General features: G+C 42.0%; 101 protein-coding genes, 1 tRNA gene, 3 pseudogenes and 1 riboswitch (2 of these 106 running past the window's edge). Of the genes and pseudogenes, 60 read left to right on the plus strand and 45 right to left on the minus strand.

All coding sequences use genetic code 11. The features are described from left to right. Both B5D55_RS00500 and B5D55_RS00505 read right to left on the minus strand, forming a co-directional pair. Positions 1-629, minus strand: the 5' portion of a protein-coding gene (locus B5D55_RS00500; protein ID WP_078932021.1) for a DUF1846 domain-containing protein. Its footprint begins 847 nt before the window's first position; the window shows 629 of its 1476 coding nt (coding positions 1-629); it begins with the start codon at positions 627-629; its stop codon lies off the left edge, out of view. Between the two features lie 105 nt (positions 630-734). Beyond that, positions 735-1406 carry a hypothetical protein gene (locus B5D55_RS00505; protein WP_078932022.1) on the minus strand — a complete coding sequence of 224 codons (672 nt, stop codon included), beginning with the start codon at positions 1404-1406 and terminating at the stop codon, positions 735-737. Between the two features lie 372 nt (positions 1407-1778). Here B5D55_RS00505 and B5D55_RS00510 point away from each other — a divergent pair, with 372 nt between their 5' ends. Next, the gene (locus B5D55_RS00510) at positions 1779-2057 is read left to right on the plus strand and encodes a transposase domain-containing protein (RefSeq protein WP_078932023.1); all 279 of its coding nucleotides are present in this window, start codon (positions 1779-1781) and stop codon (positions 2055-2057) included. An 83-nt stretch (positions 2058-2140) separates the two neighbouring features. Here B5D55_RS00510 and B5D55_RS11535 read toward each other — a convergent pair whose 3' ends face one another. Next, positions 2141-2344, minus strand: coding sequence for a DUF4469 domain-containing protein (locus B5D55_RS11535; RefSeq protein ID WP_159446115.1), 204 nt, complete (start codon positions 2342-2344; stop codon positions 2141-2143). Between the two features lie 154 nt (positions 2345-2498). Between B5D55_RS11535 and B5D55_RS12095 the strand changes: the two genes are divergently transcribed. The 8 genes from B5D55_RS12095 to B5D55_RS00555 all read left to right on the plus strand — a co-directional run bounded on the left by B5D55_RS12095 (position 2499) and on the right by B5D55_RS00555 (position 12947). Further along, a complete protein-coding gene (locus tag B5D55_RS12095) occupies positions 2499-2900 on the plus strand; it encodes a phospholipase D-like domain-containing protein (RefSeq protein ID WP_234975349.1) in 402 nt (133 codons plus the stop codon). Positions 2901-2961: 61 nt separating this feature from the next. Next, the gene (locus tag B5D55_RS00525; protein ID WP_078932025.1) at positions 2962-6483 is read left to right on the plus strand and encodes a type IIG restriction enzyme/methyltransferase; all 3522 of its coding nucleotides are present in this window, start codon (positions 2962-2964) and stop codon (positions 6481-6483) included. A gap of 51 nt (positions 6484-6534) precedes the next feature. Then, a complete protein-coding gene (locus B5D55_RS00530) occupies positions 6535-6762 on the plus strand; it encodes a type II toxin-antitoxin system Phd/YefM family antitoxin (protein ID WP_143593110.1) in 228 nt (75 codons plus the stop codon). A 74-nt stretch (positions 6763-6836) separates the two neighbouring features. Continuing rightward, positions 6837-7046: a Txe/YoeB family addiction module toxin gene (locus tag B5D55_RS00535; protein ID WP_407701166.1), complete on the plus strand. Its 210-nt coding sequence runs from the start codon at positions 6837-6839 to the stop codon at positions 7044-7046. A gap of 259 nt (positions 7047-7305) precedes the next feature. Next, positions 7306-7530 carry a hypothetical protein gene (locus tag B5D55_RS00540; protein ID WP_078932027.1) on the plus strand — a complete coding sequence of 75 codons (225 nt, stop codon included), beginning with the start codon at positions 7306-7308 and terminating at the stop codon, positions 7528-7530. 597 nt (positions 7531-8127) lie between these two features. Continuing rightward, the gene (locus tag B5D55_RS00545; protein ID WP_078932028.1) at positions 8128-8781 is read left to right on the plus strand and encodes an HAD family hydrolase; all 654 of its coding nucleotides are present in this window, start codon (positions 8128-8130) and stop codon (positions 8779-8781) included. A gap of 119 nt (positions 8782-8900) precedes the next feature. Continuing rightward, the gene (locus tag B5D55_RS00550; RefSeq protein ID WP_078932029.1) at positions 8901-11135 is read left to right on the plus strand and encodes a hydratase; all 2235 of its coding nucleotides are present in this window, start codon (positions 8901-8903) and stop codon (positions 11133-11135) included. A gap of 6 nt (positions 11136-11141) precedes the next feature. Further along, entirely contained in the window at positions 11142-12947 is a 1806-nt protein-coding gene (locus B5D55_RS00555) for a B12-binding domain-containing radical SAM protein (RefSeq protein WP_078932030.1), read from the plus strand. 12 nt (positions 12948-12959) lie between these two features. Here B5D55_RS00555 and B5D55_RS00560 read toward each other — a convergent pair whose 3' ends face one another. Then, complete coding sequence (locus B5D55_RS00560) at positions 12960-13772, minus strand: YdcF family protein (protein ID WP_078932031.1); 813 nt, start codon at positions 13770-13772, stop codon at positions 12960-12962. Positions 13773-13966: 194 nt separating this feature from the next. Between B5D55_RS00560 and B5D55_RS00565 the strand changes: the two genes are divergently transcribed. Next, a complete protein-coding gene (locus tag B5D55_RS00565) occupies positions 13967-15058 on the plus strand; it encodes a GGDEF domain-containing protein (protein ID WP_159446116.1) in 1092 nt (363 codons plus the stop codon). Positions 15059-15070: 12 nt separating this feature from the next. Here the strand turns inward: B5D55_RS00565 and B5D55_RS00570 are convergent, their stop codons facing one another. Genes B5D55_RS00570 through B5D55_RS00580 form a run of 3 tightly spaced genes read right to left on the minus strand, consistent with a single transcriptional unit; the run spans position 15071 to position 17790 of the window. Beyond that, a complete protein-coding gene (locus B5D55_RS00570) occupies positions 15071-15883 on the minus strand; it encodes an ABC transporter ATP-binding protein (protein ID WP_078932033.1) in 813 nt (270 codons plus the stop codon). Next, the gene (locus B5D55_RS00575; protein WP_078932034.1) at positions 15880-16890 is read right to left on the minus strand and encodes a FecCD family ABC transporter permease; all 1011 of its coding nucleotides are present in this window, start codon (positions 16888-16890) and stop codon (positions 15880-15882) included. Before B5D55_RS00575 ends, B5D55_RS00570 begins: the two co-directional genes overlap by 4 nt. Before the next feature lie 6 nt (positions 16891-16896). Then, a complete protein-coding gene (locus B5D55_RS00580) occupies positions 16897-17790 on the minus strand; it encodes an ABC transporter substrate-binding protein (RefSeq protein WP_078932035.1) in 894 nt (297 codons plus the stop codon). A 105-nt stretch (positions 17791-17895) separates the two neighbouring features. On the opposite strand from B5D55_RS00580, the gene B5D55_RS00585 reads away from it, so the two are divergent. The 5 genes from B5D55_RS00585 (at position 17896) to bioB (ending at position 21993) form a co-directional block, all read left to right on the plus strand. Then, entirely contained in the window at positions 17896-18873 is a 978-nt protein-coding gene (locus B5D55_RS00585) for a biotin--[acetyl-CoA-carboxylase] ligase (protein ID WP_078932036.1), read from the plus strand. 31 nt (positions 18874-18904) lie between these two features. Then, on the plus strand, positions 18905-19483 hold the full coding sequence (locus B5D55_RS00590) for a biotin transporter BioY (RefSeq protein ID WP_078932037.1): 579 nt from the start codon (positions 18905-18907) through the stop codon (positions 19481-19483). Positions 19484-19486: 3 nt separating this feature from the next. Further along, positions 19487-20215, plus strand: a complete 729-nt coding sequence (locus tag B5D55_RS00595; RefSeq protein ID WP_078932038.1) for an energy-coupling factor ABC transporter ATP-binding protein — start codon at positions 19487-19489, stop codon at positions 20213-20215. Then, positions 20206-20955, plus strand: coding sequence for an energy-coupling factor transporter transmembrane component T family protein (locus B5D55_RS00600; RefSeq protein ID WP_078932039.1), 750 nt, complete (start codon positions 20206-20208; stop codon positions 20953-20955). Before B5D55_RS00595 ends, B5D55_RS00600 begins: the two co-directional genes overlap by 10 nt. 69 nt (positions 20956-21024) lie before the next feature. Next, positions 21025-21993: a biotin synthase BioB gene (gene bioB, locus B5D55_RS00605; RefSeq protein WP_078932040.1), complete on the plus strand. Its 969-nt coding sequence runs from the start codon at positions 21025-21027 to the stop codon at positions 21991-21993. Positions 21994-22309: 316 nt separating this feature from the next. Here the strand turns inward: bioB and B5D55_RS00610 are convergent. The 3 genes and pseudogenes from B5D55_RS00610 to B5D55_RS00620 all read right to left on the minus strand — a co-directional run. Beyond that, a pseudogene (locus B5D55_RS00610) lies at positions 22310-22468 on the minus strand (integrase core domain-containing protein); the annotation flags it as partial. Between the two features lie 23 nt (positions 22469-22491). Continuing rightward, positions 22492-22710: pseudogene (locus B5D55_RS00615) on the minus strand (Txe/YoeB family addiction module toxin); the annotation flags it as partial. A gap of 41 nt (positions 22711-22751) precedes the next feature. Further along, the gene (locus B5D55_RS00620) at positions 22752-23012 is read right to left on the minus strand and encodes a type II toxin-antitoxin system Phd/YefM family antitoxin (RefSeq protein WP_078932042.1); all 261 of its coding nucleotides are present in this window, start codon (positions 23010-23012) and stop codon (positions 22752-22754) included. Positions 23013-23202: 190 nt separating this feature from the next. Here B5D55_RS00620 and B5D55_RS00625 point away from each other — a divergent pair, with 190 nt between their 5' ends. The 3 genes from B5D55_RS00625 to B5D55_RS00635 all read left to right on the plus strand — a co-directional run bounded on the left by B5D55_RS00625 (position 23203) and on the right by B5D55_RS00635 (position 25838). Then, positions 23203-23586 carry a hypothetical protein gene (locus B5D55_RS00625; protein ID WP_143593112.1) on the plus strand — a complete coding sequence of 128 codons (384 nt, stop codon included), beginning with the start codon at positions 23203-23205 and terminating at the stop codon, positions 23584-23586. A 259-nt stretch (positions 23587-23845) separates the two neighbouring features. After that, the gene (gene secF, locus B5D55_RS00630; RefSeq protein WP_078932044.1) at positions 23846-24757 is read left to right on the plus strand and encodes a protein translocase subunit SecF; all 912 of its coding nucleotides are present in this window, start codon (positions 23846-23848) and stop codon (positions 24755-24757) included. Between the two features lie 34 nt (positions 24758-24791). After that, positions 24792-25838, plus strand: coding sequence for a glycosyltransferase family 2 protein (locus B5D55_RS00635; RefSeq protein WP_143593114.1), 1047 nt, complete (start codon positions 24792-24794; stop codon positions 25836-25838). On the opposite strand, the gene pyrE is transcribed toward B5D55_RS00635, so the two are convergent. The 4 genes from pyrE to B5D55_RS00655 are packed head-to-tail and all read right to left on the minus strand — an operon-like array spanning position 25835 to position 29137. Further along, positions 25835-26524, minus strand: coding sequence for an orotate phosphoribosyltransferase (gene pyrE, locus B5D55_RS00640; protein WP_078932046.1), 690 nt, complete (start codon positions 26522-26524; stop codon positions 25835-25837). The two genes, B5D55_RS00635 and pyrE, sit on opposite strands and share 4 nt — an antisense overlap. 20 nt (positions 26525-26544) lie before the next feature. Further along, positions 26545-27405 (minus strand): lysophospholipid acyltransferase family protein, encoded by an 861-nt coding sequence (locus B5D55_RS00645; protein WP_078932047.1) that lies wholly within the window; start codon positions 27403-27405, stop codon positions 26545-26547. Continuing rightward, positions 27398-28012 (minus strand): beta-ketoacyl synthase chain length factor, encoded by a 615-nt coding sequence (locus tag B5D55_RS00650; RefSeq protein ID WP_078932048.1) that lies wholly within the window; start codon positions 28010-28012, stop codon positions 27398-27400. The genes B5D55_RS00645 and B5D55_RS00650 overlap by 8 nt, the downstream gene beginning before the upstream one ends. 6 nt (positions 28013-28018) lie before the next feature. Further along, positions 28019-29137 (minus strand): methyltransferase, encoded by a 1119-nt coding sequence (locus B5D55_RS00655; protein ID WP_200805261.1) that lies wholly within the window; start codon positions 29135-29137, stop codon positions 28019-28021. 116 nt (positions 29138-29253) lie between these two features. On the opposite strand from B5D55_RS00655, the gene B5D55_RS00660 reads away from it, so the two are divergent. The 8 genes from B5D55_RS00660 to B5D55_RS00695 all read left to right on the plus strand — a co-directional run bounded on the left by B5D55_RS00660 (position 29254) and on the right by B5D55_RS00695 (position 40117). Then, the gene (locus tag B5D55_RS00660) at positions 29254-30615 is read left to right on the plus strand and encodes a PFL family protein (RefSeq protein ID WP_078932049.1); all 1362 of its coding nucleotides are present in this window, start codon (positions 29254-29256) and stop codon (positions 30613-30615) included. 18 nt (positions 30616-30633) lie between these two features. Beyond that, the gene (gene hydE / locus B5D55_RS00665) at positions 30634-31713 is read left to right on the plus strand and encodes a [FeFe] hydrogenase H-cluster radical SAM maturase HydE (RefSeq protein ID WP_078932050.1); all 1080 of its coding nucleotides are present in this window, start codon (positions 30634-30636) and stop codon (positions 31711-31713) included. Between the two features lie 17 nt (positions 31714-31730). Continuing rightward, entirely contained in the window at positions 31731-32627 is an 897-nt protein-coding gene (locus B5D55_RS00670) for a GNAT family N-acetyltransferase (RefSeq protein ID WP_078932051.1), read from the plus strand. A 64-nt stretch (positions 32628-32691) separates the two neighbouring features. Next, positions 32692-33171 carry a deoxycytidylate deaminase gene (locus B5D55_RS00675; protein ID WP_078932052.1) on the plus strand — a complete coding sequence of 160 codons (480 nt, stop codon included), beginning with the start codon at positions 32692-32694 and terminating at the stop codon, positions 33169-33171. A gap of 84 nt (positions 33172-33255) precedes the next feature. Beyond that, positions 33256-34569, plus strand: coding sequence for a carbamoyl phosphate synthase small subunit (locus B5D55_RS00680; RefSeq protein ID WP_078932053.1), 1314 nt, complete (start codon positions 33256-33258; stop codon positions 34567-34569). Between the two features lie 190 nt (positions 34570-34759). Next, positions 34760-38962: a carbamoyl-phosphate synthase large subunit gene (gene carB, locus B5D55_RS00685; RefSeq protein ID WP_078932054.1), complete on the plus strand. Its 4203-nt coding sequence runs from the start codon at positions 34760-34762 to the stop codon at positions 38960-38962. 91 nt (positions 38963-39053) lie between these two features. Further along, positions 39054-39125 (plus strand) — tRNA-Glu (locus tag B5D55_RS00690). Between the two features lie 95 nt (positions 39126-39220). Next, positions 39221-40117 (plus strand): putative ABC transporter permease, encoded by an 897-nt coding sequence (locus B5D55_RS00695; RefSeq protein ID WP_078932055.1) that lies wholly within the window; start codon positions 39221-39223, stop codon positions 40115-40117. 52 nt (positions 40118-40169) lie between these two features. Here B5D55_RS00695 and B5D55_RS11805 read toward each other — a convergent pair whose 3' ends face one another. The 4 genes from B5D55_RS11805 to B5D55_RS00715 form a co-directional block, all read right to left on the minus strand. After that, positions 40170-40619, minus strand: a complete 450-nt coding sequence (locus B5D55_RS11805; protein ID WP_078932056.1) for a heavy-metal-associated domain-containing protein — start codon at positions 40617-40619, stop codon at positions 40170-40172. 74 nt (positions 40620-40693) lie between these two features. After that, a complete protein-coding gene (locus B5D55_RS00705; protein WP_078932057.1) occupies positions 40694-40903 on the minus strand; it encodes a SlyX family protein in 210 nt (69 codons plus the stop codon). Next, positions 40896-41561, minus strand: coding sequence for a hypothetical protein (locus tag B5D55_RS00710; RefSeq protein ID WP_078932058.1), 666 nt, complete (start codon positions 41559-41561; stop codon positions 40896-40898). The genes B5D55_RS00705 and B5D55_RS00710 overlap by 8 nt, the downstream gene beginning before the upstream one ends. 1 nt (position 41562) lies before the next feature. After that, positions 41563-42633 (minus strand): C40 family peptidase, encoded by a 1071-nt coding sequence (locus B5D55_RS00715; protein WP_078932059.1) that lies wholly within the window; start codon positions 42631-42633, stop codon positions 41563-41565. Positions 42634-42690: 57 nt separating this feature from the next. Here B5D55_RS00715 and B5D55_RS00720 point away from each other — a divergent pair, with 57 nt between their 5' ends. Together B5D55_RS00720 and mnmE are read left to right on the plus strand one after the other, a co-directional pair. Beyond that, positions 42691-43224, plus strand: coding sequence for an Rpn family recombination-promoting nuclease/putative transposase (locus B5D55_RS00720; protein ID WP_078932060.1), 534 nt, complete (start codon positions 42691-42693; stop codon positions 43222-43224). Between the two features lie 361 nt (positions 43225-43585). Next, the gene (gene mnmE, locus B5D55_RS00725; RefSeq protein WP_078932061.1) at positions 43586-44974 is read left to right on the plus strand and encodes a tRNA uridine-5-carboxymethylaminomethyl(34) synthesis GTPase MnmE; all 1389 of its coding nucleotides are present in this window, start codon (positions 43586-43588) and stop codon (positions 44972-44974) included. Positions 44975-44978: 4 nt separating this feature from the next. Here the strand turns inward: mnmE and B5D55_RS00730 are convergent, their stop codons facing one another. From B5D55_RS00730 to B5D55_RS00750, 5 genes are all read right to left on the minus strand, one after another. Beyond that, entirely contained in the window at positions 44979-47102 is a 2124-nt protein-coding gene (locus B5D55_RS00730) for a helicase-associated domain-containing protein (RefSeq protein ID WP_078932062.1), read from the minus strand. After that, a complete protein-coding gene (locus tag B5D55_RS00735) occupies positions 47089-48903 on the minus strand; it encodes a DNA repair helicase XPB (RefSeq protein ID WP_078932063.1) in 1815 nt (604 codons plus the stop codon). The genes B5D55_RS00730 and B5D55_RS00735 overlap by 14 nt, the downstream gene beginning before the upstream one ends. 109 nt (positions 48904-49012) lie before the next feature. Next, positions 49013-50203, minus strand: coding sequence for a DNA-methyltransferase (locus B5D55_RS00740; RefSeq protein WP_078932064.1), 1191 nt, complete (start codon positions 50201-50203; stop codon positions 49013-49015). Then, positions 50196-50831 (minus strand): ApaLI family restriction endonuclease, encoded by a 636-nt coding sequence (locus B5D55_RS00745; protein ID WP_078932065.1) that lies wholly within the window; start codon positions 50829-50831, stop codon positions 50196-50198. The genes B5D55_RS00740 and B5D55_RS00745 overlap by 8 nt, the downstream gene beginning before the upstream one ends. 180 nt (positions 50832-51011) lie before the next feature. Then, positions 51012-51458 carry a hypothetical protein gene (locus B5D55_RS00750; protein ID WP_078932066.1) on the minus strand — a complete coding sequence of 149 codons (447 nt, stop codon included), beginning with the start codon at positions 51456-51458 and terminating at the stop codon, positions 51012-51014. A 395-nt stretch (positions 51459-51853) separates the two neighbouring features. Between B5D55_RS00750 and B5D55_RS00755 the strand changes: the two genes are divergently transcribed. Continuing rightward, the gene (locus B5D55_RS00755) at positions 51854-52195 is read left to right on the plus strand and encodes a phenylpyruvate tautomerase MIF-related protein (protein ID WP_078932067.1); all 342 of its coding nucleotides are present in this window, start codon (positions 51854-51856) and stop codon (positions 52193-52195) included. A 14-nt stretch (positions 52196-52209) separates the two neighbouring features. On the opposite strand, the gene B5D55_RS00760 is transcribed toward B5D55_RS00755, so the two are convergent. Together B5D55_RS00760 and B5D55_RS00765 are read right to left on the minus strand one after the other, a co-directional pair. After that, positions 52210-53022, minus strand: coding sequence for a DNA-binding domain-containing protein (locus B5D55_RS00760; protein ID WP_078932068.1), 813 nt, complete (start codon positions 53020-53022; stop codon positions 52210-52212). 472 nt (positions 53023-53494) lie between these two features. Next, the gene (locus B5D55_RS00765) at positions 53495-54670 is read right to left on the minus strand and encodes a hypothetical protein (protein WP_078932069.1); all 1176 of its coding nucleotides are present in this window, start codon (positions 54668-54670) and stop codon (positions 53495-53497) included. A gap of 251 nt (positions 54671-54921) precedes the next feature. Between B5D55_RS00765 and B5D55_RS00770 the strand changes: the two genes are divergently transcribed. Together B5D55_RS00770 and B5D55_RS00775 are read left to right on the plus strand one after the other, a co-directional pair. Continuing rightward, entirely contained in the window at positions 54922-55479 is a 558-nt protein-coding gene (locus tag B5D55_RS00770; protein ID WP_078932070.1) for a TetR/AcrR family transcriptional regulator, read from the plus strand. 27 nt (positions 55480-55506) lie between these two features. Next, positions 55507-55788, plus strand: coding sequence for a hypothetical protein (locus tag B5D55_RS00775; protein ID WP_078932071.1), 282 nt, complete (start codon positions 55507-55509; stop codon positions 55786-55788). An 89-nt stretch (positions 55789-55877) separates the two neighbouring features. On the opposite strand, the gene putP is transcribed toward B5D55_RS00775, so the two are convergent. Continuing rightward, positions 55878-57413, minus strand: coding sequence for a sodium/proline symporter PutP (putP, locus tag B5D55_RS00780; RefSeq protein ID WP_078932072.1), 1536 nt, complete (start codon positions 57411-57413; stop codon positions 55878-55880). A gap of 127 nt (positions 57414-57540) precedes the next feature. Here putP and B5D55_RS00785 point away from each other — a divergent pair, with 127 nt between their 5' ends. Both B5D55_RS00785 and B5D55_RS00790 read left to right on the plus strand, forming a co-directional pair. Next, positions 57541-59154, plus strand: coding sequence for an ATP-binding cassette domain-containing protein (locus B5D55_RS00785; protein WP_078932073.1), 1614 nt, complete (start codon positions 57541-57543; stop codon positions 59152-59154). A 20-nt stretch (positions 59155-59174) separates the two neighbouring features. Then, a complete protein-coding gene (locus B5D55_RS00790; RefSeq protein WP_078932074.1) occupies positions 59175-60236 on the plus strand; it encodes a glycosyl hydrolase family 18 protein in 1062 nt (353 codons plus the stop codon). A 122-nt stretch (positions 60237-60358) separates the two neighbouring features. On the opposite strand, the pseudogene B5D55_RS12025 reads toward B5D55_RS00790, so the two are convergent. Further along, positions 60359-60505 (minus strand): annotated as a pseudogene (locus B5D55_RS12025) (ammonium transporter); the annotation flags it as partial. Between the two features lie 281 nt (positions 60506-60786). On the opposite strand from B5D55_RS12025, the gene ptsP reads away from it, so the two are divergent. From ptsP to B5D55_RS00815, 4 genes are read left to right on the plus strand one after another with little or no spacing between them, the layout of a single operon-like run. Next, the gene (ptsP, locus tag B5D55_RS00800; RefSeq protein ID WP_078932075.1) at positions 60787-62505 is read left to right on the plus strand and encodes a phosphoenolpyruvate--protein phosphotransferase; all 1719 of its coding nucleotides are present in this window, start codon (positions 60787-60789) and stop codon (positions 62503-62505) included. 18 nt (positions 62506-62523) lie between these two features. Beyond that, positions 62524-63996 (plus strand): ribosome biogenesis GTPase Der, encoded by a 1473-nt coding sequence (gene der / locus B5D55_RS00805; protein ID WP_078932076.1) that lies wholly within the window; start codon positions 62524-62526, stop codon positions 63994-63996. Next, positions 63972-64316 carry a MerR family transcriptional regulator gene (locus B5D55_RS00810; RefSeq protein ID WP_078932077.1) on the plus strand — a complete coding sequence of 115 codons (345 nt, stop codon included), beginning with the start codon at positions 63972-63974 and terminating at the stop codon, positions 64314-64316. The genes der and B5D55_RS00810 overlap by 25 nt, the downstream gene beginning before the upstream one ends. Then, a complete protein-coding gene (locus B5D55_RS00815) occupies positions 64313-65725 on the plus strand; it encodes a small ribosomal subunit Rsm22 family protein (protein WP_078932078.1) in 1413 nt (470 codons plus the stop codon). Before B5D55_RS00810 ends, B5D55_RS00815 begins: the two co-directional genes overlap by 4 nt. A 17-nt stretch (positions 65726-65742) precedes the next feature. Here the strand turns inward: B5D55_RS00815 and B5D55_RS00820 are convergent, their stop codons facing one another. The 6 genes from B5D55_RS00820 to B5D55_RS00845 form a co-directional block, all read right to left on the minus strand. Then, on the minus strand, positions 65743-66045 hold the full coding sequence (locus B5D55_RS00820; RefSeq protein WP_078932079.1) for a PG0541 family transporter-associated protein: 303 nt from the start codon (positions 66043-66045) through the stop codon (positions 65743-65745). Between the two features lie 237 nt (positions 66046-66282). Then, entirely contained in the window at positions 66283-69585 is a 3303-nt protein-coding gene (locus B5D55_RS00825) for an efflux RND transporter permease subunit (RefSeq protein WP_078932080.1), read from the minus strand. A gap of 52 nt (positions 69586-69637) precedes the next feature. Beyond that, positions 69638-70546 (minus strand): efflux RND transporter periplasmic adaptor subunit, encoded by a 909-nt coding sequence (locus B5D55_RS00830; RefSeq protein WP_078932081.1) that lies wholly within the window; start codon positions 70544-70546, stop codon positions 69638-69640. A gap of 54 nt (positions 70547-70600) precedes the next feature. Further along, positions 70601-72055: a TolC family protein gene (locus B5D55_RS00835; protein WP_078932082.1), complete on the minus strand. Its 1455-nt coding sequence runs from the start codon at positions 72053-72055 to the stop codon at positions 70601-70603. A gap of 22 nt (positions 72056-72077) precedes the next feature. Next, a complete protein-coding gene (locus B5D55_RS00840) occupies positions 72078-72578 on the minus strand; it encodes a MarR family winged helix-turn-helix transcriptional regulator (RefSeq protein ID WP_078932083.1) in 501 nt (166 codons plus the stop codon). Positions 72579-72755: 177 nt separating this feature from the next. Continuing rightward, on the minus strand, positions 72756-73643 hold the full coding sequence (locus B5D55_RS00845) for a sugar phosphate nucleotidyltransferase (protein ID WP_078932084.1): 888 nt from the start codon (positions 73641-73643) through the stop codon (positions 72756-72758). 177 nt (positions 73644-73820) lie between these two features. On the opposite strand from B5D55_RS00845, the gene pheT reads away from it, so the two are divergent. Further along, complete coding sequence (pheT, locus tag B5D55_RS00850; RefSeq protein WP_078932085.1) at positions 73821-75551, plus strand: phenylalanine--tRNA ligase subunit beta; 1731 nt, start codon at positions 73821-73823, stop codon at positions 75549-75551. A 162-nt stretch (positions 75552-75713) separates the two neighbouring features. Here pheT and B5D55_RS00855 read toward each other — a convergent pair whose 3' ends face one another. Then, the gene (locus B5D55_RS00855) at positions 75714-76793 is read right to left on the minus strand and encodes an MraY family glycosyltransferase (protein WP_078932086.1); all 1080 of its coding nucleotides are present in this window, start codon (positions 76791-76793) and stop codon (positions 75714-75716) included. Positions 76794-76932: 139 nt separating this feature from the next. After that, positions 76933-77060, plus strand: a riboswitch (FMN riboswitch). Between B5D55_RS00855 and ribD the strand changes: the two genes are divergently transcribed. The 4 genes from ribD (at position 77045) to ribH (ending at position 80831) form a co-directional block, all read left to right on the plus strand. Then, a complete protein-coding gene (gene ribD / locus B5D55_RS00860) occupies positions 77045-78283 on the plus strand; it encodes a bifunctional diaminohydroxyphosphoribosylaminopyrimidine deaminase/5-amino-6-(5-phosphoribosylamino)uracil reductase RibD (RefSeq protein ID WP_234975350.1) in 1239 nt (412 codons plus the stop codon). Its footprint overlaps the riboswitch before it by 16 nt. Continuing rightward, positions 78268-78921, plus strand: a complete 654-nt coding sequence (locus B5D55_RS00865) for a riboflavin synthase (RefSeq protein WP_078932087.1) — start codon at positions 78268-78270, stop codon at positions 78919-78921. Before ribD ends, B5D55_RS00865 begins: the two co-directional genes overlap by 16 nt. A 188-nt stretch (positions 78922-79109) precedes the next feature. Beyond that, a complete protein-coding gene (locus tag B5D55_RS00870) occupies positions 79110-80318 on the plus strand; it encodes a bifunctional 3,4-dihydroxy-2-butanone-4-phosphate synthase/GTP cyclohydrolase II (RefSeq protein WP_078932088.1) in 1209 nt (402 codons plus the stop codon). A gap of 48 nt (positions 80319-80366) precedes the next feature. Continuing rightward, positions 80367-80831, plus strand: coding sequence for a 6,7-dimethyl-8-ribityllumazine synthase (gene ribH / locus B5D55_RS00875; RefSeq protein ID WP_078932089.1), 465 nt, complete (start codon positions 80367-80369; stop codon positions 80829-80831). A gap of 2 nt (positions 80832-80833) precedes the next feature. On the opposite strand, the gene B5D55_RS00880 is transcribed toward ribH, so the two are convergent. The 4 genes from B5D55_RS00880 to B5D55_RS00895 form a co-directional block, all read right to left on the minus strand. Further along, positions 80834-83107, minus strand: coding sequence for a radical SAM protein (locus B5D55_RS00880; protein ID WP_078932090.1), 2274 nt, complete (start codon positions 83105-83107; stop codon positions 80834-80836). Between the two features lie 14 nt (positions 83108-83121). Then, positions 83122-84615, minus strand: coding sequence for an HDOD domain-containing protein (locus B5D55_RS00885; RefSeq protein WP_078932091.1), 1494 nt, complete (start codon positions 84613-84615; stop codon positions 83122-83124). 90 nt (positions 84616-84705) lie between these two features. Next, a complete protein-coding gene (locus tag B5D55_RS00890; protein WP_078932092.1) occupies positions 84706-85701 on the minus strand; it encodes an SAM-dependent methyltransferase in 996 nt (331 codons plus the stop codon). 7 nt (positions 85702-85708) lie between these two features. After that, on the minus strand, positions 85709-86092 hold the full coding sequence (locus B5D55_RS00895; protein WP_078932093.1) for a hypothetical protein: 384 nt from the start codon (positions 86090-86092) through the stop codon (positions 85709-85711). Between the two features lie 99 nt (positions 86093-86191). On the opposite strand from B5D55_RS00895, the gene B5D55_RS00900 reads away from it, so the two are divergent. Genes B5D55_RS00900 through rsmG form a run of 4 tightly spaced genes read left to right on the plus strand, consistent with a single transcriptional unit; the run spans position 86192 to position 89451 of the window. After that, positions 86192-86971, plus strand: coding sequence for an RsmE family RNA methyltransferase (locus B5D55_RS00900; protein ID WP_078932094.1), 780 nt, complete (start codon positions 86192-86194; stop codon positions 86969-86971). Positions 86972-86994: 23 nt separating this feature from the next. Further along, positions 86995-87807, plus strand: coding sequence for a hypothetical protein (locus B5D55_RS00905; RefSeq protein WP_078932262.1), 813 nt, complete (start codon positions 86995-86997; stop codon positions 87805-87807). Further along, a complete protein-coding gene (locus B5D55_RS00910; protein WP_078932095.1) occupies positions 87794-88771 on the plus strand; it encodes a hypothetical protein in 978 nt (325 codons plus the stop codon). The genes B5D55_RS00905 and B5D55_RS00910 overlap by 14 nt, the downstream gene beginning before the upstream one ends. Beyond that, a complete protein-coding gene (gene rsmG, locus B5D55_RS00915) occupies positions 88771-89451 on the plus strand; it encodes a 16S rRNA (guanine(527)-N(7))-methyltransferase RsmG (RefSeq protein ID WP_078932096.1) in 681 nt (226 codons plus the stop codon). Before B5D55_RS00910 ends, rsmG begins: the two co-directional genes overlap by 1 nt. 12 nt (positions 89452-89463) lie before the next feature. Here the strand turns inward: rsmG and B5D55_RS00920 are convergent, their stop codons facing one another. The 3 genes from B5D55_RS00920 to B5D55_RS00930 form a co-directional block, all read right to left on the minus strand. Next, complete coding sequence (locus B5D55_RS00920; RefSeq protein WP_078932097.1) at positions 89464-90807, minus strand: tetratricopeptide repeat protein; 1344 nt, start codon at positions 90805-90807, stop codon at positions 89464-89466. A 63-nt stretch (positions 90808-90870) separates the two neighbouring features. Next, positions 90871-92052 (minus strand): pyridoxal phosphate-dependent aminotransferase, encoded by a 1182-nt coding sequence (locus tag B5D55_RS00925; protein WP_078932098.1) that lies wholly within the window; start codon positions 92050-92052, stop codon positions 90871-90873. A gap of 98 nt (positions 92053-92150) precedes the next feature. Further along, the gene (locus B5D55_RS00930) at positions 92151-92636 is read right to left on the minus strand and encodes an Lrp/AsnC family transcriptional regulator (protein ID WP_078932099.1); all 486 of its coding nucleotides are present in this window, start codon (positions 92634-92636) and stop codon (positions 92151-92153) included. A gap of 516 nt (positions 92637-93152) precedes the next feature. On the opposite strand from B5D55_RS00930, the gene B5D55_RS00935 reads away from it, so the two are divergent. The 4 genes from B5D55_RS00935 (at position 93153) to B5D55_RS00950 (ending at position 96686) form a co-directional block, all read left to right on the plus strand. Then, entirely contained in the window at positions 93153-93593 is a 441-nt protein-coding gene (locus B5D55_RS00935) for a hypothetical protein (protein WP_078932100.1), read from the plus strand. 424 nt (positions 93594-94017) lie between these two features. Next, positions 94018-94890 carry an ATP phosphoribosyltransferase gene (hisG, locus tag B5D55_RS00940; RefSeq protein WP_078932101.1) on the plus strand — a complete coding sequence of 291 codons (873 nt, stop codon included), beginning with the start codon at positions 94018-94020 and terminating at the stop codon, positions 94888-94890. Then, positions 94890-95507 carry an imidazoleglycerol-phosphate dehydratase HisB gene (gene hisB, locus B5D55_RS00945; protein ID WP_078932102.1) on the plus strand — a complete coding sequence of 206 codons (618 nt, stop codon included), beginning with the start codon at positions 94890-94892 and terminating at the stop codon, positions 95505-95507. Before hisG ends, hisB begins: the two co-directional genes overlap by 1 nt. Positions 95508-95582: 75 nt before the next feature. Then, positions 95583-96686 (plus strand): metallophosphoesterase family protein, encoded by a 1104-nt coding sequence (locus B5D55_RS00950; RefSeq protein ID WP_078932103.1) that lies wholly within the window; start codon positions 95583-95585, stop codon positions 96684-96686. A 370-nt stretch (positions 96687-97056) separates the two neighbouring features. On the opposite strand, the gene B5D55_RS00955 is transcribed toward B5D55_RS00950, so the two are convergent. After that, positions 97057-99513, minus strand: coding sequence for a hypothetical protein (locus tag B5D55_RS00955; RefSeq protein ID WP_078932104.1), 2457 nt, complete (start codon positions 99511-99513; stop codon positions 97057-97059). A gap of 138 nt (positions 99514-99651) precedes the next feature. On the opposite strand from B5D55_RS00955, the gene B5D55_RS11395 reads away from it, so the two are divergent. The 7 genes from B5D55_RS11395 to B5D55_RS00990 all read left to right on the plus strand — a co-directional run bounded on the left by B5D55_RS11395 (position 99652) and on the right by B5D55_RS00990 (position 106110). Beyond that, positions 99652-99975, plus strand: a complete 324-nt coding sequence (locus tag B5D55_RS11395) for a helix-turn-helix domain-containing protein (RefSeq protein ID WP_143593118.1) — start codon at positions 99652-99654, stop codon at positions 99973-99975. A gap of 85 nt (positions 99976-100060) precedes the next feature. Further along, on the plus strand, positions 100061-100768 hold the full coding sequence (locus B5D55_RS00965) for an SGNH/GDSL hydrolase family protein (protein ID WP_078932106.1): 708 nt from the start codon (positions 100061-100063) through the stop codon (positions 100766-100768). A 17-nt stretch (positions 100769-100785) separates the two neighbouring features. Further along, a complete protein-coding gene (locus B5D55_RS00970; RefSeq protein WP_078932107.1) occupies positions 100786-101349 on the plus strand; it encodes an ANTAR domain-containing response regulator in 564 nt (187 codons plus the stop codon). Between the two features lie 4 nt (positions 101350-101353). Continuing rightward, on the plus strand, positions 101354-101983 hold the full coding sequence (locus B5D55_RS00975; protein WP_078932108.1) for an epoxyqueuosine reductase QueH: 630 nt from the start codon (positions 101354-101356) through the stop codon (positions 101981-101983). A 38-nt stretch (positions 101984-102021) separates the two neighbouring features. Next, positions 102022-103263 (plus strand): hypothetical protein, encoded by a 1242-nt coding sequence (locus tag B5D55_RS00980; protein WP_078932109.1) that lies wholly within the window; start codon positions 102022-102024, stop codon positions 103261-103263. A 325-nt stretch (positions 103264-103588) separates the two neighbouring features. Continuing rightward, positions 103589-104152: a hypothetical protein gene (locus B5D55_RS00985; protein ID WP_078932110.1), complete on the plus strand. Its 564-nt coding sequence runs from the start codon at positions 103589-103591 to the stop codon at positions 104150-104152. Positions 104153-104253: 101 nt separating this feature from the next. Continuing rightward, positions 104254-106110 (plus strand): TonB-dependent receptor plug domain-containing protein, encoded by a 1857-nt coding sequence (locus tag B5D55_RS00990; protein WP_159446118.1) that lies wholly within the window; start codon positions 104254-104256, stop codon positions 106108-106110. 31 nt (positions 106111-106141) lie between these two features. On the opposite strand, the gene B5D55_RS00995 is transcribed toward B5D55_RS00990, so the two are convergent. From B5D55_RS00995 to gyrB, 3 genes are all read right to left on the minus strand, one after another. Continuing rightward, positions 106142-106462 (minus strand): hypothetical protein, encoded by a 321-nt coding sequence (locus tag B5D55_RS00995; protein ID WP_078932112.1) that lies wholly within the window; start codon positions 106460-106462, stop codon positions 106142-106144. Positions 106463-107614: 1152 nt separating this feature from the next. Beyond that, on the minus strand, positions 107615-110095 hold the full coding sequence (gene gyrA / locus B5D55_RS01000; RefSeq protein WP_078932113.1) for a DNA topoisomerase (ATP-hydrolyzing) subunit A: 2481 nt from the start codon (positions 110093-110095) through the stop codon (positions 107615-107617). A 24-nt stretch (positions 110096-110119) separates the two neighbouring features. Continuing rightward, positions 110120-112039 (minus strand): DNA topoisomerase (ATP-hydrolyzing) subunit B, encoded by a 1920-nt coding sequence (gyrB, locus tag B5D55_RS01005; RefSeq protein ID WP_078932114.1) that lies wholly within the window; start codon positions 112037-112039, stop codon positions 110120-110122. 170 nt (positions 112040-112209) lie between these two features. On the opposite strand from gyrB, the gene dnaA reads away from it, so the two are divergent. The 3 genes from dnaA to recF all read left to right on the plus strand — a co-directional run. Further along, on the plus strand, positions 112210-113643 hold the full coding sequence (gene dnaA / locus B5D55_RS01010; protein WP_078932115.1) for a chromosomal replication initiator protein DnaA: 1434 nt from the start codon (positions 112210-112212) through the stop codon (positions 113641-113643). Positions 113644-113889: 246 nt separating this feature from the next. Next, entirely contained in the window at positions 113890-114993 is a 1104-nt protein-coding gene (gene dnaN, locus B5D55_RS01015) for a DNA polymerase III subunit beta (protein ID WP_078932116.1), read from the plus strand. Between the two features lie 65 nt (positions 114994-115058). Continuing rightward, positions 115059-115343, plus strand: the beginning of a protein-coding gene (gene recF / locus B5D55_RS01020) for a DNA replication/repair protein RecF (protein ID WP_078932117.1). The gene runs 822 nt beyond the window's last position; only the first 285 of its 1107 coding nucleotides appear in the window; it begins with the start codon at positions 115059-115061; its stop codon lies off the right edge, out of view.

Genomic DNA, 115343 nt, shown 5'->3' on the forward strand with positions numbered 1-115343 from the left:
ATCGGGAACGTTTCAAACTTTGCGTAACCGGCTTTAACTCCGCGCTTGTTTTCGTGGTACAGCTGGCTAAGACACGTTGCCATTTTTCCGCTTCCCGGTCCTGGTGCAGTTACAACAACAAGCGGACGTGTCGTTTCAATGTAATCGTTCTTTCCGTAACCGTCATCGCTGTCTATGAGCGCAATGTTTGACGGATAACCTTCAATCGTATAGTGAAGATAAGTTTTTATGTTCATTTTTTCAAGTTTTGCACGGAAAATGTCGGCAGCCTGCTGACCTTTGTAATGCGTAATACAGACGCTTCCCACCATAAGACCACGGTTCTGAAATTCATCGCGAAGGCGAAGAACATCCATATCGTAAGTAATGCCCAAATCGCCGCGAACTTTGTTCTTTTCAATATCAACTGCGCTGATTACAATTACGATTTCTGCACAGTCTGCAAGTTGCATAAGCATTCTAAGCTTGCTGTCCGGCTGAAAACCCGGAAGTACGCGGGATGCATGAAAATCATCGAAAAGTTTTCCGCCGAATTCAAGATACAGCTTATCGCCGAACTTACTGATACGTTCTTTTATGTGTTCAGATTGAATTTTCAGATATTTGTCGTTGTCAAAACCATATTTCATAACAGGGGATAATTATATTGGTTTTTAGAATTGTACTCAATAAGAGAAAAAAGGGCTGCCCTAAGAACATTTCAGGCAGCCCGTATTTGCAGATTTTTTCAAATATTATTCTGCGCGGAATTTATCAGGACTTTTGTCTCCAAAGTTGAATGCTACGCCAAAGTAGATTTTATTTCTGCTTCCGCTTTTTACATCATAAGTATCATCCACATAATCACCATTTAGAGCTGCCGAACCAGCTAGAGGAACGCTCAAGTCATAGCCTACGTCAAAACCAAAGTGAAAGCCTGTCTTGTTTACAATCCAGATTCTGTAACCAAGGTCAAGATTAAAGTCGCATGTGAAACCGATAACATCTATATCACCTGTCAAAGCAAGTAAATTAACACCTAATCCGGGAGATACAAGGAAAGAATGCATATCTCCAACATTGAAACGTGCTGCAGGTCCTAAAGTCAGATAAGTGTTCATACCAAAACCAGTAGAATTGTCTTCCTTTTTTTCACCGTTAGCATAAAACTCTGCATCCCTAAAGAAATCAAGTCCGTATGAAAGTGTCATTCCGATGTCAACGAACTTTGCCGGTGAGCCGAAGAAAAATCCGAACTGATCTTCAAAACCAAATGCACCCTGCGGACGAAGTTCAGGATCAAACTCTGCATCCATAACAAAGCTTGTAAACGGCGTTCCATACAGATTGAGCGTCATTTCCACATTTGCAAACGCAGCACTTGCAGCAACACCTGCCGCAACCAACACAGCTAATAATTTTTTCATAACGATTCTCCCATAAAAAGTCAATGAGGAAATAACAATTTCCGATTTGACTTTTTAAATACATTCGCAACGCGAATGTGCAGTAAATAAGGAAGTTTGCAACGCAAACTTGTGAATAAAAACTTTGACGCTATTTCAGGCAAAGTTTTTATTACACTCTCCTTTTCGTGAAAAAATAATATATGGAAGTTATTATACCCCCCCCCCAGATGAACTTTGTCAAGTAGGAATGACATAAAAATAGCAAAAAAAGCAGTTAAGATTTACGAGAAGATTTTTACAGCTGAAAATAAACTTCGCGATTTATTCAGGAAAAAGAAAATCCCTGAAACTGATTTTTTAAGACTTAGGCAGGAAAAGTAAAACCCATTTTTGACACCTGATACGAACTCTGCAGAACGCGCGATAAAACCATTTGTAATGGCCAGAAAAAACTTTTTATTTTCTGGAAGTGGAATTGGAGTCAAAAGCACCTGCTTTATTTTCACACTGATTGAAACCGCAAAAACCAATAATAAAAATCCGGAAGATTACCTTCGCTGCTTGTTTGAAAAAGCTCCTTACGCCCAGACCAACGAAGACTGGAATAAACTGCTTCCCTGGAATATTGAGATTACCCCTTTTAAAATGCGAGGTGAATGGATAGAATAATTTAGGGTAGATTTGACGGAATAGGATTAGAGTTACCCCAAAAAACAAAAATTTCCGGGGTAACTTTTTTTTGAAAATCAGAACTATGCTGCTACATTAACAGTTTTACTGAATGTTGATAGAAGCGACTTTAATTGCTTTTCACCAGAGCAGTAACGGGTGCGGATTACAATTTTGTAATCGGCTTGTGCGATGCTGTCTGGAACATAAAATTCGAGTGTTTTTGGTTTGTTGCAGCTGATTGTTTCTTTTGCTACTTCAATCCATGTAGATTCATCTTTGCTCACATTGCCTTCAGAGTCGAGCGGTTCTGCGGACTGTGGAATGGACTTACTTGGGGTAGTGGATGGGTGGAGAGTTGTAAGGTGCAAGTATTTTGTGAAATCATGGTGTTTCCACAACAAAAATGCGGATTTGTGGTATAATGTTCTATTATAATGGATGGAGAAGAAGGCAGATACATTAATACGTGACAACAAGGATTACGGCAGCGTCGGGGAATTCTTAAAAGATGTATTAAAGGAAGGTTCGGAACTTTCTGTGGTTTCTGCTTATTTTACAATCTTTGCTTATTATGGTTTGCATGAGCAACTTGATTCTATTAAGAGTATGAAATTCCTTTTTGGTGAACCTACTTTTATTACCTCTGATAATGTTGATGTTCGAAATTATAAAATTGAAGAGCAAATGTTTGAATACGGACTTTTGCAGGATGCAGGAAAAGTGACGGCAGAAATAGCGAAGCTTCATGCGGAAACAGAATTTGAAAAATACCGAATTGTGCAGGATAGATTATACAAGAGTGACTTTGATAGATTTATTGAAGATGAGGGGGCTTTGTAAATGGCACAGATTTTTAATCAAATACTTTAGCGAGTAATAAAATAGACAACAGGAGAACCTTATGAGCATAACTTTCATTTCAGCTAAAAAAGCGTTAAATAGTGCATTTTTTAAACTTCCAGTTCTTGAATCTGAAATTCAAAAACTTTCAAAAAATCTTGAAATCTATATTAATTCTGCAAAAGATGGAGAATATGAAGAATATCACAAGGGGCTGATAAAAGATTTTTTTGCAAATACATGGTATTCGCCAAGTTATTCAGTAAACACAAATGGCCGGGAAGATTTAGTCATTTTTAATGGTAATGATACAGCTTCAAAACCTGCTGTTATAATTGAGGCAAAATCACCAACTAATATGGCAGAGATGTTCTCTAAAAATAATCAGAACTGTAAAGCCCTGCAGGAATGTGTTTATTATTTCTTACAGGAAAATCTTAAATTCGGTAACAACGAGATAAAGCATATCATCATTACAAATTATGAAGATTTTTATATTTTTGATGCGAAAGATTTTTCAAGATTCTTCCTTGCAAAGACAAATCCCATTATTGACCAGTTCAATAAATTTGAGGCAAAACAACTTGTTGACACAAAAACTTCGTTCTTTTATGAAAATTGCGCAAAGCCTGCAATTGAAAAATGGATTGAGTGCGAAAATATCAATGTCACTCATGTTAATCCTAAAGATTTTTATGGAAAAGGCGCAGAATCTCTTATTCCGCTTTATAAAATCTTTTCACCGGAGCATTTACTTGCAAAACCGTTTGCAAATGATTCAAACAGTTTAGACCGTAACTTTTACGCGGAGCTTTTGCATATAATCGGTTTGGAAGAAATAAAAGACGGTGGCAAAAAACTTATTCAGCGCAAATCAGCGGACAGCAGAGACAGCGCAAGTCTTATTGAAAGCGCAATTTATCAGCTTGAAGAAGAAATTTCTAACGAAGAAAAATGCTTCGAAATAGCTTTGCATCTGGTTATTACCTGGGTAAACAGACTTTTATTCCTAAAACTTGTAGAAAGTCAGCAAGTTGCATATCAAAAAGGAAATATTGATTATAAATTTCTTACAGAAAAGCTTGTACCGGATTTTGATGAGTTGAATATTCTCTTTTTTAAGGTTTTAGGGCGCAAGATTGAAAATCGTGACAGCGAAGTCCGCGAAAAATACAAGTTCGTACCATACTTGAACAGCTCTCTTTTTGAAATCAGCGAAGAAGAAAGTCGGCTTCAGATTCGTGGTATCAAAAACAAGCCGATTAAACTTTACAGTAAGACAGTTTTGAAAGACGAAAAAGGAAATCGTCTGACAGGCACGCTCGATAATCTTGCATATATTTTCCGTTTTCTTGATGCATATAATTTTTCAAGTGATTCTGCTGGCGGAATTACACAAAATTCCAAAACATTGATAAATGCTTCCGTTCTTGGTCTTATTTTTGAAAAAATCAACGGTTACAAAGACGGATCTTTCTTTACTCCGGGATTTATAACTGAATACATGGCAAAAGAAACTGTCGAGAGAGCCGTAATTCAAAAATTCAATGATGCAAAAGGATGGAAGTGCAAAAATCTTGATGAACTTGCAGATGAAATTGATGACAGAGCCGAAGCAAATGAAATCTTTAATACAATAAGGATTTGTGACCCTGCTGTCGGTAGTGGACATTTTCTTGTTTCTATACTGAACAGACTTCTTTTTATAAAATCATATTTGGATATTTTGCTGGATAAAAATGGTAAACGTATAAAACGGGGAGATTGGGAGCTTAGACTTGAAAACGATGAAATTTCAATTCTTGATGAAGATGGAAATCCTTTTGTTTATACCACAAACAGTGAACGTCAACGTGTACAGGAAACAATCTTTGCCGAAAAACGAACAATAATAGAAAACTGTCTTTTTGGTGTAGATATAAACCCTGCCAGTGTGTATATTTGCCGACTTAGGCTTTGGATAGAACTTCTAAAGAATACATACTATACCGAAGAGAGCAGTTATACACAACTTGAAACTTTGCCGAATATCGATATCAACATAAAATGTGGTAACTCATTAATTTCAAAATATGACGTACGTACTGGAAGTTCTGTCATTGAACAGGTGAAAAATGATGAGACAAAATCAAAAGAGTTTAAGAAACTTGTGAATGAATACAAAAAGGCTGTCTCTGCATACAAAAACGAGAATAATAAAGAAACAAAACGAACTGTTGATGAGGCAATTAGAAAAGTAAAGAGCCAGATTCGCGGGGTTATTCAGTACGATTTATTTGATGAAGAAGCCAATGAAAAGGCTCTAAAGAACGATATTTTCAAAAATTCGCTGGAATGGATGTTCGAGTTTCCAGAACTGCTTGACGATGACGGAAGATTTATTGGGTTTGATGCGGTGATTGGCAATCCGCCGTATGGAATATTTAATAAAAAGCAAAATCAGAAAATAAGCCTGACTACAGATGATACTGCTATTGAACTTATTCGTGAACGATATGCAGAAGCTGATGAAGGAATGATAAACGCTGCCAAAGTTTTTTATGCACTCGGTTTCCGATTAATGGCAAAATCTGGTTATTTATGCATGATTATTCCGTTTGGAATTCTTGCAGATACAAGTTCTGTTAAAATTCGAAATTCAATTTTTGAAAATCATTCATTTTTGCGTGTAGATGCTTTCCCTGAAAGAGATTCAACGACCCGTCGTGTTTTTGAAGATGCCAAGATGTCAACAGCAATATTGCTCTCTTCAAATGAAAAAAAGGAAGCGGAAATGACAATTGGCGTTACATTTGAGAAAATAATTCCTAAAAAAAGGGCAAGTTTTTCTGTACAGGATATAAGAGACTTCAGTCCAGAAATGATGCAAATTCCTATGTGTGACCGCGATACATTTAATTTATTGATGAATTTGCGTTCAAGAAGGGATTTGCTAAAATTTGGAGATATTGCACCAAGTATTGAAGGTGAAGTTCATATGACAAAGTGTAAACCTGCGATTACGAGCGATTCTTCAAAAGCTCAATTTTTGAAAGGGGCACAAATTGCAAAATGGTATTATAAAACAGATTCATCTGAAATTTCACAAGGCGATATAGAATTTATCGATACTGAAAAGTTGAATTCAGTTTGTTCAGCTGAAAAGATTTTAAATGCCTCTCATGAGAGAATAGTATTTCAAAGACTAACTGGTATAAATGAAAAATATAGATTAAAGGCGACAATAATTCCTGAAAATATTTATATTGCTAATTCTGTGAATAACTTGACTTATCAAACGAATTATCCGCCCAAACTTCTTCTTGCATTGTTTAACTCTAAATTGCTTAACTTTATTTTCAAGGCAACAAGCACCTCAAGTAATGTGAATGGCTATGAAGTAGATGCTCTGCCACTACCTCAACTTTCAGAAGATAATGCAGAATTGCAAAAGACGATTATTTCCTTAGCAGAGCAAATTCTAACTACAAAAAATGCTGACGTCATGGCAGACACAAGCAAAGAAGAAGCAGAAATTGACACACTGGTCTACAATCTTTACGGATTAACAGATGATGAAATCGCGATTATCGAAGAAAAATAGATGTTTTTTTCCTTTAAATTGTGGTATATTATAAGAGATGGAGGTAGCGATATGAGTGACAGAGCTTTTAATGCGGTTTTGAACGATGTTGATTCTTTTTCGTATAATCAGTGTGTTTTACTTTTGGCACGACTTACTCAAACATTGCAGAACTGGACTTCCAAAGATGAAAACGAAGATTTATTCTATTCAAAAAGTAATATTGCCCATCTTGAACGTGGAGTAAAAGCCTTAAACGAAGGGAAAGGTGTAGAGCACGAGCTTATTGAGGTCGATTAATGAAAAAAATCTGGTTTGATGAAGCGTGGAGCGATTACCTTTATTGGCAAGGACAGGACACACGACACTAGCAGGTGCGTTGTGTCGTGCCAATCAAACGGATTAATGCATTGATTCAAGATATTGAGCGAAATGGCTTTGATAAAGGGATAGGAAAACCAGAGCCTTTAAAAGAAAATCTCAACGGACTTTGGAGCAGACGTATTGATGAAGTTAATCGTCTAGTCTATAGAGTCGAGGGAGGAATACTACAGATTGTTTCTTGTAAGGGGCATTATAATTAAGAGGCCATACTTTTCCTAGCAAAAAACTCTTCAATCTCTCTCGTTGATAAAATCCTCATCGCAAAAAAAGCGGATTCATCAGCCGACACAACAGAATAGGAAAAACAGATTGACCATAAAGTTTACGAACTCTACGGACTGACGGAAGACGAAATTGCAATTGTGGAAGGGAAATAAGGCATGATAAAGCGAATAAACAAGATAAAGAATCTAGGAGTATTCTCTAACTATATCAGAAATTCAGAGATTCGGGATTTTGATGAAAAAAATATATTTTATGGTTGGAATTTCTGAGCCTGAATATACAGTTCATCCTAACGACATTATGATGATGTTCAAGGCGAATATGATATTTGTTGCTCAAAAAGATGACACTGTAAATGACACTGTAAATGCAATTTTGGCACTGATTGTCACCAGTTCTTCCTGCGACATTCCATATATAAGACCGCTATACGACACTATTTCAAGACTGTCAGAATAAATATAGAAAGCTGGACTCATCAAATCAGAATAATCATTATGCACAAAAGCATTGATAACGGCTTCCCTGGTATTAAAATCAACATGCATCGCCGAAGTGAAGATATAAGCTCCCTCATAAGGCTTTAAAAATTATGATGAAAGAGATGTTTATAAACATGAAGTAACTTTAAAAAGCACCGTTTTTACGGCACATTGCATCACCAGAATTTTTTTTTCATCAACCATTTTTTCCTCAAAAAAAACTGCTTCTTACCTGTTAATAAACACCCTGCTTATTAGGTTAATCACGAGGGTGCTTATTAACCTGATAAGCACACCGCTGATTAGTTAATCAGTAGACCCCTTACTAGACTAGTAAGCAGGGTGCTTTCTAGTCTAATCAGCATACCCTTTACTAGACTAGAAAGCGGTGCGTTATATGGAGAACTTACAGCCTGCATAACGGATTTATTACAGACCTGTTCACTGATTTGTTTTCATCACGAATACGGATTTATAAGCATGAATAACATTCCAGTACACAGCCCATATTACAAGCGTTAATTCAATGCAATTCACAAGACGTTTACAAGATTTTTCTATATAATTCCTTTTTATGAAGGACTACATTTTTTTTGACTTGGACGGAACGCTTACCGATTCGCAGGAAGGCATTTTAAACTCCCTGCGGATTTCCCTTTCGCTTTTTGGCATAAATCTTACGGATGATGAAATGCGCGTTTTTATCGGACCGCCGCTCAAAGAATCGTTTTCTAAGACAATGCACTTTTCTCCTGAACAGACGGAAAAGGCAGTCGCAGCTTTCCACGAATATTACGAGTCAAAAGGACTTTTTGAAAACCGCGTATACGACGGAATTCCAGCCGTCCTTGAACTTCTGAAAAATGCCGGAAAGCATCTTGCAGTAGCAACGTCAAAGCCGGAAATTCTTGCAGTAAGAATCCTTGAGCATTTTGAACTTGCGCATTATTTTGACTTTATCTGCGGAAGCAACATTGACGAAACCCGCAGCGACAAGGCGGAAGTCATTGCATACACAATGCAAAAATGCGGACTTACAAAAAAAGATGCAGACAGAATCATCATGACCGGTGACCGGAAAAATGACATTGACGGTGCGCACAAAAACGGAATACAGGCGGCCGCCGTCCTTTACGGCTACGGAAATCAGGAAGAATTCCTAAATGCAGGCGCTGATTACATCATAAAAACAGCGGAAGAATTGGGAACGTTCCTTAAAAACAGCTGATTTTTACGGCGGATACCGTTCTTTATTTCTGCAAAGCTTTAAAACAAGTCTCTCTGTAACATTGTGAACATTGCTGTTTTCTGATATTCTTTGCATAACTTATAAAAAGCGAGGACTCTATGAAACTTTGGGAAAAGGGTGCTTTCCTTTCTAACGGAAAACTTGTTGAATCTGTGCAGGGAGCAAATGCGGCTGACTGCGCAAAAAACACAATTGCGTACCGCATCTTGCAGAAACACAATACGTCTGCGGATGCTTCAAAACTTAAAATCAAATTTGACAAAATTACTTCACACGATATTACTTATGTAGGAATTATCCAGACGGCCCGTGCTTCCGGGCTTAAAAAATTCCCGATTCCTTACGTTCTTACAAACTGCCACAACTCACTTTGCGCAGTAGGCGGAACAATCAACGAAGACGACCACATGTTCGGTCTTACATGCGCACAGAAATACGGCGGAATTTACGTTCCTCCTCACCAGGCTGTAATCCACCAGTTTGCACGCGAAATGCTCAGCCGCTGCGGCGATATGATTTTAGGTTCTGACAGCCACACTCGTTACGGCGCGCTTGGTACAATGGCAATCGGCGAAGGCGGCGGAGAACTTGCAAAGCAGCTTTTAGGAAAAACTTATGACGTTAATATGCCTGGAGTAATCGCCGTCTACCTTACAGGTTCTCCTGTTCCGGGTGTAGGCCCTCAGGATGTTGCCCTTGCAATCATCAAGGAAGTTTTCAACAACGGCTATGTAAAAAACAAGGTAATGGAATTTGTAGGCCCGGGAATAAAAAATCTTTCGGCAGATTTCCGTATCGGCGTTGACGTTATGACGACGGAAACAACATGCCTTTCTTCAATCTGGGCAACTGACGAAAAAATCCGCGAGTTCTACGCAATCCACGGACGCGAAGGCGACTATTCAGAACTTACTCCTGCAGAAAATGCCTGGTACGACGGCGCAATTGAAATCGACCTTTCAGAAATCCGTCCGATGATTGCGCTTCCGTTCCATCCTTCATGTGCATACACCATTGACGAAGTAAACGCAAACCTTCTTGACCTTCTTGACGAAACGGAAAAACGCGCAAAGGTCAGCTTTGGAGACAAAGTTCAGTTCTCCCTTAAGAGCAAGGTAATTGACGGAAAACTTTACGTTGACCAGGGCGTAATTGCCGGATGCGCAGGAGGCGGTTTTGAAAACATCTGCGCTGCGGCAGACATCCTTAAGGGAAAAGACACTGGAAACGGAAAATTCCTTCTTAACGTCTACCCAGCTTCAATGCCTGTTTATATGGAACTTATGAAAAACGGCGCATTCGCTTCGCTTGTTGACGCTGGCGCAATCATAAAGACTGCATTCTGCGGTCCGTGCTTTGGCGCAGGCGACACTCCGGCAAACGGCGCGCTTTCTATCCGCCACTCAACACGCAACTTCCCGAACCGCGAAGGTTCAAAAATCCAGAACGGTCAGCTTTCTTCCGTTGCGCTTATGGACGCACGCTCAATCGCCGCAACTGCTGCAAACAAGGGATTCCTTACTGCGGCTACGGAATTCGACACGGAATTCAGCGGCAAAAAATATTTCTTTGACAAGACAATTTACGAAAAGCGAGTTTACGATTCAAAAGGCGTTGCACACCCGGAAGTTGAGATTCAGTTCGGCCCGAACATCAAGGACTGGCCGGAAATGTCTGCCCTTACGAACGACCTTCTTCTTAAAGTGGTTTCTGAAATCCACGACCCGGTAACAACAACAGACGAGCTTATTCCGTCAGGCGAAACTTCTTCGTTCCGCTCAAATCCGCTTGGGCTTGCGGAATTTACGCTCAGCCGCAAAGACCCTGCTTATGTAGGAAAAGCAAAGGCCGTACGCGACAGAACGGCTGAAGTAACGGAAGAAGTAAATAAAACCGCACAGATTCTTGAAAGCGCAAAGCCTGAATTTGCAGGACGCGTTCAGAAAGCCGGACTTGGTTCAACGATTTTTGCAGTAAAACCGGGCGACGGTTCTGCACGCGAACAGGCTGCTTCCTGTCAGAAAGTACTTGGCGGATGGGCGAACATTGCAAACGAATACGCAACAAAACGCTACCGTTCAAACCTCATCAACTGGGGAATGCTTCCGTTCCTGTACAAAGACGGAGACAAAAACCTTCCGTTTGCAAACGGCGACTACGTATTTATCCCGGACGTAAAGAAGATGGTAGAAGAAAAACTTGCATCCGTAAAAGCCTATGCAGTTAAGGCGGACAGCACCGTTACGGAATTCGAGCTTTCTACCGGAGAGCTTACTGATGATGAACGCAAAATCATTCTTGCAGGCTGCCTGATTAATTTCTACAGAAACTAACGGCAAATGATTCCGGTTCTTCTGGCGGCGGTAAACGCCTGTTACAATCATACGAATCTTGCCGTCCGCTCGCTTGCGCTGTACGCAGCAGGAACGGGCAAAAGGACGGCAGATTTCCGCGAATGGACGATAAACCAGAGCGCAGGAGAAATCCTGCGCGGAATTGCGGAAGAACAGCCTAACATAGTGCTGTTTTCAACGTATATCTGGAACGCCGCCGTAATACAAAATATTATTCCCGACATCAAAAAAATTCTTCCGGGCGTGATTATAGGTGCAGGAGGCCCGGAAGCTGGTTTTAATCCGCAGAACTTCCTTAAAAAAAATCCCGCGCTTGACTTCATAATTTACGGTGAAGGCGAAAAAACGGTGGCAGAAATCGTCAGTGCGTATAATCTTTATATGGAAAAAAACGGTTCGTTTTTTGCAAAAGATTTTCTTTTGGAGATGAAGTCCGTACGCGGAATTTTTATGCGCGGTGCAAACGGTTCGCAAAATTCCTTGCTTTTTACAGGAGAACAGTCTCTCATCAAAGATCTTTCTTTACTGCCTTTTCCCTATCCTGAAATTACAGACCCGGACAATAGAATTTACTACTATGAATCAAGCCGCGGCTGCCCTTTTTCGTGCGCTTACTGCATGTCTTCCCTTGACAGGAGAGTGCGCTTTATGCCGGCTGAACGCGTTTTTCAGGACATCCAGCGTTTTTTAGATGCTGGCGTCCGTCTTGTAAAATTCGTTGACCGCACGTACAACCTTAAGCCGGAACGATACATTTCAATATGGAAGTACATTCTTTCACACCACAACAAAAAAACGATGTTCCATTTTGAAATAGAGGCGGAATTTCTTACGGATGAAGCACTTTTGTTCCTGAAAACCGTTCCGCCGGGCGTAATGCAGTTTGAAATCGGAGTGCAGAGCACGAATAAAAAAACGCTTTGTGCCGTAGGACGTTCGCAGAATGTAGAAACGCTTTTTGAAAATATTGCACAAATTCCGCGCACAATACACAGTCACCTTGACTTAATCGCCGGGCTTCCGTTTGAAGATTTAAAATCATTCGGAAAATCGTTTGATCTTACAATGGAACTTAAACCGGATGCGCTTCAGCTGGGATTTCTTAAGATTCTTCACGGAACGGAGATGGAACAGTATGCAAAAAAGAACGGCTGGACTTGGATGGAACAGCCACCGTACGAAACGCTTTCTACGCCGTATCTTCCGTACAAAGACATTCTTCACTTAAAGGACGTAGAAACGCTGGTAGACGCGTACTGGAACAGCGGCGCATTTTCAAAAACAATAGCCTACATCGGAAGAACGGCAGGCTTCTGGAATTGTTTCAGCGGTATGGCAGAATACGCGCGCCGCACAGGCGTATTTTCCGCGCCGCGAAGGGAACAGTTCTGGTTTGAATTTCTGGCACATATTCTGAGCGGCGCAGACGGAGAAACAGCCGCCATTTTAACGAATAGAGCCGGCAAAATGCACTCCGATGTTGCAAAAGAACTTCTGCGCTTTGACTTTATCTCCGCCGGAAAAAAAGGCGGCTTTCCGCCCTGGTATACGCATATTTACAGCAAAGACGCGCACCGTTCCGTACTTGAGCAGAACGGCGGAATACGAAACGCACGGCTTGATTTTGCGTACTCCGATTTAGATACGTTCACCGTAAACCCGATGGCTGAAGCCCCGGAAGAAACGCGCGGCTCGTTCCGCATATTGTTTTTATACCGCGGAAGAAACCCAGAAGCAAAGAACAGGCAGATTTTAGCAGAAGAAATATTAAGGGGTAAAACAACCCCTTAATACGACTTGTTTTCATTCTATTTTCTGCGGTTTTCCTGTAAGAAGGATTCTTAGATTCAGTTTTATGTAACTGCATATTTCCCGAGCATAACTTGTGGGAACAAACAGAAGCGGTGTTTTTGAGGCAGTGCCGTATACGTCAGTAAAGCCCATTCGGCTGGCAAGACGTTCTGCACGCGCAATGTGAAAGTCGCTTGTAATGACGGTTACCGGTGCAGAAAGAATTTCTGAAACAGGAACGTTCTGGTGTTCTGCAAGAAGGGCTGCACTGTACTCAAAATTCTGGATTGTATCTTTTGCCATGTTTTCCGCAAGAACGCGATTTTCTTCAATGCCGTGCGCACAGAGCGCAGGTTTCAGCACGTCTGATTCCGGACAGGGAGAAAAACGGCCTTTTCCGCCTGTAACAACAGCAATTGCCTCCGGGTGTTTTTTAAGATAATCTGCTGCGTGTAAAATGCGCGCCTTTACGGAAGTTGTAAGCTCAGCATCCTTTGTAATTCCGCCGCCAAGAACAATGACATATTTTACTTTTTCAGAACCGGTTACAAGGCGCGGATGCGTAATGAACATAAGGTTTATAAAAGATATTATTGCGCCGGCAGAAACAATTACAAGAACGAAATTTTTTACTTTCCGCGAAAGATTTTTCCAAAAATGGTGTTTTCTGAAAATGAACAGAATGATGCAGACAACGGAAATCCAGAACCATACGGAAGAAAAGCTGAAAAATGTTCCTGCCAGTGTTCCCGGCGATGCAATTTGAAGGGCAATAAAATAAATATTTGAAAGAATTGCAATAACAAGGCAGATAATTGAAGCCATTTAGATTTCTCCGTTCCTGTAATTTTTTTTAATATAGTCAGATTATGATAAAAACGCAAGAACAGTTTTTTTTGACGAACTGAGGAAACAGTGAATTTCCCTAAAACACTTTTTTTTTCCTGAAAACTGCAATTTTCAGAGGTTTACAAATGTTTTTTGCACAAAAAAAAATAAAACGGTGTTATAATTATCGTATGGTGGAATTTTCTAATAATTCATCATTAGAGCAGTTCGAACTTCTGCAAAAATCGGGAATGTTGAATTCCCTTGAGCAGCTTCAAAAGGAAAACAGACAGCTTCAGCGTACCATAAAAGATATGTCTGTGCTTGTTACATATTCGGACGCAAAATCTATGATGAAGTTCATCATTTCAAAGTTTCTCGATTATCTTGTGCCGGAAACGCTTGTCTTTATGATACGGCAGCCGCGTTCAAATGAAATTACCCAATATTGCTACCGCAAGCTTATAAAGGAAGATGCTTTTCTGAACAACGATCTTTTTTATATTTTAAAAGACTATTTTGACTCGAACCCGAACTATTATATGAGCGGCGAAGCTGTTTCTTTTGAAAAACTTATGGATGATTTCAGCAGCAATACTTTTTCGCAGGAATTTCTTTCAATAGAACCAAAATACATTATTCCTCTTATAGGACTTGAAGGAACATACGGAATCGTAATCTTCACGAACAAAATCACCGGTCACCAGTACGACACGACGGAACTGTTCTACATTCAGAATATGTTTGCCGTGTTTGCTGTTTCGCTTCAGAATGAAATAAATTACAAAACATCAATCACTGACCCGAAAACCGGATTGTATACGTATGACTATTTTATAAACCGCATTCAGGAAAAAATCGCATTCGTGCGGCGTTACAATGCTCATCCGGCAGTCCTTATGCTGGACATCGACCATTTTAAGAATTTCAACGATACATACGGTCATCTTGCCGGAGACAAAGTTCTTGCAGCCCTTGCAAAAACGCTCCGCCATTCCGTACGCGAAGAAGACTGCGTAGCACGTTTTGGAGGTGAAGAATTCGTCATTCTTCTTTCAGAATGTAATCCGCCTTCGCTTTTTTCCGTAGCGGAACGAATCCGTAAAGAAGTTGAAAAAATGGAAGTTTTTGAAAAAGACGTCCGCCTTAGAGTAACAATCAGTATCGGCGGAAGTTTTATAAAACCTGACAAGTCAGAAACACCAAAAACGATAATCAAGCGCACAGATGATGCGCTTTACCAGTCAAAAGAAAACGGACGTAACCGCTGTACGCTATTATAAAAAAGAAATGTCCTAGCCTATTTGCGGACAGTTCCACAGCGGATGAGTAAAAACAGAAATCCCATCACCAAAAGCACGGGTAATATTTTTTGGCACAATTACTTCTTCCGCAGAACCGCATACAATTCCGCCATCAGAAAGAAGCGCGATTTTTTTGGCAAAACGGACTGCCGCATTGATATTATGAATTGAAACGACTACGCCGGTTTTTCCGCCGTCAGAAAGAATGCGCATTTTCTTAAGAAGCGCGGACTCGGCGTTTATGTCAAGCCCGGCGCACGGCTCGTCAAGGATAAGGAATTCTCCCTGCTGTGCAATGGCACGCGCAATGCGGCACTTCTGGAATTCACCGCCTGAAAGGGTAAAAACACTTCGTTCTAGAAGAGGCGTAATTTCAAGGAAGCGCGCCGCTTCTTTAACGCGCGAATAATCTTCTGCCGTATACGATGTTCCGGACGGCGCAAAACGTCCAGTTAAAATCATATCAAAAACAGTTGTATCCCAGGCAGGAAATTCTGACTGCGGAAGAAAGGCAATGCGCCGGGCAATCTCCCTGCGCGGTAAATCCAGTAAAAACACGGTGCGTGAGCCGTCATCCTCCGTTAATGAAGGCATTTTTTCAGCACTGTCTATCTGCAAAAAAGACGGAGATTTTTTTGACTTTCCGCGTTCAAGTCCTGAAAGAAGCTTTAAAAAAGTCGACTTTCCGCTTCCGTTCGCTCCGCAGACGCAGATAAAATCGCCGGGCCTTACCTCAAGAGATGCATTTTTCAAAACTTGTTTTGTGCCGTAAGAAGCGCACAGTTTCAGGCAGGACAAAATCATCTTCGTTTTTCCCCTGTAAAAATAAGAGAGATAAAAAACGGTGCGCCTAAAAGCGACGTTATAAGCCCCGCCGGAAGTTCAGACGGAGCAATTACAAGACGCGCCGCCGTATCGCTTAAAAGCAAAAGAATTGCACCGAACAGCGCAGAAAGCGGAATAAGGCGGACTGCTTTTGTGTAAATTTCGCCGTAAACTTTGCGCACGATATGAGGCGCAATAAGCCCAACAAACTGTATCGTTCCACCGGCGCAAACTGCGGCAGAAACAGCAAGGCTTCCTGAAACAAGCACAAGAATTCTTAAATGTGCCACCTCAAGTCCAAGCGACATTGCCGTCTGCTCGCCGCCTGTCATAATATCAAGGCGAGATGCACAAATCAGCATAAGAATGAACGAAAGTGCCGCCGGAAGGGCAATAAAACGCACCTCAGTCCAGCCGCGTCCGTTAAAGCTTCCCAAAATCCAGGTATAAATGCCGTGAAGTTCGCGGCTTTTTGTAAGCAGAATTACAGAAGAAACGGACGCATAAAGCGTACCGAGTGCCGTTCCGCACAATAAAAGCGTAACGCCGGAACGTCCGCCGGCTTTTCCGGAGATAAGCGTAACCACCGCGCCGGCAGCAATTGCTCCGACAAACGCAAGCATATTTACCGGAGCAACAGCACCAAACAGAACGGCTGAAACACCTGCAGTCTGCGCAATTACCGCGCCAAGCGTTGCACCGGAAGAAATGCCGATAATCCCTGGTTCGGCAAGCGCATTACGGAAGAACAGCTGAAAGCATGCACCGGAAGAAGCAAGCAGTGCGCCGGTAAAAAGCGCAAGAATTGAGCGCGGCAAACGAAGCGAAAACAGTATTATATGGAAAAAAGAAGAACTGTCCGTAAATGCCGAACGCATATCCGCAGCAGAAAGGCTCTGCGCACCAAATGCGACCGATGCACAGAACGCGGCAAGAAGAACAAATATGGCGACCGCAGTTTTTACGGCAAAAAAACGGTTTTTCATTTTCTGCTATTCAACCTGCACCTGCGCATTTACAGAATAAATTTTTTCGTGCAAAAGAGATGCCGCCTGTGCAATGCGCGGACCGGGACGGCTTACAACATCTGCATTCAGGCTGTAAATCCTGTTGTTTTTTACTGCGTCAATTTCCTTCCAGCCGCTACGGCTTTTTACCGCAAGAACGCCGTCCTTCTGCGCGTCGGAAATAAAAATAATTTCGGGATTTGCCATAATCACCGCTTCTTCACTCACAACAGGATATGATTGTTCTACGGCAGAAAAAATATTTTCTCCGCCGGCAATAGAAATCAGTTCGTTTATAAAAGATTTTCCGCCTGCACTCATATACGGCTGTGACCACACTTCCCAGTATACTGACGGACGTTTGCCTGTACAGGACAACTTGATTTTTTCAATGTCGCAAAGAATTCCGTTGCAGACAGACTGCGCTGTCTTTTCGTTACCGGTAATTTTTCCGATGTAAGAAATTTCGTCAAGAACAGACTGAACAGAATCTGCATCCGAAAGATACGTCCGTATTCCCTGCGCCTGTAAAAGCGGCACAAGGTGATCGTGAATGCCTTTTGTCATATACACAAAATCCGGGGAAAACGAAAGGACTGTTTCAAGACTTATAGTTTTTCCGTCAAAACCGCCGGCAGAAGGAAGCGTTTTTACTTCCGGCGGAAAATCACAGAAATCAGACCTTGCTGCCAGCCGGTTAAAAGCGCCTGCGGCGCACACAATCTCTGTAGCTGCCGGAGAAAGCGTTACAATACGCTCCGGTGCGGATAAGGCGGCCGGCGTCTGGGGAACGGAAGAAGCGCCTCCCTTCCTGCACGCACTAATCACGGAAAAGACAGCCAGCAGAGCACACACGCAAACATACAATCTAACTTTCATACCTAAAATGTAGATTATTCTTGTTCATAAAACAAGAGGGCTGCCAGCAAAAGCCGACAGCCCCTGTTGACATCCCTGCCCGTTACTGTTACCCTATACTTGCACATGGGTAACGGTAAAACATCCACAAAACATACTGTTCTTGAAATCCTGCGCGAAAGCAGGGCGGCGGTTTCTGGCGAAGAAATTGCGCAAAAGACAGGCGTTTCGCGCGTTTCGGTGTGGAAAGCTGTACAGGCTCTTCAGGCAGCCGGCTACGATATTTCTTCTGGCAAGAACGGCTACACCCTTACAAAAGATATTTGCGACAGTCTTTATCCATGGGAATTCGGCGCGTCGGAAAATTTGATTGCACATTTTCCGCAGACAAAATCAACTATGATAGAAGCAAGGCGCATTGCAGAATGTGAAGAAGCAGAAGGACGGCAGAATGCCCGGATTGTTACGGCAGACAGCCAGACGGACGGACACGGAAAAAACAACGCGCCTTGGACAACGACTAAAGGAAGCCTTGCCTGTACTATAATCACAAAAAACCGTATTCCGGTTGCGCACAGCCAGCGCCTTATGATGGCGGCACAAATTGCATGGGCAGAAGTACTTGAAAAGTCAGCAGGGCGTAAATTTTTTGTGCGCTGGCCTAACGACATCTGGACGGCACAGGGAAAAACAGGCGGAATTCTTGATGAACTTTCCGCATCAGCAAGCGTATGCCGCTGGCTTAATCTTGGAATAGGAATAAACATTACGGAAAAACCGGAACGTTTTTCCGAAGTTTCGGACTGCGTTTTTCCAGACGGAACGGCTATTACACGGAAAACGCTTCTTTTTCAATTCTGGAAAGAATTTAAAGTGCTGGAAACGCTTGCACTTGAAGATTCCGCCGCACTTTCTGACCGGTGGAACAGCCTGTGCTGCGATATAAAAAAAACTGTATGCCTTACAGACGCAGACGGCTTACCGACCGGAAAACAGGCCGTTTTTAACGGAGTGAATGCGCTCGGCTTTGCCTCGCTTACTTTCGTCAAGGAAACACGCATTTTTCCGCCGGGAACAGTCAGCTTTGTAAAAACAAAATTTTAAAAGATACATCTATTTATAGAAGGAAAAAATTATGAAAAAGAAAAAATCAACAGGAACAATCCTTGCCGCACTTTTTGCCGCACTTATTTCAGCAGGCTGCTTTATTCAAATTCCGCTTCCAGGCGGAATTCCGATTATCCTGCAGGATATGCTTGCAATGCTTTCAGGAATGCTTTTAGGACCTCTCTACGGTTCAATCGCCGTTTTTGTTTTTCTGGTACTTGGAAGCATAGGACTTCCAGTATTTTCAGGAAAAGCGGGACTTCAGGTGATTACGGCAGGACCGACAGGCGGATTTCTTATCGGCTATCTTTTGGGCGCACTTGCCGCCGGTCTTTTCCTTAAATTCCTGCTTCCTCCTGCAAGCGCAGAACGCCAGCACGGAAAGGCAAAAACTTACATTCTGATTACGGCGGCAGCAGTTCTTGCTACAGTAATTGTATTTGTCTGCGGAATAATCGGTTTTATGCACGTTACAGGTTCGGACTTTTCAAAAACCCTTGCCGCCGTTCTTATTCCTTTTATTCCGGGAAACCTTCTTAAAATCGTACTGATGGTTCCGCTTACTCGCACGTTCCGCCCCGTAATCGAGCAGTACACCGCAGCATAACGTATGAAAGACAGCACAATCGCACTTGAAGTAAAAAACGTGCGCCGCATCTTCCCGGACGGAACTGTTGCGCTTGACGATGTATCATTTTCAATTCACGCAGGAGAATTCGCCGTCATCGCCGGGTCAAACGGAAGCGGAAAAAGCGTCCTTATGTCGCTTATTGCCGGTCTTGACGAAGCAACTTGCGGAACAATTACGCTTAACGGCTGTCAGGCAGGGCTTGTCTTTCAGGACGCAGACGCGCAGATTCTTGGAGAAACGCCGGAAGAGGACGTTGCATTCGGCGCGAAAAACTGCGGGTTAAAAAAACAGGAACTTTCTGAATGTGTGGAAAACGCACTTATGCATACCGGTCTTCTTCACAAAAAAAATGCACCTGCGCGGATGCTTTCCGGCGGAGAAAAACGCCGTCTTGCCGTAGCAGGAATTATTGCGATGAACCGTTCGCTAATCATCTTTGACGAGCCGTTTGCAAACCTTGACTGGCCGGGAGTAAAAACAGTCTGTTCTATATTAAAGCAGCTTAAAGAGGAAGGAAAAACGATTATTGTCCTTACGCACGAGCTTGAAAAAATCATCGGAATGGCAGACAGGTTCATCATCCTTGACAAAGGAAAAATCCGCTTTGACGGAACGCCGGAAGAAGGACTAAAAGAACCGCTTGAAAAATGGAGCATACGTAATCCAGTAACAGCTTATCATTCGCTTGAGGATTTGGTATGGCTTTAGCAAAAACTGCACTGTTCGCATACCGGCGCGGAAACACCTCCGTGCACAACCTTCCCGCCCTCGTAAAACTTGTTCTGCTTTTTGCACTGTGCATCGTAACTTTTTACGGCGGTTCACCAGATGACGTTCCTTCCGTTCTTTCGCGCCCGCTTATCGCGCGTATGCTTACGTGCCTTGCAATAAGCATAATTCTTTTTTTCTTTGCAGGATGCAGCTGGCGGTCGCTCAAAAACCTTTCGTTTGTCCTTGTGCTTGGTGCGGCAGTTACAATTTTCCGTACTTTAGGCATTCCAGGCGAACCGACTGACATTCAGAAAGAATACATCATCTCTGTCCTTCCGGGAGTTTTTCTTAATCTGAACGGCTGTGCCGCAGGAATTCTGTACACCGTCCGATTTTTTATAACGACATTCACCGCACAGACAGTTTTTGAAACTACTTCTTCGCTTGAAATAAAGAGCGCAGTAGAAACCGTGCAGAATGCCGCAGCGCATATTGTTCCGCCGTTAAAAAAATGGAATCCGGCTCTCGTAATTTCACTTGCAATAAATTTTATTCCGCAGATTTTTGACACCTGGAACAGCGTCCACACCGCAGCGCGCGCCCGTTCGAATACTGGGAAAAAAAATCTTGTACAGACAATGCGCATAACATATCAGGAACTTCAGTCGCTTCTTTCCTGCCTGCTTTTTAAGGCAGAAACAACCCGGAAAGCAATACTGAACAGAGATATAAAGTAATGGAACCCTCTAAGAATTGCAATTTTTAGAAGTAACTTTGAAAATGCTTTTATAATCAGGATTAATCTTATGAAAAATACCATTTTGGAACTTGCAGAATCAGTAATTCACGACAGTTACGTTGTTTCGGAAGACGATGCGATGGATCTGTATCAGTCAGATGCCCCGGAAGAACTTTTTAGTGCGGCAGAGAAGATTGTTCAGTCCTGCTGTACAAAAAAAGCTGAACTTTGTTCTATTATAAATGCAAAACAGGGAAGATGCCCTGAAAACTGCCGCTACTGCGCACAGTCTGCCCACTGGAAAACATCCTGCACATCAACGCAAATGATTTTGCCGGAAGATGCGACTCTTACGGCAGAAAAGGCGGTGGCAGGACACATTACGCGCATTTCCCTGGTTACTGCCGGACGCGCACTTTCTGGAAAAGACTTTGACACCGCCCTTGAATGTTTCCGCACAATAAGCAGAAAATGCGGCAAAAAACTCAAGTTGTGCGCGTCACTTGGAATACTTGCGCCGGAACAGATGGAACAGCTTAAAGCCGCCGGCGTTACACGCTATCATCACAATATTGAAACAAGCGAATCGTTCTTCCCTTCAATATGCACCACGCACACATATAAAGACAGAATAAACACAATACGCGCGGCGCAGAATGCCGGTCTTGAAATATGCTCCGGCGGAATCATCGGAATGGGCGAATCTCGCAAAGACAGAATTGAATTTGCCGCCGCTATCCGAAACCTTAACGTTCAGTCCGTACCGGTAAACATTCTTACGCCAATAGCCGGCACACCCTTTCATGATATCCCTTCGGTTTCCACAGAAGAAATTCTCCGCACGCTTGCCGTTTTCCGTTTCATGATGCCGTCGCAGACAATACGGTGTGCCGCAGGACGAAAAACCATTGGCAATAACGGAGAACGTGCCTTCCGTTCCGGTGCAAATGCCTTGATTTCCGGCGACTTTCTTACGACATCAGGCTCTTCTACCGCCGAAGACATCGCAATGCTTAAACGGCTCGGGCTTTACTAAAAAAGTGCCTGAAATTCGGAAATCAGTTCATTTAAAATAATTTAAATTCCAATAAATTCTTTTTCAGAATCATTGTTTTTTTTCTTTAATATGATGTAATTGAAGAAATGCGGTCATCTCTAAGGGGTTGATTTAACCCCTTAATGCAGCTGAAATTTTCAGAGATTTCCGTGTTTTAATTCGGTCTCAAAGAGAAGTAAACTGCGCTATTTAGTCAACACAAAATTTTCACAGGTTTAAGGTGTAAAAAATTATGCAGCCCGTTTTCTTTCCAGTTCATTGTACTGGAAGCATTTATACATTTCATCAGGCCGTTGTAATCCAGAGACTGATGAAACCTCGCTGTGTTGTAGAAGTTGAAGCAGGCATTTATGCCGGCCTTCAAGTCTTTCATTGTCTCATAGCGTTTAAGGTAGATGTCCTCGTACTTGAGGCTTCTCCAAAGACGCTCAATCCTGATGTTGTCCAAAGCCCGGTAAAGTGAAAAGGTAAGATTTTCTAATCTTCGTAATGACCGCGACACGTTTTTATCAGTATTTTATTTTCTGCCATACTGTAAACAAGACGATTTTCTTTGTCGATACGGCGGCTGTATTCTCCGTCCTTGTGCTTCAGTTTTTCAGGTTTGCCTTCGCCTTCAAGTGCACCGTCACGGGAAATGCTTTTTAAGAGTTTGTTAATTTTTTGAAGAGTCTTTTTGTCTTGAGTCTGCCAGTAAAGATAGTCGTTCTAGCCTTCTTCTGAAAAAGTAATTTCGCTCATTCAGCCGCCATCGCCTCAAGTTCTTCCATTGTCTTTACGACAACTTTACCCTGTCTAATCTGCTCGTCTGCCAAATCGAGGCGGGCAAGATATGCGGCATTGTTCCGTGCTTTTTCAAGTTCTTTATAGTCTTTTTCCGAAACAATTACGACGTTCTTGTTTTCCTTACGCGGAACGATTACCGGCTCGCCGTTAAAAGCCATATCAAAATATTTTTTTATGTTTGCGCGAATGTCAATCTGTTTTGCCACTGTCATATTATACCTCCAGTAAAAAATCAATTAAGAAAGTTTGCAACGCAAACTTTAGATTACATAGCAAAAAAGTACTGTTTTATGTACTAAAAAACGTACAGTTTTTACAATTTAAAGATACTTTCCTTTTGTTAATATGTCAATCTATTTGCGTTTTATTGAATATTTTTTGTTTATTGCATATCATTACGCTATGTTTCGCAAGAGAATTTTTCCGGCGATTTTTCTGACTTTCTCGATTTTGTCCGCGGCTTCGTTTGCACTGCTGCGGAACGCCTGTACTGTACAGAACGATGCTGTTTTCCTTGCGTCTGCTGCCGGAAGAACCGCCGTCATCACCGACGGAAATATGACTTCCGTCCAAAAAACGGAACTTAACGAACTGAACGACATTCAGAAAAACACACAGGCGTTTTCTAAAAAAAACAACGCCGGCGCGTTCATTCTATACATAAAAAACGCCGTTTCCTGCGTTCCGCGCCTTAAAAAAGCAGAATTCATCGGTGCAATAATGCGCCGGCTTTCCGTACAAAATAAATACCTTTCTTCCGTCGTAAAGACGCAGACTCTCTTTTAGTCTGTTTTCCATTTTCATTGCTATATCTCACAAAGCCGCACGTTTGCAAAAAACGTGTACTTTCGGATTGTCCGCTTATGCGGACGAATTACGCAGTTTGAAAACTGAAGTTTTCTTCCTTTAGTAATTTTATAGACATTAATTTTACACAGTTCTTCATTTTCGCCATCGCCGGTATTTTCCTGTGCATTGTACTGCCGGAACTGGTGATTGCGCTAATCAAGAATATTTTAAAACATTTCGGGAAACAGACAGATTTATGAAAACAAAAAAATTATACAGGTTCAGCAGGTTTTTCAACGCCTGTACAGCAGTCAGCATCCTTATTATTCTTGGCGGAATAGCGAGATTTTTTATAAAGGGAATAAATTTTGGTCTTGAATTCAGACCGGGAATGATGGAACTTGTTTCTATCCGCGCGGAAAAACCGCTCCGGGCAGACGATGTGCGCACTGCCCTTACGGCGGTAAAAGGTGCGGAAGTAAAGGCAACAGGCGGCGGTATGCAGGGCGAACAGGTTTTCCAGATAAAAACCGCGCTTTCAAACGACGCGGAAAACGCCGGAAACAGCGACGCAATTATGCGCGGACTGTACACGGCTTACGGAATGGAAAACGTAAGCAAAATCAGCACTGATTTTATCGGTGCGCAGTTTTCGGCTTCTCTTATAAAAAACACGGTTCTTCTTGTGTCCGGTGCACTTGTCCTTATCTGGCTGTACGCGCTGATTCGCTTCCGGTGGGACTACGCACTGGGTGCAATTATCGCGCTTCTCCACGATACGTTCATCATCCTTACATTCATCGTTTGGACTGGAATGGAATTTACTACAACTACAATTGCAGCAATTCTTACGATTATCGGCTATTCGATAAATTCAACGGTTGTCATCCTTGACCGACTGCGTGAGAACATTCACAAATTTCCGGAAGAGAATTTTATTCTTATACTAGATAAATCGCTTTCCGAAACGCTCAGCCGTTCTGTCATCACTACGGTTACGACGATGTTCGCGTCAATTTCCCTTTTTGTATTTACAACAGGAAGCATTCACGATTTTGCAGGTGCGCTGAACGTCGGTCTTGTAAGCGGCTGCTATTCTTCAATTTTCATCTCAAGCGGATTTATTGCATTTGTCTACAAAATGCGGCAGAAACAGCTTTCCGCCTGATGAAAAAAACGGTATTTTCCGCTATACTCGGAGTATGTTTTTTCATTCAAAACCGCTTGTTTCTGTATGCATTCCGGTGTACAACAGCGAGCCGTATCTTATGCGCTGTCTGGAAAGTATTGCCGCGCAGGATTTTCCGGGCGCAAAGACGGAAATTATCATTGTAAATGATGCAAGTTGTGGCACGGATGCAGACGGAAACGACTGCGCCGCCATCGTAAAGTCTTTTAAAAAACAGCATAAAAGGAACATAAAACTTTTTTGCCACACAAGGAATAAAGGACTGGTAGAAGCGCGGCGCACGGCAATATGCGAGGCAGAAGGTGAATATATCTGCATTGTTGACAGTGACGACTGGCTTACTCCGGGTGCATTGCGCCTTCTGTACGAAGCGGCACAGAATACCGGTGCAGATATTGTTCAGGGAAAAGCAAACGCCGTTCTTCCGCCGGATTTCAGTTTCCTTTCTAAAGATGAACAGTCTTCCGTAAAAAAAACGGCTGAAAAAAAGCAGGAAACGGCTAACATCACCTCAAAAGAGCCTCTTCTGGGAAAAGACATTCTCAAAGGCTATACCGTTCTTAGAAATCATAGCGGTTTTTTATGGGGAAAACTCATCCTCCGCGAAACTTACCTTAATGCGCTGGAGCATATTCCTCCGATTTTCTGCACGATGCTTGAAGATACAATCCAGTATTTTTTCATTGCATTTGAAGCAAAAAAATACGTTTCCATAGATGCAACTGTTTATAACTATTCAATAAACACCGGAATTTCAACAGGCACCCGCATTACAACCCTTTCGCAGTGGGAGCATATCTGCTCCGCTGCTTCTGTTTTCACCGCGCTGTTTGACGAAATAAGCCAGCTTCCAAAAGACAGCTTTTTGCCGGAAGAAATGTACGCCGTAAAAAAAGAATGCCGTGGAATGCTCAGAAAAAACATTCAGCAGATGGATTTTGTAACCCCGGAACTAAAAAAAGAAGCCCGCAATATTCTGTGCGAATACTGGGGGCATTCTTTTGTTCAGGAAGTTGAATGTGAAATAGAGACGGACGGTAATTCTACCGCAAGTTCCTAAAAACCTGCGCCGTACTGACTGTAATAATCATCTATTTCTTTTTTCAATTCGTCTGTAATGTACGTTTTATCTCCGTTTGTATAAAGCGCATCAACAACGTCTTTCATAGAAACAATTGCTTTTGCCGGAAATCCGTATTTTTCGGTAATTACGTCAAGCGCACTTTTAGACGAATCAAGAGCGCGCTCCATTCTGTTAAGACTTACGATTTCACCCACAATTTTAATTGCGCCCGGCTTTGTTTCCTGCGCTTTTATTTTCGGGTACGTTTCTTCAATCGATTTTCCGGAAGTCGTAACGTCTTCAATAATTACTACGCGGTCGCCGTCCTTGATTTTATAGCCTAAAAGCGCGCCTTTGTCCGCACCGTGATCCTTTTCTTCCTTGCGGTCGGAACAGTACTTTACTTCCTTTCCGTACATCCTGGAATATGCAATCGCCGTAGCTACGGCAAGCGGAATTCCCTTGTATGCCGGGCCAAAAAGAACGTCAAAATCATCGCCGAAATTATCGTGTATTGCATTTGCATAAAAGCCACCCAGACGGAACAGCTGGCTTCCGGTAATATACGCTCCGGCATTCATAAAAAACGGCGACTTGCGCCCGCTTTTAAGCACGAACGAACCGAATTTCAGAACTTCGCACTCAACCATAAAATCAATGAATTCTTTTTTGTACTGTTCCATTTTTGTGTCCTTTTTCTTTTTCAGTCTACTTTATTCGTAACGTATTTTTTTGCATTCTCCTGAACCGCGGCAGAAATAACTTCTTCCATTTTGTCAGTCAGGCGTTTTGCAGCAATCGTTTCCGGCAAATCCTTGTACTCGTCAATCGGAATTTCAGGTAGAAGCGAAAAATCATAAACGTATTTTTCCGTATGATTGTATGACCACATCGGGTCGTGCTTTCCAAGACCGTATTTGTCGTTTCCGCCGACTAAAACAGGCTGAACGCCGCATTTTGAATAATAAGCAATGCGTGCCGCACCTTTTTTATACGGATTTGAACCGTGCCTAGGAGTGCGCGTTCCTTCCGGGAAAATAATGACGTTGTTTCCTTCATCAATCGTCTGCTTGCATAGACCGCAGAGTTCGTTGAAATCAAGCGAATTTACAATGTAGCACTGCTTTATTACTCCGGCAAGAACAGTCCGCGTAAGTCCGCCGCGCACAATGCAGTTTGCATTCGGCACAAGCGACATAATGAATACAAAATCAAGCATAGACGGATGGTTTGCAATAATTACTTTTCCGTGAAGGTTTTTGAACTTTTCGCGGTCACTTACCTTTACGCCTACAGTTCCCGTAAATTGCATAAAATTGATAAAACCGCGGAATGAAGCAGAAACGAACCGGCGCGCCGCAATCTTAAACTGTTCTTTAGGGTGAACGAATACGCGAATCCAGGGAAAAACGAACAGCGCAAGGAAAACGCTTCCAATTCCGAAATACACATAGAAAAACAGTTTCATAAACGCGCGGTAAGTGTAGGAAAACCAGTTTTTTACTTTTGGAAGTTCGCGGTGATTATATTTTGCATCCAGTTCTTCTTTTGACTCTTTACTCATTTTTCTTTCCCTTAACTCTCGACACAAAATCCAGTACGGTTTCTACACCGTCAATTTCAACTAGCGTTCCGTCCTTGCCGGCACCCTCACCCAGTACGCAGGCAAACGCAAACGGCTTGTTTTGTGCCGGCTGCAATGCGCCGTATTCGTCAGGCACATATTCATCTGCATACACAAGAACGACGTTTTTTTCGCTTCCGCACAGTACAGGACTTGCAGCAGCATACAGCGCATCCCGGAAATTTTCTTTTGACGGATAAATTACCGAATATCCGCTTTTCAGTTTAAGGCATAATGTAGCCGCCGCAATCGGAGCGTTAAATACACTAAGGCTAAAACCGGCAGGAAGAATCTCTCCATCCTGAATTATTCCCCGGTTTATTGTAAATTCGCGCTCAATCTCTCCGCGGAATGAAACGAACACCTGTTTGTATTCCCTTGCAGAAGGAAATTCTTCAACAAGGTCGTGCAGAACCTGAACGGTCATTCTGGTAATCTGGCTGAGTCTTCGCTTAAAAAGCGGGTCTGCAAATTCCAGTTTTGGCTTTTCCTTTTGATTTTCTTCTGCAGGATGCCATATATGTACGTTTGAAACTGCTATCTTCATTTTATCTTATTTTTTTCTAAATACAAGAAGCGAATAAGCATTTGAACCAAGATTGTGATGAGCAGTCTTAAGCTCAAAACCAGCCTCAGAAATTGCATTTACCAGTTCCTCATAGCGGTACATCTTGCTGTTGCCGTTTGCAATGCACGTAAAATACAGCGACGTTGCCATAAGAGAGTATGAACTTGCCTCAAAATGCTGCTTATCCCACAGCGGTTCAAGGACGTAGACGTTAGTTTCCGGTGTTGCCGCCTCGTACACCTTCTTCAAAATTTTCGTTATCTGGTGAAGGCTAAAGCAGTCAAGGAACTGGCTCATCCATACTGCATCAGGTGCAGACGGAAGTTTTGTAGATGCGTCAAGAACATTACCCGTGCAGAAACCTATTCTGTCTGCAAAACCTGCGGCGGCGGCATTTTTTTCCGCAACGGCAGTCTGTCCAGGAAGGTCAACAATAGTCATCTTTACGTCAGGATTGTAGCGGCAGCAGGAAATCGACCATTTTGCCGTATTTCCGCCTATATCTATCATAGTACGCGGTTTTTCTGCAAAAACAATCGGAAGCGCTTCCGGAAAGGCAATGTCGCTGTAAAAATGGTCAAATTCGAACCAAGATTTTTTTGCCTTTTCAGGAAGCGTAGAAAGCGCCTCATAGACAGTCGTCCACTTGTCGCCGAATACTTTAAGACCTTCCGGCTTTCCGTTCTTAACGGAAGCCGTTAAATCCCATGCACCCTGATAGCATATATCGTTAGTAAACCAGAAATTTACCTTTGTTAAATCGTCCTCCAGAAGCATCCAGCCTGTTTTTCCGATAACAAAACGTTCTTCATCCGCCTGTTTTGCAAGCTTTATGACGTTCATTCCAAGCATCATCTCGCAAAGAACGCCTGCACCATACTCAGAAACGCCTGTTTTCTGCGCCAGCTCCTTACGTGAAATTCCGTCATCACCAGAATCTTCAATTGCCTTTAAAAGTCCAAGCTCAAGCATCGCACGTACTGCCTGAAAACAAAGCGGCGCAAACGCAATTTTCTGAGCCTCAAATTTCGCATCTACTGCACGGATATTATCTTCCCTAAAAGAATCCATATTAAAATAAGAACTGTCCGTTTTTTTCATCATACATTAAAAAATATAGTATATAGAATGATTTTTCAATCCCTGCGGACAGAAGGTAAAAACATCTGCCCGTTTGCAAACACTGCCTGTTTTCACTAGAATGAAAGCGAGGTATTTATATGTTATTTTCACCTGTAGAAATTCAAGAAACAGTAAGTATGTTTATGAAGCAGAAGCTTGACATCCGATGCGTAACGATGGGTATAAGCCTGCTTGACTGCGCTTCTGAAGACCCTAAGCGCGCTTGTACTAAAATATACGATAAAATTATGAAAAAAGCCGGTAACCTTGTAAAGGTCGGTCAGGATATAGAAAAGGAATTCGGCGTGCCGATTATAAACAAGCGTATTTCCGTAACGCCGATAGCCCTTGTTGCCGGCGCAAGCAGCGCGACTTCATACGTTGACTACTGCAAGACGCTCGACACCTGCGCAAAGGAACTTGGCGTCAACTTTATCGGCGGATTCAGCGCACTCGTTCAGAAAGGCATAACTCCGACGGACAGAATTTTGATTGAATCAATTCCAGAAGCGCTTGCCACAACTGACTTTGTATGTTCGTCCGTAAACGTTGGAACAACGAAAAACGGCATAAATATGGATGCCGTAAAACTGATGGGCGAAATCATCTGCAAGACTGCCGAGCGGTCAAAATCATGCGACGTAAACGGCTGTGCAAAACTTGTTGTATTCTGCAATGCCCCGGAAGACAATCCGTTTATGGCAGGAGCATTCCACGGACCGGGAGAAGGCGACAGCGTAATAAACGTAGGCGTTTCAGGACCGGGCGTAATTCTTGCCGCCGCACGTGAATACAAAGGAAAACCGATAAACGAACTTGCGGACGGCATCAAGAAAATGGCATTTAAAATCACGCGTATGGGGCAGCTTGTCGGTTCGGAAGCGGCAAAACGGCTCAATACAAATTTCGGCATACTTGATTTGTCTTTAGCACCGACTCCTGCGGTAGGTGATTCTGTTGCGCGTATTCTTGAAGAATGCGGCATTGAGGGTGCAGGAGCGCCGGGAACAACAGCGGCACTTGCAATGCTTACCGATATGGTAAAAAAAGGCGGCGTAATGGCAAGTACGAACGTTGGCGGTCTTTCCGGCGCATTCATCCCTGTTTCTGAAGACGAAGGAATGATTAACGCCGTAAAGCAGGGTTCAATTTGCCTTGAAAAACTTGAAGCAATGACGACAGTCTGTTCCGTCGGACTTGATATGATTGCAATTCCGGGCGACACGCCTGCAACTACTGTTTCCGGCATTATGGCTGACGAATTTGCAATCGGTATGGTGAACAACAAGACTACGGCAGTACGCCTTATCCCTGCTCCGGGTAAAAAAGCCGGTGAATGGGTTGAATTCGGAGGTCTTCTTGGCGGATGCCCGGTTCTTCCGGTAAGCAAATTCAGCTGTGCGGACTTCATAAACCGCGGCGGACGAATTCCTGCTCCTATCCATTCGTTCAGAAACTAACTGAACTGGAAGCAGACTATGACTTCCGGCTCTGATAAATATTTTGTATGCGGTGCTAATTCAGTTTCTTCTGTTATAGAAGAACTGAAAACGACCTGCACTCTTTCTGACTCGCAGCTGCTCAACATTCTGTCTACCGATAAATACGACCAAGAACTTTTTTCTGCGGCAGACGAAGTGCGGCGGAGCGTTTACGGCGACCGCGTTTTTATCCGCGGACTTATAGAAATCACAAATTATTGCAGGAACGACTGCTATTACTGCGGAATACGCCGCTCAAACGAACAGGCGGAACGGTACAGGCTTTCCGCTGATGAGATTTTCAGCTGCTGTCAGGAAGGATACGCTCTGGGATTCAGGACGTTTGTCCTGCAGGGAGGAGAAGACGCGCAATGCACCGATGAATTTATATGCGGAGTAACGGCGCGCCTTCACGATGCATTTCCTGACTGCGCAATAACGCTTTCTTTAGGCGAACGCCCGGAAAGTTCGTACCGGGCAATGTACAGTTCCGGTGCGCGCCGCTACCTTCTGCGCCACGAAACTGCTGATTTTGCCCACTACGCAAAACTCCACCCTTCATCTATGAGTCTTGAAAACAGAATGAAATGCCTTTCCGCCCTTAAAAAAATCGGCTTTCAGACCGGAGACGGTTTTATGACAGGCGCACCTTTCCAGACGGCGCATCATATCGTAAAGGACATACGCTTTATGCAGGCGCTTTCTCCTGATATGATAGGAATAGGTCCGTTCATTCATCACCGCACCACACCGTTTGCGCATTGCCCGGACGGTACGCTTTCCCTTACGCTAAGGCTCATTGCAATTTTGCGCCTTATATTCCCAAAAGCGCTTATTCCGTCTACCACCGCGCTTGCAACGCTCTGCCCAGAAGGACGGATTTTAGGACTAAAAGCCGGCGCAAACGTCGTTATGCCTAACCTTTCGCCGCGCACCGTCCGCAAAAAATACGAGTTGTACGAAAACAAAGCGCACGGCGGAATGGAGTCTGCGCAGGAACTGGATGCGCTTAAGAAAGCGGTAAAAGAAGCCGGATATAAAATCGTGGTAGATAAAGGAGACAGGGCAGGATTTTAAATTCCTGCCGGAAAAAAATGCAGTTTATTCCGCTAGGCAAACTTTCAAAAAAACTCAATGCGGCAGCCGTCCGCTTTATCGTAACAAACGAAATTCTCTGCGTCCAGCTTTCTGCGCATTTCAGAAAATCAGACGGCGACATATACGCCGTATTTGCAGACGAACAAAAACCTTCGGAAATCTACGGTATTCTGCGGCTTGGTACAACAGTCCTTCACTGTCTGCCGTTCGCCGAAGTAAAAACAGCAGCACCATTGCAGGAAAATTTTGTAAAGCTGCTTGCTTCTTTCCTCTTAAAAAGGCAGGAAGAAAAGCTGCCTCTCCCGGAATGCGTAAACGGTACTGCCGGAGGAAGCGCACTCATTATGCAGGCATTCCGGCTAATAGGAAAAAATCCGCGCCAGACAAACGAATACACCCTTATGAAACTGGACACCGCCGCGTTTTCAGCTATTCAGCCCTATCCGTTTATGCACGGCGAACAGCTTGTCCGGTGCAAAAAAGACGTTCCTGCAATTTACAAACAAAAACTCCTTGTGCTCCAGGAACTGTACGAAAAAGAAGAAGTTGTCCCGGACTGTATGACGTTCAGCGAAGATTCCTGCCGCCTGCGCCTTGCAAACGCCCTGCGCACGCAGTACATTCTTGCACTTGAACTGAACGGTCAGCTTGTGTCAAAAGCGGCGACAAGCGCAATCGGTTTTATGCACGTACAGATTGGAGGAGTATTTACCGCCCTGCCCTTCCGCCGCCGCCACTACAGCTTTAACACGATGTACGCGATCCTCCGAAAAATCTGCCGGATGAAAAAACAGCCAGTCCTTTTCGTAAAAAACAGGAATGCCGCCGCATTCGCCCTTTACAAGTCACTTCGATTCGTTCCTGTCTGCTCCTACACCATCGCATACTATTGAAAACAGCAGTTTGTCAAACGGTATATTATCTGCTAGAATTGCGTAACAGAGGTTTATTCACACTATGAAACGAACAGACTACATTTCCTGGAACGAATATTTTATGGGTGTCGCAGTTCTTGCGTCAAAACGTTCAAAAGACCCGAACACGCAGGTAGGTGCGTGCATCGTAGACAAGAACAACATTATCCTTTCAACCGGCTACAATGGACTTCCATACGGCTGTTCCGACGACGAATATACCTGGGAACGAACCGGCGAGGACACCAAATACAAGTACGTAGTTCACGCAGAACTGAACGCCATTCTTAATGCACAGGGTAAAGACCTTAAAAATGCGCGGATTTTTGTAGACCTTTTTCCGTGCAATGAATGTGCAAAAGCAATAATTCAGTGCGGAATAAAGGAAGTCATCTATTTATACGATAAATATGCCGACTCAAAGGAAACAATCGCCTCTAAAAAAATGCTTTCTTCCGCAGGCGTAAAAACAACGCACTTTATACCCGGCGTAAAGAAAATCGAACTGAATTTTGAACGATAGCATTTTTATTTTTCAAACAGAAATGATAAAAACTGCCGCCGTACTATTCACAGGATAAAAAAAATTATATAATAAGGCTTTAGTATGAATACTAAAGCCTGCCTAGTCCTGGCGAACGGACAGATTTTTGAGGGAAACAGTTTTGGAGCTTCCGGCGTAATTGTCGGTGAAGCAGTTTTTACAACCGGTATGACCGGCTATCTGGAAACACTTACAGACCCAAGTTATTTCGGTCAGATTGTAACGCAGACATTTCCGCTAATCGGAAATTACGGCGTAATTCATCCGGATTTTGAAAGCGAAAAAAGCCACGTGCGCGGCTACATCGTACGTGACTTATGCGATACTCCGTCAAACTTCCGTTGTGAAACAGACCTTAATTCCTTTCTTATTTCAAACAACATTATAGGACTTTCTGGTATTGATACTCGCAGGCTTACAAAAATCCTGCGCGAAGCCGGTGTTATGAACGGTATGATTATTTCCGGCAATTCTGAAGAAGCACAGAGCGCATTTTCCGCGCTTGAAAATCCAAAAGAAAAAGAAAAGCTTTTGAAAGAAATCAAGGCGTATACTATAAAAAATGCCGTAAAATCAGTCACGGGAAGTGCCTCTAAAATAGAAGAAAGTGCAGAAGCCGTTTTTGAAACGAGCGCAAAATACCGCGCAGTTCCGGTTACAAAAGACGGATTAAAAGTAAACGACCAGAACGAAGCAATGAAAAACGGCAGGGGCAAAAAAGTCGTCCTGTGGGATTTTGGCGCAAAGGCAAATATCCGAAGGGAACTTTTAAAGCGCGGCGTTGAAGTAGTAACCGTTCCGTGCGACACAAAGGCAGACGACATTCTTAAAATGAACCCGGACGGAATTATGCTCAGTAACGGTCCGGGCGACCCGGCAGAAAACGTCGACATAATCAAAGAAATCAAGAAAATCTGCGCAAGCGGAAAACCGATTTTCGGAATCTGCCTTGGTCATCAGATGCTTGCTCTTGCACGCGGCGCTTCCACCTCAAAATTAAAGTACGGACACCGCGGCGGAAATCAGCCGGTAAAGCAGCTTTCCACAGGACGCGTCTACATTTCAAGCCAGAACCACGGATATGCAGTGAACAACGCAAGCCTTCCGAAAAATGCAAAACTCAGCTTTGTAAATACAAATGACGGAACGTGCGAAGGAATTACATACACGGACATTCCGGCATTCAGCGTTCAGTTCCATCCGGAAGCAAGCGCAGGTCCGCTCGATACAAACTTTCTGTTCGACGATTTTGTAAACCTTATAAATAATCCTGCGCTGTTCAAGGATTTTAAGCCTGAGTTTGAACGGATAGACGCAATTTCATATTTTCAAAGTACCATAAAGCAGACAAAAGCCGCCGGCAAAGCGTCTGAATAACACCTTACAATCGACTTTTTACGGGAGGAATAATAAAAACTTTGCCTGAAATATCGTCAAAGTTTTTATTTTTAAGTTTGCGTTGCAAACTTGTATTATTAAATACTGTTCCTCATTGCATTGCGGAACAGTGTAAAAAAGTCAATCGATTGTTGAAACAATCTTCTTGACTTTTTATGGGAGTAACATTATGCCACTTAATAAAAACATACATAAGGTAATGGTCATCGGCTCTGGTCCTATCGTTATCGGACAGGCTGCTGAATTTGATTATGCAGGCACGCAGGCGTGCAAGGCTCTTAAAGAGCAGGGACTTGAGGTTGTTCTTGTAAACTCAAACCCTGCAACGCTGATGACAGATCATTCAATGGCAGATGCAATCTACATTGAGCCGCTTATTCCTGAAACAATCCAGCGCATTATTGAAAAAGAAAAGCCGGACAGCCTGCTTTCTACTTTGGGAGGACAGACCGGTCTTACGCTGAGTATGGAACTTGCAAAATCAGGATTTCTTGCAAGCCACGGAGTTCAGCTTTTAGGTGCGCGCCCGGAAACCATCGACAAGGCGGAAGACCGCCAGATGTTCAAGGATACGATGCTTTCTATAGGAGAGCCGTGCATTCCTTCAAAAGTCGTTACTACATACGAAGATGCAGCCGATTTCGTTCACAATGAAATCGGTTTTCCGGCCATTATCCGTCCAGCATTTACGCTTGGCGGAACAGGCGGCGGAATTGTCCACAACGACGCAGAGCTTGACGAAATTGCGCACAACGGACTTCACCGCTCCCCTATCCACCAGATTCTTGTAGAAAAATGTATTTCCGGCTGGAAAGAAGTTGAGTTTGAAGTTATCCGCGATGCAAGCGGAAACGTCATCACCGTATGTTCAATGGAAAACTTTGACCCGGTAGGCGTACACACAGGCGATTCTATCGTAATTGCGCCGGCAGTTACCCTTGCGGACAAAGAATACCAGATGCTCCGCTCCGCCGCGCTTAACATCATCTCCGCACTTAAAATTGAGGGCGGATGTAACTGCCAGTTCGCGCTTAACCCGGAAACGTTTGAATACGCCGTAATCGAAGTAAATCCGCGCGTTTCTCGCTCATCTGCCCTTGCTTCAAAGGCAACCGGCTACCCTATTGCAAAAGTAGCGGCTCTCATCGCCATAGGCTACAATCTTGATGAAATTCCAAACTTCGTTACAAAGAAAACGGCTGCCTGCTTTGAGCCTGTCCTTGATTACGTAGTCGTAAAATTCCCTAAATTCCCGTTTGACAAATTCGTTTATGCGGCGCGAAAACTCGGCACGCAGATGAAAGCAACCGGCGAAGTTATGGCAATCGGACGCACGTTTGAAGAAGCGCTTATGAAAGCCGTACGCGGTGCAGAAATCGGCGTAACGTCGCTTAATCTTCCTGTTTTTGAAGAAGAAAGTGACGAAAAAATAAAAGAACGCGTATCACAATGTACTGATCAGCGACTTTTTGCCGTGTTCCAGGCACTCAAGCGAAACATTATGAGCGTAGATGAAATTCACGCCGTTACAATGATTGACGAATGGTTCCTGAACAAGATGATGAAGCTTGTTTCTATGGAAAAAACATTTCTTTCTGTAAAGGATGGAAAGGCTGAACTTTCTGCGGATTTATATCTTGAAGCAAAGAAAAACGGCTATCCGGACAAAGTAATTGAAAAAATGACCGGCATTTCCATTCCGGGAAGCACGGGAATAATTACGGAAGCAGAAAAAGCCGCCACGCTTCGCGCAGAAGGCAAACTTGCACATATTCCTGCAACATACAAAATGGTAGATACCTGCGCCGGCGAGTTTAACGCGGAAACACCGTATTTTTACGGCGGATTTGATGCAGAAAACGAAGCGGCTTCCTTCCTTAAAGATATGGAAGCAAACAAAAAGCGCAGTTCAAAAGGAACGATTATCGTTCTTGGTTCCGGTCCTATCAGAATCGGTCAGGGAATTGAGTTCGACTATGCTTCCGTGCAATGCGTATGGTCGCTTAAAAAACTGGGCTACGAAGTTGCTATAATCAACAACAACCCGGAAACAGTTTCTACGGACTTTGACACTGCCGACCGCCTGTACTTTGAACCGCTTACGCCGGAAGACGTAATGAGCGTCATTAACACGGAAAAGCCTATAGGCGTTGTAGTTGCGTTCGGCGGACAGACTGCCATCAAGCTTACAAAATTCCTTGACAGTCAGGGAATACGCATTCTTGGTACAAGCGCAGACTCAATCGACCTTGCAGAAGATCGCGAGCGTTTTGAAGAACTGTGCGAAAAGCTTAACATCAACCGCCCGAAAGGACTTACGATATTCACCGAACAGGAAGCTCTTGAAGCAACAGCAAAACTTGGTTATCCGGTACTGTTGCGCCCGAGTTACGTTCTTGGCGGACAGAATATGATTGTTGCATTCAACGACGACGACGTAAAAGAATATATGAAAATCATTCTTGCACAGGGAATTGAAAATCCTGTACTGATTGACCAGTATATGATGGGAATTGAGCTTGAAGTCGACGGTATCTGCGACGGAGAGGACGTCCTTATTCCAGGAATTATGGAACATATCGAACGAACCGGCATTCACTCCGGCGACAGTATCGCTGTTTATCCAAGCTGGAATTTGAACGATGTCCTGCGAGAAAAAATCGTACGCCAGTCAAAGGATCTGGCAATCAAGCTCGGCACAAAAGGTCTTGTAAACATTCAGTACCTTATCTACAACAATGATTTGTACATCATTGAAGTAAATCCGCGCTCATCAAGAACCGTTCCGTACATTTCAAAAGTAACCGGCGTTCCGATGGTTGAACTTGCTACCCGCGCAATGCTTGGCGAAAAAATTAAGGATATGGGATACGGAACTGGTCTGTACCGCATTCCGCCGTACTTCGCGGTAAAAGTTCCTGTATTCAGTTTTGAAAAGCTGATGGACGTAGACACGCATCTTGGGCCGGAAATGAAATCAACCGGTGAAGTTCTGGGAATTGCCTCTACTATGGAAGAAGCGCTTTTCAAAGGACTTATAGGCGCAGGTTACAATATGAAGCGTTCCGGCGGAGTTCTTTTCAGCGTGCGGAAAACAGACCGCTACGAACTTCCTGAACTTGCGCGGAAATTCTACGATATGGGATTTAAGCTATATGCGACGGAAGGAAACGCAAAGACTTTGCAGGACTTTGGAATGGAAGTAACTGTCGTAAACAAAATCCACGAAAATCCGAACGACAATCTGCTTACGCTCCTTGATTCCGGAAAAATCGACTACGTCATCTCAACGTCTGCAAAAGGACGTGACCCTCGCGCCGATTCCGTAAAAATGCGCCGTCACGCAGTAGAACGCGACATTCCGTGCCTTACGGCTATTGATACGGCAAATGCGCTGGCAAACTGTCTTGCAAGCCACTACAGCGCAGAAAACGTTGAACTTATCAACATAAACGACTTGCGCACTAGCAAGCAGACTATCAAGTTCACAAAAATGCAGAGTACCGGAAACGACTTTATCATCATTGATACACGCGAGCAGTTCATAAACAACCCTGGAGGACTTGCCGTCCGCCTGTGTAACCGCCGCTCAGGAATCGGTGCTGATTCACTTGTTCTTGTAGGAAAAACGGAAAAAGCAGATGCTTCCATGAAATTCTTTAATCTTGACGGTTCAGAAGGAAAAATGGCAGGAAACGCCATCCGCGCCGTTGCAAAATATCTGTACGACAACAACATAAACGGCATTGCCGACAAGCACGACAAGAATGATACGACCGTTTCAATTTCAATAAAAACTGCATCCGGCATAAAAATGCTTACTGCCTACAAACTGAACGGCAAAGTATCTTCCGTTATGGTAGATATGGGAAAACCTAGTTTCACCGCAGAAAGCCTCCCGACAACGCTAAAAGAAGTTCCGCTGAACGTACCGGGACTTCCGGAAAAAGCAATCGTGAACGAACAGCTTACGGTAGACGGAATGAATTATGACGTAACGTGCGTTTCCGTAGGAAATCCTCACTGCGTTGTATTCTGCGGATTTGTAGATAAAGTTGACCTTCAGAAAATCGGGCCGGAATTCGAAAACAATCCTGTGTTCCCGGAACGTACTAACACAGAATTTGTGCGCGTCGTAGGTCCTAATGAACTTAAAATGCGTACCTGGGAGCGCGGAAACGGCGAAACACCTGCCTGCGGAACCGGTGCGTGTGCTGCCGTAATTGCTGCCGTTCTAAACGGCTACTGCAAGATGAACGAAAACATTACTGTAAATGTCCGAGGCGGAAAGATGATTGTAAAATACACTGGTGATTCGGTATATCTTTCCGGCAACACGGAACTTTTGTACGAAGGCGACATAACGATTTAGTCAGAAAAAATTGTTGAGTTTGTTTTGCAAATTAGTCATTAACCACTTGACAAAAGGAGCAATAAAATAGTATAAATTACATACGATTTATGTCTCCTTCGTCTAGTGGTTAGGACATCGGGTTTTCATCCCGACAACAGCAGTTCAATTCTGCTAGGAGATGGAAAAAGGACTGTTCATTAGAGCAGTCCTTTTTTTATGCATACGGCTGATGACTGCCGTGTTTTCTTTTAAGAGAAAATCGATTAGAATAAAAATATGCTTAATTCTTTTTTCGAATGGTTAAATTCTACGCATATCGCATTTCAGTCGGTGGAAGTTTCAAAGGCATTCCTTTTTTTCCTGCTTTTCAGCCTTATCGGCTGGCTGTGCGAAGTAGCTTATGTCGGCATATTCTTTGAGCATAAATTCGTAAACCGCGGCTTTTTGTTCGGACCTGTCTGCCCGGTCTACGGAACTGGCGGAATTCTCATTCTTTCACTTCCGCAGCAGCTGCAAAATCCTGTGTGGGTTTTGTATCTTGCAGGCGTATTTTTCTGTTCGTTCGTAGAATACGCCGTCGGATTCGGGCTTGAAAAAATCTTCCACACAAAATGGTGGGATTATTCAGACCAAACGATTACCGTAAAAGGACACATCATTCCCCTTCACCTTCACGGCCGCGTCTGCCTTAAAAATTCAATTCTTTTCGGATTTTTAACTGTCATCGTAATAAAATTCGTTCAGCCGCTTATAGAAAAAGCGATGGCATATTTTTCGGACACAGCCATCATTACAATATCAAATATCCTTCTTGTAATTTTTCTGGTTGATATTGTAGTTTCCGTAAACAAAATGGTCGATTTCAGCGTGCATGTTGCAAAACTCAAGGAACTGGGAGAATCTTTGAAAGACCGCTATCAGAACGAAGCCTGGTTTAAGGGTGAAAGCCTTTCGGAAATGTTCGATTCCATCAGGGAACGCTCACTAAAAGAAAAAGAAAAGTTCAGCAGCGCGCTCCTTGAAAAAATTGAAAGCGTAAACAGGCACAACCGTCATCTTGAGTCTTTTGTAAGGCGCTTCCCGACTATGAAAAGCGCGCAGTACAAAGATTCGCTCATTCACCTTAAAAAACGCATTAAGGAGTCCCTGGACGAAAAGCGTTCCAGAAAATAACGGGAAGTACTGAGTAATCGCTTCAAGTGTTAATCAGCACTTCCCTAACCCTCTATTGTTCTATTGCAGTAACGGTATAGTCCGCGCCTTCAACAGCCTGTTTTAAAAGCGCATCATCCACCGGTGAAGAAAGCGTTACTACGGCAGAACCGTTTTCGTGGCTTACAGCCGCAGACACAACGCCGCTTACTTTTTCAAGCGCATCTTTTACGTGCTTTTCGCAATGGGCACACATCATTCCTTCAATTTTAATCGTTTTTGTCATACGTAATGAATCCTTTTTTTGTGTATTTATTTCAGAAATATCATTAGACTTACCGGAACAGGTAGATGTAGTACACGCACAGCATGAACCGGATGTACATGCAGAACCAGAAGGACAGTCACCGCAACCGGTAGAATCGCCGCAGCAGCCGCCTTTTCCCTTAAAATGTTTTATTGAAGATTTTACTGCCGGTATAAGCAGCGCAATAAGAATTACAGCAACTAATATATTTCCCATAGTCTTTTCCTGCGCTCAATATACTGAATTTATATAAAAAAGACTATAGTTATCTTCATCTAACTATTTTGGCTCTAGTAATGCGGCGGCTTTCTGTTAGGAACATCACCCTCAAGATAATCGGACATATCGCGTAGTCTGTCCGAAATAAGTTTATTCTCTTTTTTGAGCATATCAATCGTCTTTGCCTGCTCAACGGCAACTTCCTGAATTTGCCGTACAAAGTCTTCCATAAAGGCAAGTTTCATCTCAATTGCCGTAAGCCGTTCTTCAATCTCAGTCATTTTCCCCTGCTCTTTTACCGCAAAAGCGGACTGTTCCTGTTACATTCAAAAGTTTTACAGCAGAAAGGCTTGAAGAATTCGTCCTGGCATCTGTTCCGTGTATGTTGAATTTTACTTCACCGTCGTTCAGTTCGTCTGCAACGTTTTTGCCGTAAACTGTCGCCACTGAATCTATATACTCGCCGTCGGTCATTTCCTCGCCGGTGAAAGCCGGTGCCATAAGCATATCAATGTATGACGCAAGTTCAAACGGAAGAAGCCCGTACAGCGCCTGAAGGTTCTGCAAACTGAACACAAGGCTTACGTTTCCGTCCGGCGAAAATACGATAATTCCTGAATCAACAAGAGGATTTCCGCTGGCGGCGGCAGACCCGGAAATTTGAAGTGATGTCTGACCGTTACTTTTTACGCGTACATTCTGAATTCCTGTAGCCGTAAGCACCTGCGCTATCTGCGCATCATCAAAAAAAGAACGAGTTTCGCCGCCTTTTTCTGACGGAAACACCGCAGAAAACAGTCCGCAGAACGCAGAACCGAATGAAATCGAAACATCAAAGTCCGCACCAACGGCAGACGGTTTTACCGATACGCTGCTTTTGCACGACGTAAAAAAAAGCGAAACAGCAAGAAAAAGAAAGACAGTTATTTGTTTCATCATACTATTTAAAGAACATCCAGAACGGTAAAGTTACGCTTACTCCTGTAGAAAATTCAAGTCCGCTGGCTGCAGAGCGCATCGGAGAAAGCGCCGCACCGTCAGTATTATTAAAAACCGAATAGTTTATGTCCTGCATAATGCGCACTTTTACGTCGCCTTTTGTAAGCGACGGCGTCATAAAGGAAACGCCTATAATTCCCGGAAATATAGAAGCCTTGATTTCATCGTCCGTGTCAGGCGCATAGGAAGTTCCGACTGTAAACACAGGACCGGCGTAAGCGCGCACATAATCGCCAAAATACAGCGAGAACAAAAGCGGAATCTGGAACGACTTTACGCCGAAATTCCAGCGGAGCATAGTTCCCAGTCCTGGAGAGAGAGTTTTTCCCTCGTAAACAACGTTCAGCTGTGTGGAAAGACCGCGGAAATTCGGCATAAAACGCTTTTCCGTAAAAACAGACCAGTCGAACGTAAGGTTCGCATCAAAGAACAGATTGTCCAAAAAAGCATTTCCTGTTCCGGAAGAAGAACTACCGGAAATCAAAGCTGTGTCTTCCTCATACAGCCTGGAATCACCCAAAAATTTTCCGCTGGCGGCATAATGAGTTTTCCAATAGTTTTCACGCAGGGAAGAAAGAATTACACCAGTGTTCGGTCCATCGCTTGCAGCAGAAATAAACTGCATATTCCCTACATACAGTCCTACGTGGGAAATCGAACCGTCGCCTGTCGTCCTGAAAAATACCAGATCGCCCGGCTCAAGCTTACTGTCGGGAATAATCTGCGAATAGCCGTACATCGCCTTTACCGTGCGCGGAAGCTGAACTTGAATTGCCTCGCGCGCAACAAAATAAACAAGCCCGGAACAGTCAAACGCGTCCGGTCCGGTTGCGCCGCGCACATACGGAGCGCCGACATATTTTTTTGCTTCGGTTATAAGTTTTTCCCTGCACACGCGGATTTCCGCCTCCGACATTCCGGAGGACGCAAAACAATGCCCCGGAAGGAGCAGCAGCGAAAGGACAATTCCAACACAAAAAAACAAGCGAATGCGAATTTTAGCAGTATCCATATTCTTATTATTGGCATATTTTACCGCTTTTTTTAGATAATTTAAAAGAACGGCACATTGAAAAAGGACTTTCTTGAAATGCTTTTAAACATTCAGATTGAACGGCTGGAACTTTCAGAGGCGGAAAAGACAATCGACGTAGACTTCCTTTCAAAAGGCGTGCGCTTTGACGTCTACGTAAAGGACGGAACAGGGCGCTGCTTCGACATCGAAATGCAGACCACAGACCGCAGGAACCTTCCCAAGCGCGCACGCTATTATCAGGGAATTCTTGACATCTCAAACCTGAACCAGGGCTTTGACTACGAGGAACTTCACGAAAGCTACATAATCTTTTTGTGCCTTGACGACGTTTTCAGGAAAGGACTTCCGATTTACACGTTCAGGAATGTCTGCGCAGAAGACGGAAAGACGCCACTGAATGACGGAACGATAAAATTCTTTTGCAACGCCCGAAAATATGATAAAATGCCGACAGAAAGGCTCAGGACTTTTTTCAGATATCTTCTTGAAAACAAAACCGACAATTCAAGTTTTGCAAAATCGCTTGAGGAAAAAGTCATACGTGCCAAAATCCCCGCCGAACAATAGAGGACACAGATAACTTTAGAGCAGGAAATGTATTTTATCAAAAAGCACACCCGCGAAGACGGCTATGCAGAAGGCTACAGAGTCGCCGTCGCAGAAAGGGAAGAAGCAGTTAAGGAAGCAATAAACTAAGCCCTGCAAGAGAAAGAACAGGCAGTAAACGAAGCATATGAAAGAAATAAATTGGAAAATGCCAGAAAAATGAAGGCTAAAAACATTTCTAATGATATAATCGCTGAATGTACAGGTCTTTCCCTGGAGCAGGTTCGGGAATTGTAAAGACTGTTTTTCCATAAGGAGTTACTCCTCCTGCAAAAAATATTTCACGCTTTTTTTCCCTGCCTAAAACTGCTATAATGTGCGTATGTCGAACGTAAAATATGCGCCGGAAGAGCCGATTGCGGCTATTGCTACGGCACTTGCACCGGCGGCGCTTGGTATTGTGCGCTGCTCTGGAAAAAACTGCATTGAACTTGTTTCCGCTGTTTTCTCTCGCCCTAACGCACTGCGCGCCGCCTCTGGCAACACTCTTGTTTACGGATGGATTATAAGCGGCGGCGCAAAAATAGATGAAGTTATGGTGAGCGTCTATCGCGCGCCCAAAAGCTTTACCGGCGAAGATATGATAGAAATCTCCTGCCACGGAGGTCCCGGTGTAGTTATGGCAATCCATTCGCTTCTTTTAAACAGCGGTTTCCGTCAGGCAGAACGCGGCGAATTTACATTCCGAGCGTTTATAAACGGAAAAACCGATTTAACAAAGGCAGAAGCAGTGCAGGAAATCATAGACAGCCGCACCGGAGAATCACGAAGCCGAGCTGCCGGCCGTCTTGCAGGAAATCTTTTTGAAGAAATAGACGCGATAAAAAAACTGATTATAGACACGCTTGCTTCTATTGAAGTAGAAATCGAATACCCGGAAGATGAAGAAACAATCGCAGATTCGTTCGATATGCAGAACTTAAAGCAGGCAGAGCGGCGGCTTGAAGCGCTGGGAAGTACCTGGCAGGGAGAAAAGCTTTATCAGGACGGAGCGCGCGTCGTGCTGTGCGGCCGCACTAATGCCGGAAAATCAAGCCTGTTCAACGCAATCCTTAAAGAAGACCGGGCAATCGTTTCCGACATAGAAGGAACAACTCGCGACTGGCTTGAAAGCTGGGTAGATTTTGACGGAGTTCCTGTCCGGCTTTTTGATACGGCAGGACTTAGAAAGACAGATGACGTTATAGAAGCACACGGCGTAGAACTTACAAAAAATTTAAGCCAGGATGCAGACGTCATCCTCTATCTTGCGGACGCATCAGCAGGTCTTACGCAGGACGACACGGCGTTTCTTTCCGAATGTACGGAGCCGGTCGTTTTCATATGGAACAAATGCGACAAGACGGAACGAAAAACGCCGCTTCCTCCAATAACAGAAATCAACCCTAAAATCCACGCCGTTCTTGAAATAAGCGCGAAAAACGCCTTTGGTTTTGAAAAACTGTATGCGGCAGTAAAAAACGTCCTCACAGACGGAATTCCTTCTGAACGCGCTCAGGCAGGACTTGGTTCTGCACGCCAGAAAGCGGCTGTTGAAGAAGCGCTTGAAAGCGTCCGCCATTCCATTTGCGCTGCACAGGACGATTACACACTTGATGCAGTAGTTGAAGATTTAGAGAACGCGCTTAATTACCTTGGAGAAATTACCGGCGAAGTTTCTGCCGACGATGTACTCGGGTCAATTTTCAGCCGGTTCTGCGTAGGAAAATAATTTTTCACTTAAAGACTGACGTTCTGATTATTTTTACTTTATTCACCCTGCTCACGGAAAAAAAGCGAATCTCGTTGTCAGGTTCAAGCTGCATACGCACAAGTGCGTCGTTTGTATGCTTTGAAATCATAAGCGGTTTTCCCAAATACACTAAAAGACGCGAAGAATCATTATCCGCAGGAACTGTAAGTTCTATGGAATCGCCGGAATCTATCGTATTTTCTATAAGACGAAGTTTCCCGGCATAATTCATTCCGTCTATCTCAAGTATTTCAAGACGCACTGTTTCCGGCTTAAGCTGTTCCTCCGTTACGATAACGTTCCGCTCAATCCGCATTGCAAGACATTCGCGCTGCTGTTCCGTAAGTTCAAGTTCATCAAGTTTTTTATAAAATCCTTCCTTGATTTTAGTTCCATCCTCCGTTTTTTCTGCGTCACAGTTCGTCTGTGCTTCCGTCGCAAAACGTCCTTCAAGAACATTCCTGCCGCTTCGCAAAACAGGAAAATCAATTGCGTCGTCCGTTCGTTTAGGCGTCCGCACTGTTCCCATAAAATCAAGTCCGCAGGAACGGATGAATTTTTCTGCGTCATCGTCAAGCGGAATGTTCATAACGTATATTCCGTCTGCAAGCTTTGCCTGAATGTATGGCGCAATTCCCGGACTGTTTTCAACTACGCGTGCGCTTTTTTCATTGACTTTAAGCACGTAACCCTTGTAAAGAATTGCCGATGAATACGAACTGTACCATTCTTCAATATTCATCTGAAGGCTCTGCGGAATTTCATACGCAGAATAGCAGGAAAGAAGCGCATAAATGTCCGACGGAGTGCTGTTTTTGTCAAATGCGCGGCTCACGGATTTTCTCGTAACTTCAAATTCCGTAACCGTGCTGGAAGCCGTAACATCCATGAACGAAACAAGCGGAATAAGTTCCGTAAGGGAAAGTCCCGGCATAACTGTAATGCTTGTTCCGGCGTTTATGTTCAAAAGACCGCGCTTTGAGCCTGGCTGCTGCGGTTCGTTTTCCTGCATAACGCCGCTTTGCACATACATATTTTCTCCGCCCTCATCAGTACCGTAAGGAACAAAAAGCCCGAATTCAATCGCAGAATCAATAACTGCGTCCGCCGTGCCTGAAGTAATTTTTGCATCTGAAAGCGAACGGGTATGCGCTTCAAGAATTCGCGAAAATGTACTCTGTGCCGGACGCCGGATTTCAGCCGTATTGTTCAGGAGAAAAGCCGTCCGCAAAAGGCTGGAACGCGAAAAACCTTCCGGCGGAACAGTAGCCACAATGTCAAGAAGAAGCTGTGCCTGCGAACGCAGGCTTTCACGCCCGAAATGCGCGGCGGACGCAACGGAAAGATACGCATATTGCCTGCATTCCGGAAGCGAAGCGAATTTTGCAAGACGCTTTTCGTCAATAGAAAGTCCTTTTTCACCAAGACGGGCAATTCCAAGATTGATGAGCGCATTCAAAATCAGCGAAAGGCATTTTTCTTTTTTTGGAAAAAACTTTCCAAGCCGCTCAATATCCTTTTTCTTTATGGAAAGATCGTTCCGGCACAAATCCGGATAAGATTCAATATATGAAAGGAATGACGCCAGAAACAGCGGAGAAAGCGTAAAATGCACGTCAAGGTTACGGCTTATACATTCAGGACGGCGGAAAAGGTGCTGTACGCCTATAAACGGAGAAAGGACTTCCTCCAAAAGCGGATTTACTGCAATTACGGAAGAATTTGCTTCCGAATCTTTATAAGTGTAGATTAAAAGCCGCTCGTTCAAATTCAAAAGTTCTGAATAAATATCTGAAAGTGAATGTTCGCCCGAAAAGAATTCTGCAAGTTTTTCCTGCGTAGCAGACGGCACAATCGAAATTGCAGAGAGCATTTTTATGTCGAACTCCGAAAGAAATGCAGTAATAGTTTTTTTTGTCTGCTCCTTGCGGAAAATGGAACTCAGCTGTTCGATAAGCCTGTCTTTATTGAACGGAGTGTGAATTTCTCCAAGATATATGCGTATAATCTCAAAAAAACGCTCGTCCGGCATTGTAGCAAGGCTTTCGCGCCAGCGGATTATCCGTTCAACCTTAGGGTCAGCTGTTTTTCTGTTATTTGTATTCATTGCACGCTCCGATTCCTTCCTGAAGTTCGTTCAAATCGTCCTTTGTCGTATACCGTATTATTCTGTATGAATATCCTTGTTCCGCAAGAAATTTCTGCCTGTTTGAACCAAAATCTTCTTCCACGGTACTGCGCGTAATCAGCGTAAAAAAGCGCGACATCCTTTCCTTAGGACGTAGAATACGACCAAGACGCTGCGCCTCTTCCTGACGGCTTCCGAACGTTCCTGAAACCTGAATGGCAACTGACGCATCCGGAAGGTCAATCGCAAAATTAGCAACTTTAGAAACAACAAGAACATGGATTTTTCCGCTGCGGAAATCACCATAGATTTTATCACGTTCGGCATTAGGCGTTTTTCCGGTAATGATGGGCGCATTAAGACGCTTTGCAAAATCCGCAAGCTGTTCAAGATACTGACCTATTACAAGAATTTTATCCTGCGGATAACGGTTTATAATTTCCTGAGCAACTTCAAATTTCCGTGGATTTTCGCTTGCAATCCGGTGTTTTACGCGCGCCTCGGAAACTGCGTATTCAATCTCCTTTTCTTCCGGCAAATCAAGGCGAACTTCAACACATTCTGCCGTTGCAATCCATCCGGAATGTTCAAGTTCCTTCCAGGGAACGTCATACCTTTTAGGGCCTACAAGACTGAACACGTAGCCTTCACAACCGTCTTCGCGTACAAGAGTAGCAGTAAGTCCCACGCGCCTTATCGCCTGAAGCTCCGCTACAACGCGGAAAACAGGAGCAGGAAGCATATGCACTTCGTCGTAGATAATGAGTCCCCACGGACGTTCGCGGAAAATAGAAAAATGCGGATACGGTCCGTCTTTTTCCGGACGCCAGGTAAGAATCTGGTATGTTGCGACCGTTACCTGCTTTATCGTTTTATTCTCGCCGGTGTATTCGGCAATCTGTTCTTCCGTAAGGTTTGTTTTATCAAGCAGTTCCTGAATCCACTGGTGGACGGCAGAAATATTCGTAGTGATGATGAGCGTACTTGTTTTAAGCAAGTCCATTATCTTCATTCCTACAATCGTTTTTCCTGCACCGCAAGGAAGGACAATCGTTCCAAATCCTGTTCCCGGTCCTTTATTTCCGACAAGAGCAGAGGCCGCCGCATTCTGATATTCGCGTATTTCAAACGGTTTTCCGGCAGCCGTTACGCTCCTGAGCTGAAAATCAAGCGGTTCGCCGTCTTCCAGCTGAATTTCATCTTTTACCGGCCACAGCGACTGAAGAAGAAGCTGCTTAACAGTTCCACGGTCAGTAAGTTTAAGGGAAAAGCAATAATTTTTTTCTTCGCTAGAAAGTTCTGTCTTTACTGAAACGGCATTTTCGTCATATGCACACGGCACAAGATATTTTTTTGCCTGAGGATTTGCCTTTATTTCAAGAAAAACCGGGCGATATTTTGTAACAAGATACAAATACTGCTCATAAACAGCTGTTCCATCCTGTTTTTTTGCAGATTTTACCTCTACGCAAGGTCCTGGAATCATACGAAGCTTTCCGAACCGTCCGGCCGTTTCCGTAATCCATAAAGAAACTGACTGAGGAACGTCGTAGCGCGCGTATTTCTGAAGGACGTTTACTGCATCCTGCGGCATAAAGCCTGCACTTGATGCGTTCCATAAAGAAAGCGGAGTCAGTCTGTATGTATGAAGATGCTCAGGCGAACGCTCCAGTTCGGCAAAAGGAATAAGCTCGTTACGGCATTTGTCTGCAAGCGGTGCGTGCACGTCAAGAAGAAGCGTCCTGTCACTCTGAACAATCAACGGATTATCTAATTGCATAACAAATAATTATAGCGAATACAGGAAAATAAAACAATGAAAGAAAAAAGTAATTCCTGTCCGAGCGGAAGTAAGAATAAAAAAAGCACAAACCGTTGTTTATTGCATGTTATACGATTTTTAACAGATTCTTTATTTGTAAATCAACATATTTTACAACTTTTATATCTGTGTTTCTTTCAAATAAATTAGAATCATGCTTTTCATTTGTTTGAATCAATATTTTTATTGGGAACTCTTTTCCCTTAACAGAATTTTCTAAATTGAATATAGCTTCGTCTATAGTTTCCGTTTCTTTTTGAATTTTTATAGGAATTAATGTTTTATCACTTTTAATAAAGCCATCTATTCCTTTGTTTCTTTGAACAGGAATTGCATTAAGTAGATTTAATAGATTGGTTTCAAAAGAATTCTTTTCAATATATGAATTTATACCTTTTGAAAGAACCCCTGATTCTGAAATTATCATTTCAGAAAGGCGTTTATTTGAAAGAGATATAGCATCGGGATTTTTATCTATACCTATAAACTTTCTATTTAATGATTTTGCTGCAACACAAGTAGTTCCACTTCCACAAAATGGGTCAAGAACAATATCATTTTCGTTGGTAACTAATTCAATAACACGTTGAAGGAGTTTTACAGGCTTCTGAGTTGGATATCCGCATCTTTCTTTAGCCTTAGGATTTAAAAAAGGGATTTCCCATACATCAGACAAAGGAACCCCTTTTTTAACGGTTGAAAGTACAACATTTCCTTTTGAATCTTTTTTATATTCAGATTTTCCTTTTGAATTTCTTACTCTTTCTTGTAAAATCTGGTCTATATTTGTAGAAGGTGAATAATCTGTATAAAACTGATTAAATTTAAAATTTTTTGTTTTGCTGTAAAAATATATATTCTGATGGGCATTTAAAAGCCCTTTTTTTGAATTAGACCACCTTTTGTATGACCATATAATTTCACTTTGGAAATTCTCTTCGCCAAATACTTTATCTAGTTCTTCTCTTAAATAATGTGAGGCATATCTATCACAATGAAGAAATATAGAACCATCATCTGTCAATACACGTTTTATTTCCTTTAGTACTGAAGACATAAAAGTAATATATTCATCTATTGAAGAAAACTTATCATCAAATGAATATTTTTTTCCATCAGTTCTGGAAGATAGTTCATGTTCTTTTTGTGAAAAGAATGGCGGATCCAAGTAAACAAGATTGATTGAATTAGAGGAAATAGAGTTTAATACTTTGCAAGAGTCTCCACAGATAACCGTATCTATAATATTATCATTCATACACAGGAGTCCTTTCATCTGCAATTTTTTCAAGAATTTCTTTTAAGTCAAATCCAGTATAATTCTTTATAAAATTCCATGCATCATCACCTGCATAATATTCACCCTTTATACCTTCATATAAAGTCTTTAAAGTTTCTTGAATACGTATTGCCTGTTCTCGTTGTGGATAATAAAACATAACACGAATGGGTTTGTATCCTTTTTGGCTAATAACCTTTACTCGAGTATGTTCCTTTGTTATATGGTCACCATCAGTTGTTGCATCTCTCCATTTTATTTCCAATGCATCGCTTTTATTCAGAAAATCTATTTCATAAGTAGCTGGCTTTTTTCCAAGAGTATTTGGAATACGAGTTTTACTACCATTTGGAAATTTATGTTTTAGGCATAAAACGGCTGCTTCTTCAAGAAATGAACCTGCATATTTATATACGAATCGTCCTTTATTTTGATAAATATCAATGAGATTACCTTCGGATTCAGATATACCTAAAACTCTATAAATCAGAAAATGAGAGTTATCATCAGATTTGATTTCTTCAGTACGCTCATCAATTTTTGAATGCAATTCAGAAGCGTATTTATCTGAAAGAGATTTTATTTCTATATATAGTTGCTTATCCATATATATATATAGTCTAATAAATTTCTAAAAAAAATTCTATACAAAGATTTTTGCGCCCCAATGCGGGCGCCGCCTAACAGTCAGATACCTTGATGAAAATATGAATCTTGTAAAAGAAGAATCAGTTGAAAGCTGCGTCAAAAAAAATACAGAAGATTTCTTCCCGACTTTTGAAGAATTTTACAGCACATGGTCAGCCCTTGATTCTAAAGAAAGAGTAAATTCATCTTCATCATGTAGTTCTGCAATATCCTGTGCATTTACATTAATATAAACATTAAGTTTTCCATTATTTTCAGGAATAATACGAGCTATTTTTGATTCAGCAATAATTGATTCTCCCGAATTTATTACCTGAAGTTCCTCTATATATCCTTCACAAGTCGATTTTAAAACGGTTTGCTTTAACTGAACTTTTAATCTCTCTATATTTGCTTCAATTTCTGAAACAACCGAATTATTATAATCTAATTCCTCAGAATATTTAACCAGATTGTCTGAAATGAAGTTTTCAAACTCGATTTTTGACTTATTAAAGTTATTTTCAGCATCCTGTAGTTCCATTTTGCTTATTGTCTGTGGGAACAACTTTGTTGCAACTTCATATTGAAATCTATAAGTTTCCATTTCAAACTTTAATTTTTTTATTTGATTTATAAAATAAGTAAATTAATAGGTCAAATTTCGAGTTTTAGATAAATTTACAAAAAAAGGCAGTCTCTGTAAAATTTGAATAACCACAGACAAAAATACGGAGAAATGCCATAACTGAAGAGAGCCTGATTACATTATATTGCATAGTGGATAATTTTATCCATAGGTTTCTTGAAACTTCCACGGAAAAAAAGAATCTTGTGCTGTATTACGGAAGGCACAGACCAAAACTCAGGATGCCTGTGGCAGATGTCGTCACATTGAATCTTGTAATTTCTCTTGTTCAAATATTTTCCGTTTGCCATAATACACATATCAGACTGTCTGCGCCTCAAATAACGGTGCAGCTGTTACAGGAGGAAATTTTTATGCCGATGATTGAAGCAAAAGTAACGGTAAATCTGCCGGAAGAAAAAAGAAATGTATTGAAAGCCGAATTAGGAAAGGCAATAACCATTATAGGAAAGCCGGAAAGCTATCTTATGATAAACCTTATAGACAAGCAGGACTTGTATTTTGCAGGAAAAAAGCTTGAAAAAGGTGCTTACGTTGAGGTAAAAGTTCTGGGAAAGGCTGACCATTCAAAGACAAATGAAATGACCGCCCGCCTGTGCGATGTTTTTGAAAGCATTTTAGGAATCCCGCAAGATGCGGTATACATCAGCTACTGGGGAACGGACTTTTGGGGCTGGAACGGAAGTAATTTTTAAGGAACCGTTGGGTATTATTCAACTTTCCGTACATAGAACGGCATTGAAAACTCTTCTATACACTCTGTGCGTTTTCGGCCGTTTTGGTTCAGGCTTGTTACTACTGCAATGCAGAAAAGAGGCTCTTCTTCTCCTTTTTCGGCATCATAGCTTATGTTCAGGCTTTCCGGAAAAAACAGTTCGAGTTTTTTAGGTGTATTTGTGTACGGATTCGGAAGGTTTATCCATTCGGAGCGCGGTGCATAAACATATTGCTCTGTAAGCGGAACAAGAAACACACCGCAGACATCTCCGCCAAGTTTAAGGCCGTTGCCCTTTATACAGAGAGGACGCCCCTGATAGACAACGTTCATGTCTGTCTGCCCTGCAGAAAAACTTTTTACTTCTGTAATGGATATTTTGGAATTATGAACGTAAATATTAGACGGTGATATGTTTTTAAGGAGATTTTCCGCTGATTTTGACGGTGTAAACTGCAACTTGAAATGCTCTGAAATTTCACGGGAACTCATTGAGCTGTCAAGGCTTCCGTCTATTGCAAATCCAAGTGTTCCAAGCCCCAGAAGGTCAACTGCATAACCGTCGGCAAGTGCTTCTTTGGCAGCATTAGAAAGAACCTGTGCTGCATAAAAAAGCGTCTGCGGCGACAAAGTACTGCCCCTGTCTTTTGCTTTTGCAATGAGCTGTTCAACAGTACGTGTCCGCTTCTTGATTTTTCCTATATATCCGCCGATTTTGTTTCCGTCTTTATCCTTAAGGTTTGAAGGATATATTGAAACAAAAACCTTGCCTTTTGGATTTTCAAACGTTCCGAGTTCTTCTTTCATTTTTTTTCTCCGTATTTTTTTCTGAAAATTTGCCTGTATGACTAGTATATCAGCATAATGCTGATTAGTTAATCAGCACACCGCTTGCTAGACTAATCAGCAGACCACTGATTAGTTAATCAGCAGTGTACTGATTAGTCTAGTCAGCATACCACGTCCTAAACTAGAAAGCAGACCCTTTACTAGACTAGAAAAGGGTCTGTTATATGGAGAGGTTACAGCATATCTTACGGAAATATTACAGAAAGTCTTGCGGATATATTCATAATGCATATACGGATATAAACAAGGCCGTTACATTACTGTATAACAATCGTAAACATAGGAGCAATTTACAGTCGTCTTAGGGAAGTGCTGATTAACACTTTGAAGCGATTACTCAGCACTTCCCGTCAAATTGCCGTAAGTCATTGACTTACGGCCAATTTGCTACATTCAAGGTTAACACTGAAAAATCCTCAATAGGATTTATTCAGTGTTTCCTTAGTGAATGAATTTTTCCGTGCGTATACAAAAGTGCGTTACAGGAACTGTCTGTAATGTCTTTTTCCAGCGTACATTCAAAAAAGCCCAGACGGCATAAAATCAAAAGAAGATTGTGAAATGCCGGAACAGATACAAAACTGTAGAAAAAATCACTGTCGCTTATCTCTATGCGTTTTCCAAAACAGGAAGAATTTACGGCAGGTATTCTTCCGGCGAAACCGGACTGCCTTGTTTTAGGACTGTCTGTGACAACCTGAATAAAACAGCCTTTTCCAAGTTCAGGTATGTAAAAAGAAGGAATGGAATCAATGACATCACTGCAAAATGAATTTTCAATTTCTGAAAAATCAATCCAGTTTTCAAACAGTTCGCCCTGCAGAAAATCACATACAGAATCAATCTGACGGATTTTTTCCTGCGTTGTTTTAGGAGAATTCCAGTACCGGGCGTTCAAATTAAGGTGGGGAACAAGAACGGCTGCATCAAAACTGTTAGGCGCATGTGCTGCAATATCAACGGCTTCATGTATTGTTTTTGCAGAAAGAAGCTTTTCTGCAATGCCTAAATCCGCCTTTTCAAGAACGGGAACGTTTTCTTTTGGAACGCTTGAAAAAAATTTTGCTTCTGTATTTTGTTTTGGTGCAGTATTTTTTTTGTTTTCATTCAAGGATGAAAGGTGAAAAGCCATATACCGCCTGATTACTGCCGGCGAAAATATAAATCCGTTTTTATATACTGCGATATTTTCCAGAATATATTTTTCTTTATGGTCAATATCACATAGAATTTCTTTTTTTATATGTTCCGCATAATCCTTATTGTTTTTTGCATCCGGCATTATTCCAGAAATCCTGTATGCAAAGTCCTCAGAAAGAACTGGTTTTTCTACCAGAAACTTAATAAGATTACGGTAGGATTCCGGAAGGTCTTTAAACCAGATAAGGAATGCTTCTTCCATAGATATAAGGCGGCTGGCATAAAAGCACAGCTCTTTACAAGGAAGCGTAAGATGGTCGTTTTTTTCTGACGTATGAAACACAAGCCTTCTAAGCCGCCTTTCTGTAAACCAGTCGGTTCTGCTTTTATACAGTTCTAACACTTCCGTTGAATACGGCGCATTATGCAGATAATCTGATAATTTCTTCCGTTCTAAATATTGCATATTAGTTTTTATTTCCTTGAATAAGTATTTTTACATTTAAGGTTAACACTAAAAAATCTCAATAAGATTTATTCACTGTTTCCTTAGATTATTCTACCATGATATGTATTGTCAATCGACATAACTTGCCGCATATTTTTCTTGACAGGTCTGAGTGTTTCGTGTTATAAAGAAACAGTTGTTGCGGAACAAGTGTTGCGCAACCAAAACTAATTTTTTTTGTAAACTTTATTATTTACAGGAGTTATCGTATGCCGCCAAGAGCAAAATATTCCAGGCAGGAAATAATAGAAAAAGCAATCGGCCTTATTAAGAGGGAAGGCGCCGACAAGCTTACTGCACGCGAACTTGCAGCAGAATTGGGAACTTCTTCAAAGCCTGTCTTCATAGCATTTGAAAATATGGACGAACTTAAAAAAGCCGTGTTCGACAGTGCACTGGGGCTTTACGTTGCGTTTCAGGAAAATTTTTACGAACCGAATCCGTTTAAAAAATGCGGAAAGACATACATCACATTTGCCATCAAAGAGCCTAATCTGTTCCAGTTTATTTTTATGAAGCCGCGCGAAAAAACAGTTTCGCTATCCGAATATATGCACAAACTTGATTCAAACTATGAGGAAACTGTAAAAATGATTTCCCGGACATGCGGCGTATCTATAGAAAAGGCAGATACGCTCTATAAAAATATGTGGATTTTCAGTCATGGAATTGCAACACTATGTGCTTCCGGTCAGTGCATCCTATCTGAAGAAGAAATTGAAGCACTGCTTTCATGCACATACGATATGCTTACAGCAAGGGTTTAAAACAAACCTGATTCTTAGGAGGTATTTATGAAAAAAATGACAAAAAAACAGGTATTCATCCTATACGGCATTATCATTGCCGTGATGTTTGTAACTGTGTTTCTTGTAAACCTGACTATCGGCTATTCAACCGTAAAAGAAGCGCTTGTTTCAGGCGGAATGTTTACTGCTCCGGTAGCACTTTTAGGTGCAGGAACAGGTTTTATGATTCTTTTTCTGGGTGATGCCGACGATGCATTTGAAAACGGAGCAGAAGAAGATGATGTATCAAAAGATAATTTTGTAAATATCTTCCGTTCTAATAAATAGAATAGAAAAGTTAAAAACAAAAAAGGCAGCCCTAAACGCACTTCAAAAAGTTACGTAAAACGGCTGCCTTTTTTTATAAAAATACCGGATTAGTCTTCCATTTTTTTGTATGCATCAAATTCAGCAAGCATCTCCGGATTTTTGTTCCGGTCTAAAAGGCTTACTGCTACTGCAAATACAAGACATGCAATAAAGCCCGGCAAAATCTCGTAAACGTTAAAAATTCCGCCCTTAAGGTTATGCCACAGAACGACCGTTACGCCTCCTGCTATAAGTCCTGCTATTGCACCTTTATTTGTCATTCCGCGCCAGAACAGTGCAAGAATTACAAGAGGTCCGAACGTAGAACCGAATCCTGCCCAGGCATAGCTTACAAGACCAAAAATTGAACTTGCCGGATTAAGTGAAAGTACAAATGCAATTGCTGCAATTACAAGAACGGTAATGCGGCTTACATTCATAACTGTCTTTTCGTCTGCGTTTTTATTTATCAATCCTTTGTAAATATCAAGACTTACTGCACTTGATGCACTTAAAAGCTGGGAGTCCGCCGTACTCATAGAAGCGGCAAGAATTGCACACAGGAAAAGACCTGCAATAAACGCAGGGTACATCTGCTGCATTGTTGCACTGAAAACAGTTTCCTCTGCACCGCCGGAAAGAATCATAAGCGGATTTGCCAGATCGCCGCCTGCAAGATAAACGGTACCAAGAGAACCGATTATAAATGTTCCGATATATGCAATTACCATCCAGACTGTTCCTACACGGCGTGCAGTTTTAATTTCTGCATTCGAGCGTATTCCCATAAAGCGGATGATGATGTGCGGCATTCCAAAATAGCCGAGTCCCCAGGCAAGTGCAGAAATAACTGACATTGCACTGAACGATTTGTTAGCTATAAACTTTTCTGCCATTTCTGCGCCGAACTGACCGTTTACAGCACGTACGCTGAAATCAGAAACTTTTGCCATTGCTTCAGCAGGTCCGCCAAGTGAAACTACTGCTATTACGGCAGAAAATACGAATGCAACAAAAATAAGCGCACCCTGTATAAAATCAGTAGTACATACGGCAAGGTAACCGCCTAAAATCGTGTAGGAAAGAATAACTACAAGCCCTATTACAAGACCGATATGATATTTAAGTCCGAATACCGAATTGAACAGTTTTGCACATGCAACAAAACCGGATGCAGTATAAATCGTAAAAAACAGTACGATAAAGAAAACTGATATAATAGTAAGAAGATGTGTTTTGTCCTTAAAGCGGTTCGTAAAAAATTCAGGAATTGTAATTGAATCGCCGAATGAAATAGTACATTTGCGAAGCGGCTTTGCTACAAACAGCCAGTTCAGGTATGTTCCCACAATAAGACCTACAGCCGTCCAAAATGTTTCCTTTACGCCGCCAAGATAGCAGAGTCCCGGAAGTCCCATTAAAAGCCATGCAGACGAATCGGACGCTTCTGCACTAAGTGCAGTAATCCACGGCCCTACTTTTCTTCCGCCTAAAAAGAAATCCATAGAACTGTTGTTCTTTTTTGCACTCCGTAATCCGATGTACACCATAAAACCAAGATACAGTACAAATGCAATTATCTTGGCAACAATCTGAGCAGACATAAGTTCTCCAGTCAATAAGTATTTATAAGTATTTAATAGAAAAACATTTTAAATAGAATAAAGATGTTAATCAACATTAAAGCAGCAAAATATTACAATATTATTGTCATTATGATATAGTAAAAATATGCAAGGTAATACAAATTCTCTTATTAACATACACAACTGTCATATAGAAAACAAAAAAGGTACTGTCCTTCAGGAAATTTCCTGGGAAATGAGGACTGGCGAAGCGTGGCTTGTTACAGGCCCGAACGGCGGCGGAAAGGCTGACTTTATAAATGCACTTTCCGGCAACTTGAAATTCGTTCCGAATACGGCGGATTTTGACGGAAAAACACCGCTTTATTCAAACCGTTTTGAAAAATCAGTAGAAGTTGTTTCCCTGGAACGTGCCGCAAGCCTTATTCAGGAAGAGCGCGACCTTGACGAAAGCGAATACATTGAAGGAGGCGTTGACATAGGGCGGACAGGGCGCATTTTTATTGCAGAAGCACTTACCGGTCCTATAAAAAAAGGCGCAGAACTTCCAGAAACGGCAAGACGGCTTGAATCGTTCCCGGAAATAAAGCTGTGCGGCGTAGAAAAAATCCTTGACCGCGGACTAAAATATATGTCTACCGGTGAAATCCGCCGCACCCTTCTTGCACGCGCCCTTATCTCAAAAAAACAGCTTTTGATTTTAAGCGACCCGTTCGCAGGTCTTGATGCAGAAAGCCGCGCAATTCTTCTTGACTTCTTCAACACAATTGCCTCAAAGCAGCTTTCTGACGAAAAATCAGATGCAACGTTCCCCCGCATTATTCTTGCAATGGAACGCTATGTAGAAATCCCTGAATCAATCACCAATGTCCTGGAATTCTCCTTGGGCGCGGTTTCCTTTTGCGGCACGCGTACTGATTTTGAAAAAATAGTACAGGCTCGTGCAGAAAAAACGCTTGAAACGCGCGAGGCAGAAAAAAAGGCATTTGCTGAATCCGTAAAAAAAATAAGTGCGGAGGTAGACAACGTTTTAGGCGTAGATACGGCGATTGAACTTCCAGATACGCTAATCGAAATGAACGACGTAAATGTCGGCTGGGACGGTCATGCCGTTCTGCGTCATCTTAACTGGGCGCTCCACAAAAACGAACACTGGCTTATACGAGGTCCTAACGGCTCTGGAAAAACGACTTTTCTTGAACTGATTACCGGCGACAATATGCAGGTTTTCAGTAACGACATAAAGCTTTTTGGAAACCGCCGCGGTTCGGGAGAAACAATCTGGGACATAAAGCACAAGCTTGGAATAGTAAGTTACCGCCTTCACGTTGAATACCGTATGCTTGGCGGAACGCCGCTTCGCGATGTCATCATGAGCGGTTTTCACGATTCAATAGGACTGTATCAGGCTGCAAGCGATATAGAAACGGACGCGGCGGAAAAATGGCTTTCGCTCGGCGGATTTAAAGGGCGCGGCGGAGAACCGTTCGGAAGCATAAGTTACGGCGAACAGCGGGCAATACTTATTCTGCGTGCCGCAGTAAAGTGTCCGCCTGTTCTTATTCTTGACGAACCGTGCCATGGACTTGACGAACAGTTCCGCCAGAAAATCCTTGACCTTCTTGAGATTATTGCAGAAAGCGGAACGACGACTCTTCTTCATGTAACGCATGAACCTAGTGAAGTTCTTGAATGTGAACATTCCATTCTGGAGCTTATTCCGAATGCAGACCCGATGTACAGAATTATCAAAAAATAAGGATTAGGGAAGTGCCAGATATGAAGCGATTTTTAACTTTTCTTTGTGCCCTCACAGCATGCATTCCGCTTTGTGCCGGCGGAAAAAAGGATAAAAAAACAGACACATTCACAGTAAAAACGACCGTAATCAAGCCTTCCTACAGAAAAAAAATGCCTTCAGGAGAGCCGGTTCAGCTTTCGGAAGTCTGGGGCTGGGTTATGCAGGGAAAGGAATCGGAACTTGACTTTGACTTTCCGCTTACAGACATAGGCTATTTCGCCGCTGACGTAGACACTTACGGAAAACTTGATAACATTCCTGACAGAAACATCCTTGGCGGATTTCCCGGACGCGTTCACCTTGTCCTTGTGTGCGACAGTAAATCGCTTACGCATTTTATCCTTGACCCGGCATTTGGTCTTCGCGACAGGCTGATTGCAGATATTCTTGCAGCATCAGAACCGTTTGACGGCATTCAGGTAGACTACGAACTTATTCCCGGAAAAGATTCCGATAATTTTATGACGTTTCTAAAACTGCTTTCCGCAGGAGCACGGAAAAAAGGCAAGCTTTTTTCCGTATGCGTTCCGGCGCGCGTAAAAACAATTTCTGACGATACGTTTTCCTACCCGAAAATTGCTGAACTTTCTGACCGCGTAATGATTATGGCTTACGACGAACACTGGTCAACAAGCCTTCCAGGTCCGATTGCTTCTGTTTCCTGGTGCGAAAAAATTGCCGGTTATGCACTTACAGTCATTCCGCCTGAAAAACTTGTAATGGGTCTTCCCTTTTACGGACGTTCCTGGGCAAATGAAAAAACGGCGCAGGGCTGGTATTTTTCCGGCATAAACAGAATTATAGATCAGTACGACTCCGATAAAGTTGAATACATCAATGACATTCCTACTGTCAGAATAAAAATGAAAGTAGACGTTACATGCTGGTTTGAAGATGCGTATTCTACCGTACAAAAACTGCGCCTGTACACCTCACGCGGCATCTCCTCTGCAGCATTCTGGCGTATAGGACAGGAAGACCCGGAAATCTGGCAATGGATTACGCTTTCAAGTGCAGACTGCTTGAATTCCGGGTTATAAAGGCGTTCCAGAAATTCCTTGAGTGCAATTGTCTTGTCACGCGAAAGAATGCGTGCCATCAAAAGCAGAAAGTTGCACATATTAAACTCAACGTTTCCCATTGCACCCGGAATGAAATTCGTAAAGCCTAAAATACCACCTGCTGATTTTCCGAACATCAGTGCAAAACCAATAAGCCAGTATATAAAAAGTGAAATTCCTATGTCAGTAAGGTTTTTTATTGCAACATTTATACTGTTTTTTTCCCTTGTAAGTCCGGACTCAACCATCTGAAATCACGGCTGCATGAAAAAAACAAGTGCGCCGGAAACCGCAACCCATAATGCATCAACCATATTCTGCATAAAAAACTCCAGCCTCTCTCCGGACAAAAAAAAACGGCACCGACAAAAATCGGCACCGTTACCATTACAGACGGTTATATAGCCTATAAGTTTTTCTGTCAATATTTTTTGCGAAAAAAAATACTGTTTTCAACCATACCGAAAGGTTTTCAGGCTAATTCAATGCGTTTGACCATACTAAATCCATTTGTTATAATTGTAAGGCTATGGAAGTATTTTTAGGGGTTTCAGCGGCAGACGGAGCCGGAATAGGTTCTGCATTTTTAATTCCCGACCAGATAAAAAGAGCAATTCCTCAGACAAAAATCTCAAAAGAAGATATTGAAGAAGGATGGGAACGATTTACAAGTGCAAAAACAGCCGTTGCCGAAGACATCACCGAAAAACTGTCAAAACTTCCTGTTGACAAATCAACTGCAATCCAAAGGGAAATTTTTGAAGCATACATTCTTATGCTGAGCGACCCGGTTTTCCTGAAGGAAGTACGCACAGAATACGAAACTACACTTTTTAATATTGAATACACGCTGAATTTTAAGTCAGAAGAATATGCGGCGCGTCTTCGCAATGCCGGAAACGACTATCTTGCAGAACGCGCACAGGACATCACCGATATTTTCGGGCGCGTCCTTGATGAAATGCTTGGAATACACACGTTCGACATAAACGAAGTTCCTGACGGAAGCGTAATCATTGCATCGTCATTAAGCCCTACGGAAACAATCATTCTTTCCAAGAGGAAAATCGCCGGTCTTGCCCTTACAGAAGGCGGCATTTCAAGCCACGTAGTCATTCTTGCCAGAAACTACGGAATTCCTACGGTTGTAGGACTTCACGGCACAAGCCTTCGCAAAAAAGTACAGAACGGACAGATGGTAATCGTTGACGCAGAGTGCGCAGAACTTCTTGCAGACCCTGACGAAGAAACGATAGCCCAGTACCGGAAGACAATAGAAATCCGCCGCAAAGAACAGGAATTCCTTACCGAATACCTTGATAAGCCGGCTCTTACAAAAGACGGAGAACGGTTTACGCTTTATGCAAACATCGGTTCGCCGGAAGAAGCAGAAACGGCACTTAAAGCCGGCGCAGACGGAATAGGACTTTTCCGCACGGAATTTCTTTATATGGCAAAAGCAGACACTTCCCACCATGCAGCGGCGCGTTCGTTCAACGAAGACGAACAGTTTGAAGCATACAAGCACGTTCTTACCGTTATGAAAGATAAACCTGTAACAATCAGGACGCTTGATGCAGGCGGAGACAAGCTTATAAACTCGGTGGACATTCCTTCGTTTAATGAAAAAAATCCGCTTATGGGAATGCGTGCAATCCGCCTTAGCCTTGCCTATCCGCAGGTTCTTAAAACGCAGCTCAGGGCTTTGTACCGGGCAAGCGTCTACGGAAAGCTCAGGATTATGCTTCCGCTCATAACATCGGCAGAACAGGTTGAGCAGAGCCTTGTAATTGTAGACGAAGTAAAAAAAGAGCTTGCCGCGGAGAATATTCCGTTTGACGATAAAGTTCCTGTAGGAATAATGATAGAAACGGCTGCGGCCGCCCTTACCTCTGACTGTCTTGCAAAAATAAGCGATTTCTTTTCACTTGGAACAAACGACCTTACCCAGTATACGCTGGGCGTTGACCGCGAAAATTCAAACGTTTCAGGACTGTATGATGAATTTAATCTTGCTGTGCTGAGGCTGATTGCAATAACAATAACAAACGCAAAAAAATACGGAATAAACCTGTCTGTATGCGGCGAAATGGCAGGCAGGCACGACAGCATTCTTGTTTTGGGCGGACTTGGAATACGTTCGCTAAGCATGAGTCCGAACCTTATTTCCCGGACAAAGCATCTGCTTTCGCAATTTACGGTTGCCGAACTTCAGGCAATTTCTTCAAAACGGTTGAACAAACTGTAATCTTTTCAGGCGGAAAAAATGGCTAAAAAAAAGGCAAAACCCGACTTCTCAAAACCGAAAAACGCCGGTAAAATTCAGGAACTCCTTGAAAACACGGAAGAACGCGTAAACGGTGCGGCAAAAAAACAGTATGAAGGACTGCCGCTTCTTGTCATTGCCGGAAGACCAAACGTAGGAAAATCTACGCTTTTCAACCGGTTTATGCAGCGTCGTCTTGCCATCGTTGACCCTACGCCGGGCGTTACGCGTGACCCTGTAGAAGGAACTGCGATGATAAACGGAAAACCTGTTCATATCGTAGATACCGGCGGATACAAGCTTCAGCGCGATGAAGGAACAATGGAAGCAGTCCTTGACGAACTTGTTGTAGAACGTTCGCTTGAAATGATAGAAAAAGCCGATGTCATCCTTCTTCTTCTTGAAGCAGGACAGATTACCGGCGAAGACGAAGAATTCATAATCCAGCTTCGTCCGCACTGGAATAAAGTAATTGCAGCCGTAAATAAAACTGAAGGCGGAAAGAACGAAAGCGTTTCATGGAACTATGCACAGTTCGGATTTAAAAACCTGTTTTTCATATCCGCAGAACATGGCGATAACATTGCAGACCTTTCAAAATGCCTTGTGTCAAAGCTGGATTTTTCAAACGTCCGCGAAATTACTGAAGAAGAAATTCCTATCAGAATTGCCCTTATGGGTAAGCCGAACACCGGAAAATCCACCCTTTCAAACAGGCTTACTCACTCAAATGCATCGATTGTAAGCGACTACGCCGGAACTACGCGCGACACGATAGAAGGCGGTTTTTCCTACGGCGGAAAGAATTTCATCGTACTTGATACGGCAGGAATCCGCAGGAAGGCAAGGGTTCACGAAAACGTAGAATATTACTCTGTAAACCGCGCCATAAAGACTCTTGACCGTTGCGACATCGTTTTCCTTATGATAGATGCCCAGGAAGGGCTTTCCGAGCAGGACAAAAAAATATGCAGCCTTGCATTTGAACGCGGGCGCGGAATAATCTTTATCCTGAACAAATGGGATACGCAGGAACAGGACAGAAAGACGTTTAGAAAAACCCGCGAATGGATAAACATTATGTTCGGGCAGATGGAATATGCGCCGATTCTTCCTCTTTCTGCGCTTAACGGCACGGGTATAAAAGATTTACTTAACGAAGCAATCGAAATATACAAACAGCTCAATCACAAGGTAGAAACGGCTGCCCTTAATATGGCACTAAAAGACTGGCTTTTCAAATATCCGCCGCCGGCAAGCAAAACGGCGCATTTTAAAATCCGCTATATGACGCAGAAAAGTACAAATCCGGTTAATTTCCTGATTTTTGCAACTCGCCCGGAAGTTGTACCGGAAACATACATAACGTTCCTTAAAAACCGCATCCGCGAAGATTTAGGATTTGATAAAATTCCAGTACAGTTGGAAATGAAAGCAAGCCGCCAGAAATGGGAAGACAGGTTCGATTCGTGATGTTTTCTATTGGTGAAGTTGAGGAATTGTCAGGAGTAAAAGCTCATATTCTGCGTTACTGGGAAGAAGTAATTCCCGGATTTGCGCCTCAAAAAGACATAGGCGGACGCAGAACTTACACGCAGCGTGAACTTGAAATTATCATGCGCCTGAAATTCCTTATCTACGAAAAAAAATACACGATTGAAGGCGCGCGTAACCAGCTGATTGCAGACGCAGACGCCGTAAACGAAAAGGCAGATACCGTAAAACAGATTCACGAACTCCGTAAGGAGCTCACTGAATTATATACTCTTATAAAAAAACACCGCTCATTATGAAAGAAAACTGGTACGATAAATTCAACAGAAAATCTGAAGTTGCAGACTCAAAAAACAAACGCAAGGAATTCAACAAAGAACGAGACAAATTCTTTGAAGCAAAACGCAAAAAGACTTTGGAAAAACATCAGGATCCGTCTTTTTCTCAGAAAAAAGTTTCCTGCAAGATTGACGGAATTATAACCGAAACAGAACACCTTTTCAGCGCTTCTTCCCTGCCCAAAGATTCAGTTGAAATACTGAACAATTTTGACTCCGTAATCCAGAACGTCCGCCCTTTGAACAGCCGGCAAATCCTTAAACTGCCTAAAGATATCCGAGTCCTTTCGCATCAGCTTACAGACGAACGCAGCGTCCGGCGCGTAGGATATATGAATGCCGCAGAAGAACTTTCCGCTTATGTGCGCTATTTTTCCTGGTGGAACCTTGTACGCTTTACGCGGATTTTTTCAAATCTTCCCGAAAATGCTTTTTCCCTTAAAGACGGAGATGCCTGTATTGACATTGGAAGCGGTCCTCTCACCGTCGTTACTGCATTGTGGCTTTCGCGCCCGGAACTTCGGAACAAAAAACTTACGTTTTACTGTATGGATTTGTCGCAGAGCGCCCTTTCGCTTGGAGAAAACATCTATCTTTCGGTGGCGGCAAAAACACCGCCAAAAGATAAAAATGCAGATGCCCATTGGAATATCATAAAAGTAAAAGGCGGCGCAGGAACTTTTATAAAACGCAAGGCGGCCTTTATTTCCTGTGCAAATATGTTTAACGAAATCCGTGAAAATTCGGAAAGCCGCCCGGACGAATTGGCTCAGGCACAGGTGAAAACGCTTCTTTCCTACGCAGACGAAAATACGTCGTTTTTTATTGCAGAACCGGGAATGCCTGTAGCGGCGCATTTTGTAAGCCTTATGCGCGGAAAACTTCTTGAAAATAATTTTCATATTATTTCTCCGTGTCCGCACGAAAAAGACTGCGCAATGAGCGGACTTCACGCCCGGTTCGGCGGAAGCGCAAAATGGTGTAACCTTTCGTTCACCACGGAAGATGCACCGCAAAAACTGCTTAAACTTTCAAAAGATGCCGGCATTCCAAAAGAACGCGCCGTAGTAACATTTATTTTTGCAAAAAGAGAAAATTTTGTAAAAAAAGAAATTGTGCGGGATGAAAATAGCATTTCAAAATCACCAGACGGAAAAACCATCCTTCCGCTTAGAATTGCATCAGATCCGATATGGCTCCCAGAAAACAGGCAGGGATTTTACGCATGCAGCCGGCACGGTCTTGTAGTCGTAGTTAATATGACGCACAAAAAACTTATCAGCGGTGATAAAATAAAAGTGTCTATGCTTAAAAGCATAGACACTCTGCCAAAAGATAAAAAATCAGGTGCCGTTGAAATCAACGTGTAGGAAAATTCCTGATAAAATTATTTAAGTTCTTCGCCGTTGCAGACAAAGGCTGCTGCACCCTCACCTACGTACTGCTTATGAAGGACATCCATAATTCCTGCAACGCGTTTTTCAATTTTTTCATTGCAATAGATGATAATCATAACGTTCAGCTGAGGCCATACAGGGTCACCCATTTTTGGTGATGTATTTCCCTGCCCCATTATGTTTTCTATTTTAGTGAACTTGCACTTTTCATTTTCTTCCTTGCAGGCTTTTTCAAAATAATCTATAAAATCTTCTTCAATTGCCTGTGTCAGAAATACTTCAATTCGTTTCACATATTTCTCCAGTAAAAAATCAATGAATTAGTTTGCAACGCAAACTTTTTAAGAACCAGCACACCTTGCTTCTTGAAGCCAGGTTGTTGATTGCACCATCTTTCAAAATATCAGTCTGTCCAAAAAGGTGTCATGCTGAAGTTAGCTTTAAGCATCTACACTATATTATGGTACATAGATTCTGAAATAAATCCGGAATCTATGCTTTGAACTTATTAGACAGCCCGATATAAAACATTATTCTGTCTTATCCGAATCGCCGGCATTCTCATTTTCAGCAGTTTCTGCTTCTTTTGATGCATCCAGACTGACCGGTTTTTCTTTAGCTTCAGCCGCTTTCTTTTCAGCACGTTTATGGCGCTTTATAATTTCAGGAAGCTCGCGCTCTTTTCTTGCAGCTTTACGGCGTTCTTTTGCAGCCTTGCGTTCAGCATTTGTATTGAAAATGTAGTAAATTGAAGGCATTACAAACAGCGTCATCAAAGAACCGAATGTAAGTCCGCCAAGAACTGTAAGTCCGATAGGCTGCGTCATACCGCCTGTTTCTCCAGGGAAGAATGCCATAGGAATCAAAGAAGTAACAGTTGTAAGCGTACTCATCAAAATAGGACGCAGACGGTTTCCTGCAGCCTCAACACAAGCCTCGTATAACGGATAACCACGCTTACGAAGCAGGTTCGTATAATCTACAAGAACGATACCGTTATTAACGATTGTTCCTACAAGTACGAGCATACCAATAACTGTAACGACGTTCAGCATCTGTCCTGCAAGCAGGTAAATCATAATTACACCGATGAAACTTAACGGCATTGTAAACAGAATGATGAACGGATCCTTGAATGATTCAAACTGACTTGCCATGACAGCAAATACAAGAATGATTGCCATAAGAATGATGATTGAGAAGTTTCCGACAGTTTCAAGCATATCTGCAAAAGCACCTTCGTATGAAACAAGAATATTCTCATCAAGAACGACGTTTTCACGGATAACTTTTTCAATTTCTGCCTGAACAATCTGTAGTGAAATACCGTCTTTAGGTTCTACAGAAATACGGATTGTACGAGTCTGGTTTTCGCGGTTGATTGCAACAGGTGCAAGTGATTCTTCATAGCGCGCAAAACTTGCAAACGGAATGCGCTGCCCCATTGAATTTGTTACGTACAACTGTTCCAGATCACCGAATGTCTGCTTATCCTTGTCATCAAGACTTATATCAATATCTATCTGCGTACCGTGGTCATCATAGCGGCTTGCAGTTTTTCCGTTTATAGCCGCATTCAGTTCAGAACCTGCTGTATATGCAGTTACTCCAAGCTCATACATACGGTTTCTGTCCATATTGATTTTCAATTCCGGAAGACCGTCTTCAAGATCCATAGTTGTTTCATTTACGTAATCTTTTGCCTTGTCGCGGATAACTGCCTGAATTTCCTTTGCAGTTGCACGCGCCAGGTCAAGGTCATCTGTCTTAAGTACAATATCAATAGCTGAATTTGCAAAAGCCATAGAACCTGAACCAAACGTAAATTCTGCTCCAGGGAAACTGTTGAAATACTTACGGATTTTTTCCTTTGCAGAAACATCGTTATCCCAGCCTTCCTGTCGCTCATCTTCTGAGTACAACGTAATGCGAAGAGTTGCTGTATTTGAATCTGAAGAACTGCTTGAGAACATTGAACCGCCTACAGCAACAGTTGAATATTTTACACCCTTCAAATCATTAAGAACGTTTGCTTCCATCTGCTGAATAACTTCCCGCGTTGCTTCAAGCGTTGTTCCCTTAGGCATTTCAAGAGAAACGGAAACAGATGTTTCTGCCTGTGCAGGCATAAATATAAAGCCGATGAACTTGATTGCAAAAATACTCAAAATGAAAAGAACACCGATTCCGCCAAGTACAATACGCTTGTGGTGAAGTACGAATGCAACGCCCCTTGCGTAAGATTTATCAAGCCATGAGAAAAAGCGTGTCATTGCCTTGTCAAAAACACCAAGGAATCCTGTCTGCTTGCGGTCAGAAACTTTTTCAATCTTAAGATATTTTGAAGAAAGTACCGGAACAAGAACGGCTGCAACAATCAGGGAACAAAGCAGGGAGAATACAATTGTAAACGCAAATGCTTCGAACATCTTTCCCATCATTCCAAGCATTTTACGGAACATAATCATAGGGAGGAAGATACAGACTGTTGTAAGAGTTGATGAAGTAATTGCACTTATCATTTCTTCAGAACCAAGAACTGCCGCAACCTCAGGCTTAGCATCACGTTCACGGTAACTGAATATATTTTCCAGAATAACAACTGAGTTATCTACAAGCATACCGATACCCAGAAGAAGTCCTGAAAGCGTCATCATATTGATTGAAAAACCGCAGAAATACATAAGACAAAGCGTAATCAAAACCGAAATAGGCATTGAAAGTGCAATGATAAATGTACTCTTAAAGCTTCTCAAGAAGATATAAAGAACGATAACGGCAAGAATAATACCTTCTACCAGAGATTCAACAACCTGATGAATAGTATTGTTGATGTCATCCGTAGTATTGTACGTTTCGATAAGCGTTACGTCTTTAGGAAGTTCCTTTTCAATCAACTTAAGCTGCTTGCGTACTTTTTCTGCCGTAGTAACGGAGTTTTTTCCGCTCTGCTTCTGTATCATCAGCATAACAGACGGTTTTCCGTCAAGATATGCTTCTGAAGTTGTTTCTTTGTAACCTTCATATACATCGGCTATATCGCGGAGCATAATGGAAACCATCTCTGGTTTTCCGCCACCGGTAGATTTCTGCTTGTATGAAACAACAGTTCCTTTGATATCGTCTATAGATTTATATGTTCCTTCTGCAGAGATGGAATAGTTTGAATCGCCGCTTTCGATTGAACCGCCGGAACTTGTTATGTTCTGCGCGCCAATCATCTGCGCAATCTGCGTAATAGTTAAATCGTATGCATCAAGCCTGTCGCGCGGAACGTCGATAAGAATTGCCTTTTCGCGACCACCGCTTACGTTTGCAGAAGCAACACCGTCAATCTGTTCAAGACGCGGCTGGATAATGTCATCTACATAGCCGCTCAATTCCTCCGGCGTTCGTGAACCTGTTACGACAATTGCCATAATCGGCATCATAGATGGATCCATCTGGAATATAATTGGTGAATCCGCATCATCAGGAAGGTAATTGCGCACCAAATCTATCTTATCGCGTATATCATTGGCGGCAACATCCAGATTTGTGCCGTACTCAAATTCGAGCATAACCATACTTGAACCGGTAGAAGATGTTGACGTCAGTTTTTTCAGACCGGTAACACTTGAAAGAGAACTTTCCATTGTTCTCGTAACGCTTCGTTCAACTTCCTCAGGTCCTGCATTTGAATAACTTGTATAGACAACCATATACGGAATATCCATATCAGGGAACAAATCCAGCGGAAGCGAAGTTGTACAATAAATGCCGAGCGCAGACAACAGAATAAAAATAATCAATGTTGTCGTCGGCTTTCTAACTGCTAATTTAGATAAAGACATAACAGCCCCTTGTTCTATTAGAATCTCTGAAACATGATTTTACGGAGATTTCCTACTCAGTAATACTTACGATATTAACCTTAGCACCGTCTGTAAGAAGTGCCTGACCTTTGATTACAATCAAATCACCCGGAGTAATACCCATTTCAATTTCCTGCTTGTCATCAACGCGAATTCCTTTTTTTACAGGACTTGCCTTTACGGTATTTGTCTGCGGATCAATGATATATACGATATCTTCATCATTTCTTGTTACAACAACGTTGTTAGGAATGACTATTGTATTTTTCTTTGAATCTGTAACAAGTTTGATGCGGGCATACATTCCGGCACGAAGACGCGGGTCTGTAGGTTCCTGAATAAGCTTTATTCCCAAAGTACGTGATGTCGTATCAAGAACCGGGTCAATTTCTACAAGAGTTGCAGGGAATTTTTCTCCCGGATATGCATCAAACGTAAGTTCTGCTTTCTGATACATTGAAATACGAGAAATAAAACGTTCTGCAACGTTCGTCTTGATTTCAAGTTTTCCTGTGCTGCTTATTTTTCCGATGGAAGTAGATGCAGAAACTGTAGAACCTATGTTAAGCGGAAAACTTGTAATTGTTCCTGAAACAGGTGCCTTTACAGGACTGCTCTTGTAATCCATACCAGGGCGGCTTGCATCAACTTCTGCAACAACTTCGTCCTTCTTTACTTTGTCACCGATTTTTACGTAAAGCTTTGAAATCTTACCGCTCTGAACATCCGGGAATATATCAACGCTTGAAGCAGCCTGAACGTTTCCTCCGAACTCAAGATAATCATCAAGCGTACGCGGCACTGTTTTATATGCATTTACTGCAAAAACCGTTTCTACTTTTTCTTCAGCAGCAGGCGCGCCGCCCTTCTTAGAACAGCCGGAAAACCCAGCCAGAACAACAGCTGCAGCACCTGCAGCAAGAATTTTATTCATCTTCATATCTTACTCCTATACCTGTTCTCAAAAATTCAGTTTATTCTTCCCTGCATAAAATCAGTGAAGGTTCAAATTCAGCTTGCTTTCCAAATCAAGCAGTGCTGAAATATAGTTAAACTTTTCGTTCATAAGTCCAAGACGCGCCTGATTCAGCGAATTCTCGGAATCACGAACTTCAAGAAGCTCCTGCGTACCGTTGTTGTATGCACGGAGCGTTGAATTATATGCCTTGCGTGCAAGTTCCACATTACGCATCATTGCTTCAATGTTCGCCTGACACTTATACAGATTGTCCACAAGCGTATGAATTTCAATCTCCGTATTCTGAACAAGCTGCTCAAGTCCAAGTTCTGCCTGAGCAATCTGCTGTTTTGTATCCTTCATTTTCTGCATGTTTGCGCTGAATGGAAGCATATCAATCAAATTTGAATACACAAGTGTGAACGAAAGACTTCCGTTATCGGTTGCATCTCCCAGCGAATTCCATTCACCGCCAGCATATACAATCGGCTGGAATCCGTAATTTACAGAAAGGCTCGGCGTAAAGGTGGAAAAGCGGCTTGCATTCAAAGAAATATTAAGAAGTTCGATATTCTTTTTCAAAGAACGTACTTCATCATTGTTTTCAAGATATTTTGAAACAAGTTCGTCTGCATTTACTTCAACAAATTTGCTGTCTACCGTTCCTTTAAGTTCAATGTCCGTTCCGAACGGAAGTCCAAGAAGGAACACGAACATATCTTTCTGCTGCTTGAAAGACTGTTCCGCAGAAAGAACTTCCGGCTTCTGGTTTTCGTAGTTTACCTGAGAATTCAATACGGAAAGTTCCGGCACAAGTCCGTTTTTATAGTTGATTGAAGCCTGCTCGTAACGTGCTTTTGCATTATTCAGCTTGTCACGCTGAATGTTCAGGCTTTCTTCCTGGAGCAGAAGTCCGTAGAACATCTTTTTTACGTTTATTTCCATTTCCTTTGCTGTCTGTTCCCAGGAAATCTCGCCTGCTTCATAACTTGCTTTTGCAGCACGGATGCTTTCTATCATGGCAAGATTGAAATTCCACTGCGCAGAAATGTTCGGTGCAATTACCGCCCAATGCAGTTTTTCCTCGTCTGAAAAACCAGCCTCAGAAACAGCCAAATCATATTTTGATGACGGAAATGATCCACCTTTTTCCAATGCACCAAGACGCGCTTCACTGATTATAGTCGAACGGATTGTATCATACGTAGAATTTTCCGTTGTTCTGGAAGCCGTTGCGCTTACACCCAGACTCGGCAAAAACGTATTCCATGAATACATATTTGCACGTTTTTTCATTTCCAAATCAATTGCTGCAGATTTAAGCGACTTATTGTTTTCCAGCGCGTATGCAACAGCATCATCAACCGTAAGAACAACTTTCTCTTTCTCCGCTGCGTCCTGATTTACAGCATCGCTTTCCTGGCAGAAAACAACACTTGCTGCCGCCAACATAAAAAAGACGGCAATTGTTTTTACATTTGTGTTTTTCATTTATGCTCCTATTTTATTATATTTAGTCAGACTCTTCGTTATAAGAATTACCTTCTTCCTCTGATTTATTTTTCTTATTTTTGGAAGAATGCTTTTCTACATTTTCAGAAATTTTCTTGAATACGCCTGTGCAAAGTTCAAGTTCTTCCTTTGATATTCCTGCCAGCATATCATTATGCATTTTTTCCATCTCATCTTCGAATTCTTCAATTAATGCATTCGCTTTGTCCGTAAGGTACAAATTGCGTGAACGCCTGTCACTCAGGACTGTTTCCTGACGTATAAAACCACGCAATGTCAATGCTTCAACAAGAATTGAAACATTGCCGCGCTTTAGTTCGGAAATCCTGCAGATTTCTTTTGCTGTTTTTAATGAAGGATTCAGATGCAACAGAAACAAAAGAATTACCTCGGACTTCTTCATCCTGTACTTTTTTACGACAGGTTTCAGCCTTTCATAAAAAATCTCTTTCTGCATGACAGCCAGCTGCGAGAGCGTTGCCATTTCCTGTAGAAGCTTCATCAATTACTCCAAAATTAGATTATCTATTTCTGAAAATACAGAAATCTACATTAAATGTCAACATAAATCATTATTTTCAAGAAAGATTTATGAAAATTTAACACTTAAAGAGAAAAAATATGTTACTTTTCTTGTAATTTTATATGACAGGAAAAAAACTCACTCTACTCTTCTATTTTATACGTTGTAAACTCCGTCAAGTGCTTTCAGTTCACTGAACGTATCGATTTCCGTAAAATCATCGAACGAACATTCCCTTACAGAAAGATTGAACTCGTCCTTGCAGACATCAAGAGGAACATTGTCCCAGTATTTTTCCTTTCCTCCGGGCATTCCGTACACTTTCTGAATGCAGTCTGCAAGTTTCCGTCCGTCCTCTTCCGTCCAGTAAGAAATTCCTACCATCCTGTAGCCGTCCGTTCCGCCTACAGAAACGCCCGTAATCCTGCCTTTGCTGGCATACAGACACCAGTCGTCCGTCCTGTCGCACTTTACACCGCAATAATTTGAATGATACTGATATTTAGAAATCATTTTCGGATTATGAATAATCAAATCCGCCTCGCAGATATATGAATTCCCGAAATAATATCGGGCGCACATTGCAGAAGAAATGTTGTTCGCCTCGTTATACGCCGGATTTTCAATAAACTTAATGTTCGGATATTTATACAGAAGCTGGTCGAACTGCTCAGAAAGATAGCCGCGTACGATAATGATTTCTTCAATTCCGGCTGCAACCGCCGCGTCCAGCATCGTATCTATAATGCGTATACCTTTTACGCGCACAAGCGGCTTTGGCGTATTCAGCGTAATTGGAACAAGGCGCGTTCCGAATCCTGCCGCAATAAACACAATACGCTTTACGCGATACGGCTCAAGCGCAGAAAGACCAGAAGCAGTAACCGTTCCGTTTTTTACAAAACCTTTTTCTTCAAGCACAAGAAGCGTAGAATTCACCGTTCCAATAGAATAGCCGGTTTCTTTTGCAAGTCCGCGCTGTGTCATCGTTTTTTTTGCATATTCAATGGCGGTTAAAATATCAAACTCTTTCTGTTGTAGCATACGGTGATTATAAGCATTTCTACGCCTTTTGAACAGACAGCCCGTAAAACTGATTTTACGTTTTTACAGGACATTTTACAAAGCAATAGAAGAAATACAATAATTGAAATATTCTATATAATGAATTATACTTATTAGTACATTTTACGGCTTTCCAGCCGCAGACAGAGGAAAACAATGCCAAAAATTGAAGTAAACGAAAAGCTCTTTTTTAATCTTCTTGATAAAAAATATGACTATGATACATTGGAGCAGAAACTCACATACGCAAAGGCAGAACTTGACGAAAAGCCAGATATGTCAAAGCCAGAGAACGAGCGCGTAATTAAAATCGAACTTAACGACACAAACCGCCCTGACTTGTGGTCTACAAACGGCGTTGCCCGCCAGCTGAAACTGCACGAAGGAGGAAAAACGGTTGATTACAATACGTTTATGTCTCGTAAGGGTGACATTAAAGATTTCGGAAACAGAATTGTCAATGTAGACGCAGAACTTAAAGACATCCGTCCGTATATGGTAGCGTTCGTTATTTCCGGAAAGCCGATTGACGACCCTATGCTTAAAGACATAATCCAGACGCAGGAAAAACTTGCCTGGAACTTCGGACGCAAGCGCAAGTCCATTTCTATGGGCGTTTACCGCATTGCAGACATCTCTTTCCCTGTAAAATATCATGCCGTAGATCCGGACAAAACATCGTTCGTTCCGCTTCAATGCACAGAACCGATGACCTGCCGCCAGATTCTTACCGAACACCCGAAAGGAAAAGATTTCGGCTGGATTTTACAGGACAAAAAGAAATTTCCGCTCCTTTCAGACGCAAAAAATGAGGTGCTTTCAATGGCACCGATTATTAACAGTGCAACGCTCGGTGCAGTTCAGGTAGGCGACAAGGGACTTATGGTTGAACTTACCGGTGACAATATGGAAAACCTTATCCTTTCTGCAAACATCGTTGCGTGCGATTTTGCTGACTGCGGATATAAAATTGAACCAATCTGCGTAAAGCACCCGTATGAAACTGGTTTTGGAAAAGATATCGTAGTTCCTTTCTATTATCAGCCGTCTACAAAGGCAAAACTCAGCCGAATAAACAAGCTTCTGGGTACTGATTTTACACAGGAAAAAGTCATTGACGCGCTTACAAGGATGGGCAGTACCGTAACTGCTCTGAAAGACGGAGATGACGTAGAATTTACGCTTTTCCCTGCTCCGTACCGAAACGACTTTCTTCACGAAGTCGACATTATTGAAGACGTAATGATTGGCGCCGGTCTTGAAAATTTTGAGCCGGAAACACCGTCTGACTTTACAATCGGTCGCCTTCTTCCGATAACGTATCTCAGCCGCAAGGCAAAAACGCTGATGGTTGGTCTTGGCTATCAGGAAATGATTTTTAACTACGTCGGAAGCAAGAAAGACTACATCGACAATATGCTTATAGACCCGAAGCACGTCATTGAAATTGCAAATCCGATGAGCGAAAACTATCAGTTTGTCCGTTCAGACATTCTTTCTTCCCTGCTGCGTGCGGAAAGCAAATCTGCAAATGCAATTTTCCCTCATAAAATCTTTGAAATCGGTAAAGTTGCCTACCTTTGCGAAGAAGAAAACACCGGCACAAGAACGCGCCAGAATTTAGGATTTCTTACTGCTGCAAACAATGCAAACTTCAATGATGCGGCAAGTGAAGTTTCGGCACTGCTGTATTTCCTTGACCACACATACGAAGTTACGGAAAGCGACGATCCGCGCTTCATTCCGGGACGACAGGCCGCTGTTCTTGCAAACGGCAAAAAAATCGGCATCTTCGGCGAAATTCATCCGCAGGTTCTGGAAAACTGGTCAATCACCGTTCCGTGCGTAGGCGGAGAAATTGACTTGGAGGAGATGGCGCAACACTAGTTCAATTTTATACCGCTTACGTATTTTAGTTGCGCCTGTTATTTTGCTTTTGATATAAGGGTCTCTAAAAATTGCAATTTTTAGAGGTTCCCATAACACAAAAATTTCAACTAAAAAAACCGCTGTAATAACAGCGGTTTTTTTACACAATCGTTTTTACTTTTACAATTTCGGCGTTATTCCGCTGTTTCTTGCTTCGTTTTCAAGGCGAATTTTTTGCAGGACGGCGCGGTTTGTGTAGTGAATTACACAATAGAAACTTATCATAAACAGATATGCCACAGCCAGAAGAATAATTCCTTTTTCCTTTTCCATATAAGAAGAAAGCACGACTGTCGTACAAATCAAAATCTGAATTAAAAGAACCATTATAAGCGCATTCCGCTTTGAAAAGCCAAGATTTAAAAGCTTATGATGCAGATGCAGACGGTCAGGGCTCATAACAGGACGGTGATCACGTATGCGCCGCCAGATAGCTGCAATTGTATCAAGCATAGGGAACGAAACAATTACGAGCATTATAAGAAATTTATTGTACTCAAAATTGTCGTTTGAAGAATACAAGGGAATTGTCGCAATCATAAAGCCAAGAAACTGACTTCCGCCGTCACCCATAAAAATCTTTGCGTTAGGTGCAGGCCAGTTGAACACTAAAAATCCAAGAATAGATGCAGAAAGAATAAAGCAGATGGCCGTTCCTTCATTGAACGAACCGTAAAGCATAATTCCAAGACTTACAAGCGCCGTAAGGGCAAGCGTTCCGCACAATCCGTCAAGTCCGTCTATCAGGTTGTATGCATTTATCATTCCCAAAAGCCAGAAAAAAGTCAGAAGAATTCCAACCGGTTCAGGCAGCATAAGACCGAAAATCTGGCGGAAACAGTAGCCGTTCAGAACGACTATTGCCGTTGCAATCATCTGGACAAGCAGCTTGAAAACGGCGCGCATTTCTACGATGTCATCAAGGATTCCAAACAGAAAAATAAGCGATCCGGCGGCTAGAAGCGGTGCTGCATTGAAAAAAGAAAGAGATTTATCAGAATAAAAACACACCGTAGCACAGATAATAAAAGATAGAACAATTCCCACACCGCCAAGCCGCGGAATTTCCCCGGAATGAATTTTCCGTGAATTAACCGTATCGTAAAGACTGTAAAACTTACAGAATTTAATAATCACCGGAATAAGACAGACACTCACCAGAAATGAAACGATTGTAAAAAGCATAATACTCTTTTGCATATAGAATACTTTAGCACAAAAATTCCGATAAAACAATGTTCATATCAGTCTGTAAGTACAGGATTGGCAAAGAAAAACCTTCCCTGCATTTCAGTCGTATTGCAAAAAAAAACGCAGTATGATAGCATAAACTAATTTTAGAAAACTTCGGGGCGGGGCGTAAATCCCCACCGGCTGTGTGTATGAAAATACGAGCCAGCGAGCCGCAGGGCATGATACGGTGCAATTCCGTAGCCGACAGTATAGTCTGGATGGAAGAAGTTTTCTCATCGGCAGAAAGAAACGACCGTATTCTTTTGCCTGTGCAGAACGCCCCCGAATTCAAGCGGGGTTTTTTTATGCCTGAAACAGTTTCAAAAGAATCCGAATATATGCTCCACGCAATCACACTTGCAAAAAACGGCGAGGGACGGACAAATCCTAATCCGCTTGTAGGCGCTGTCATTGTAAAAAATAATGAAATTATCGGAGAAGGCTTTCACCAAAAATATGGCGGACTTCATGCAGAGCGCGAAGCATTAAAAAACTGCAAAGAAAACGGAAATTCCGCAGAAGGCGCAACTCTCTACGTTACGCTGGAACCGTGCTGTCATTTCGGCAAGCAGCCGCCGTGCACTCAGGCAATTGTTGAAGCAGGAATACGCCGTGTTGTAGTCGGTTCACGCGACCCTAATCCCCTTGTCCACGGAAAAGGAAATTCTTTTCTACGTGAACAAGGAATTGAAGTAACGGAAGATTTCCTTAAAGACGAATGTGATGCGCTTAATCCAATTTTCTTCCATTACATTTCCACGCGGACTCCGTACGTTGCGCTAAAATATGCAATGACTGCTGACGGAAAAACTGCTTCAAAAACAGGAAAATCAAAATGGATTACCGGCGAAAAATCACGCCTTTTCGTACATCAGCTGCGTAACCGCTATTCCTGCATTCTTGCCGGAATAGGAACAGTTCTTTCCGATAATCCGCTTTTAACATCCCGAATTCCTGGCGGAAGAAATCCCGTAAGAATTATCTGCGACAGCAAACTGCGCATTCCGCTTGACTGCAACATCGTCCAGACGGCAAAAGAAATTCCTACGATTATTGCCTGCTGCAATGAAAACGAAAAAAAATCCGCCCTTGAAAAAAGCGGCTGCGAAATATTATGCCTTCCGGGAAAAAACGGCGTAGATCTTAAAAAACTGACGGAAACGCTTGGCGAACGCTCGCTTGACAGCATTCTTATTGAAGGCGGCTCGGAAATTCATTACAGCGCGCTGGAAGCCGGAATTGTTCAGCACATCTACGCTTTTACCGCGCCAAAAATTTTCGGCGGAAACGCAAAAACGCCTGTCGGAGGCGAAGGGATAGATTTTCCGGAAAACTGCTTCCAGCTTGAACTTGAAAGAATTGAAAAAATCGGAGACGATATTCTTGCGGAATACAACGTTCCGCAAAACGCAAGCGGAAAAACTTGCACAGGAGAACAGCCGTGTTTACAGGAATAGTAGAAGAATGCGGAACGGTTCTTGACGTTTTGAAAAACGGTGTTTCCGGCTCGGTTCAGATTCAGGCAAGTACCGTTCTTGAAGGCACAAAAACCGGCGACAGCATTGCGGTAAACGGCGTATGTCTTACAGTTACAAAACTCACAAAATCGTCATTTACCGCAGACGTTATGGCAGAAACGTTCCGCCGCACTAACCTGGGAAATCTTGGAAAGAACAGCCGCGTAAATCTGGAACGTGCAATGGCGGCGGACGGACGGTTCGGCGGACATATCGTAAGCGGTCATATCGACGGAACAGGCATCATATCGCGCATAAAAGAAGAGGGAAACGCCGTATGGATTTACATATCCGCCCCTCAATCAATCCTTAATCTGATTGTCGAAAAAGGCTCTGTCGCCGTAGACGGAATAAGCCTTACAGTCGCCGCCGTTTCTGACAAAGAATTTGCCGTTTCGGTCATTCCGCACACGCGCGAAAATACGGCGCTTTCCGGCAAAAAAACAGGCGCAGTTGTGAATCTGGAAAACGATATCATAGGAAAATACGTGCAGAAACTTACGGGAACGGCGCAGATAAACGAAAGTTCAGAAACCCAGAGCGAACGCGATAAAAAAATACTGGACTGGCTGAGCTAGTTTTTCAACATCAGACTTTTTTATGGAGAGTGTAATAAAAACTTTGCCTGAAATAGCGTCAAAGTTTTTATTCACAAGTTCGCGTTGCGAACTTCCTTATCAACTGCCGCTTCTCATTTCATTGCGAAGCGGCATAAAAAGTCAATCGATTGTTGAAACAATCTTCTTGACTTTTTATGGAGGAAAAAATGGAATATAAATACAATACGATTGAAGAAGCACTGGAAGAACTCCGGGCAGGAAGGATTATCCTTGTTTCTGATGACCCGGAGCGCGAAAATGAAGGCGATATGATTTGTGCCGCGGAATTTGCCACTCAGGAAAATGTAAACCTTATGGCAAGCCACGCAAAAGGTCTTATCTGTACGCCGATGAGCGAAGAACTTGCCCTCAAGCTGGGACTTTATCCTATGGTTGCAGAAAATACTGACAATCACGAAACGGCATTCACCGTATCCATAGACCACATTTCCACCACAACAGGCATAAGCGCAGCAGAACGCTCGGTTACCGCCCTAAAATGCGTTGACGATTCTTCTGTTCCTACGGATTTCCGCCGTCCGGGTCATATGTTTCCGTTAATTGCAAAAAAAGGCGGAGTCCTTGTGCGCAACGGACACACGGAAGCAACTGTTGATTTGTGCCGCCTTGCCGGACTGAAGCAGTGCGGTTTGTGCTGTGAAATTATGGACGACGATGGAACTATGATGCGCACACCGAAACTATGGGAAGTTGCAAAAAAATATAACTTCAAATTCATAACAATAAAAGATTTGCAGGATTACTGCCGCATCCACGAAAAGCACGTATCGCAGGAAGCAAAGGCAAAACTCCCTACAGAATGCGGCGAATTCGACATTTACGGCTACGTAAACGACATCACCGGAGAACATCACGTTGCGCTTGTAAAAGGCGACATCGGAGACGGTGAAAACGTACTATGCCGCGTTCATTCAGAATGCCTTACAGGTGATGTGTTCGGCTCACAGCGCTGCGACTGCGGTCCTCAGCTAAAAGCCGCAATGCAGAAAATTCAAAATGAAGGGCGCGGAATAATTCTGTATATGCGTCAGGAAGGACGCGGAATAGGACTTATCAACAAACTAAAGGCGTATATGCTTCAGGAAGAAGGCTATGACACGGTAGAAGCAAACGTAAAGCTTGGATTTAAGCCGGACTTGCGCGAATACTGGATAGGAGCGCAGATTTTGCGCGATTTAGGCGTAAAAAGCCTTCATCTGCTTACAAACAATCCGGGAAAGGTATACGGACTGGACGGCTTCGGACTGAAAGTTACAGAACGAATACCAATTGAAATACCGGCTCAAAAGTATGATTCATTCTATCTTAAAACAAAGCGCGATAAAATGGGTCATCTTTTTACCGAAAAAATATAACTGAATTATCAGAGTTAAATTTCAAACTTAATAAATTGGGAGAAAAAAATGAACACTATTGAAGGAAATCTTGTAGCTCCAAAAGGAATGAAAGTCGGAATCATTGCGTCACGTTTCAATGAAATCATCGTAAACAAACTGCTTGGTGGTGCAGTCGACGGTCTTGTCCGGCACGGCGTAAAAGAAGAAAACATTACTTCTGTCTGGGTACCAGGCGCATTTGAAATTCCTGTCATTGCAGATAAAATGGCTGCAAGCGGAAAATACGATGCAGTAATCGCTGTTGGTGCAGTAATACGCGGTTCTACAACCCACTACGATTATGTCTGCTCGGAAGTTTCAAAAGGAATTGCACAGGCAAGTATGAAAAACGGAGTTCCTGTTATGTTCGGCGTAATTACTACTGAAAACATCGAACAGGCAATCGAACGCGCCGGTTCAAAGTCAGGAAACAAAGGATACGACTGTGCGCTCGGCGCAATCGAAATGGTAAACGTTATAAAACAGCTGTAGTTCTATAAAAGGGCGCAAAGTCCTTTTCCGCGCAGCTGAAAGAAAAGCGCCTTTCCCAAAGAGGAAAGAACCGTCGCCGCAGAAAACGCTTCTGAACTGTCAGAAAAACGCTCTGCGGCTATTTTTTTTAGAAAAGAAACGACAAAATCAGCTTTTCCGCAATCTGCGCCAGGCTCAGACTCGGCGTAAAAAAGCTCGCCCATATACGACCAGCAGAGCCGGAAACTGTTTTTTGCAGGAAGAACAACAGGCGTTCCACCAATCCACACAAATTTTGCACGGCTATCAGGAACGGTACTGAAAGCCGCATCGCGTTTTTTTTCATACAGCGTAATCAGGCGTTCTACATAATCAGCAGGAACAGACGGCGATGGCATTTTGAATGGAAAATAAGTTTCTACCTTTTTCTTAAGCTTTTCGCCGTGCATCCAGCAGTCAAGCGCAAAATTCAGGCTTTCTGCATATTTTTCCGAACGGTTTTCGCCTGCAAACGAAAGAGCATTTTCCGCAAACTGCCCTTCTTTCAGCGGAAGTGGTTTTAAATCCGTGTGTTTTCCTTCCGTCCATTCGCGGTAAACTGTTGAATGGAGCGTAAGCGAAAATTTATGCCAGAACGCAGAATCCAAAAGTCCTGCCTCAAAAAGCTGGCGCAGCGTTTCCATAGAATCAATCAAATCCTGTTCCGTCTGATTCCAGAAGCCAAAAATCATATACGAATGAACTAAAATTCCTGCTTCCTTGAACGCACAGCAGGCAGAAACGATGTGCTCAAGACTCGTGCCTTTGTTCACCGAATTAAGTCCGTTTCCTGTCGCAATTTCAATTCCGCCGGAAACAGCCGTAAGTCCGCCGTACGAAAGCAAATCTGCCATATCGCGTGAAAAAGTTTTTTCAAACCGGATGTTTCCCCACCAGGTAAGGCGTTTTTTTTCCGCACCAGTCAGCGGCACGGCGCAATTTTTAAGCGCGAAAAGCTGCATTCCTGCCGGCGGACACGCTTCGTCTACAAAATGAATTCCGTAAACGCCTGTCTTTTCCGCCTGATTATGAAGTCCGTTGTACAAAGCAGAAATATCGGTGGAACAATAGCCTTTTACATAGTCAAGCGACGTATCGCAGAACGCGCAGCGGTGCCAGTAACAGCCGTATGCCATATACGCCTTAAGCCAGGCGCCGTCATTCCATATCCGGTGCATAGGATTTGTATCGTCGGCAAGGCGCGGATATAAATCAAAATCTATTCCCGAAAAATCAGGAATGATTTTTTTTATATACGATTTTTCGCGCATCTCAAGACGCTCAGAATGATGGAGCGGCTCAATCACCAAACCGTTAAAACGGTACTTGATTTTATAAAGCTGCTTTCCGTTAAGCGCGCAGTCATTTTCAAAAAAATCAACGTAACTTCCGTAACCTTTGTCGTAGCTCAATATATCGCAGAAATCAAAGAGGCTCGCTTCCTTTACTGTCCGTAGTTCCGTATTAACGTAGCCGCCGCCAAACGAAACAATCGCCTTGTTACCGAACTGCACGCGTATTTCCTTTGCCGTAAAAAGTGCCGCCTCAAACGTTCCCGGAAAAGGAATTGATATGCAGAACAGCGCCCGTCCGCCTAAAAAAGGACGCAGTTTTTCCTGAAGAAGCGGCTTGTAAAAATCGTTCAATACAGGGGAAGAAAGACCTGCCACCGCCTGAGAAAAATCCGCCGTACTTACCGCAAGATGCTCCGCATATCTTATCAATGAAAAACTTTCGTCATAAACGACCGAAATATAGTCGGCTAAATCCGCAAGGGCAAGGCTTGCAAGAATCTGACTGTCATCAGCCGTAACATCACGGTTCAGACCGCTAAGATACTGCTCCATACGATTTCCGCGCGGTGAATGTGCGGAGCGTACGAATTCGTGCACGAACTCCCTGCCAGAAACATTTTTACTGCGGCAGACAATCGCAATAACAGTATCTATCCACCGGCACCAGTTTTCCGCTGACGAAACAAATCTCCGCAACTGGAATGCCGAACTGTCATCGCCGTTTCGCTCAAAAAAATCAGCTTTTTTAAGGGCAAGAAACGCCGTCTTTTTAAAAATAAATTCCAGTCCCGCCCGGCAGAAAATACGGTGGAAAAGCGCATTGCTTAAATCAAGCCATTCCACCGCACCTTCTGTTTTTGTTTCCTCATAAAGTGCAGTAAAAAACGCGCGCAAATAAGCACCCGACGGATACGGCGTATTCAACTGTACAAGAGGAGGCTGGATAATTACGGTATTAAGCATACGGCTTCCTGCTTTTAGAACGTTATGCTGTCATAGCCGGACTTCAGTTTTTCAATTACTTCGTCAAACTGTTTCTGCGAAGAAAATTTGAAGTACGCAAGAATATCTTTATCTATCTGGTAATAGTCAATTTCCTGTGAAATATAATGAACCATAATGTCCGCAAGGAAAATAATCTTTACAAGAACGGCAGAAGCTTCCGGTGCAGCGGAAGGCGTATGATGATACCGAACAACATCAACGATTTCCTGAGGGAAATTCCATTTTTCCGCAATCCGTGCACCAAGTTCCGCGTGGTTTACTCCAGAAAGCAGTTTTTCAAAAATATTGATATCTATTCCCTTCTTTGAACAAATATCCTTTACTTTTTCAAGATACGACGGATGAATTCCCTCGAACAAAATCCGTCCCATATCGTGCATAAGACCGCAGACATAAGAATCTCCGACAAGTTCTTTATCTGACGGAAAATAATTTTTTGCAATGTTATACGAAATGAACGCAACCCTGTACGCGTGGAGCCAAAGGATTTCTGCATTTCCCGGAAGTTTGGAAAGAACCTGCGCAGAACCTAAATAAAAAAGAAGCTTTTTTATTCCGTCAAAACCTATAAGTTTTACGGCATCAGTAACGTTTCCGCATTTATTTGAAAGTCCGAACGCAGAAGAGTTTGCAAGTTTCAGAATTTCACCGGTGATGGAAACGTCCTGCGAAATAAGCATTGCTATATCACTGATGTTTGAATCCGGATTATCAAGCATTCCCCTTAATTTTATAATGTTGCGCGGAAACTGAGGCAGATCGTTTATAGTTTTTTCCAGTTCTTTTGAAATGACAGAAACTTCATTCGCAAATTCCTTGTTCATCGGAAGAAGAATTTGCGTCTTTGTTACGCCGTTTTCGCAGAATGTGTTAAAATTATCTTCTGACATTCCGAGTTTTCTAAGCATAAGAATCATTATTACAAGACCAAGACCGGCGCCTTCCGAATCGTCAAGAACCTGATTTATCGTATCTTCCACAGAAGTATACTGCTGCGCCCGGCACAGCTTGTCGTGAATGCGCTTGAATTCAAAATAGGTAAGTTCCGAATTGTTGTCGACTTCCATAAGAATCATACCGTTCTTCACCTGAAGGACAAGCTTTACATACAGTCCGGCTTCCTTTTGCTTTGCAAGATAAAAAGAAATATTCCCAAGCGTATCTGATTTAAAAGTCTTCATTCCTTCTTCATAATCAGAAAGTTTGTTTATATCAAGATTTTTTTCCTTAAAATAAATGCGCTTTGTATTCGCTTTTTTTGCATTTGTAACGAGCTCGTTCTGACAGTAAATCAGATACTGAATCATATATTCCTGATGCAGTTCCTTAAAAAAAGTGGTAAGTACTGCATTCATATAAAGCTCCATTCTGTGCGGCAATGTATACGTTGTTATAGTTAACGGAGCTTCTGCGTTTATTGCCATTCTTATTTTGGCAACGTCTACTACTGGTAAATTCTCATTCATAACGATATACCCAAGATTTCATATATTATATCAACATTTTTTAAATTCATCAAATAAAAGAAAGCATTGCAGCAAATTCTTCGTATTTTTTTATGACGTAGTATGAATCCAGGTAAGTTCGTGCTTGTTGTAATTTAAATGGACTATCCTGCTTCCCGGAATATCCGCAAACTTTTTTATAATGCTCCAGTCGGTTTCTCCCTGCATTTTTATCGTACAAATCATATTTTTTACAAGACCGCTTTCAAGCCATTCGCAGACCCATTTGTACAATCGCTCTGGATAACATATTACATCGCTAAAAACCCAGTCACAACGTCCGACTTCTGAAGGCTTTAAGGTAAACGCATCGTGCGCCTGAAACTTTACGAGTGGATTTTGCATAAGTTCCGGAGAAAGTTCCGCGCGGTCAACTGCGTACACAGAAGCGCCAAGATTTACAAGAACCCACGTCCACCCTCCCGGACACGCTCCGGCCTCAAAACAGCGTTCTCCTTCCTTAGGAAGCGCAGTTCCGTTCAAAAGCTGAGCCATCGTAAGGCTTTCCTGTATTTTAAGATACGCGCGGCTCGGCGGATTTTCGTGATCTTCCTCAAATACAATCTGCCCTGCAGGAAGTGAACTGGACGTATGCGCAGAAGCAATCATCTTTTTTTCATCTATAAGCGTATAAAGCCCTATCGGAGAATTCGGTATTCGCGCCGGAAACTTCCGCACCTTCAAATTAACGTACGGCAGCTTTTCCTGAATTAAATTTGCACGGCGGAAAAACTGATACTGATACGGCGCCCAGTTCCTCTGAACAGACTTTAGGGAAGATGCCGCCTCGCCTATTGAGTTAAAATGTATGATTTTCGGCTCAAGCATTACCGTCCGCGCCCAATACGGAATGTCATTCAGATTTTTGATGGAAGAAACAGGAAAGTCCTCGAAATAAAGCAAATCGCCGTATATCGCAGAAGGTTTTGAATTAAAATTAAGCCTGCCGCGCAATTCAGAAAGAAGCATTCCCTGCATTTCCGGGAATGATAAAAAAGCAGCACCTTTCAGATTTTCTGTTTTTATTTCCGACGTATGTTCGTTCATTTTATGACTAGATAAACTGACAGCTTGAACTGTTGATTTCGCTTCCAAAATCTTCGCTTTTTGCTTCAAGACCGAGCTTTTCAATATATTCAACAAGCCGTGGATATTCTTTTGACGGAAGGATTTTAAAGCCGATTTCCGTACAGCCGTTTTCTTCACGTACCCATTGAGGATGACAAATTAACTGCAAACTTCCTTCAGAAGCATTTCGGGCAAAAGTCATTTTTATTTCATAATCGTTATCAAGGTCGACGACAACCGGAAAATTGTAGTGAACTTTGCAACCTTCCCGGCTGACATTATCCAGAATTCCGGAAAGCGGACACAATTCTGACGATTCAACTCTGCCAATATCATCAAAACGCTCAAAAAGGCGTGTTTCTGAACTCATAGGGGCACAGTATAAAGGTTTTGAAAAGGTTTATCAACACGCATTGCACCGCGGAAAAAAATCATAGTACATATCAAAATATTCTGATATATTTTTCTTATGAATATCTGCCTTTTTTCAAAAGATGAAATAGAAAAGCCACTTTCCATAAAGGACGAACGCGGCGAACATATTATAAAAATCCTTCATAAAAAAGAAGGCGACGTTTTTTCTGCCGGAATTATCGGCGGAATGGCAGGAACGGCATTAATCACAAAAATAACTGCGGACTCTATAGAATACACATTCACCCCGAAATCCGGCGGAAAGCCTCTCCACCCTCTTACAATGATTATCGGCTTTCCAAGACCAATTCAACTAAAGCGCCTCCTCCGCGACATCGCTGCTCTGGGCGTATGCACAATCCGCCTTACCGGAACTGAACTTGGCGAAAAATCATACCTTAAGTCTTCGCTTGCAGAACCGAGTACAGCATATAAAATGCTCCTTGACGGAACCGTTCAGGCAGCAGGAACGCACATTCCGGCGCTTTTTATGCATCAAAATTTAAAAGAATGCCTTGAAAAAATGGAAGAAGAGCAGGACAAAAACTGTCCGCCGGAACAAAAACCGCTTCTCCTTGCGCTTGACAATGTATGCCCGGAAGAAACGCTTGTTTCCGCACTCAAAAAATACAATTCGGAAAGTGCAGTAACACCAGCAGACAGAAACGTCATCGCCGCAATCGGAAGCGAACGCGGCTGGACAGACAGCGAACGAACCCTTCTTGAAAAACACGGCTTCATCCGCTGCGGAATGGGCGAACGCATTATGCGCACCGAAACAGCCGCAACAGTTTCCGCCGCCGTCATTTCCGCAGAGTGCGGGTGGTTACAATAACAAAAAAAGGATATACTGAGAATATGGAAAACGCACGCATAAAAGAAATACTGATGGATATAGCCCCAACGGAACTTGATTTTACCGTTACCCAGACAGGAAAGGAAAGCAAACGGGTAAACGGACTATATTCCCCGGACACGCATGAAATCCTGCTTCATAACAAGAATTTCAAGACGGATAACCAGCTCATCTACACAGCCGTACACGAATACACCCATCATCTTAATGCAGAAAACCTTTTAAATACTCTCGGAGTAGCAGCCGTATACAATGCAAAAGTTCATAATCAGGCATTCTGGGCGCGATTCAACGAACTCATTACAATTGCGGAAGAAAAAGGCTACTACAAGCTTTCAATAGAAGAATCGCCTGAACTTGCAGAAATAACGGAAAAAATCAAAAAAGAATATCTTGCAGAAAACGGACGCCTTATGCAGGAATTCGGAAAACTTTTGATGAAAGCGCACGAACTTTGCGAAGCGGCAAACATCCGCTACGAAGACTATATCGACCGCGTCCTGTGCCTTCCGCGCAATTCAGCAAAGGAAATCCAGAAAGTTGCCGCAGTTCCGGTAAATCCGGCAATCGGCTTTGACAATATGAAACTCGTTGCTTCCGTGCATAAAAAGGACGAACGCGCAGAAGTTGAAAAAGAATTTCTGGACGGAAAAAGCCCCGTCGGCGTACGAGAAATGATGCGCCAGAAAGCAATGGCGGCAAAATCAATTGACCCCAAGCAAAAGCTTGAACGGGAGAAAAGCCGCCTTGAAAAAACAATTCAGCAGCTTTCAAAACGCCTTGAACTGGTGGAGGAATCGCTTGCAAATTTATAAACGTTCTGTTTATGCGGCTGTATTGCAGTGCCTTTTTACGCTGTTTTCCCTGCATTCCGTAAATGCACAAAGCTCTTCCGACGCACCGGCAATGCCTGCTATGCCGTCATTACCGGCAGTTTCTGATGCGCCGTCAATGCCTTCAATCTCTGCCCCGACAATCGGAAGTCCGTTCTACAGACCGGGAAACAATGCCTATTCACAAAAAAAATCTGCATCAAACAGCAGAACGGCACAGTCTTCCGCGCAGAAAAATACCGCAGCCACGCAGTCCGAAACGCAAAAAACTGACCTTCTTTCCGCGCTTCTTTCATCAGAAAGTTCTTCTGATTTGGAAAGTTCCCGGCTTACAGCGTCAGACGTTACCCTGCTCGGTCAAAACGGACTTCTCAACGGAATTTACGGACTTGCCGGAAACGCATCTTCCTATAACTCTTCTTCCAATACAGACATTCTGCTTACAAAAATCCTTGAACAGCTGAACGAACTGAAAAAAGAACAGGACGAAAAATTACAGTCCGACGAAACAGACAAAAGCGGAAAAAATACAGCCTCTCAAAATGCCGCCCTGCCCTATATACAGCCGGACAAATCACAGCGCCCTGCAATCCTGCGGTTCGTCATAAACGGCTATAACATTCTTGACACCTGCCGCACAGTCTATTTCAGCAGGCAGGAACAGGACGGTTCATTTCTCCTTACGGCAGACCGCAGGTATATTTCAGACAACACAGTCAGGGAAGAAACATTCTACCTTCTTTTCAAGGCAGACGGAAACTGCGGTGCTTCAAAAGGCTACGATGTTCAGCCGGCAGTCGTTCAGGATTACCAGAATGATTACTCGCTTGTCTACCAGCTTGCGCAGAAAAAGAACCTGAAGGCCTCAAAAGCTGGAAATCTTGTATCCTTGCGTTCAACAGCACCGGACTGGAATCTTGATTTATTACTGGATATAGGTGAATAATGGCAGACATTTTAAAAGACGGACTTACAAAACTTAATTTTTCATCAGAAGAAATCACCGTGCTTCTTCCTAAAATGGAACGCTACATAAAAGAACTTATTCTTTTCAATTCCGCATACAACCTTACCAACACAAGCGACTTCGATGAAATCGCCGTAAACCACATTTTAGACAGCCTTTCCGCCGTAAAGCAGATTTGCATTCTTGCCGGACATCTTGAAAAAAAATCAGCCTGCATAAAAATCGGAGACATCGGTTCTGGCGGAGGACTACCGGGCATTCCTCTTGCGGCGGCTCTTCCCACATTCAATTTCACCCTTGTAGAACGAATGGACAAACGCTGCGCCTTCTTGGAAAATGCGGCAGCAATTCTCGGACTTAATAACGTTATCGTCCTAAAATCAGAAGCAGAAAAAGTTTCGCCAGAATCGTTTGACATCGCAACATTCCGCGCATTCCGCCCGCTCGATAAAAAAATGGCAAAAACCCTGCTTAATCTTACCGCTCAAAATGGTTTTCTTGCAGCATACAAGGCAAAAAAAGAAAGCATTACGGAAGAAATGAACGCAATTTCTGACATAATCCCGGAATACAAAGCAGAACCGCTTTTCGTTCCGTTCCTCACAGACAGTCAGAAAAATCCGCGCGAACGGAACCTCGTAATTATTCAGAAAAAATAACTGGTATTTGTACTAAAGGTCAATTTTTTTCAAAATCTGTATAAGTTTTGCCTTTTCGATTAAATCAATAGGTCTTCCCTCAACATATTTTTTTGCCTCGGCAGTAAACGTACCGGCAGAAATGCAGAAACCGCGGTCGCATTTTATATCGCGCATTTTTGAATGACAGTCGCGCACATAAAGTTCGCCAATAGAGCCGGTACTCCTGAAAAAGCGGAACAGTTCCGAGTCAGACCATTTCATAGATTCAACCGTACAAAGAACTTCAATGCTTTCCGCCGCAACGTTTACGTCCTCAATCTTAACGAATGAATCAGGATAAAATCCCGTTACAATCTTACGGCACAGAACGACAAAATCACTCGTTCCGCTCATAAGGTACGCCTGCAAATTATTGTTCTGGTTAAGCTCCTGATAGCGCAATACAAGTGCATTTACGTCCTTGTAATTAGGACTTACCGTCTGAATTTGCTTTAAATAATACAGTGCTTTTGCAATATTATGCTGTGCAATATACGACTGCGCCAGTTTATAAAAAACAGTCACCTTAATTTCCTGACTGATAGTTTCAAGTTTCAGAGCAATTTCATAATCCTGAACTGCCTTATCATACTGCCCCATCTTTTCATGTATGCGTCCAGCTTCAACGCAAGATTCAGGACCGAATTTTGCATCAGGACGAAGATGCATAAAAATTTTCAGTGCCTTATCGTTCATTGAACATTCTTCCATTGCATTTGCAAAATAGAACAGTGCCTGTTTGTTTTCAGGATTTTCATCAAGTACTTTTTTCAAATACATAAGGCTTTCACGGTATTTCTTAGCCTCAAACAGAGCAAAGGCAAGCGGTTCATATATTTCGTTAGAATCAGGACGGATAGATACGGCACGCTTAAGACATAAAAGAGCCTTTTCAAAATCCTTTTTCTCAAGCATAATCTTTCCAACGTAAAGATTAACCTCGTAATCTTTAGGATTAAGCCGCAAAACCTTTGAAAAACCAGCCATCGCTTCGTCAAATTTTCCAAGCTTAAAAGCACAGACACCATATCTCTGTGAAACAACCTGCTGGTCAATCTCCACGTGAACGCCCATCAGCTTGAACAGCGTCTGATACAGCGGAAAAGCCCTCTCATAGTTCAAATCGGTGTAATAAATGTCAGCAAGCGTTTTCAGCGCTTCTACATTGTGAGGATCTTTTGAAATTTTCTTCGTACAGTCACGGATAACGGCAAGATTATTCTTAGACCTTCCCTTACCCTGCACGTTCGCACTTTTTTTCTGCAGCCCGGAAACTGCCATTAAAATACAAATAAGACCTGCACCTGTAATAATGGCAATCAAAACTCCTATCATACTTACCTGTTCCTCGCTCTTCTCGCCTGTCGCGGCAAAAACCGCAGCCGTCTGCCGCCGTTTCTAGCGCGCCTTATTTTTTCTGCATTCCTCAACAAATTCTTCTATTTTGCCGAGCGCAATCTTAATCTTATCAACTGCCGTAGCATAACAGCACCGAATGTGACCTTCACCGCCGGCACCGAACACGCTTCCCGGAACAACAGCAACATTATGCTTTTGGAAAAGCTGCGTCGCAAATTCCTCGCTTGTAAGCCCTGTAGAAGTTATATCCGGGAACATATAAAATGCGCCCGTCGGCTCAGGAACAGGAAGTCCCATATCACAAAAAGCCTTGTACATTAAATTACGCCTCTGCTGATAGCTTACGCGCATTTTTTCTACTTCCTTCCATCCGTTCCGCAGCCCTTCCACCGCCGCATACTGGCTGAAAATAGGCGCACAGATTGTGTTGTATCCGTGAACCTTTACCAGCTGCGCAAGAAGTTCCGCAGGCGCGGCAATATAACCAATTCGCCATCCAGTCATAGCAAACGACTTTGAAAAACCGTTCAGAATAATCGTATAATCCTTCATTCCCGGAAAACTACCGATAGAACAGTGCTTTTCGCCCTCGTATGCAAGCTCGCAGTAAATCTCGTCAGAAATCACCCAAATCTGGTGCTTCTTCACCACTTCCGCAATCTTTCCAAGCTCCGCCTTAGGAATCATCGTACCCGTAGGATTGTTCGGCGAACAAATCATAAGCGCTTTCGTCTTAGGCGTAACAAGCTTTTCAATCTGCTCCGCCGTAGGATAAAAACCGTTCAGACTCGTATCAACAGGCACAACCTTTGCAAAGCACAGTTCCGCAAGCGGTGTATAATTTACGTAGCACGGCTGGCACACGATAATCTCATCTTCAGGATTAAGAATGCCGCGCAGAACAGCATCAACACCCTCACTTGCGCCGACCGTAATCAAAATCTCGTTCTTTGGATTATAGTACATTCCGTACCGTTCCATATATTTCGCAATCTCTTCGCGCAGTTCTATCAAACCCCAATTGCTCGTGTAGCTCGTGTGCCCCTTTTCAAGGTGGTAGAACGCCTCCTCCCTTATGCACCACGGCGTCGGAAAATCAGGTTCTCCCACCGAAAGCGAAATAACATCATCATGCCCGATAAGCATCTCAAAAAATTTACGGATTCCGCTCGGCGGCGTCCTCATCATAGCCGAACTGAATTTATCTTCCCTTGTATTCATAGTAAAACTCCAGTAAAAACAAAAAGCGCACCCCGTTCTGCAAAGAAAAAAACGCATCTGGCGTCTTCCCCTCACACGAATAACCGCAAACTGCCGGACTATGCCATCGCTCCTTCACGGTTATCACGGTCGTCTTCAACATAAACAATATCGTTTTCTTTGTACGTCTTTAAAATAAAGCATGTTTTTGTAGAACGCACGCCCTCAAGCGTAGAAAGCTTTCCTGAAACAAAAAATGCCACTTCCTGAAGAGAATCGCCTTCAATAATAACTTTAAGATCATAACCGCCGCTCATAAGGTACACGGACTTCACCTGCGGAAAACGATAAATCCTGTCCGCAATCGCATCAAAACCGTGTTCGCGCTCCGGCGTTACCTGAATTTGAATTTCAGCACGAACTTTGTCCTTTGACTCTACGTCCTTTTCCGGATTTATAATGGCAGCGTACTTCAAGATAATTCCGTCATCCTCAAGTTTTTTGATGATAGCCTTCACTTCCGCCGCAGATTTTTTAGTCATCGCCGCAATGTCTTCAACCGAAAGACGCGCATTCTGCCGCAACAAATCAAGAATTTCTTCCATACGTAAGCCTCTTTTTTCACAAATTAGATACAATAAATTATACGTTTTTACAGCATTTTATCAATGAAAAAAAACGGGCAGAACGCCTCCACCCATCGGCTTTCCAGGGCTTGCACTCGCGTCCGGTATTTTGCTCCGCTTCGCTCCTCAAAATACGTGCTTCGCACCCCTTCCAATCCTTATGCGGCTGAATTTTCAAAAAGAACCGTTCTGCCTTTAGAACTGCCTGTAGAAAAACAATATTGACTTTACAAAAAAAATATTTTATAGATGTTTATTAAGAGGGTGTAATAAAAACTTTGCCAGAAATAGCGTCAAAGTTTTTATTTAAGGTTTAAAACAAACCTTAAAAACAGAGAAGTCAAGGCTTTAAGTGACAGCGTGCCTTGACTCGACGTATTCACAAGTTCGCATTGCGAACTTCCTTATCAACTGCCGCTTCTCATTTCATTGCGAAGCGGCATAAAAAGTCAATCGATTGTTGAAACAATCTTCTTGACTTTTTATGGGAGAAATATGAAAAAAGTAATAATATTATTTTTATTGTTCCTGTGTGCTAATTCTTTTTCTGAAGAAATTACTGACGGCTATAAACGGAGCAGTGAAAATCAACCTAGTGAACAAATGACTCGTTTGCCGCTTATAAGGAACACGGCAAACCTAAAAAATACAAGCGGCTATGAATTTCTAGATGGTGAACAACTGTCGTTCGGTGATTTCAGGTCATTGATGTACAGTTATCCTGACAGCAAGCGTTATATGAAAAGAGCTGAATTCTGGCGCGTAATGACACTTGTTAGCGGTATTGTATTTTTTGGAACGTTTTTTACAGCTCTTTCTACAGACTCAGAGGAAATTGCTACAATCTGTACATTAAACAGTATGTGTTCATTTGAGTTAACTGCCGGAATGGGATATATTACGATATATCACAAGGCAAAATCTGCCGATTTTTAAAATATGCACATTATTGACGAAGAATTAGACTACATTAAACATAAGGAAACCTCTAAAAATTGCAATTTTTAGAGGTAACTTTGAAAATCCGATGTTCTAAGTTGCAATATTATAGCGACTTAGAACTCGTCAGCACCTCGAAATAGTCGTCAAAGACGAGTTTTCGAGGTGCTCATAATCCCTTCTAAAAACTGCATAAGTAAAAATTAATTTTCAGTAAATTAGCAGCACTTTTTTATAGGACAGTTTGCAATATAACTGTCCTATTTTATTTAGGGTTTAAAACAAACCCTAAAAACGGCGAAGTAAAGGTCTTGAATGAGCCGAAGGCGAATGCGCCTTGACTTGATGTATTTATAATTGAATTTATGCAGTTTCTTCTATATGATAAACGCATACTTAATTATAAGTGCGAGGTATTAAGATGGAAAAATTGAAAATTCTTTTGGCAAAAGGCAGAATTTATGAATCTGTCTATGAACTTTTAAATGACGTAGGAATTTCAATCCATCTGCCGGAACGGACGTATTTTCCAACGACAAACCAGAAAGACCTGGCGTTTCAGGTAGTAAAACCGCAGATTACAAGCGCACTTCTTGCGCAGAATAAAGCCGATGTCGGTTTTTCCGGCAAAGACTGGGTTTACGAAAACGGCGTAGAAGATTCCGTTGTAGAAATTATGGACTTAGGCTTTGACCCGGTGCGCATCGTTGCCGCAATCCCGGAAACAGTCAATTACGATGAACTCGTAAAAAAACCGCTTACAATCGCCACGGAATACCAGTCGCTCAGCAAAAAATGGGCTGATGCAAAAAAAATAAACGGCTCCATTTTCCGAACCTGGGGAACAAGCGAAGGCTTCGTGCAGGACAACAAGGACGCCCTTGCGCAGATTCTTATCGACAACACTTCAACCGGTTCTTCCCTTAAGGCAAACCGCCTTAAAATCGTGGACACGCTTATGGAGTCCTCAACAAGAATGTACGCCTCAAAACAGGCAATGGATGACCCAGAAAAAAAGCAGAAAATCCTTGAACTTAAAATGCTTTTTGAAGCCGTCCTAAACGCACGCACACGCGTTATGCTTGAAATGAACGTTTCCGAAGAAAATTTCGAAGCGCTTGTAGAGGGTCTGCCGTCAATGAGAAGTCCTACAGTTTCGCCGCTTTTCGGCGGAAACGGCTATGCAATCAAAACGGCCGTAACAAAAAGTGAAGTTCCAACACTTCTACCAAAACTCCAGAGTCTTGGTGCAACGGACATCGTTGAATATGAATTACGGAAGGTAATGCTTTAATGAGAACAGCAAAAATAGAACGTACTACAGGCGAAACGCAGATTTCGCTTGAACTGAACCTTGACGGAAGCGGAAAATGCAGCATCGAAAATCCAATTGGTTTTTTTGACCATATGCTGCGCTCCTTCTGCAAGCACGGTCTTTTTGATTTAAGCGGCTCAATCAAGGGCGACCTGAACGTAGACCAGCACCACTTAATCGAAGACACAGGCATCGTACTTGGCGCGTGCTTTAATAAAGCGCTTGGTGACTGCGCCGGCATCTTCCGGAGCGGCAGTTTCATCTACCCGATGGACGAAACTCTTGCACAGGCCGCCGTTGATTTTGGCGGACGTCCTTTTCTTGTGTGCAACGCAGGACTTTCAGGAATTCCGCTTGTTTCCCTTAACGCAAACGGCGTAGAAGCAAGTTTTCAGACGGACTGTTTTGAAGATTTCTGGCAGGCGTTCGTAAACAGCGCGCAGTGTAACCTTCATCTGGACATTATCCGCGGAAGAAGCGACCACCACAAAATGGAAGGACTTTTCAAAGCGGCGGCGCGCGCAATCCGCAGTGCAGTTGAAATAGACCCCCGGCGGAACGGCTCAATTCCCTCAACAAAAGGCGTAATTGTATAAAATAGTATAAAATATAACAGTAAAAAGGGCTGTTCTTTTGAACAGCCCTGATTATTTTTACAGGAGAAACTTTTTATGAAATCTATAAAAAAGGCGGTCATTTCTGCCGTAATCATTACACTTTCGTTTTCTGCGCTGTTTGCAAAAGGCAAGGAAAAACAGCCGCTGAAAGCAGAACAGCTCCAGCGACCGCCTCTCCTTCGCATAACGGACAACGGCTTCCGCCTTATATGGAACGATAACAAACCGTCAGCCGCCGTTACGCTCACGGAAAAAGGCGCAAAAACAATCCGAATTCTGCCGGTTACAGGCACTGTTTCGGGCAAAGATTCCGGCTTTTATGCAGATTTTGAAAATCTCACGCCCGGAAAAACATATACCTATAAAATAAGCGGACACAAAAAAGCATCGTTCACCGCTCCGTCCGAAGATTTACCGTTTACTTTTGCCGCAATCTCCGACCACCAGACATTCCCGGAACTGACCGAAAAAGGCTTTAACTGCGTTGCATCAGAAAAGCCGGACTGCATTATTTCTGCCGGAGATATGCTTGAAGACGGAAAAGTAAAGAACTGGAACGAAAACTTTTTTCAGAAAATACCTCTTCTGAACGGAATTCCGTTTGCCGCCGCAGAAGGCAACAACGACACCGGATTTGAACTGTTCAAATCATATCTTGGACTTAAAGACCGCTACTATTCCTGCACTTACGGAAATACGCGCTTTTTGATGATAAATACGAACATTCCCGTCCGCCCGGACTCCGAACAGTACGCCTGGCTTGAAAAAACACTCTCGGAAAATAAATCACGCTGGACAGTCGCCGTATTCCACAAAGGCGCATACCTTTCTTCCGTGCCTGACAAATCGTTCCTAAAAGTCCGCGACGACTTAATTCCCCTGCTTGAAAAATACGGCACAGATTTAATCATAAACGGACACAACCATTTCTACGACCGAACAAGCCCGATAAACGGCATAACATACGTTTCCCTTCCGTGTATGAGCGGTTCAATGACAAAAATACAGGTGAACGAAAACTCTGGCTATTACGGAAAGACAATCCCCGAATTCCGCGGATATGCTTTATGCACCGTAACAAAAGACAGCATACACATCACCGTAAAAGACCTTGACGGCACCGTCCGCGATGAATTTGCGATAAATAAGAAGGAATAATTATTTTTTCACTCTACAAAAATATTGTATTTTTGTAGATTATAGTATATACTCATAACCGCACCCGTTGATTTGGCGGCGTCTTCCGAACTCTACTGGCTTGTGCCTGAATAATAGACTAAGGGAGGCTTACGGTATGATAGATTTGATTATCGCTCTGGTGACTTGTATTGCCACTGTAATTACAACTATTATAACGTTGCTCTCTTTCCTTAATAAGAAAGATAAAGAGTAAAAAATAAACCGCCAGTGCTGGAACACCTTTGGCGGTTTTTTGCTAATCGTGAAGACAGCCCGTTTATCAACGGGTGCGTTCTTTATTTAATATACATCGCTTTTGGTTTTTCTGCAAGGCGATTTTCTGCCGTCCTTACCGCAAAAAGCTGTATTTGTACACAAGCGGGCGCAGTTTTTCAGTGAGGGTGCGGTATGCGGTTTCAAAGGCGGTAAAGCTTACCGGCGGAAAATCGCCGCTTTCGCTACGGGATTTGAGCGCGCCCCTTATCTGGTACCAGCCTGCATCACTGCGATTCAGCTTGTATTTGTCGCGGACGGCCCGTTCGTCGGTGGCAGAAAAATACGCGCGCCACAGTTTTTTGCCTTCTTCAAGAACGGCGCGCGCTTCGGGAGAAAACGGCGAATCTGTGCCGGAAAGGTGCGGCTGTTTTTCTATGTAACGTACCATAAAATCACTTTCAAAACGGTCGGGCGCGTTTACTTCGTCTTCGGTGTATGGAATAAAATGATTTGTAATGCTCCATTCCCGGTTATCCCACACAAGATTATCTGCGCCGGCGGTAAGGTTTGAGCCGTTAAAAAGCATCCACACAAGGCAGTCAGATTTGAATTCGTCGGAAAGTTCGCAGTTCGGCTGAAGGAACTGGTCTCGGTCGTTTATCCAGGTGTGCGGAATTATTCTGCGGACTGTAAAAACAACGGCGGCTTGCCAGAGATTTTCAGGAGTGACATAAAACCCATTTCCGCCACCATACGGAGATGAAAATAAAACAGTCTGCTGCCCGGCGTGCTGAGGATCATTTACACCAGCGTACATATAGGCAATTCCATCATCAGACCATTTACTCACTCTTACTTTTCCCGGAGTCGGTGTAATTGCATTTGACAAAGGGATAACTTCCTGATTATTTGCTCTAGGTCTTTTTATCCACACATTTAAGTATTGGTCATTCGGAATATTATAAAAATATTTCTGACCTATCGGTTTTGCATCTTTATCAAGAACTTCACAGGAAATTTCAGAAGGGAATTCCGTGTATTCTTTGAAAGTTTTCCAAATTAAAAATCCGATTGGAAAATCACCTTTTAAACCGTCAAAACTTTTTGAATGAACAATAAAACCGTCTAAATATTTTATACTTATATTTTTCCGAAATTCTTCAAAATTCGGTGCATTTACATATTTCAATTTACTGAACATTGCAATGGTTACATTTGGAATTTCCTGTACAATACGAGCAAAAAACTGTGTGAAAAGTTCATTGCTTGCTTTTCCATATTTTTCCATTGCAACAGAAGCAAATTTTGTTTTTGCAACACCTGTTTTATTTTCCGCATCTCCTGCACCTTTTGCCGTATTATCTGCGTTTGTCGCTTCCGCATAGGGCGGATTTATCAGCACTAAAATTTTCTTCGCAGGTTTTCCGGCGGCATCTTTTCCGGCTTTAGCTTCGGCAATGGCGGTGCGAAGGCTCTGCGGAATTTTCTCCGTAAGCGTGTAGTCGATTTTTCCGTCGTCGGTGATGTCGTCGTTCAGATAGTCGTACTGAAACCTTGTAGCAGCCCGGCAGGTTTTTGCGGCTTTCATCACGTCTACGTCCGCCTGATCAAGCGTGCTCATAAAAATGTTGCGGTGATTGGAATGTTTTGTTTCAAGGTTTCCCACACCACAGCACATATCCCACACGATGAAGTCACGCTGCCAGTTTTTTCCGAGCGTCCTGTTCAAAAGTTCGTAGGCTTTTTCTACAACGTGAAGCGGCGTAAAGTATGCGCCCTTAAAACTGCGCTCGTCCGTAGGAATAAGGCTGTCGCGCCGTTCCAGAAGATAGTTGCGGTATTCAACTTCCGGCGGACGGTTGTAGATTGCCCAGAATTTCCTGTAGCCGTCATAGTTTCCAAGTTCGTACAGTTTGCCGTCAAGAAGAAAAGTCGGGCGGTTGTTCCTGTGCAGAAGTTCTGCAGGCAGGTTTTCGTGCGTACTTACTGTTCCGTCGCTCATAATGTCTGCAAAAAAAAGAAGGCAGTAGTTTTCCGGCTCTATTCCGCGGATTTCGCGCCCGATCATTTCTACCCAGCGGTCAAAAACCTGCTTTAAGTTGTCCGGCGTAATCTGCGTGCGGATAATTTCGCCTGTGGCAATCGCCTTCTGAACAGTGTCTATAAATTCCTTTTCCTGCGTTTCAATTCTGAACGAAACAAAATGCGTACCGATGTACTGCGAAACGACTTCAAGAGCTTCCTGGGTTACGTCGCTTGCAGACTTTCCCCATTTTATTTTGACTGACTTATCGTTTAAAAGCGAATAGACTGTCTGCGTTTCCATTATGGCGGCTTTTACGCTGTCTATCACGCACAGAAACGGCGGAATTTCCTCGCCCTCTTTTAATGCCTGCGCCACGTAAAAACACAGCTGCGTGAACATTGCGTATGTTGAAACTTTGCACCCGACTTTTGCCTCAAACCATACTTCCTTTGTCTGAATGTCGATGAGGTTTTTCTGATAGCTTTTAAGGTGCAGTGCCTTTATGTACGCGTCCTTTACGTCTTCTTCTGACGATGCTTTCTGAAGTTCTGAAAAAAGGGACATTGAGAGCGGTTTCCTTTTTGAAAAATAAAGCAGTATTTTTTAATTATAACTACTATATTACGCAGTTATTCTGAAATATTACTTCGTTTTTTAGTTGTTGTCAAACAAGAAAACTTCACAATCTTGTAGTCTAAAGTGATGGATTTCAGTAAACATCTCAAATCAGAAATTGATTATTCAGGATTATCTTATAAAGAACTATCTCAAAAATCGGGAGTAGCCGAACGGGCATTATATACGTATGTTGCAACTAAAAATCCATCTATGCCACCGGCAGATGTCACATACAAAATCGCCCGCGCCCTCGGCGTTTCGGTGGAATACCTTGTAACAGGCGGAACGGAAAAAACACCGCAAATTCCGGCAGAAACACGCTTTGTCGCAGAAACCTTCAACACCCTCTCCGAAAACGACAAAAAATCCGTCATCGCTCTCTTAAAAGAAATGAAATCCCACAGATAAAATTACATTTGGTGGACAGTCAAAACCTCCGGCTCATTCAGAAAAATTTGCAACTTTTTTTCCGTTCGATTGTCTTATTTTATATATGGAAAACAACGTACAAAAAATATCAGTCTACGGAGATTCTATTCTGAAAGGTGCAGTTACCGGAACAGGGTCGGGTCATCTTTTTGACATAATCGAAGAAAACAGTCTTTCCCTTGCTTCCCGCGCACTTGGCTTTGAGCTGAACAACCAAAGCGTATTCGGAAGCATCATCACCAAAACCCAGCGCCGTCTTTCAAAGGACATCGAAAAAGGCGTCGTCGGAGAGCTTGCCATAATCGAGTCCGGCGGAAACGACTGCGACTACGACTGGAACGTTGTCTGCGAAAATCCCGGCGCACTTCACCAGCCGCGCGTTGTCCTTGGCGATTTTATACGGATTATCGGCGAAATGGTGAACGCCTGCCGCGAAAACAAAATCACGCCTGTCCTTATGACAATGCCGCCTCTTGTTCCTGACTGGTGGTACGGGCATATCTGCAACAGCTACAATGCGGACGCAGTAAATGCATTTACAAAAAATACGCCGGACGTCCTTTACCGCAACCACGAAATTTACAATATGCACATCGTAAAATTCTGCTATGAAAATAACGTGCAGTTTGTCGATATGCGCCTTGCAATGCTTGAGTCAGAAAACTACAGAAACCTGATGTGCCGCGACGGAATTCACCCGAACGCAGACGGCTACGCATATATGGCAGGCATTTGGGAAAAAGAACTTCCAAAAATCAAAAAAGAATTCTAATATAGTACGCAAGTACTGTGAATTCCATTCTTTTTCTTAAGCAGACCGATTTTTCTCTTTCTTTATTTCCAGAACAGCTGGAGTCCGCCTTTGCAAAAAAAATCGTTACGGACGACATTCTGCAGACGGAAGAATATATTGATGTTGAACAGTTTGACTGCATTGCGGCAGAAGCAAATTCCATTTCCGGCGAACTGAAACAGTTTTTTCTGCGCACGGCACAAAAAACTAATTCTGCGCTTTTACTGCTTGCAGACTCTGCTGAAAAAAACGACGTTATGGAACTTTCTGAAGCCGGAGTAATTGTGTTTACCTCTCCGATAAAAGCAGATGACGTGGAAAAAGCGCTCATCGTATTTGCCGCAAATAAGCGCAGAATTCTTACAGTAGAAACGCAGCTTTCTGCCGAACGGGCGACGATTGAGGAAGAAAGGCTGATTGCCCGCGCAAAAACCGTTCTTGGAAGATACCTTAATATGACGGAACAGCAGGCTCACCGCTACATCGAACGGCAGTCAATGAACCTGCGCCAGTCAAAAATACAGACGGCAGAGAGCATTCTTAAAACATACGAAAGTTAAAATCATGGAAAAAATAAATTATCAGAAACAGCTTGAAAAAATCCTTGAACAGATAAAAACGGCGCATAAAAAACCTAAGCTTCTCCTTCACGCCTGCTGTGCGCCGTGTTCTTCCTACGTCATCGAATATCTTTCTGCGTATTTTGACATAACAATTCTTTACTATAACCCGAACATTTATCCGCAGGAAGAATACGAGCGGCGGCTTTTGGAACTTCAGAATTTTCTTCTGGAATTTCCGCCTGCCGTACAGAACAGCGTTCATCTTGTGGTGCAGGAATATAATCCTCAGGACTTTTATGCAGCAATCAGAATAAACGAAAGCCCGGAGATGGCGCAGGAAAAAGAAAAGGGAGAACGCTGCCGCCGCTGTTACGCGTTCCGCCTTCGCCGTGCCTATGAATACGCTTATCTAAATAACTTTGAATGGTTCACCACAACTCTTTCAATCAGTCCGTTCAAGGACGCAGAAAAAATAAACACTCTCGGAAAACAGATTGAAGAAAATCCAGGTCCAATCTTCCTTTCTTCAGACTTTAAAAAACTCGGCGGATTTAAGCGCAGCCTTGAACTGAGCGCAGAATACGGTCTTTACCGCCAGCAGTATTGCGGCTGTGTCTACTCCAAAAACTAAAACTGTTCAGTTTATTTTTATTGTGATAAAATAAATGAATGAAAACAAAAATTACTTTTAAAAGCATTATATTTTCAATTTCAGCTGCAATAATTCTTTTCTTCATTTTATTTTTTGTCATTCTTTCTCTGCTGAACAAAAAGCCGGTAGCGGCATTCTACGGAATTCCAGAAAACACGCAAAAAGGAATTACAGCCGTCCTTCAAAAAACGCATACCCGCCGGAACAAAAAATCCCTGCCGTACGAAATCGTCATTCTGAATGACACGCTTGATTTAAAGTCTGCAATAAAAAATTCCAAAAAACCTGACATTCTTTTTATATACAACGGCAGGAACGCCGAATATGCAGCTTCTCTTGCCGCCTCCAAAAAAACTGGTTTTGACTCTTCGATTCTTAATGGAATGACGACTTCCGTAAAAGCGACTGCATATTCTGCAAACGGAAAAATCACCGGCGTTCCGCTTCTTATAGACAACTACGAAATAGACGTAAACCTGAATGCTTTTAAAAACAGCGGTATTCCAGCCGTCAATTTCTGGAACGATATTGAGCGCCTTGCAGAAAAAACAAAAAGCGCATCCGTAGTTCCTGTTCTTTTTTCCGCAGGAAATGATGAAATGCTCATAAACGTATTCGGCGCTTTGGTGGAGTCGCTTTCCGGAGTACAGGCGTGGAACAGTATGACGTCAAAACTCAAAGCACTTTCTGACTCCGGGAACATAACCGTTTCTTCCTGCACCGAGCTTATTTCTCAGATGGCACAGGAGGACGGAGAACTTTACAAAGCTCTTTCTATGATTTCTTCCTGGAAAGACTCCGGGCTCATTCCAAAAAATATAACCCAGATAACGTTCAGGGATATAAACGCCTATATGGCGGCGAACCTTACTGCCATTACGTTTATGACTCTTTCACAGCACCGCACTATAGAATACAAGACGATTTCACAGTACAGCTCGATTTACTATCCGTCTTTAAGCTATGCAAACGAACGTCATTTTGCAGCGCCTGTCGTTCTTGCAGTTCCGCTTTCCCAAAATAAAATTGCCCGCAATTCAGTTGAACTTATGGCAAACACCCTTCAGCCGTCGCTCTGCTCGCAGACCGGTCTTGCTCCTGCACAGGCAAATTGCAGTACTCCAGATAAACAATCGGACGACGTACGCTACTGGGTTGCCGCCTCTGGCGCTCCTCTTCCGGCATTATGCGATGCCGCGTTCACCAAAAAAACGGAAAAAGCTGCCTTTGCTTCTGCACTGCGCTCGCTCTTGAAGTAACAGAAAACAATATTGCGTTTTGCTTTTTATTACGCTATCTTATGTCTGTGTATTTCAATGGAATCAAGTACGGCGGCGGTCTGCGAACTGCCGGCAAAGCTTGAGCTGGGTGCGCAACTGTATCGGAAAAAAAAGCTGTTTTCAAAAATCATCAGCATTTTTCAAACTCTGCTGATTATGTCACTGCATTCTGCGGGAAGGCGGAAACAGTTTCCGGAGTCAGGAAACGTTGGTACACGCTAAACTTTTTTACAAGTTTATGCCTTCCGTATGGAACGGCAAACACACAGAAATCTACGCAGTCCCTGGATTTCGGAGCATTTCTATGAAAAGCACACGCTTCTCTTTTGGCAGCGCCGCCACATTCTTAGGCGCACTTTTAATTGTTGTATCATTATCATTCTCTCTTGCATCTTGTAAAACGGCGGATGATGATAATCCCCTTCCGCAAGGAGTTGAAGAACTTTCTTCAGACAGTCCGCTCATCGGAAAATGGAAAGATATTTATGATAGTTATAATACTTACGGTACTTATGACACACAAATATCAACATCATTTATTGAAACATCTAGTTATGACAAACACGAGGGTCAAATCTATATAGGAAAAATTGATGATTATTCCGGATATATTTATTATCAACTTTCAACAAATATCACAGGCTACGATAATTCAAATCAACCTTATACAATTGAATGCAAAGGTAAATGGTCTGCTGTTGCATATTCCAATTTGAAATCAACATCTGTTAATATGTGTGACGCATATAATTCCCAATCAAAATATGATTTTCAGAATTCTTTAGAAGAATGCATATCTTTATACACTATTGACAACGGATATTTTGGAAGTCTATCTACAACAGAATTTTCAAAAATTTCCGACTGATGAAACTTTCTTCACAAAAAGTGGGCATAATTTTTCTGTCCGCTTTTCTTTTTTCTACTTCCGCAATCTCCCAGAATAACGATGTTTCTATAAATAGAAACATGCGCCAGCCGCAAGCTTTTTCATCATCAGATGATACCCAAGACGAAACAACAGAGCCGCCCGAAAATCCTAAAGTCTCTTTACCGCACCTGTACACCTACATCAATTCCGGCATCGTTGAACAGCGGCAGTCGTACACACGTGAAGAGATTGAACGTACAAATGCAGAAAGCATTACTTCGTTTTTTCAGGCGGCAGGAATTCAAATTCTTTCGTACGGCGCATACGGTCTGGAGTCAAAACCGTCCGTCCGTGGATTTACAGATGAAACAGTCCGCATCGTCATAGACGGAATTTGCGTAAACAACGCCCAGTACGGAACGTTCGATTTTTCCACAATAAACACCGCAGACATAGAAAAAATTGAAATCGTAAAAGGCGGATTTACCGAGCAGGTTTCGGACGAAGGAGCTGTAGGCGGCGCTATTTATATCACCACCAAAAAACAGACGCTCGGACATCATTTTTCGGCAGACTCATCGGTAAAAACTTTTTTCAATAAAAATTCTCCGTTCGACACATTCTGCCAGAAATTCGGCTACAGCGGACAGATTTCAGAAAATACGTTCCTCAAAACAAACATAAAAGGAACGGCGGCGCAGAATAAATATCCGTTCATCAACTATAAAAACAAAACGTCCGTCCGCGAACATTCATCAGTATATGACGGAAACAGCGACATAAAACTTTCGCACTTTTTTGGAAACGGAAACAACTGGAATATCGGAAATTCAACGTATGCCGCCCGTAAAGAAATTCCAGGTCCTGAAACTTCCCTTACAACAGGAATTCAAAAAGACTTTGACAACAACCTTTCTTTTAACGTTTCCTTTCCGTCCATAAATCAGTCACTTAAACTGGACGGAAATGCCGCCTGGCTCTCAAACACAAGGTTCTACGAGGAACAAACGGAAAGCCGCCACTACGTAAACAGTTTCATTCTTTCTTCCGCCGCAGACTTTTATAAATACGAACGTTTCCAGCAGGCGGCTGGAATTACGCTGAATGTAACGCATTTAAATTCCACGGACGATGGAATTCATACTCTTTTTTCGGGAACATTCAAAGAAACAAGCAGATTTTTTCTGAACGATATTTTTTCTGTTACAGTTCCGCTTTCAATTAAATTCAGCGGAAAAAACATCGCATTCATTCCAAAGCTGGGAATACGCGCATCTTTCAAATATGCAGCCATTATGCTGAACGGCTACCGTATGGTTCAGTTTCCAAATATGGACGATTTATACTGGGGAGATTCTTCCTACGCCTGCGGCAACCCGGATTTAACGCCGGAATACGGATGGGGCGCAGAATGTACGGTAAATGCTCACAATATATTCATTCCGTTTTCAATCTGCGTTTTTACGAATTATTACACAAATAAAATACAGTGGTCATCAAATTCTTCCGGAAAATGGATGCCGCAGAATGTTGCCTCCGCCTTTTATCTTGGACTTGACGTATCGTTTGAAAAAACATTTTTCTCTGTTCTTACCGTAAAAGGCAATGTCGAATATCTGCATAATCAGCTTCTGGATAAATCAAACAAACTTACATACGGAAACCGCATAATGTGGACTCCGGATTTTGTCGGATCTCTTATAGTTTCGCTGAATGCAAAATATGTTTTCATCTCCGTAGAATCAAATTATGTAGGGAAAAAATATATTTCCAATCTAAATACATCATACACAGACCCGTACTTTTTGCTTAATTCCTCAATGGAATTTCAATTCTGGGAACACATAAAACCTTACATAAGAATTGAAAACATACTTGATGCAGATTACGAGGCTGTTCCAGACTACCCTATGCCCGGAATTTCCGCATCGGCCGGAATAAAATGTACTTTCTGATTTTCAGACAAATAATTCCCAAGGTAAAAACTTATTTCATTTTAAGTGAAAAAATAATAAGCGAAAAACTTATTATGAGAATAATTACATACAGCAATGCAAAAAACGGAAAAACAGACGGAAAGAATTTTGCAATAATACCGCAGAAAACAGTAAAAGCGCCTATTCCCATAGAAACAGAACCGCATAATTTTCCTGCCTTTACAAGATGTCTTGATTTTTTTACATCTTCAACAGACTGTGATAATTTTTTCAAATAACCGTCTGACATAAAGAAAAGTCCTGTGGCAATAAAAACAATTCCGAATATTATAAAAAAAATCATAATTAAAAGAGTTTTTGTACTGTCCATAATTTTTTATCGGAACTTTATTTAATGAACTTTAAAAATCAAAAACTGACAAAAACGCTGCTTCGGTAAAATCAAACGTATTAAGTCAGCGCGCAGAAAAATAATTACATCCAGAAATAAATATTTCCGCACGAATAAAAAAGACGTTTTTAACTAACAGTGCTGACGATGCATTACGGCAAAATATAAAAACAACCGTTCGTTTGTTAAAATAAACTATTCTTAATCAACACCCAGAATAAAGCACAGAAGAAATATTTACAGTTTCGAAGAATTTAGCTTATCCGCAAAAATAACATTCATTCGTTAATTATTTTTATCATCTTCCATTTTGAAACGACTGATGATAATTTCAATAATGTTTCACGAGAAACTTTTTAGTTATCCACATTTAGTTAACAATTTGTGGATAAACTGATGTTTCACGTGGAACAATAAAGCAGATTTACATGAAAACAAACTACCTTTATTCTTTAACTTATTTTTGATGAATAAAAAAAATAATCAGACGAATTATATTTTCATCTTAAATAAAATTGTTGTAAGAACCATAGATTGTTTCACGAGAAACATTATTACTCAAACCTTATACAGCAAATAAAAATCAGTCATAAAATCTGCATATAACGTTTCACGTGGAACATTTAATAATTAAAAAAGCTTCAATGATTTTCTAATCAAATAACTGCTAATGTGCAGTTACTTTTTCTGAAATATAAAATTTCCTGTACGATATAATTTATAAAATCCACCGGGTAAAAATTTTAGAATAGTTACTGCCTTTCCATAAAAACTGCTCATCCGCAAGAATAAAAAAATCACTATAGAACAATATATTCCACGTGAAACAAATATAAAAACAACTGTATAAAGTTATCCACATTTAGTTAACAATTTGTGGATAACTTTATAAAAGCAAAAAATTTTATTTTATTAAAATAGTTTCACGTGGAACTTCTCGTTAAAAAGAAAGACCAGTCAATAAAAATTGACTGGTCCTGCCTGATGATGTATTTATTTTTCCCGGCTGAAAATAATTCAGCTTCCCACTTCTAAAAGTATAATAGAATAAATTTTTTTTGTCATCATATTTATAGATAAAAATGCATAATATTTCATTTTATTTATTTCTATATATTATAACAAATTAAACTATTCTTTATTATCTTCTCCCGGAACTTTATCAATTCCTACGAGGAAATCAGGTTCAGAAACTTTTACTACCTTTACGCCCGTAGAGCCAGTTCCCTGCTGATTTATTGTATTTGCCAGAACGCGCAGTGTCTTACCCTGGCTTGTCATACATACAACTTCATCGTCGTCCTTTACAGTAAGAAGTCCGATAATTTCGCCGCGTTCTTCAGTTTTTCCAAAAATCTTCTGTCCACCTGTTCCACGTCCGTGAGGATTAAAATCCTCAAACCTTACGCGCTTACCGTATCCTTTTTCAGTAAGAAGAAGTATAGTTTCTCCTTCCTTTACCTGAATTGCTCCTGAAATTTCATCACCTTCAGAAAGTTTCATTCCGCGGATACCGCAGCTGGCTCTTCCCATTTCACGGACAGTATTCTCGCTGAAACGAAGCGCCTTTCCGCGTCGCGTAACAAGAAGTACCTCAGATTTTCCGTCTGTAGGAATTGCACTGATAAGTTTATCGCCGTTCTTAAGCTTCAATCCGATAATGCCGCGAGTCTTTGCATTTGCAAATTCACTTGTCTGAACTTTTTTTACAATACCGTTTGAAGTAGTCATAAACAGATACTGTGTATCGCTGAATTCTCGCAAGGTAACGACAGTCGTAATTTCTTCGTCAGCACCAATAGCAATCATACTCTTTATGTGAGTTCCGCGGCTGTTCTTGGAAGACTCTGGTATTTCGTGAACTTTTATCCAGTATGCCCTTCCGGCATTTGTTACGAACAGAATATAATCGTGGGTAGAACCGATGAACAGCTGGCTGATGTAATCGTCTTCAAGAAGGGCTGTACTGTTGCTGCCTGTTCCTCCCCTACCCTGTTTTTTATATGCAGAAACAGAAACACGTTTCATATAACCAAGTTTAGAAATCATAACAACCATGTCTTCTTCCTTAATCATATCTTCAACGTTTATTTCTTCTACTTCATCGGCAACGATGTCTGTTCTTCTGTCATCGCCGTATTTTTCTGCCATTTCATTTGTTTCTTTCTTAATAAGGTCAAGAATTTTCTCGTGATGTTCAAGCAAATCTTTCAGATAATCAATATATGCCTGAAGCTCACGGATTTCTTTCTGCAAATCTTCAATCTGCAAATGAGTAAGCCGTTTAAGCTGCATATCAACTATTGCCTGAGCCTGTTCATCATCAAAAGAAAAACGGGCTTCAAGCTGATTTTTTGCATCTTCTGTATCACGGCTTGCTTTTATAATCTTTATGACTTCGTCAATATTATTGATTGCAGTAATAAGAGCTTCAAGAATATGCATTCTGTGCTGTGCAATTTTTAAATCATACTGCGTTCTTCGGGTAATGACTTCATCACGATGAGAGACAAAATACTGAATTAACTGTTTTAGGGTAAGGACTTCCGGTTTAAGATAGCGCATTCCGTTGTCTTTCTTAACAGGAACAAGAGCAAGATTGATGACGCCGAAATTTGACTGCAAGTCTGTCTTTGCAAAAAGCTGGTTCAGTACAAGTTTTGTTATTGCACCTTTTTTCAAATCGACTACAAGACGCATTCCGGAACGGTCAGATGATTCATCATTTGCATTTACAATTCCGTCAATCTGCTTGTCACGGATAAGTTCTTTTATACGGCGGATAATATTAGTTGTATTAACTCCGTACGGAACTTCCGTAAAAACAATGGACTCACGACCGTGCTTGTCTGTTTCAATGGAAAATTTTGAACGTATGGTTATTTTTCCGCGTCCGGTAGAATAAGCTTTTTTTATTCCGTCCTTTCCATAGATTATTCCGCCTGTCGGAAAATCAGGACCTTTTATGTGAGTCATCAGCTGTTCTATGGAAATATCATTATTTTCAATATATGCACAGATTGCAGCAGAAACTTCACGAAGGTTATGAGTCGGCATATTTGTAGCCATTCCGACTGCAATACCTGTTGTTCCGTTACAAAGCAGGAAAGGAAATTTTGAAGGAAGAACAGAAGGTTCTTTTGTGCTGTCATCAAAGTTAGGAATCATATCAACTGTTTCCTTACTGATGTCAGCAACCATTTCTTCCGTAATCTTAGACATTTTTGCTTCGGTATAACGGTATGCAGCCGGAGGGTCACCTGCAATCGTACCGAAGTTTCCCTGCGGAGTAACCGTCGTATATCTCTGCGAAAAATCCTGTCCAAGACGGACAAGTGCATCGTAAACAGAAGCATCTCCGTGAGGATGATAATGTCCTAAAACTTCACCTACAATCGTAGCACATTTTTTTGTTTTTCCGCTGGATGCAAGATGAAGAGTATCCATTGCATACATAATTCTTCGGTGAACAGGTTTAAGTCCGTCGCGGACATCAGGCAAAGCACGCTGAACAATTACGGACATTGAATAGTCAATGTATGCCTGTTTTACTTCATCTTCAATTGATATTTTTATTACTTTTCCACCTTCTGGTGTTGTTATTTCTTCCATTTCTATTTTCCTGTTTTTCTACGGTTATATATCCAGATTAGCATAGCTTGAGTTTTCTTCAATGAACCGACGGCGCGGCTCTACTTCTTCGCCCATACATACGCTGAAAATTTTATCTGCTGCAATTGCATCTGGAATTGTTACGACACGCATTTTCCGGCGCGCAGGATCCATTGTAGTTTCCCACAACTGTTTTCCGTCCATTTCACCAAGACCTTTGTAACGCTGAACGTCAGCCTTGTCTCTCTGTTCTCCCAGTGCTTCAAGTGCGGAATCTCGTTCTGCATCGCTATAACAGTAAACAGGCTCTTTTTTTCCAAGCTGTACTTTGAAAAGAGGAGGCATTGCAAGATAAACATAGCCTTTTTCAATTATTTGAGGCATATACCTGAAAAAGAAAGTCAGAAGAAGCGTACGGATATGAGAACCGTCTACATCGGCATCTGCCATAATGATAATTTTATGATAACGCAGTTTTTCTATATTAAAATCTTTTCCAAAACCTGTTCCTAAAGAAGCAATTACAGGTTCAAGCTTGTCATTGTTCATTACTTTTTCAGGGCGGACTTTTTCAACATTGAGCATTTTTCCCCACAAAGGAAGAATTGCCTGAGTTTTTGGATCGCGTCCTTTTTTTGCAGAACCGCCTGCAGAATCTCCCTCTACGATATAAACTTCGCACATTTCAGGATTTTTTAAAGAACAATCCGCAAGTTTTTCCGGAAGCCCAAATCCGTCTGACATCGACTTTTTACGAGCGTTATCCTTTGCCTTTCGGGCAGCAATACGCGCTTTTGCTTCATCCATTGCTTTTTTAAGGATAGATTCAAGAACATCAGGATTTTGTTCAAAGAAAATCGTAAGTTTTTCTTTTACAATCTGATCAACTATTGTACGAACTTCTGTATTGCCAAGTTTTTCTTTTGTCTGACCTTCAAATTCAGGTTCAGGAACTTTCATTGAAATAACAGCTGTAAGACCTGAGCGGACATCTTCGCCCATCAGCTTTTCGTCTTTCTCAAAACTTTTCTTGAGTTTTTCATTGGCATCAAGACTTTTATTCAAAACGTATGTCAGTGCATTTTTAAATCCGTCAAGATGAGTTCCACCGTCCCGTGTATTGATGTCATTAACGAAAGTATGGATATTTTCTGAATATGAATTATTGTACTGAATTGAAATTTCTGTGATGACTTCGTCTTTTTCTTCATTTATGTAAATAGGTTCCGGCGGAACGACAGGCTTTCCTTCATTTAAATCCTTTACGAATTCGTTTATACCGCCTTCATATTTTAAAATTTCTTCCTTAGTATTTTCCAGGCGTTCATCCCTGAATTTTATAACTATTCCTTTATTCAAAAAGGCAAGTTCCCTAAGGCGAAGTTTTAAAACATCGTAATCATACGTTGTTGTTTCCGTAAAAATTGTTTTGTCTGCTTTCCAGCGTATAGTCGTTCCGTGTGCATCAGAATTTCCGATTTCTTCTACTTTTGTTTTTGGAACGCCTATTTCAAATTTCTGCCGGTAAATATGACCGTCACGGATTACGGTTGCTTCCATCCAGGTAGAAAGTGCATTTACGCAGGAAACGCCTACTCCGTGAAGACCTCCTGATACTTTATAAGAACCTTTGTCAAATTTTCCGCCGGCGTGAAGGCGCGTAAGAACAAGCTCAAGGGCGCTTACGTGTTCCGTAGGATGCATATCAACAGGAATTCCGCGTCCGTTATCTTCAACGCGTACAATATCGTCTTTTTCAAGTGCTACTGTAACAGTGTCGCAGTATCCTGCCATTGCTTCATCGATACTGTTATCTACAACTTCATAAACAAGATGATGAAGCCCTCTAGGACCTGTTGAGCCGATGTACATTCCCGGGCGTTTTCTAACAGCCTCTAATCCTTTTAATACCTGAATATTACCAGCATCATAAGTAGCAGACATTTATTTATCCTTGATTTTTGTTCTATCATCCACCTGAAAACTATTTTGAAAATCATAGATTTGAAAAAACATATAATTTTAGGTGCTTTATATAGAAAATACTTGTAAAATTATTTTTTAAAGTATACTTATATTGAAAAAAAAAGTAAAGACTGTTTATAATTTGGGATATGAGCGACAATAATCTGAAAGAAGTATGGCTGTTTGCAATGGATCAGCTGAAAAATGAATACAAATTACAGGGTGAAGAAAAAGAAAAAGAATTCACTTTGTGGTTCAATATGAATTATATAGAAGATAACATAGATACTATAAAAGTTTCCGTTCCTAATCAGTTTATGTGGAATTCAATGAAATCAAAGGGAAACGTAGATAAAGTAATCGAAAAAATAAAGGAAATATCAGGGCTTCCTCATATAGAAATTATCCCAGAAATAAAAAACGAAATGATTTTTTCAGAAAAATCAGAAGAAAAGGAAACTGAAAATCTTTCGGAAAAAATTAAAAAAGAAGAAAAAAAACAGAAATATGATTATGAACAGTTAGACTCAAAAGAAATAAAAAACAACACACTTAATGAAAACTTTACCTTTGATAATTTTATTACCGGTGAAGGAAGTTCCAGTAATTTTGCCTATAAAGTTGCCCTTGCAGTTGCGGAAAATCCCGGCACAAAAACAAATCCTATATTGTTATACGGCGGTGTAGGTCTTGGAAAAACCCATTTGATGCAGGCAATAGGTAACAGGATTTATGAAAAATACGGAACTTCAAAAAAAATATGCTATATTCAGGCAGAATCTTTTTTGAATGAATTTACAAATTCCCTTTTAACAAAAACAGCGGATAAATTCAAAAATAAATACCGAAAACTTGACGTTCTTTTAATTGATGACATCCAGTTTCTTCAGGGAAAGGAAGGAATACAGCAGGAACTTTTTTATGTATTTGAAGCTCTTCATAAAAACAAGGCACAGATGGTTTTTACCTGTGACCGCCCTTTAAAAGAAATTGAAAAAATGGAGGAACGTCTTGTAAGCCGCCTTGGTTCGGGAATGAGCCTTGACCTTCAGCCGCCTAATTTTGAAACAAGAAAAGCCATCATCTATAAAAAACTCGAAAATGAAGGAAAAACACTTTCTGATGATGTTGTAGATGTAATTTCCAAATCTGTTGAAACAAACATACGTGATCTTGAGGCGGCTCTTAACAAAATCATTAACTATTCAGATATTTTTGAAACGGAAATAACGGCAGAAATCGCGCAGCAGCAGCTTCAGGACTTATACAGTTCTCCTGCCGTAGGAAACATATCAATAAAAAACATTATGGAAGTAGTTGCAAAAAACTATCAGATTTCTATTGCTGACTTAAAAAGCAAAAAGCGCGATAAAAAATTCGTTCATCCCCGTCATATTGCCCTTTACATTGCAAAAGAACTTACGGAATATACATTTTCTGATTTAGGAAATGAATTCGGCGGAAGAGATCATTCGTCAATTATGCATGCCTGTGACAAAGTAAAGGAACAGATAAAAACAGACCCTATTTTTAATCAGAAAATAAATATTCTTATAAAGGAGATAAAAGAATATAAAAAATAAAGACATTATTGTTAATAATGTGCTAAAATAAGTGGATAACTTGTACATAAAACCATCTTTAAAGTGAGTTAAGTGAATAAGTTAATTTAAAGTGAAAAACATACATTCTTTTATGAACTTTAAATTTATTTATAACATAAAGAATTAAAAAGTTTTCCACTTTAAACACATATTTATTATTATCATTATTAAATTTACTAAATTTAGTAAATTCATAAGTATGCATAAAATTGTAAGGAGACATCTATGAAATTTAATTTCGACAGAGATGCAATGATTAAAGAAGTTTCAATTGCACAAGAAATTATTACAAACAAAAGTCCTATTTCAATACTTTCAAATATTCTTCTTATTGCACAGGACAATACGCTGACAATAAAGGCGTCTGATACTTCAGTCAATTATATGACTCAAATTCCTGTAGATGTAATTGAAGAAGGAAGCACTACGATTTTCTGTGATAAATTTATGAGCATTCTTACAGCTTCTCCGTCCGGTGAAATTGAATTTGACCAAAGTGATATAAAAGTTACGATAAAACCTGCTGCAAAGAAAATAAAATTCCAGCTGAAAAGCATTGCAAGTGAAAAATTTGCTGACATTCCGACGGCTGTAGATGTTCCTTTCTTTGAAGTTCCTGCAAAAGAATTCAAGCAGATGATTCAGCAGACTATTTTTTCCGTATCGGAAGACCAGAACCGCTTTTTTATGACAGGCGTTTATTTTACGAAAAAAGACGACAAATTCGTAATGGTTTCTACTGATGCACGCCGTCTTTCCTACAGCGAAAAAGAACTTGCTCCGGGAGTAGATTTTTCTTCTGCAATCGTTCCTACTAAAATCCTGCGCTGTATTCTTAAAAATGCTCCTGACGAAGGAAACATATCTCTTGCTATTGTAGACAAACTGATTTTCGTGCGTTTCGGAAATTATGAGTTCTCTTCAAAACTTATTGACGGACAGTATCCTAACTATCAGAAAGTAATTCCTGAGTCACAGGTTCATTCATTTCAGGTAAACAAATCTGATTTTGAATCTGCCTTAAAGCGCATAGAAATTATGATTGATAAAAAAGTCGGAAGAATTGTATTTAAAATAGCTCCAGGCATACTTCGCCTCAGTTCTCCTGAATCAGAATTGGGAACAGCTGACGAGGAAATACCGTGCCGTTACGACGGAGAAGAAATTTCAATCGCTTTGAATGACAGATATGTGTCTGACCCTCTTAAAACTATAGAAAGTGAAAATATTGTATTTGAATTCACAGAAGCGATGAGAGCAGTTACTATGCGTCCTGAACCGGCAGATTATTATTTCCACATAATTATGCCTATGAACCTTACAAATTAAAATAAAAAATAAACAGGCGTTCTGAATATCTGTTCAGAACGCTTTTTTTTTTGTATTTTTATGATATGCCTTTTCTTTCTTTAAATCTTTGTAATTTCCGCAATTTAAAAAATGACATCATAAATCTGGCTTTTAAAGAAGTTTATTTTGCAGGTGAAAACGGTCAGGGAAAAAGCAATTTACTGGAAGCGCTTTACTATTCTGCATACGGTTCTTCGTTCAGGACTCATATTGATTCACAGATAATAAAATACGGTCAGCAGAATTTCAGCATATCTTCTTTTTATACGAACAGCAGCGAAAGTACGCAACAGATACGCGTTATATATGACAAAGGTAAAAAGCAGATT

It is taken from the genome of Treponema porcinum (genome assembly GCF_900167145.1).
GTDB classification, from domain to species: domain Bacteria; phylum Spirochaetota; class Spirochaetia; order Treponematales; family Treponemataceae; genus Treponema_D; species Treponema_D porcinum.

Coding starts and splice junctions, on each gene's coding strand:
- B5D55_RS00505 (WP_078932022.1), bottom strand. CDS start 1,406: ATGAAAAAATTATTAGCTGTGTTGGTTGCGGCAGGTGTTGCTGCAAGT.
- B5D55_RS12095 (WP_234975349.1), top strand. CDS start 2,499: ATGGAGAAGAAGGCAGATACATTAATACGTGACAACAAGGATTACGGC.
- B5D55_RS00525 (WP_078932025.1), top strand. CDS start 2,962: ATGAGCATAACTTTCATTTCAGCTAAAAAAGCGTTAAATAGTGCATTT.
- B5D55_RS00530 (WP_143593110.1), top strand. CDS start 6,535: ATGAGTGACAGAGCTTTTAATGCGGTTTTGAACGATGTTGATTCTTTT.
- B5D55_RS00540 (WP_078932027.1), top strand. CDS start 7,306: ATGAAAAAAATATATTTTATGGTTGGAATTTCTGAGCCTGAATATACA.
- B5D55_RS00545 (WP_078932028.1), top strand. CDS start 8,128: ATGAAGGACTACATTTTTTTTGACTTGGACGGAACGCTTACCGATTCG.
- B5D55_RS00550 (WP_078932029.1), top strand. CDS start 8,901: ATGAAACTTTGGGAAAAGGGTGCTTTCCTTTCTAACGGAAAACTTGTT.
- B5D55_RS00555 (WP_078932030.1), top strand. CDS start 11,142: ATGATTCCGGTTCTTCTGGCGGCGGTAAACGCCTGTTACAATCATACG.
- B5D55_RS00560 (WP_078932031.1), bottom strand. CDS start 13,772: ATGGCTTCAATTATCTGCCTTGTTATTGCAATTCTTTCAAATATTTAT.
- B5D55_RS00565 (WP_159446116.1), top strand. CDS start 13,967: ATGGTGGAATTTTCTAATAATTCATCATTAGAGCAGTTCGAACTTCTG.
- B5D55_RS00570 (WP_078932033.1), bottom strand. CDS start 15,883: ATGATTTTGTCCTGCCTGAAACTGTGCGCTTCTTACGGCACAAAACAA.
- B5D55_RS00575 (WP_078932034.1), bottom strand. CDS start 16,890: ATGAAAAACCGTTTTTTTGCCGTAAAAACTGCGGTCGCCATATTTGTT.
- B5D55_RS00580 (WP_078932035.1), bottom strand. CDS start 17,790: ATGAAAGTTAGATTGTATGTTTGCGTGTGTGCTCTGCTGGCTGTCTTT.
- B5D55_RS00585 (WP_078932036.1), top strand. CDS start 17,896: ATGGGTAACGGTAAAACATCCACAAAACATACTGTTCTTGAAATCCTG.
- B5D55_RS00590 (WP_078932037.1), top strand. CDS start 18,905: ATGAAAAAGAAAAAATCAACAGGAACAATCCTTGCCGCACTTTTTGCC.
- B5D55_RS00595 (WP_078932038.1), top strand. CDS start 19,487: ATGAAAGACAGCACAATCGCACTTGAAGTAAAAAACGTGCGCCGCATC.
- B5D55_RS00600 (WP_078932039.1), top strand. CDS start 20,206: ATGGCTTTAGCAAAAACTGCACTGTTCGCATACCGGCGCGGAAACACC.
- bioB (WP_078932040.1), top strand. CDS start 21,025: ATGAAAAATACCATTTTGGAACTTGCAGAATCAGTAATTCACGACAGT.
- B5D55_RS00620 (WP_078932042.1), bottom strand. CDS start 23,012: ATGACAGTGGCAAAACAGATTGACATTCGCGCAAACATAAAAAAATAT.
- B5D55_RS00625 (WP_143593112.1), top strand. CDS start 23,203: ATGTTTCGCAAGAGAATTTTTCCGGCGATTTTTCTGACTTTCTCGATT.
- secF (WP_078932044.1), top strand. CDS start 23,846: ATGAAAACAAAAAAATTATACAGGTTCAGCAGGTTTTTCAACGCCTGT.
- B5D55_RS00635 (WP_143593114.1), top strand. CDS start 24,792: ATGTTTTTTCATTCAAAACCGCTTGTTTCTGTATGCATTCCGGTGTAC.
- pyrE (WP_078932046.1), bottom strand. CDS start 26,524: ATGGAACAGTACAAAAAAGAATTCATTGATTTTATGGTTGAGTGCGAA.
- B5D55_RS00645 (WP_078932047.1), bottom strand. CDS start 27,405: ATGAGTAAAGAGTCAAAAGAAGAACTGGATGCAAAATATAATCACCGC.
- B5D55_RS00650 (WP_078932048.1), bottom strand. CDS start 28,012: ATGAAGATAGCAGTTTCAAACGTACATATATGGCATCCTGCAGAAGAA.
- B5D55_RS00655 (WP_200805261.1), bottom strand. CDS start 29,137: ATGATGAAAAAAACGGACAGTTCTTATTTTAATATGGATTCTTTTAGG.
- B5D55_RS00660 (WP_078932049.1), top strand. CDS start 29,254: ATGTTATTTTCACCTGTAGAAATTCAAGAAACAGTAAGTATGTTTATG.
- hydE (WP_078932050.1), top strand. CDS start 30,634: ATGACTTCCGGCTCTGATAAATATTTTGTATGCGGTGCTAATTCAGTT.
- B5D55_RS00670 (WP_078932051.1), top strand. CDS start 31,731: ATGCAGTTTATTCCGCTAGGCAAACTTTCAAAAAAACTCAATGCGGCA.
- B5D55_RS00675 (WP_078932052.1), top strand. CDS start 32,692: ATGAAACGAACAGACTACATTTCCTGGAACGAATATTTTATGGGTGTC.
- B5D55_RS00680 (WP_078932053.1), top strand. CDS start 33,256: ATGAATACTAAAGCCTGCCTAGTCCTGGCGAACGGACAGATTTTTGAG.
- carB (WP_078932054.1), top strand. CDS start 34,760: ATGCCACTTAATAAAAACATACATAAGGTAATGGTCATCGGCTCTGGT.
- B5D55_RS00695 (WP_078932055.1), top strand. CDS start 39,221: ATGCTTAATTCTTTTTTCGAATGGTTAAATTCTACGCATATCGCATTT.
- B5D55_RS11805 (WP_078932056.1), bottom strand. CDS start 40,619: ATGGGAAATATATTAGTTGCTGTAATTCTTATTGCGCTGCTTATACCG.
- B5D55_RS00705 (WP_078932057.1), bottom strand. CDS start 40,903: ATGACTGAGATTGAAGAACGGCTTACGGCAATTGAGATGAAACTTGCC.
- B5D55_RS00710 (WP_078932058.1), bottom strand. CDS start 41,561: ATGATGAAACAAATAACTGTCTTTCTTTTTCTTGCTGTTTCGCTTTTT.
- B5D55_RS00715 (WP_078932059.1), bottom strand. CDS start 42,633: ATGGATACTGCTAAAATTCGCATTCGCTTGTTTTTTTGTGTTGGAATT.
- mnmE (WP_078932061.1), top strand. CDS start 43,586: ATGTCGAACGTAAAATATGCGCCGGAAGAGCCGATTGCGGCTATTGCT.
- B5D55_RS00730 (WP_078932062.1), bottom strand. CDS start 47,102: ATGAATACAAATAACAGAAAAACAGCTGACCCTAAGGTTGAACGGATA.
- B5D55_RS00735 (WP_078932063.1), bottom strand. CDS start 48,903: ATGCAATTAGATAATCCGTTGATTGTTCAGAGTGACAGGACGCTTCTT.
- B5D55_RS00740 (WP_078932064.1), bottom strand. CDS start 50,203: ATGAATGATAATATTATAGATACGGTTATCTGTGGAGACTCTTGCAAA.
- B5D55_RS00745 (WP_078932065.1), bottom strand. CDS start 50,831: ATGGATAAGCAACTATATATAGAAATAAAATCTCTTTCAGATAAATAC.
- B5D55_RS00750 (WP_078932066.1), bottom strand. CDS start 51,458: ATGGAAACTTATAGATTTCAATATGAAGTTGCAACAAAGTTGTTCCCA.
- B5D55_RS00755 (WP_078932067.1), top strand. CDS start 51,854: ATGCCGATGATTGAAGCAAAAGTAACGGTAAATCTGCCGGAAGAAAAA.
- B5D55_RS00760 (WP_078932068.1), bottom strand. CDS start 53,022: ATGAAAGAAGAACTCGGAACGTTTGAAAATCCAAAAGGCAAGGTTTTT.
- B5D55_RS00765 (WP_078932069.1), bottom strand. CDS start 54,670: ATGCAATATTTAGAACGGAAGAAATTATCAGATTATCTGCATAATGCG.
- B5D55_RS00770 (WP_078932070.1), top strand. CDS start 54,922: ATGCCGCCAAGAGCAAAATATTCCAGGCAGGAAATAATAGAAAAAGCA.
- B5D55_RS00775 (WP_078932071.1), top strand. CDS start 55,507: ATGAAAAAAATGACAAAAAAACAGGTATTCATCCTATACGGCATTATC.
- putP (WP_078932072.1), bottom strand. CDS start 57,413: ATGTCTGCTCAGATTGTTGCCAAGATAATTGCATTTGTACTGTATCTT.
- B5D55_RS00785 (WP_078932073.1), top strand. CDS start 57,541: ATGCAAGGTAATACAAATTCTCTTATTAACATACACAACTGTCATATA.
- B5D55_RS00790 (WP_078932074.1), top strand. CDS start 59,175: ATGAAGCGATTTTTAACTTTTCTTTGTGCCCTCACAGCATGCATTCCG.
- ptsP (WP_078932075.1), top strand. CDS start 60,787: ATGGAAGTATTTTTAGGGGTTTCAGCGGCAGACGGAGCCGGAATAGGT.
- der (WP_078932076.1), top strand. CDS start 62,524: ATGGCTAAAAAAAAGGCAAAACCCGACTTCTCAAAACCGAAAAACGCC.
- B5D55_RS00810 (WP_078932077.1), top strand. CDS start 63,972: ATGGGAAGACAGGTTCGATTCGTGATGTTTTCTATTGGTGAAGTTGAG.
- B5D55_RS00815 (WP_078932078.1), top strand. CDS start 64,313: ATGAAAGAAAACTGGTACGATAAATTCAACAGAAAATCTGAAGTTGCA.
- B5D55_RS00825 (WP_078932080.1), bottom strand. CDS start 69,585: ATGTCTTTATCTAAATTAGCAGTTAGAAAGCCGACGACAACATTGATT.
- B5D55_RS00830 (WP_078932081.1), bottom strand. CDS start 70,546: ATGAAGATGAATAAAATTCTTGCTGCAGGTGCTGCAGCTGTTGTTCTG.
- B5D55_RS00835 (WP_078932082.1), bottom strand. CDS start 72,055: ATGAAAAACACAAATGTAAAAACAATTGCCGTCTTTTTTATGTTGGCG.
- B5D55_RS00840 (WP_078932083.1), bottom strand. CDS start 72,578: ATGAAGCTTCTACAGGAAATGGCAACGCTCTCGCAGCTGGCTGTCATG.
- B5D55_RS00845 (WP_078932084.1), bottom strand. CDS start 73,643: ATGCTACAACAGAAAGAGTTTGATATTTTAACCGCCATTGAATATGCA.
- pheT (WP_078932085.1), top strand. CDS start 73,821: ATGCCAAAAATTGAAGTAAACGAAAAGCTCTTTTTTAATCTTCTTGAT.
- B5D55_RS00855 (WP_078932086.1), bottom strand. CDS start 76,793: ATGCAAAAGAGTATTATGCTTTTTACAATCGTTTCATTTCTGGTGAGT.
- ribD (WP_234975350.1), top strand. CDS start 77,045: ATGGAAGAAGTTTTCTCATCGGCAGAAAGAAACGACCGTATTCTTTTG.
- B5D55_RS00870 (WP_078932088.1), top strand. CDS start 79,110: ATGGAATATAAATACAATACGATTGAAGAAGCACTGGAAGAACTCCGG.
- ribH (WP_078932089.1), top strand. CDS start 80,367: ATGAACACTATTGAAGGAAATCTTGTAGCTCCAAAAGGAATGAAAGTC.
- B5D55_RS00880 (WP_078932090.1), bottom strand. CDS start 83,107: ATGCTTAATACCGTAATTATCCAGCCTCCTCTTGTACAGTTGAATACG.
- B5D55_RS00885 (WP_078932091.1), bottom strand. CDS start 84,615: ATGAATGAGAATTTACCAGTAGTAGACGTTGCCAAAATAAGAATGGCA.
- B5D55_RS00890 (WP_078932092.1), bottom strand. CDS start 85,701: ATGAACGAACATACGTCGGAAATAAAAACAGAAAATCTGAAAGGTGCT.
- B5D55_RS00895 (WP_078932093.1), bottom strand. CDS start 86,092: ATGAGTTCAGAAACACGCCTTTTTGAGCGTTTTGATGATATTGGCAGA.
- B5D55_RS00900 (WP_078932094.1), top strand. CDS start 86,192: ATGAATATCTGCCTTTTTTCAAAAGATGAAATAGAAAAGCCACTTTCC.
- B5D55_RS00905 (WP_078932262.1), top strand. CDS start 86,995: ATGGAAAACGCACGCATAAAAGAAATACTGATGGATATAGCCCCAACG.
- rsmG (WP_078932096.1), top strand. CDS start 88,771: ATGGCAGACATTTTAAAAGACGGACTTACAAAACTTAATTTTTCATCA.
- B5D55_RS00920 (WP_078932097.1), bottom strand. CDS start 90,807: ATGATAGGAGTTTTGATTGCCATTATTACAGGTGCAGGTCTTATTTGT.
- B5D55_RS00925 (WP_078932098.1), bottom strand. CDS start 92,052: ATGAATACAAGGGAAGATAAATTCAGTTCGGCTATGATGAGGACGCCG.
- B5D55_RS00930 (WP_078932099.1), bottom strand. CDS start 92,636: ATGGAAGAAATTCTTGATTTGTTGCGGCAGAATGCGCGTCTTTCGGTT.
- B5D55_RS00935 (WP_078932100.1), top strand. CDS start 93,153: ATGAAAAAAGTAATAATATTATTTTTATTGTTCCTGTGTGCTAATTCT.
- hisG (WP_078932101.1), top strand. CDS start 94,018: ATGGAAAAATTGAAAATTCTTTTGGCAAAAGGCAGAATTTATGAATCT.
- hisB (WP_078932102.1), top strand. CDS start 94,890: ATGAGAACAGCAAAAATAGAACGTACTACAGGCGAAACGCAGATTTCG.
- B5D55_RS00950 (WP_078932103.1), top strand. CDS start 95,583: ATGAAATCTATAAAAAAGGCGGTCATTTCTGCCGTAATCATTACACTT.
- B5D55_RS00955 (WP_078932104.1), bottom strand. CDS start 99,513: ATGTCCCTTTTTTCAGAACTTCAGAAAGCATCGTCAGAAGAAGACGTA.
- B5D55_RS11395 (WP_143593118.1), top strand. CDS start 99,652: ATGGATTTCAGTAAACATCTCAAATCAGAAATTGATTATTCAGGATTA.
- B5D55_RS00965 (WP_078932106.1), top strand. CDS start 100,061: ATGGAAAACAACGTACAAAAAATATCAGTCTACGGAGATTCTATTCTG.
- B5D55_RS00975 (WP_078932108.1), top strand. CDS start 101,354: ATGGAAAAAATAAATTATCAGAAACAGCTTGAAAAAATCCTTGAACAG.
- B5D55_RS00980 (WP_078932109.1), top strand. CDS start 102,022: ATGAAAACAAAAATTACTTTTAAAAGCATTATATTTTCAATTTCAGCT.
- B5D55_RS00985 (WP_078932110.1), top strand. CDS start 103,589: ATGAAAAGCACACGCTTCTCTTTTGGCAGCGCCGCCACATTCTTAGGC.
- B5D55_RS00990 (WP_159446118.1), top strand. CDS start 104,254: ATGCGCCAGCCGCAAGCTTTTTCATCATCAGATGATACCCAAGACGAA.
- B5D55_RS00995 (WP_078932112.1), bottom strand. CDS start 106,462: ATGGACAGTACAAAAACTCTTTTAATTATGATTTTTTTTATAATATTC.
- gyrA (WP_078932113.1), bottom strand. CDS start 110,095: ATGGAAGAAATAACAACACCAGAAGGTGGAAAAGTAATAAAAATATCA.
- gyrB (WP_078932114.1), bottom strand. CDS start 112,039: ATGTCTGCTACTTATGATGCTGGTAATATTCAGGTATTAAAAGGATTA.
- dnaA (WP_078932115.1), top strand. CDS start 112,210: ATGAGCGACAATAATCTGAAAGAAGTATGGCTGTTTGCAATGGATCAG.
- dnaN (WP_078932116.1), top strand. CDS start 113,890: ATGAAATTTAATTTCGACAGAGATGCAATGATTAAAGAAGTTTCAATT.